At 63.2% G+C, this 107,095-nt stretch carries 83 protein-coding genes and 2 pseudogenes; 38 read left to right on the top strand and 47 right to left on the bottom strand.

The window, feature by feature from the left end; genetic code table 11:
• From BM321_RS20955 to BM321_RS20945, 3 genes are all read left to right on the top strand, one after another.
• The coding region (locus BM321_RS20955; RefSeq protein ID WP_139236210.1) for a transposase at positions 1–256 on the top strand (256 nt) is incomplete at its 5' end.
• A gap of 448 nt (positions 257–704) precedes the next feature.
• Positions 705–1,874, top strand: coding sequence for a substrate-binding domain-containing protein (locus BM321_RS20950; RefSeq protein ID WP_092198345.1), 1,170 nt, complete (start codon positions 705–707; stop codon positions 1,872–1,874).
• Positions 1,875–2,088: 214 nt separating this feature from the next.
• Positions 2,089–14,715, top strand: coding sequence for a filamentous hemagglutinin family protein (locus tag BM321_RS20945; protein ID WP_092444493.1), 12,627 nt, complete (start codon positions 2,089–2,091; stop codon positions 14,713–14,715).
• Positions 14,716–14,864: 149 nt separating this feature from the next.
• Here BM321_RS20945 and BM321_RS20940 read toward each other — a convergent pair whose 3' ends face one another.
• The 3 genes from BM321_RS20940 to BM321_RS20930 form a co-directional block, all read right to left on the bottom strand.
• Positions 14,865–17,438: a bifunctional diguanylate cyclase/phosphodiesterase gene (locus tag BM321_RS20940; RefSeq protein ID WP_092327830.1), complete on the bottom strand. Its 2,574-nt coding sequence runs from the start codon at positions 17,436–17,438 to the stop codon at positions 14,865–14,867.
• 113 nt (positions 17,439–17,551) lie between these two features.
• Complete coding sequence (locus BM321_RS20935) at positions 17,552–18,232, bottom strand: DUF2238 domain-containing protein (protein WP_092444491.1); 681 nt, start codon at positions 18,230–18,232, stop codon at positions 17,552–17,554.
• Positions 18,233–18,242: 10 nt separating this feature from the next.
• Positions 18,243–20,042, bottom strand: coding sequence for a thiamine pyrophosphate-requiring protein (locus tag BM321_RS20930; RefSeq protein WP_092444489.1), 1,800 nt, complete (start codon positions 20,040–20,042; stop codon positions 18,243–18,245).
• Between the two features lie 305 nt (positions 20,043–20,347).
• On the opposite strand from BM321_RS20930, the gene BM321_RS20925 reads away from it, so the two are divergent.
• The 3 genes from BM321_RS20925 (at position 20,348) to BM321_RS20915 (ending at position 22,452) form a co-directional block, all read left to right on the top strand.
• Positions 20,348–20,734 (top strand): EF-hand domain-containing protein, encoded by a 387-nt coding sequence (locus BM321_RS20925; protein ID WP_092444487.1) that lies wholly within the window; start codon positions 20,348–20,350, stop codon positions 20,732–20,734.
• A 118-nt stretch (positions 20,735–20,852) separates the two neighbouring features.
• Entirely contained in the window at positions 20,853–21,698 is an 846-nt protein-coding gene (locus BM321_RS20920) for an HvfB family MNIO-type RiPP peptide maturase (protein ID WP_092444485.1), read from the top strand.
• The gene (locus BM321_RS20915; RefSeq protein ID WP_092444483.1) at positions 21,691–22,452 is read left to right on the top strand and encodes an HvfC family RiPP maturation protein; all 762 of its coding nucleotides are present in this window, start codon (positions 21,691–21,693) and stop codon (positions 22,450–22,452) included. Before BM321_RS20920 ends, BM321_RS20915 begins: the two co-directional genes overlap by 8 nt.
• A gap of 109 nt (positions 22,453–22,561) precedes the next feature.
• Here the strand turns inward: BM321_RS20915 and BM321_RS20910 are convergent, their stop codons facing one another.
• The 4 genes from BM321_RS20910 to BM321_RS20895 form a co-directional block, all read right to left on the bottom strand.
• Positions 22,562–23,068 (bottom strand): HvfX family Cu-binding RiPP maturation protein, encoded by a 507-nt coding sequence (locus BM321_RS20910; RefSeq protein ID WP_092444481.1) that lies wholly within the window; start codon positions 23,066–23,068, stop codon positions 22,562–22,564.
• A 17-nt stretch (positions 23,069–23,085) separates the two neighbouring features.
• Positions 23,086–23,718, bottom strand: a complete 633-nt coding sequence (locus tag BM321_RS20905) for a ferric reductase-like transmembrane domain-containing protein (protein WP_092444479.1) — start codon at positions 23,716–23,718, stop codon at positions 23,086–23,088.
• A gap of 319 nt (positions 23,719–24,037) precedes the next feature.
• Entirely contained in the window at positions 24,038–25,348 is a 1,311-nt protein-coding gene (locus BM321_RS20900) for an ATP-binding protein (protein ID WP_092444476.1), read from the bottom strand.
• Positions 25,345–26,085, bottom strand: a complete 741-nt coding sequence (locus BM321_RS20895; RefSeq protein ID WP_003202589.1) for a response regulator — start codon at positions 26,083–26,085, stop codon at positions 25,345–25,347. The genes BM321_RS20900 and BM321_RS20895 overlap by 4 nt, the downstream gene beginning before the upstream one ends.
• 222 nt (positions 26,086–26,307) lie before the next feature.
• On the opposite strand from BM321_RS20895, the gene BM321_RS20890 reads away from it, so the two are divergent.
• The 3 genes from BM321_RS20890 to BM321_RS20880 all read left to right on the top strand — a co-directional run bounded on the left by BM321_RS20890 (position 26,308) and on the right by BM321_RS20880 (position 28,505).
• Positions 26,308–26,571, top strand: coding sequence for a DUF2790 domain-containing protein (locus BM321_RS20890; protein ID WP_092444473.1), 264 nt, complete (start codon positions 26,308–26,310; stop codon positions 26,569–26,571).
• A 199-nt stretch (positions 26,572–26,770) separates the two neighbouring features.
• Positions 26,771–27,991, top strand: coding sequence for a cytochrome c biogenesis protein DipZ (locus tag BM321_RS20885; protein ID WP_092444471.1), 1,221 nt, complete (start codon positions 26,771–26,773; stop codon positions 27,989–27,991).
• 184 nt (positions 27,992–28,175) lie between these two features.
• Positions 28,176–28,505 carry a hypothetical protein gene (locus BM321_RS20880; protein ID WP_060743197.1) on the top strand — a complete coding sequence of 110 codons (330 nt, stop codon included), beginning with the start codon at positions 28,176–28,178 and terminating at the stop codon, positions 28,503–28,505.
• Between the two features lie 3 nt (positions 28,506–28,508).
• Here BM321_RS20880 and BM321_RS20875 read toward each other — a convergent pair whose 3' ends face one another.
• Positions 28,509–30,374 (bottom strand): sigma-54-dependent Fis family transcriptional regulator, encoded by a 1,866-nt coding sequence (locus BM321_RS20875; RefSeq protein ID WP_092444468.1) that lies wholly within the window; start codon positions 30,372–30,374, stop codon positions 28,509–28,511.
• A 341-nt stretch (positions 30,375–30,715) separates the two neighbouring features.
• On the opposite strand from BM321_RS20875, the gene BM321_RS20870 reads away from it, so the two are divergent.
• The 5 genes from BM321_RS20870 to BM321_RS20850 all read left to right on the top strand — a co-directional run bounded on the left by BM321_RS20870 (position 30,716) and on the right by BM321_RS20850 (position 36,077).
• The gene (locus BM321_RS20870) at positions 30,716–31,786 is read left to right on the top strand and encodes an ATP-NAD kinase family protein (RefSeq protein ID WP_092327847.1); all 1,071 of its coding nucleotides are present in this window, start codon (positions 30,716–30,718) and stop codon (positions 31,784–31,786) included.
• Between the two features lie 2 nt (positions 31,787–31,788).
• On the top strand, positions 31,789–32,766 hold the full coding sequence (locus tag BM321_RS20865) for a thiamine pyrophosphate-dependent dehydrogenase E1 component subunit alpha (protein ID WP_092172937.1): 978 nt from the start codon (positions 31,789–31,791) through the stop codon (positions 32,764–32,766).
• A gap of 36 nt (positions 32,767–32,802) precedes the next feature.
• A complete protein-coding gene (locus tag BM321_RS20860; protein ID WP_060742039.1) occupies positions 32,803–33,819 on the top strand; it encodes an alpha-ketoacid dehydrogenase subunit beta in 1,017 nt (338 codons plus the stop codon).
• Entirely contained in the window at positions 33,819–34,931 is a 1,113-nt protein-coding gene (locus tag BM321_RS20855) for an acetoin dehydrogenase dihydrolipoyllysine-residue acetyltransferase subunit (RefSeq protein WP_092444466.1), read from the top strand. Before BM321_RS20860 ends, BM321_RS20855 begins: the two co-directional genes overlap by 1 nt.
• Before the next feature lie 81 nt (positions 34,932–35,012).
• Positions 35,013–36,077, top strand: a complete 1,065-nt coding sequence (locus BM321_RS20850) for a 2,3-butanediol dehydrogenase (RefSeq protein WP_256573465.1) — start codon at positions 35,013–35,015, stop codon at positions 36,075–36,077.
• A 65-nt stretch (positions 36,078–36,142) separates the two neighbouring features.
• On the opposite strand, the gene BM321_RS20845 is transcribed toward BM321_RS20850, so the two are convergent.
• From BM321_RS20845 to BM321_RS20775, 15 genes are all read right to left on the bottom strand, one after another.
• A complete protein-coding gene (locus BM321_RS20845) occupies positions 36,143–36,697 on the bottom strand; it encodes a DinB family protein (protein WP_092444462.1) in 555 nt (184 codons plus the stop codon).
• A 219-nt stretch (positions 36,698–36,916) separates the two neighbouring features.
• The gene (locus BM321_RS20840; RefSeq protein WP_092252247.1) at positions 36,917–37,834 is read right to left on the bottom strand and encodes a dihydrodipicolinate synthase family protein; all 918 of its coding nucleotides are present in this window, start codon (positions 37,832–37,834) and stop codon (positions 36,917–36,919) included.
• 213 nt (positions 37,835–38,047) lie between these two features.
• Positions 38,048–39,076 carry a trans-3-hydroxy-L-proline dehydratase gene (locus BM321_RS20835; RefSeq protein WP_063320806.1) on the bottom strand — a complete coding sequence of 343 codons (1,029 nt, stop codon included), beginning with the start codon at positions 39,074–39,076 and terminating at the stop codon, positions 38,048–38,050.
• 108 nt (positions 39,077–39,184) lie between these two features.
• A complete protein-coding gene (locus tag BM321_RS20830) occupies positions 39,185–39,907 on the bottom strand; it encodes an amino acid ABC transporter ATP-binding protein (protein WP_092327858.1) in 723 nt (240 codons plus the stop codon).
• Positions 39,900–40,550 (bottom strand): amino acid ABC transporter permease, encoded by a 651-nt coding sequence (locus tag BM321_RS20825; protein WP_092444460.1) that lies wholly within the window; start codon positions 40,548–40,550, stop codon positions 39,900–39,902. Before BM321_RS20825 ends, BM321_RS20830 begins: the two co-directional genes overlap by 8 nt.
• A 12-nt stretch (positions 40,551–40,562) precedes the next feature.
• Positions 40,563–41,228 (bottom strand): amino acid ABC transporter permease, encoded by a 666-nt coding sequence (locus BM321_RS20820; protein WP_092444458.1) that lies wholly within the window; start codon positions 41,226–41,228, stop codon positions 40,563–40,565.
• The gene (locus BM321_RS20815; protein ID WP_092444456.1) at positions 41,221–42,999 is read right to left on the bottom strand and encodes a cis-3-hydroxy-L-proline dehydratase; all 1,779 of its coding nucleotides are present in this window, start codon (positions 42,997–42,999) and stop codon (positions 41,221–41,223) included. Before BM321_RS20815 ends, BM321_RS20820 begins: the two co-directional genes overlap by 8 nt.
• Before the next feature lie 10 nt (positions 43,000–43,009).
• Entirely contained in the window at positions 43,010–43,828 is an 819-nt protein-coding gene (locus BM321_RS20810) for an ABC transporter substrate-binding protein (protein ID WP_072404405.1), read from the bottom strand.
• A 234-nt stretch (positions 43,829–44,062) separates the two neighbouring features.
• The gene (locus tag BM321_RS20805) at positions 44,063–44,812 is read right to left on the bottom strand and encodes an AraC family transcriptional regulator (RefSeq protein WP_092444454.1); all 750 of its coding nucleotides are present in this window, start codon (positions 44,810–44,812) and stop codon (positions 44,063–44,065) included.
• Positions 44,813–45,053: 241 nt separating this feature from the next.
• Positions 45,054–46,310 carry an NAD(P)/FAD-dependent oxidoreductase gene (locus BM321_RS20800; protein WP_092444452.1) on the bottom strand — a complete coding sequence of 419 codons (1,257 nt, stop codon included), beginning with the start codon at positions 46,308–46,310 and terminating at the stop codon, positions 45,054–45,056.
• Positions 46,307–46,543, bottom strand: a complete 237-nt coding sequence (locus BM321_RS20795; protein WP_092327867.1) for a 2Fe-2S iron-sulfur cluster-binding protein — start codon at positions 46,541–46,543, stop codon at positions 46,307–46,309. The genes BM321_RS20800 and BM321_RS20795 overlap by 4 nt, the downstream gene beginning before the upstream one ends.
• A 191-nt stretch (positions 46,544–46,734) precedes the next feature.
• The gene (locus BM321_RS20790) at positions 46,735–47,850 is read right to left on the bottom strand and encodes an NAD(P)/FAD-dependent oxidoreductase (protein WP_092444450.1); all 1,116 of its coding nucleotides are present in this window, start codon (positions 47,848–47,850) and stop codon (positions 46,735–46,737) included.
• Positions 47,847–48,779 (bottom strand): 4-hydroxyproline epimerase, encoded by a 933-nt coding sequence (locus tag BM321_RS20785; RefSeq protein ID WP_092444448.1) that lies wholly within the window; start codon positions 48,777–48,779, stop codon positions 47,847–47,849. The genes BM321_RS20790 and BM321_RS20785 overlap by 4 nt, the downstream gene beginning before the upstream one ends.
• A 112-nt stretch (positions 48,780–48,891) precedes the next feature.
• The gene (locus BM321_RS20780) at positions 48,892–49,563 is read right to left on the bottom strand and encodes a GntR family transcriptional regulator (RefSeq protein ID WP_092327870.1); all 672 of its coding nucleotides are present in this window, start codon (positions 49,561–49,563) and stop codon (positions 48,892–48,894) included.
• Positions 49,564–49,703: 140 nt separating this feature from the next.
• A complete protein-coding gene (locus BM321_RS20775) occupies positions 49,704–50,870 on the bottom strand; it encodes an MFS transporter (RefSeq protein ID WP_092444446.1) in 1,167 nt (388 codons plus the stop codon).
• 137 nt (positions 50,871–51,007) lie between these two features.
• Between BM321_RS20775 and BM321_RS20770 the strand changes: the two genes are divergently transcribed.
• Positions 51,008–52,399, top strand: a complete 1,392-nt coding sequence (locus tag BM321_RS20770; protein WP_092444444.1) for an aminotransferase-like domain-containing protein — start codon at positions 51,008–51,010, stop codon at positions 52,397–52,399.
• 52 nt (positions 52,400–52,451) lie between these two features.
• On the opposite strand, the gene BM321_RS20765 is transcribed toward BM321_RS20770, so the two are convergent.
• On the bottom strand, positions 52,452–53,186 hold the full coding sequence (locus tag BM321_RS20765) for an SDR family NAD(P)-dependent oxidoreductase (RefSeq protein WP_092327877.1): 735 nt from the start codon (positions 53,184–53,186) through the stop codon (positions 52,452–52,454).
• A gap of 296 nt (positions 53,187–53,482) precedes the next feature.
• Positions 53,483–53,689, bottom strand: coding sequence for a tautomerase family protein (locus tag BM321_RS20760; protein WP_092327878.1), 207 nt, complete (start codon positions 53,687–53,689; stop codon positions 53,483–53,485).
• A gap of 128 nt (positions 53,690–53,817) precedes the next feature.
• Between BM321_RS20760 and BM321_RS20755 the strand changes: the two genes are divergently transcribed.
• A complete protein-coding gene (locus tag BM321_RS20755; protein ID WP_092444442.1) occupies positions 53,818–54,741 on the top strand; it encodes a LysR family transcriptional regulator in 924 nt (307 codons plus the stop codon).
• Positions 54,742–54,791: 50 nt separating this feature from the next.
• On the opposite strand, the gene BM321_RS20750 is transcribed toward BM321_RS20755, so the two are convergent.
• Positions 54,792–55,688 (bottom strand): LysR family transcriptional regulator, encoded by an 897-nt coding sequence (locus BM321_RS20750; protein ID WP_060742062.1) that lies wholly within the window; start codon positions 55,686–55,688, stop codon positions 54,792–54,794.
• A gap of 108 nt (positions 55,689–55,796) precedes the next feature.
• Between BM321_RS20750 and BM321_RS20745 the strand changes: the two genes are divergently transcribed.
• The 3 genes from BM321_RS20745 (at position 55,797) to BM321_RS20735 (ending at position 60,040) form a co-directional block, all read left to right on the top strand.
• The gene (locus BM321_RS20745; protein WP_256573464.1) at positions 55,797–57,194 is read left to right on the top strand and encodes an MFS transporter; all 1,398 of its coding nucleotides are present in this window, start codon (positions 55,797–55,799) and stop codon (positions 57,192–57,194) included.
• Positions 57,191–58,465 carry a glucarate dehydratase family protein gene (locus BM321_RS20740; protein WP_092444438.1) on the top strand — a complete coding sequence of 425 codons (1,275 nt, stop codon included), beginning with the start codon at positions 57,191–57,193 and terminating at the stop codon, positions 58,463–58,465. The genes BM321_RS20745 and BM321_RS20740 overlap by 4 nt, the downstream gene beginning before the upstream one ends.
• A gap of 390 nt (positions 58,466–58,855) precedes the next feature.
• Positions 58,856–60,040 (top strand): porin, encoded by a 1,185-nt coding sequence (locus tag BM321_RS20735; RefSeq protein WP_060742065.1) that lies wholly within the window; start codon positions 58,856–58,858, stop codon positions 60,038–60,040.
• Between the two features lie 65 nt (positions 60,041–60,105).
• Here BM321_RS20735 and BM321_RS20730 read toward each other — a convergent pair whose 3' ends face one another.
• The 3 genes from BM321_RS20730 to BM321_RS20720 all read right to left on the bottom strand — a co-directional run bounded on the left by BM321_RS20730 (position 60,106) and on the right by BM321_RS20720 (position 65,893).
• Positions 60,106–61,845, bottom strand: coding sequence for a dipeptidase (locus BM321_RS20730; RefSeq protein WP_092444436.1), 1,740 nt, complete (start codon positions 61,843–61,845; stop codon positions 60,106–60,108).
• 360 nt (positions 61,846–62,205) lie between these two features.
• Positions 62,206–64,206 (bottom strand): peptidase U32 family protein, encoded by a 2,001-nt coding sequence (locus tag BM321_RS20725; protein WP_092444434.1) that lies wholly within the window; start codon positions 64,204–64,206, stop codon positions 62,206–62,208.
• Positions 64,207–64,324: 118 nt separating this feature from the next.
• Positions 64,325–65,893 carry a sensor domain-containing diguanylate cyclase gene (locus BM321_RS20720; RefSeq protein WP_092444432.1) on the bottom strand — a complete coding sequence of 523 codons (1,569 nt, stop codon included), beginning with the start codon at positions 65,891–65,893 and terminating at the stop codon, positions 64,325–64,327.
• A 126-nt stretch (positions 65,894–66,019) separates the two neighbouring features.
• On the opposite strand from BM321_RS20720, the gene BM321_RS20715 reads away from it, so the two are divergent.
• Complete coding sequence (locus BM321_RS20715; protein ID WP_092444431.1) at positions 66,020–66,478, top strand: metallophosphoesterase family protein; 459 nt, start codon at positions 66,020–66,022, stop codon at positions 66,476–66,478.
• Between the two features lie 6 nt (positions 66,479–66,484).
• Here the strand turns inward: BM321_RS20715 and BM321_RS20710 are convergent, their stop codons facing one another.
• The 3 genes from BM321_RS20710 to BM321_RS20700 form a co-directional block, all read right to left on the bottom strand.
• Positions 66,485–67,387 (bottom strand): sugar phosphate isomerase/epimerase family protein, encoded by a 903-nt coding sequence (locus BM321_RS20710; RefSeq protein ID WP_092444429.1) that lies wholly within the window; start codon positions 67,385–67,387, stop codon positions 66,485–66,487.
• A gap of 88 nt (positions 67,388–67,475) precedes the next feature.
• On the bottom strand, positions 67,476–68,645 hold the full coding sequence (locus BM321_RS20705; protein ID WP_092444428.1) for a Gfo/Idh/MocA family protein: 1,170 nt from the start codon (positions 68,643–68,645) through the stop codon (positions 67,476–67,478).
• A gap of 18 nt (positions 68,646–68,663) precedes the next feature.
• On the bottom strand, positions 68,664–69,587 hold the full coding sequence (locus BM321_RS20700; RefSeq protein WP_092444426.1) for a TIM barrel protein: 924 nt from the start codon (positions 69,585–69,587) through the stop codon (positions 68,664–68,666).
• Positions 69,588–69,714: 127 nt separating this feature from the next.
• On the opposite strand from BM321_RS20700, the gene BM321_RS20695 reads away from it, so the two are divergent.
• Entirely contained in the window at positions 69,715–70,770 is a 1,056-nt protein-coding gene (locus BM321_RS20695; protein WP_092327896.1) for a LacI family DNA-binding transcriptional regulator, read from the top strand.
• Between the two features lie 61 nt (positions 70,771–70,831).
• On the opposite strand, the gene BM321_RS20690 is transcribed toward BM321_RS20695, so the two are convergent.
• The gene (locus tag BM321_RS20690) at positions 70,832–71,926 is read right to left on the bottom strand and encodes an alkene reductase (RefSeq protein ID WP_092444425.1); all 1,095 of its coding nucleotides are present in this window, start codon (positions 71,924–71,926) and stop codon (positions 70,832–70,834) included.
• Positions 71,927–71,970: 44 nt separating this feature from the next.
• Entirely contained in the window at positions 71,971–72,810 is an 840-nt protein-coding gene (locus BM321_RS20685; RefSeq protein WP_092444423.1) for a pirin family protein, read from the bottom strand.
• Positions 72,811–72,933: 123 nt separating this feature from the next.
• On the opposite strand from BM321_RS20685, the gene BM321_RS20680 reads away from it, so the two are divergent.
• The 6 genes from BM321_RS20680 to BM321_RS20655 all read left to right on the top strand — a co-directional run bounded on the left by BM321_RS20680 (position 72,934) and on the right by BM321_RS20655 (position 78,901).
• Positions 72,934–73,848 carry a LysR family transcriptional regulator gene (locus tag BM321_RS20680; protein ID WP_092444421.1) on the top strand — a complete coding sequence of 305 codons (915 nt, stop codon included), beginning with the start codon at positions 72,934–72,936 and terminating at the stop codon, positions 73,846–73,848.
• 248 nt (positions 73,849–74,096) lie between these two features.
• Positions 74,097–75,422, top strand: a complete 1,326-nt coding sequence (locus BM321_RS20675) for a flavin-containing monooxygenase (RefSeq protein WP_092444419.1) — start codon at positions 74,097–74,099, stop codon at positions 75,420–75,422.
• Positions 75,422–75,832 carry a RidA family protein gene (locus BM321_RS20670; RefSeq protein ID WP_092444417.1) on the top strand — a complete coding sequence of 137 codons (411 nt, stop codon included), beginning with the start codon at positions 75,422–75,424 and terminating at the stop codon, positions 75,830–75,832. Before BM321_RS20675 ends, BM321_RS20670 begins: the two co-directional genes overlap by 1 nt.
• 10 nt (positions 75,833–75,842) lie before the next feature.
• Positions 75,843–76,517 carry a DUF1028 domain-containing protein gene (locus BM321_RS20665; RefSeq protein WP_092327906.1) on the top strand — a complete coding sequence of 225 codons (675 nt, stop codon included), beginning with the start codon at positions 75,843–75,845 and terminating at the stop codon, positions 76,515–76,517.
• Positions 76,510–77,679: an acetylornithine deacetylase gene (gene argE / locus BM321_RS20660; RefSeq protein ID WP_092444416.1), complete on the top strand. Its 1,170-nt coding sequence runs from the start codon at positions 76,510–76,512 to the stop codon at positions 77,677–77,679. The genes BM321_RS20665 and argE overlap by 8 nt, the downstream gene beginning before the upstream one ends.
• A gap of 181 nt (positions 77,680–77,860) precedes the next feature.
• On the top strand, positions 77,861–78,901 hold the full coding sequence (locus tag BM321_RS20655) for an ABC transporter substrate-binding protein (RefSeq protein ID WP_092444414.1): 1,041 nt from the start codon (positions 77,861–77,863) through the stop codon (positions 78,899–78,901).
• 69 nt (positions 78,902–78,970) lie between these two features.
• Here BM321_RS20655 and BM321_RS20650 read toward each other — a convergent pair whose 3' ends face one another.
• The 3 genes and pseudogenes from BM321_RS20650 to BM321_RS31370 all read right to left on the bottom strand — a co-directional run.
• The gene (locus tag BM321_RS20650) at positions 78,971–79,882 is read right to left on the bottom strand and encodes a LysR family transcriptional regulator (RefSeq protein WP_092327910.1); all 912 of its coding nucleotides are present in this window, start codon (positions 79,880–79,882) and stop codon (positions 78,971–78,973) included.
• A 262-nt stretch (positions 79,883–80,144) separates the two neighbouring features.
• A pseudogene (locus BM321_RS30085) lies at positions 80,145–80,306 on the bottom strand (NAD(P)/FAD-dependent oxidoreductase); the annotation flags it as partial.
• A 62-nt stretch (positions 80,307–80,368) separates the two neighbouring features.
• Positions 80,369–80,719, bottom strand: a pseudogene (locus BM321_RS31370) (DJ-1/PfpI family protein); the annotation flags it as partial.
• Between the two features lie 366 nt (positions 80,720–81,085).
• On the opposite strand from BM321_RS31370, the gene BM321_RS20635 reads away from it, so the two are divergent.
• The 5 genes from BM321_RS20635 (at position 81,086) to BM321_RS20615 (ending at position 86,943) form a co-directional block, all read left to right on the top strand.
• On the top strand, positions 81,086–82,093 hold the full coding sequence (locus tag BM321_RS20635) for an ABC transporter substrate-binding protein (protein ID WP_092444412.1): 1,008 nt from the start codon (positions 81,086–81,088) through the stop codon (positions 82,091–82,093).
• 111 nt (positions 82,094–82,204) lie between these two features.
• Positions 82,205–83,197, top strand: coding sequence for a helix-turn-helix domain-containing protein (locus BM321_RS20630; protein ID WP_092444409.1), 993 nt, complete (start codon positions 82,205–82,207; stop codon positions 83,195–83,197).
• Positions 83,198–83,266: 69 nt separating this feature from the next.
• The gene (locus BM321_RS20625) at positions 83,267–84,199 is read left to right on the top strand and encodes a SphA family protein (RefSeq protein ID WP_092444407.1); all 933 of its coding nucleotides are present in this window, start codon (positions 83,267–83,269) and stop codon (positions 84,197–84,199) included.
• 12 nt (positions 84,200–84,211) lie between these two features.
• Positions 84,212–85,468 carry an MFS transporter gene (locus BM321_RS20620; RefSeq protein ID WP_092444405.1) on the top strand — a complete coding sequence of 419 codons (1,257 nt, stop codon included), beginning with the start codon at positions 84,212–84,214 and terminating at the stop codon, positions 85,466–85,468.
• 17 nt (positions 85,469–85,485) lie between these two features.
• The gene (locus BM321_RS20615) at positions 85,486–86,943 is read left to right on the top strand and encodes an amidase (RefSeq protein ID WP_092444403.1); all 1,458 of its coding nucleotides are present in this window, start codon (positions 85,486–85,488) and stop codon (positions 86,941–86,943) included.
• 186 nt (positions 86,944–87,129) lie between these two features.
• Here BM321_RS20615 and BM321_RS20610 read toward each other — a convergent pair whose 3' ends face one another.
• The 6 genes from BM321_RS20610 to wecB form a co-directional block, all read right to left on the bottom strand.
• Complete coding sequence (locus tag BM321_RS20610) at positions 87,130–87,378, bottom strand: phage infection protein (protein WP_092444401.1); 249 nt, start codon at positions 87,376–87,378, stop codon at positions 87,130–87,132.
• Between the two features lie 200 nt (positions 87,379–87,578).
• The gene (locus BM321_RS20605; protein ID WP_092444497.1) at positions 87,579–88,361 is read right to left on the bottom strand and encodes an alpha-amylase family protein; all 783 of its coding nucleotides are present in this window, start codon (positions 88,359–88,361) and stop codon (positions 87,579–87,581) included.
• 177 nt (positions 88,362–88,538) lie between these two features.
• Positions 88,539–90,347 (bottom strand): bacteriophage N4 adsorption protein A, encoded by a 1,809-nt coding sequence (locus BM321_RS20600; RefSeq protein WP_092444399.1) that lies wholly within the window; start codon positions 90,345–90,347, stop codon positions 88,539–88,541.
• A complete protein-coding gene (locus BM321_RS20595) occupies positions 90,344–92,458 on the bottom strand; it encodes a glycosyl transferase family protein (protein WP_092333913.1) in 2,115 nt (704 codons plus the stop codon). Before BM321_RS20595 ends, BM321_RS20600 begins: the two co-directional genes overlap by 4 nt.
• A gap of 12 nt (positions 92,459–92,470) precedes the next feature.
• Positions 92,471–94,684, bottom strand: coding sequence for a hypothetical protein (locus BM321_RS20590; RefSeq protein ID WP_092444397.1), 2,214 nt, complete (start codon positions 94,682–94,684; stop codon positions 92,471–92,473).
• Positions 94,685–94,720: 36 nt separating this feature from the next.
• Positions 94,721–95,953 carry a non-hydrolyzing UDP-N-acetylglucosamine 2-epimerase gene (gene wecB, locus BM321_RS20585; RefSeq protein ID WP_092444495.1) on the bottom strand — a complete coding sequence of 411 codons (1,233 nt, stop codon included), beginning with the start codon at positions 95,951–95,953 and terminating at the stop codon, positions 94,721–94,723.
• 898 nt (positions 95,954–96,851) lie between these two features.
• Between wecB and BM321_RS20580 the strand changes: the two genes are divergently transcribed.
• The 3 genes from BM321_RS20580 to BM321_RS20570 are packed head-to-tail and all read left to right on the top strand — an operon-like array spanning position 96,852 to position 99,759.
• Positions 96,852–97,412: a TRAP transporter small permease gene (locus BM321_RS20580; protein ID WP_092444395.1), complete on the top strand. Its 561-nt coding sequence runs from the start codon at positions 96,852–96,854 to the stop codon at positions 97,410–97,412.
• Complete coding sequence (locus BM321_RS20575; protein WP_092444393.1) at positions 97,409–98,689, top strand: TRAP transporter large permease subunit; 1,281 nt, start codon at positions 97,409–97,411, stop codon at positions 98,687–98,689. Before BM321_RS20580 ends, BM321_RS20575 begins: the two co-directional genes overlap by 4 nt.
• A 50-nt stretch (positions 98,690–98,739) precedes the next feature.
• Positions 98,740–99,759, top strand: a complete 1,020-nt coding sequence (locus BM321_RS20570) for a TRAP transporter substrate-binding protein (protein ID WP_092333921.1) — start codon at positions 98,740–98,742, stop codon at positions 99,757–99,759.
• 192 nt (positions 99,760–99,951) lie between these two features.
• Here the strand turns inward: BM321_RS20570 and BM321_RS20565 are convergent, their stop codons facing one another.
• Together BM321_RS20565 and BM321_RS20560 are read right to left on the bottom strand one after the other, a co-directional pair.
• Positions 99,952–100,743 (bottom strand): transporter substrate-binding domain-containing protein, encoded by a 792-nt coding sequence (locus tag BM321_RS20565; RefSeq protein WP_092333923.1) that lies wholly within the window; start codon positions 100,741–100,743, stop codon positions 99,952–99,954.
• 92 nt (positions 100,744–100,835) lie between these two features.
• A complete protein-coding gene (locus tag BM321_RS20560; protein WP_092444391.1) occupies positions 100,836–101,489 on the bottom strand; it encodes a TetR/AcrR family transcriptional regulator in 654 nt (217 codons plus the stop codon).
• 140 nt (positions 101,490–101,629) lie between these two features.
• Between BM321_RS20560 and BM321_RS20555 the strand changes: the two genes are divergently transcribed.
• Together BM321_RS20555 and BM321_RS20550 are read left to right on the top strand one after the other, a co-directional pair.
• On the top strand, positions 101,630–102,859 hold the full coding sequence (locus BM321_RS20555) for an arabinose transporter (RefSeq protein WP_092444389.1): 1,230 nt from the start codon (positions 101,630–101,632) through the stop codon (positions 102,857–102,859).
• Positions 102,860–102,916: 57 nt separating this feature from the next.
• A complete protein-coding gene (locus BM321_RS20550; RefSeq protein ID WP_092444387.1) occupies positions 102,917–103,786 on the top strand; it encodes an SDR family oxidoreductase in 870 nt (289 codons plus the stop codon).
• Positions 103,787–103,821: 35 nt separating this feature from the next.
• Here the strand turns inward: BM321_RS20550 and BM321_RS20545 are convergent, their stop codons facing one another.
• Positions 103,822–104,454: a response regulator gene (locus BM321_RS20545; protein WP_024619432.1), complete on the bottom strand. Its 633-nt coding sequence runs from the start codon at positions 104,452–104,454 to the stop codon at positions 103,822–103,824.
• 31 nt (positions 104,455–104,485) lie between these two features.
• Positions 104,486–105,847 carry a cache domain-containing protein gene (locus BM321_RS20540; protein ID WP_092333931.1) on the bottom strand — a complete coding sequence of 454 codons (1,362 nt, stop codon included), beginning with the start codon at positions 105,845–105,847 and terminating at the stop codon, positions 104,486–104,488.
• A 301-nt stretch (positions 105,848–106,148) separates the two neighbouring features.
• On the opposite strand from BM321_RS20540, the gene BM321_RS20535 reads away from it, so the two are divergent.
• Positions 106,149–107,095, top strand: a 947-nt coding sequence (locus BM321_RS20535; RefSeq protein WP_305882071.1) for a carbon starvation CstA family protein, incomplete at its 3' end; no start/stop codon positions are given.

The raw sequence follows: 107,095 nt of genomic DNA, 5'->3' as shown, positions 1-107,095 counted from the left end.
CCCATTTTTTGTTTTCCCACCGGCCATTCGAAAAGTGATCTACACGACCAATGCAATCGAAAGCATCAACGCTCAACTGCGCAAGATCATTAAAACGAGAGGACACTTCCCAACCGATGACGCTGCAATCAAATTAATCTGGCTGGGCTTGCGCAATATCACGGCGAACTGGGGCAGTGCGGCCCACGACTGGAAAAGTGCCATGAATCAATTCGCGATCCTGTACGGGGACCGGTTCATCAGGCCGACGTGGTAAATGAAGGTCTGCCTAACGGCAGGCCGTTACCGGCCCGCACACAAAAAACCTGACACTCCCGGAGCAAGCGCCCTCGCCACAAAAGCACACCGGGCAAAATAAATGTTGACGCCGTCAACACCTCCCGAGCCAAACCCTCGCCAAACTCGGGTTCCTTGTTCTGTCATCTTCCGCCGCCCGGCAACCATCCGCCGCCATCGTCGCGACCAGCCCTTGCCGTCCCCCTGAAAAAACCGCCTGAACCCACGGCGCAGAGCCCTCGAACACCCGAGGAAAAAAGCCGAAAAACAGCCCTCAGCTCCCGAGGTTTTTTCCTTTATCTGTCACCGGAAACTGCGAATTTCTAACCCATGGCCTCACCCCATCGCCACCGGCACAGGACCGAGCGCCATGACGGCAAGCACGCGTCACCCAACCTACGTACGAACACGATGAAAGGAGATTCTTCATGTTTAAGCGCAACGTTCTCGCGGTATCCCTGACCCTCGCCGGCCTCTGCGCCGCTCAGGCCGCCATGGCTGATGTCAATGGCGGTGGTGCTACCTTGCCTCAGCCGCTGTACCAGACTTCCGGCGTCCTGACTGCCGGTTTTGCCCCTTACATCGGCGTGGGCAGTGGTGCCGGCAAGTCGGCTTTCCTGACCAACGACTACACCAAGTTCGTGCCAGGCGACACCAGCGGCAAGAAAGTGCACTGGGCCGGTAGCGACTCCAAGCTCAGCGCCACCGAACTGAGCACCTACGTCAGCGCCCACGGTGCCGCCTGGGGTCCATTGATCCAAGTGCCTTCGGTCGCCACTTCGGTTGCCATTCCGTTCAACAAGACCGGCACCGCCAACGTTGACCTGAGCGTCAACCAACTGTGCGGCGTGTTCTCCGGCCGTTTGACCGACTGGAGCCAGATCACCGGTTCGGGCCGTACCGGCGCGATCACCGTGGTTTACCGTGCCGAGAGCAGCGGCACCACCGAGCTGTTCACCCGCTTCCTGAACGCCAAGTGCGCTGAAACCGGCACCTTCGCCATCACCACGAACTTCGCTTCCAGCTACAGCGGCGGCCTGCCAGCCGGCGCCGTTTCCGCCACTGGCAGCCAGGCTGTGATGACTGCAGTGAATGCCGCCCAAGGCCGTATCACCTACATGAGCCCGGACTACGCCGCTACCACTCTGGCCGGCCTGGATGACGCCACCAAGGTCGCCCGCGTTGCCGGTGTTTCCCCAGCCCCAGCCAACGTTTCGACTGCCATCGCCGCGGTTGCGGTACCGGCAGTAGCCAACCGTTCCAACCCGAACGCCTGGGTACCGGTGTTCGCCGCTACCACCAACCCAAGCGACCCTAGCGTCGTAGCCTACCCATCCACCGGCTACCCGATCCTGGGCTTCACCAACGTGATCTTCAGCCAGTGCTACGCCGATGCGACCCAGACCACTCAGGTGCGCAACTTCTTCAGCCGCCACTACGGTTCGTTGACCAACAACGACTCGGCCATCACCGCCAACCGTTTCGTGCCGCTGCCTTCGGCTTGGAAAACCGCCATTCGTGACTCTTTCGTCACGGCTTCCAGCGGCCTGAGCATCGGCAACACCAGCGTCTGCAACGCCATCGGTCGTCCGTTGTAAGCCCAGGCTTGAACGACTCGCAACACCCGGTCAGCAACGGTGAAAGCCGTTGCTGACTTTTTGCGTCATAGCCGTACCACCACAGCCACATGAAATTTTCATGACATCCGTTCGGTCCCGAGCGGCTGTAACCGCCTATCCCCTATAACCAACGCTGGCAGCTTGAAGGCACTGCGTTGCGCCCCCTTAGAGCGAACCCGAAAGGATGAGTAGGATGCTGCGCTGCAAACCCCAGACGAACCTGAATGCTTCCCGTCGCGATGAGTTGTCGATGTTGCGGCTCAAGCCGCTGGCCCAGGCCATTGCCCTGCTGATGGTGGCCGGCAATGCCCACGCGGCGACGGCGTTCAGTTCGGCCTGGTTTGCCGCCAAGGGCGCGTCCCAGGCCGGTGGCGCGGGGCGGCCTACGACGGCGCAGCCGGGCATGCCGCCGCCCTTGGCGCAGCAGCAACGGGCCAATGCACAGTTGCAGCGTTCGCTGACCAACCTCAACAACACCGTGGCCGCCATCGCGGCCCAGCAGGCGGCCCAGGCCGCCGGGCGGCAAGCGGCGTTGGGGCAGGTGCAGGTCGTGCCCGATGGTTTGGGCGAGGGCGGGCTCAAGGTCGACAACAGCCTGACCCAGGGCTGGCTCAACGCCAAGGGACCGCAGCAGACCCAGGCCGGCGGCAAGACCACGGTGAAGATCGAGCAGACCGCCGACAAGGCGATTCTCAACTGGGAAACCTTCAACGTCGGGCGCAACACCACGGTGGATTTCCAACAGCAAGCGGACTGGGCCGTGCTCAACCGGGTCAACGACCCGCAGGCGCGACCGAGCCAGATCCAGGGCCAGATCAAGGGCAACGGCACGGTGATGCTGGTCAACCGCAACGGCATCATTTTCAGCGGCAGCAGCCAGGTCAACGTGCGTAACCTGGCGGCGGTGGCGGCCAACATCAGCGATGAGCAATTCAGCCAGCGCGGCTTGTATGTCGATGCCACCGGCAGCCAACCGACCTTCACCGACGCGGCGGGCAAGGTCGAAGTGCAGCAGGGCGCACTGATCGAAACCCATCGCGCCGCCACCTCCACGGCCGGTGGTGGTTATGCCTTGCTGCTGGGCTCTGAAGTGGAGAACGCCGGTTCCATCATCACCGCCAAGGGCCAGACCACCCTGGCGGCGGGCGACAGTTTCTACATCCGGCGCGGCCAGGGCACCAGCGGCAACCTGCGTTCCACCACCCGTGGCAACGAGGTCGCGACGTCCCTCAAGCCCGGCAGCAGTGCCGGCACGGTGATCAACAGCGGCCTGATCCAGGCCAGCACCGGCGACATCACCCTCACCGGGCACACTGTGCAGCAGAACGGCGTGGCGGTGGCGAGCAGTTCGGTGGACACTCGCGGCACCGTGCACCTGCTCAACGCCGCGAGCGACAGCAGCGGCAGCGTGACCCTGGGGCAGGGCAGCGCCACGGCGGTGTTGCTCGATGCTGCCGGCGGCAGCGCCCTGGACAGCCAGCGCAATGCCGGACCGGCCGGCCTGGATGGCACGCCGAACAACCTGATCACCGGCCCGTTCAACAACCTCAGCAGCGTCGTGGACCGCAGCGACCAGTCCCGGGTCGAGATCGTCAGCGGCGGCAGTGTCGACTTCCAGAACGGCTCCATCACCCTGGCCACCGGCGGCCAGGTCGCGGTCAGCGCTGCCGGGCGCAGCCTGGTGCGCGATGGCGCGGTGATCGATGTGTCCGGTGCCATCGGCGTCAAGGTGGCGATGGAGTCCAATTCCATCAAGGTCAACGTGCAGGGCAACGAACAGCGCGACGCCCCGGTCAACCGCGATGGCGGCAAGCTGACCAACAACGATGTGTGGGTGGACGTGCGTGACTTGATTTACGTGCCGGCGGGCACCAACGGCTACGCCACTGACCGTTGGTACACGGCGGGTGGATTGCTGGAGGTCGGCGGTTACCTGGGCACCCGCGGCCATAGTGTCGGCGAATGGGCTGCACAAGGCGGTAGCCTGACGTTCACCGGCAACGACGTGGTGACCCAGCAGGCGGCGCAACTGAACCTGTCTGGCGGCACCCTGGATGTGCAGAGCGGCTACCTGCGCCAGTCCTGGCTCAAGGGCCCCGATGGACGCTTGTACGAATTGTCCAAGGCGCCGGGGGACATCCTCTACACCGGTATCTACAAGGGCTACGAAGATCACAGCCAACGCTGGGGCCAGACCGATTACTACTACAACCCACTGATCGCCCCACGCGAACGCTTCGAAGCCGGCTACACCGTCGGCCGCGATGCCGGCAAGCTGGTGGTATCGACCCGCAACGCGGTGCTGGAAGGCCAGATCGTTGGCGAGGTCTACCAGGGTGAACGCCAGACCCAGGCGCCGAACCTCAACCTCGATGGTTACCAGCAATCGCAAAACGCCGTGGCCCGACGGGCTCAGTTGTGGGTAGGCAGCTACACGCCGATCTATGACAAGACCAGTGGCGTGATCAATAGCGGCCTGAACCCCACCTTCGATCAGGTCACCGTCGGCAAGGTGACCGACAAGATTGCCGCGGGCCTGGGCCTGACCTCGGCGGTCGGCAGCGACCGGCAAGGCAAGCTGGTGCTGGACAATGCGTTGCTCAATGACTTGCAGCTCGGCGCGGTCAAGGTGGCAGCGGCGCAAGGCATCAACGTCGATGGCATGCTCAAGGTGGCCGATGGCGGGGATATCACGCTTTATGCGCCGCAGGTGGAGGTGAACGCCGACCTGACCGCCCGTGGTGGGCGCATTGCCTTGGGTAACGTGCTTAAACAGGTCCGAACCGATAATTTCCAGATGGAAGACGTTGTGCTTTCGCCCGCCACCGGTCAGCGTGCCGCGGTCACGTTGGGCGAGGGCGTGACGTTGAACACCACTGGCCGGTGGAGCAACCTGCTACCCGACGGCAACGATCGCCAGGGCTTGCCGTTCCTCAATGGCGGCACTGTGTCTGTACGCAGCAGCGGCGACATCGATGTGCGCCAGGGCAGTCTGATCGACGTCAGTTCCGGTGCTGCGGTCATGGCCGATGGCAAGACCCGCGGCGGCAAGGGCGGTGATCTGATCCTGACCGCCAGTACCGGTACGTCGTCCAGTAACGGTGCCCTGAACCTGGGCGGCGAATTGCGCGGCACCGGCGTGAGTGGCGGCGGGACCTTGAAGCTGGCGGCCAACAAGGTGCTGATCGGCGACAGCGGTACACCCCTCGAACCCGGCACCCTGCGATTGAGCGGTGACTTCTTCGACAAAGGCTTCTCGGCCTATGACATCACCGGTAACCAAGGCCTGACCGTGGCCGACGGCACCCGGGTCGATGTGACGATGCCGGTGTACCGTTTCGGCGATCAGGCGTTGAGCACCGGCAGCGGCGCAGAACCGGCGGATGCGTTGCAGCGCTGGACGCCGCAGCTGTACCAGGAAGATGCGATCAAAGGCGTCCTGACCCAGCGTCGCGGCGCAAGCCTGAGCCTCACTGCCGGTACCGCGAACTCCAGCGCGGCCGACATGGCGAGCACGGTGTTGAACCTGGGCAAGGGCAGCGTGATCAGCGTCGATCCGGGGCAGGGCATCGATGTGCGCAGCATCGGCCAGTTGACTGCCAACGGTACCCTCAACGCCTGGGGCGGACGGGTCAGCCTCACCGGGTTGAGCGTCCTCGGTGCGCAGGGTGAAGCCGTCAACGCCCAGGGCCACGGTCGCTCCATCTGGCTGGGCGAACAAGCGCTGATCGACGTCTCCAGTCGGGCCGTGACCGCCCAGGATATGCGCGGTCAGACCTATGGCTTGGTCCGTGATGGCGGGCAAATTGTCATCGGCGGCCAGATCGATGCCACAAAGGGTTCGGCTTCCGCATCCGAACTGTTTGTCGTGGTGCGCGACGGCGCGCGTCTGCAAGCGGATGGCAGCCAGGCCGTGCTGGATATTTCTGGCCAGGGACGCACGTCGGTGGCGAGCGATGGCGGCAGTATTTCCCTGGCGTCGGCCAATGGTTTGTACCTGGACGGCGAGTTCAGCGCTCGTTCGGGGGGCACGGGGGCGGCAGGGGGCAGTTTGTCGGTGGCCCTGGAAACGCCGTATTACCGCAACGATGCGGTCAGTGACCGGGTCTTGCACGTGCGTGAGCTGGTGCTCGGGCAAAACGCCCAAGCGGCCCTGCCGGGCGACACGGCCGAAACCTCGGCGGATTCACTGGTCTACGGTCACGGCCGATTGGGTGTGGATCAGGTCCAGTCGGGTGGCTTCGACAGCCTGGCGCTGTTGAGCAACGGGCTGTTGAGCATCGATGGCGACGTGTCGCTGTCCCTTGACCAAAGCCTGAGCCTGTATGCCCGCAGTTTTGTAACCCGTGCAGCCGCGCCAGATACCCGGGCTCAACTCAATGCTTCCCATGTACTGCTGTCGGGCCCCGCGGCCAACCTTCCAAACAGGGATAACTACGTCCGCCCGGTGGTCGATGGCGGCGTATCGTTGCAGACGAACAAGGCCGTGTTTTCTGTCAACGCAGACCTGCTGGATGTGCAGGGTAACGTGACCTTCAGTAGCAAGGGTACCGTGCGACAGGCCGACGGCAGCACCGTCGAGTTGGAGCGCGCCGGTTTTGACCGGGTTCAGTTAAGCAGTCGGGGGGATGTGCGATTCCTGGCCGGGTTCTCGAACGATGGATTGCCTACAGGCTTTACCACCCAACTCCTGACGCCTTCGGACATGATGTTGCAAGCCGCTCAGCTGTATCCAGCGACGGGCGTTGGCGCCCGGGTTTTGGCGGGGTGGAGCATGACTGCGGAGGGAACGCCGCAATATGATCCTTTGCGCAGCCTGGTCATCGGGCGAACGACCCAAACCACGTCCCAGGTGCCTTACTCGGCATTCGGGCGCTTGCAATTGGGTAGCGCAAGCATTGAACAGGGCGGAGTGGTACGGGCACCGCTGGGTTTGATTGAAATCGGCACCAATGGTGGTCCCGGGGAAGCCATCACCGATCGGATCAACCTGTTGCCGGGCAGCTTGACCTCGGTCAGTGGCCTGGGTCTGGTCATGCCGTATGGCGGTACTGTCGATGGTCAGAGTTACCAGTACGCCGGCAAGAAGGTTGTGCTGCTGGGGCAAGGCGCGGTTCCTTCCGAAAACGGCGACATTAATATCGGCGTGATTCTGGGCGGCAAGTCGGTGGAGGGTCAGGAAGGCTCGGTACTCGACCTCTCGGGTGGCGGTGACTTGCTCGGTGCTGGTTTCATCTCCGGCCGTGGCGGTTCCACCGACGCACGCTTCAACCCGTTGGTACAAATTGGCACGAACGGCGGCTTCACCTTGCCGGGGCTATCCAGCAATCCGGTCTACGCTATCGTGCCGGGCAATCAGAGCCAGTATGCGCCGGTCGCCCCCGAAGGCGGCGCGGTGGATCCGCGAGTAGGCCAGCAAATTACCATTGGCGCTGGTGTGCCAGGGCTCGCCGCCGGTACCTATACCCTGATGCCGTCCACGTATGCGTTGATGCCAGGCGCGTTCCGAGTCGAGGTCAATGGCCTGGCGGGGCAAGGCCTCTCAACGGGGGCGCAACAGATGCGCAACGGCTCTTGGACCACCGCTGGCGTGCTCTCGGTTGCCAATACCGGGCAGCGCGACAGTTTGTCCAGCCAGGTCATCCTGACCTCGGGAGATGTGCTGCGTCGCTATTCGCAATATAACGAAACCAGCTACGCCCAGTTTGCCGTGGCCGATGCCGCTCGCCTGGGCGTGCCTCGGGCCGTCTTGCCGGTCGATGCCAAGACCTTGAAGTTGAGCCTGTCGCCTGGCGCGGGAGATCAGGCGTTTTCCTTCAAGGGCATCGGCAAGTTCGCGCCTCAAACGGGGGGGTATGGCGGTACTGTCGCTGTGACTGCTATCGCGAATAAGGCGTTGGAGGTGGTAGCCGACGGAAGTGGGGCGACGGCCGGCTTCGAAGGCGTGTCCCTCAATGCCGAGAGCCTGAATGCGTTGAATGCCTCGCGCCAAGTGATCGGTGGCCAGTTTTCAGTGATCTATGGACAAGGCGGCAATTACATCAGCCCGCAAAAGGTGTCGAGCAGCGTGATCTTGCGTGAAGGCGCGACCTTGGCAGCTCCCGAAGTATTCCTTCTGTCCAGTGGCGGGGAAGTGCTGGTGGAGCAAGGCGCCGCCATCAATACCATTGGCCGGGGCAAGGCCGCCTATGACGCCCGTGATGGTTTTATCTATAACCTGAGCGGGAAATCGCTCAACTACAGCATGCTGGCTGCCTCCAACGGTTTGCTCAATGTGCTTGCGCCCGAGTCGGGCTCCAACGGCGCCATCAACATCGGCGGTTGCAGCCTGATAGCGTGCAGTGGCGTCACACGGATTCATTCCGAGGGCAGTATCGTCGCTGCTTCGGGCGGCAGCGTGGCCCTGAGTGACCAAGTGCGCTACGGCACCCGTCACCTGACCCTGGCCTTGAGTAATATCAACGTCGGCACCGCCCAGGCACTCAGCGATGCGGCGATGCGCCAGGTCTTGCCAGCGGGTCTGACCCTGAGCCAGACCGTGCTTGATCGCCTGTTGCGTGGCGACACCGAATATGGCGCACCGGCCCTGGAAACCCTAGAGCTGTCGGCCCGCGAGGCGTTGAATTTCTACGCAACCGTCAGCCTCGACACGTATGACCCGGTCACCGGCAAATCGCGCCTGAGCAACCTGATGCTCAGCACCCCGGCCATCTATGGTGCCGGCAGCGCCAATGACGTGGCGACCATTCGCACCGCCAACCTGATCTGGAACGGCGCTGTTGGCGCGCCGGGTTCGGTGATTGCCGGTGGGGCGGGCACCGGTGCCGGTCGCCTGGACATCCAGGCCCAACGGATCGAGTTCGGTTACGGTGACTTCGCCCAGCCCAGCTCGGTCACTACCCTCGACCGTCTGGCGCTGGGCTTTGCCAACGTCAACCTCAGCGCCAGCGAGCGACTGACCGCCAACCACAAGGGCAGCCTGGCGGTGTATCAAAGCCAGGGCGCCTATGACGCGAAAACAGGCTACGCCTACAGCGGCGGCAATCTGAATATCCTTACCCCGTTGCTCACCGGTGAGGCCGGTTCGGTCAACCGCATTACTGCGGGCGGGGCGGTCAATGTAGCAGGCACGCCCGCTAAGCCGGGCGCTGTCTCCGGGCTTGGGGGCGAGTTATCCCTCAAGGGCCAGAGCCTCAACCTGGCCAGTGCCGTGGTGCTGCCCAGCGGCAAGCTGACCCTCAGCGCGACGGATGACCTGACTCTCGCCGATGGAGCGTTGATTGATGTAGCCGGTCGCGCGATCACCTTCAACGATGTCACGCGCTACAGCGCCGGTGGCGAGGTGATCCTGCAAAGCCGCAACGGCAACATCCGCCAGGCGGATGGTTCAAGCATCGACCTTTCGGCTCGCAATAATCAGGCTGGCCGGCTCAGTGCGGTGGCGTTGGACGAGGCGGCCGGGCTGGTCGACTTGCAAGGACGAATCCTCGGCAGCAGCAGTGGCGAATACGACGCTGGCGGCACCACCATGCCTTACTTGGCCGGCAGCGTGGAAATCCAGGCCCAGCGCCTGGGCGACAGCGGCAGCCTCAGCGAGCAGTTCGCGGCCCTGAACCAACGCTTGAGCGATGGGCAGGTCTACGGCTCCCGTGGCTTCCAGCTCAAGCAGGGCGACCTGGTGATCGGCAACGAACTCAAGGCCTCGACCATCAGTGTGTCGGTCGACAACGGAAACCTGTTGGTCAATGGCAAGGTAGACGCCAGCGGCGAACGGGTCGGCAGCATCCGGCTCGCCGCCGGGCGCTCTCTGACCCTGGGCAGCAACGCGGTGCTCGATGCCCACGGCAATCGCCTGCGGGTAGACAGCTACGGCAAGATCATCGACTCACCGAACCGCGCCGTGGTCGACCTGACCTCCCGGGGCGGCGTGCTGACATTGGCCGACGGCGCGCGCATCGATCTGCGCCATGGCACTGCGGCGCCTGCGGAACAGCAGGATGGTCGCGCTCGCGGCACCCTGGAACTCAATGCCCGGCGCGCCGGCCCGGATGCCACCCACGGTGACATTGCCATCGACGCCAGCGGCAACCTGGATATCCAGGGCGCGCGGTCCATCGCCGTCAATGGTATGTGGCAATACAACGACGCAGCTTTTGGCAGCGATCCGGCGGCCAGTGGCCGTCCGTATCAGGTCATCGATCAGGCCTACCTGGATGGCAAGCACCAGGACAGCCTCGCCTTCATCAACGCGGCGCTGGCCAACAGCGATTTGATGCAACGCAAACTCGCTGGTCTGAACAACGCCCGTTATGCCGATGCCTTCCACCTGCGGCCCGGCGTCGAGATCGTCAGTGCGACGGCCGACGGTGACCTGGTGGTGCAGGGCGACCTGGACCTGTCCGGTTATCGCTACGCCAGTGTCAATCCGCACACCCGGCAAACCGCCGTGTACGGCTCCGGTGAGGCCGGCGCGCTGACCCTGCGCGCCGGGGGCGACCTGAGCATTTACGGCAGCATCAACGACGGATTCGCTCCGCCGCCCGCCACTCAGGATGACAAAGGCTGGGTGTTGCTGCCCGGCATCGATTTCACCGGTGGCGACATCGTCGTCCCCGGTGCCGGCGTGACGCTGGCCGACGGTACGGCGTTCCCGGCGGGAACCACGCTCAACTACGACTTACCCATCAAAAACGTGACCCTGGCGGCCGGCACCCGGTTGCCAGTGGCGGCGATCCTGGAACAACCCTTGGAGCTGCCGGCCGGCACGGTATTGGCGGCTGCGGTGCACGACGCCTCCGGCAACCTGCTGTTTGCCGCCGGCACTTTGCTGAGCCGGGCCCAGACCCTCGAAGCCGGCTCGCAGTTGGGCGCTGGCAGCGTGTTGAGCGGCGCCACCGCTTTGCTCGGTTTCACCTGGCCCAAGGGTGTGGCGTTGCCCAACGTGGCCGACGCGGGCAATGTCCAGAGCAATATCCTCAAGCTGGACGGCAGCCTGGCGCTGAACCGTGGTTCGCTGATCCCCTCGGGCACCGATGTGAAGTTGCCGGATGGCGTCGAGTCGATCCAGCTACGTCCGGAAATCGCCGGCAGCGATGGCCGCATGTGGGCTATCGCCCCGATGCTCGCCGAGAGTTCGCAATCCTGGTCGCTGCGGTTGGTGGCCGGGGCCGATACGACGGCGGCGGACAGCCGGATCGTCCAGCCCGATCCGGTACAAGGCGACTTGCGCCTTGCCGATAGTCACTACGGCATGTTTGGCAAATCCGTGCCGGCCAAGGGCACCTATCGGTGGACTCAACAAGGGGTCGATGAGCTGGCGGGCGCGGGATTCACGGTAGAGCTTGGCCAAACCGTTGACCTGGACATCGTGAGCAATTTTGGCTACGACTCGGTTGACGCCTTCTGTGCGGATTTCGCCGGCATTTGCGCGCTTCAAGCTTCTTACAGATGGACCAAGGCCGCGGAGGAGGAATTGGCCGGTTCCGGCTTTGAGGTCAAGGCCGGCGAGCTGATCAGCCAGGCCGCTGCGCAGTTTTTCCAGTTTGATTCGGTTCAGTCACTCTGCGACGCGGCGCCGAGTGTCTGTGCTCCCGCAGACGTGGAGTATCAAGCGGTTGCCGGCAGTGTCCGTCCGAGCGTCATCCGCACCGGTACCGGGGACCTGGAACTGCTCAGCGGTGGCAACCTGCGCATGGATTCGTTGTTCGGCATCTACACCGCCGGCACCTCGTCAGCACCAACGTTCCCGGGCGATCCCTACAACCAGCCCAAGGCCCTGGGCGCCAACGGCAAGGTGCTCAACGACGAGGATGGCAGCAACGAAAAGCTGGTCGATGGCGGCGCTGAAAGTCTCTATCGCGCCTGGTATCCGGACGCGGGCGGCAATCTGTTGCTCAAGGTCGGCGGCGACCTCAGCGGTAACCTGACCGCGCCTGCAGCCACCCCGAACGGACGACCGAATCCCGCCGACATGGGCCAGGACTCGGCCAATGTGGGCAATTGGCTCTGGCGCCAGGGCAATGGTGATTCAGTGAGCAGCCAGCCGACCGCCTGGTGGATCAACTTCGGTAGTTATACCGCGTCGACGGTATCGGGTGGCGCTGATCAAATGGCCGCTTTCACCGGGTTCGGAACCTTGGGTGGCGGTGATCTGGATGTGCAGGTGAAGGGTGACGCGGGCGTGTTGAACCGACTCGCCGGTAGCGGCTTCAACTCAAACATCAACCCTCGTAGCCAGGGGCTGCTGTTGGCGGTGGGCAGCACCGGACGTGTAGGGGCTGATGGCAGCCTGCAATTGACCGGCGGTGGAGATCTCAATCTGCGTGTGGGTGGTGCTTTGAATCCCGAGAGCCTGTTCGTGGACGGGCATCTCAACGGCGCGGTCATCAACCTGCGGGGGCACGCGCAGATCGACAGCGGCGCCATCGGTCGAATCGACCTGCGCTATGGCAACGTTGCTTCGGCACAGTCTCCGGGGGAAACGCGTGCGTACGACTTCTTCAGAGCCACACGTGGCCTGCCAACAGGCGGGCTGACTTTGATGCCGGGCGATGCCACGTTCGATCTGACAACGTCAGGCGACCTGGTAGTGATGGACGTAGCGGACCCGGGTCGGGCGCCGATGATGAACGTATCGCCTTTCAAAGATGGCACAACTAACGGATCCGGCGTGAGCTGGTTTTCGTTATGGACGGCCAATACGGCGATTGATCTGTGGTCGTCGGGAGGCAACCTGACGCCTTTGACTAGTGCTACGGCAACGGATCTGGCCGTGGTCTACCCATCGATCCTGAGGGCTGTGGCGGCCAGCGGCAGTCTTTACTACGGCCAGTCCTCAATATGGGATGGAACCGGCTACAACGGTGACAACCGTCCAGCCCTGCTGCTTGCTCCCGGTATCAACAGTGAGCTGCAATTTATGGCCGGCGATTCCATCTACGGCGGCGATATGTCGGTCAGCCGTTCCGGTGCATCGTCTGCAGCCCTGGCCACGCCGTTCAGGCCGGCCTTTGTCGGTCTCGTCGAGACTGTCGATTTCGGTCCCGTCATCAAAGCCAGTAACCTCTCAGCCGATGGCAACCTCGCGCGTCCTAGTGCGAATATATTGCCGCTGTTTGCCTTCGACACCAGCAGCGCCTCCGGTGAATGGGCCCTCAATGCCGACCCTGCGCGTTTCTATGCGCTGGAAGGTGATTTGCTGGCAGTCACCACCGGACGGTCGATGACATCAGCCTCTACGGGCAGATGGCCTGGGCGAATCGCCTACGAAGGCGCCGGAGCTGTACGGATGATGGCTGGGCGAGACATTGTCAGCAGCGGCATACCGTTGGGTGGGTCTCTGAATGAGAATTCCGACGCGGGGAGTTACACCAGCACCGGCAACCTCTTCATCCACAACAACCCCACCGACATCTCCATCGTCTCCGCCGGCCGTGACATCCTCTACAGCAACTTCAACGTCGCCGGCCCCGGCCTGCTGGAGATCACCGCCGGGCGCAACATCCTGATGGACGACAAGGTCAGCATCACCAGCCTCGGTGCCGTGGTGCCGGGGGATTCGCGCCCTGGCGCGAGCCTGGTGCTGCAAGCCGGCGCGGGTCTCAACGGGGCGGATTACGAACGCTTCGTCAAGGCCTACCTGGACCCGGCGAACCAGGCCCTGGCCGGTGTGCCGCTGGCGAACCAGGACGGCAAGGTCGCCAAGACCTACGAGGCGGAGTTGGTGGATTGGCTCGAGGAACGCTTCGGCTTCAGCGGCGACAGCGAACAGGCTCGCAGCTATTTCGCGGCGTTGCCGGCCGAGCAGCAACGGGTGTTTGCCCGCGACGTGTACTTCGCCGAGCTCAAGGCCGGTGGCCGTGAGTACAACGAAGTGGGCGGCGTGCGCCAGGGCAGCTACCTGCGGGGCCGGGAGGCTATCGACTTGTTGTTCCCAAGCAAGGATGTGGCGGGCAATCCGATCACCTACAAGGGCGACATCACGATGTTCGGCGGGGCGGGGGTGCACACCGATTTCGGCGGCAGCATCCAGATGCTGACGCCGGGTGGCGGGCAGACCTTCGGCATCGAGGGTAACGCACCGCCTTCCACCGCCGGGGTCATTACCCAGGGCGAGGGCGATATCCAGTTGTATGCGCAGAACAGCATCCTGCTGGGGCAGAGCCGGATCATGACCACTTTCGGCGGCTCGATCCTCGGTTGGTCGGCCCAGGGCGATATCAACGCCGGTCGCGGTTCGAAGACCACCGTGGTCTACACGCCGCCCAAGCGCTTGTACGACACCTGGGGCAACGTGACGCTGTCGCCTTCGGTGCCGAGCACCGGGGCCGGTATCGCCACCCTCAACCCCATTGCCGAAGTGGCGCCGGGGGATATCGACCTGATCGCGCCGCTGGGCACCATCGATGCGGGCGAGGCGGGGATCCGGGTGTCGGGCAACGTCAACATCGCGGCGTTGACCGTGGTGAACGCCGCTAACATCCAGACCCAGGGCAAATCCACCGGTGTGCCGCTGGCAGCCTCGGTGAACACCGGGGCCATCACCTCGGCCAGTTCGGCGGCGTCTTCGGCGACGCAGGCGGCTGAAGACGTGGCCCGTCAGCAACAGAATGCGGCGCGGCAGAACCAGGCGTCGGTGTTCACGGTGCAGGTGGTGAGTTTTGGCTCCGAGCAACTGGCCCCGTCACGCGATGGCGCCAAACACGACGCGCCCCGGGCCTATGACCCGTCCAGCCCGGTGCAGGTATTGGGCGCGGGGCCTTTGGACGAGCAGAACCGCCAGCGGCTGACCGAGGAGGAGCGGGGGCGGTTGAGTTTGTAGGGGATTGAGCTTGCAGTGAGGTGGGCTGTGCTGGCCTCATCGCGAGCAAGCTCGCTCCCACAGGGAACTGGGGTGTTCATGAGTTTTTTGCATGCACCACAGCGCCCATTGTGGGAGCGAGCTTGCTCGCGATAGCGGTGGAAAGTGGATTACAACCACCGCGGCGTGGTGAAGAACGAGGCCATTTCCGAGCGGGCCAGTGCCGCGCCGAAGTACGGGCCTTGGACATGGTCGCAGGCCACGTTCCGCAGTTGACTGAATTGCAGGGCGTTTTCGATGCCTTCGGCGGTGACCATGAGCCCTACGCTGCGGCTCAACCGGATCATCGCCAGGACGCCTTCCTTGTCGTCCTCCAGGCCCAACTGCGAAAGGATGTTGCGATCGAAGCGGATGCCATCGAACGGCTGGTCCAGCACCTCGCGCAGGGAGGCGATGCTGGTGCCGAATTTGTCGATGTTGATCCGCACGCCGAGGTCCTTGAGCGCATGGAGGGTGCTGGCGACGGTCTTGTGGTCGGCCAGCAGGACCCCTTCGGCCACTTCCAGGGTCAGCCGGTGAGGCGCCAGGCCGCTCGCTTCGAGGGCCTCTTGCACCTGGTCGAGCAGGAAGTTGCTGTTGAACCACCGGGGTGAAACCGCGATGGAGACATTGACGGCGCTCGGCCAGGTCGCGGCCTCTTCGCAGACATTGATCAACATCCAGGTACCCAGCTCTTCCAGTTGGCCCGAGGTTTCGGCCACCGGTATGAAGTCGCCCCCAGCCAGCTCACCTTTCTCGGGATGGTGCCAAAAGGTCTGGGCTTCGAAACCGTGCAGCTGCTCGGCGCTCACATCGAAGCGAGGCAAGTAGCGCAGTTCCAGTTGGTCCCGCTGCATGGCGTCGCGCAGTTGCTGCTCGTATCGCCGCCGGTCGCGGGCCAGGTTGCCCATGGCTTCCACATACACGCGCCAGGTGTTGCGGCCTGCTGCCTTGGCCGCATACAAGGCGATATCGGCGTGGCGCAACAGTTCATCGGCGCGTTCGTCGCCGGGCTGCGCCCAGGCAACGCCGATGCTCACCCCCAGGTACAGCGTGTTGCCGTCCAGGTGCATGGGCCGTTGCATGCAATCGATCAGCCGTTCACACAGTTGATCGAGATCGTCGGCGTCGCCGGGGTCGGGCATGACAATGACAAATTCGTCACCGCCCAGGCGCGCCACCAGATCGGTGCCACGGACGTTTTGCTGGAGGATATGCGCCACTTCCCTGAGCACTTTATCGCCCACGGCATGGCCGAGGGAGTCGTTGACCGGCTTGAATCGGTCCATGTCCAGGTTCAGCAGCGCCAGAGGCGGGCGATCAGGTCGGCCCAGGTGTTCGCGCAGGCAATCGAACAAGCGGTTGCGGTTGGCCAGCCCAGTCAGCGGATCATGCAGGGAAAGGTGCTTGATCTGGGCCAGCGCCCGCAGCTCGTCGGTGATGTCGGTGGCGGTGCCGCGAAAACCCAGGGTGCCGGCCTCGATGGCCCGTACCGACAGTTTGCAGGTGCGGATGCGCTGGTTGCGCGCGGTGTACTCGCACAGCAGCGGTGCCGAAGAGAGGCTGTTGGCCCCGCCGAGCAGCCATTGAGCAATCGAGATCGAGCCGCCATGGGGGTGGAGCAGCCGTTGCAGAGGTTTGCCCAGCCATTCCGTGGGGCTGAACCCGGTCACTTGTTCGAAACGCTCCGACAGGTAGGTCAGCGTCCCGGTCGAATCGACCTCCCACAACCAGTCGGATGAGACTTCGGCAATGTCGCGGAAACGTTCTTCACTGCGTTCCAGCGCCTTGCGGTGGGCCAGCAGGCTGGCGTATTGGCTTTCCTGGGCGCGAAACATCACTAAGGCATGGCGCAGGACGGCCAGCGCCAGGATTCCCAGCACCAGTAACGCCAGGGCCAGCAACGGCAGCAGCACCTTGCGCAGATCCTGGCCCGGAGTTTGTGGTCGCCAGGCCAGGGCCTCCAGGGTCAGGTTGTCGAGCAGCAATTGGGCGGTATCGGCTGGGCCGGGTGTCCTGGCGATATGGGCATCGGGCAGGGCGAAGTCCCGCGCCAGGTTTTCCAGGGCGCCGGGGTCCAGGACCTTGACGAAGAGCATCAGGCTGGGCGGGCCGGGAATTTGCGCCACGCTGTTGTCCGTGCCGGTGGTGATGGCGGACACGGCGACGAACGCCGGGGCATCTTCGTGATGCAGCATCTCGACGACCACTTCGTCGTGTTTTTCCTCGGTGCTGGCTTTGTTCCACAGGGCGCGCAGGTCGCCGGTCAGCCAGGTGTCGGCATCGACGTCGCTCATTTGGCCATCGATCACCGAATAGACGGTCTTGCCGGTTGGGGAAATGACAAACACCGCCTGGTAACCGTAGAGCGAATACACGCTGCTGCCGACGTTTTCCTGGTCATAGGCCCATTCCTTGTCGACCTTGACGTGCAGGTGCCGGTAGGCGTCGCTCCATTTGGAATAGTCGCTCAGGTCCCGGCCGATGCCGGTGCGGATCCCCTCGATGGCCCGCTGGGCGAAAAACAGGCTCTGTTCACGGGAGCGTCGGTCCTGGGCGCCGGTGATGTTGAGCAACACGGCGATTGCCAGTGCGGACATGACAAACAGCAGGAGCATGATGGCCGGAAAAGTGCGACGGGTGAAGCTACGGGTTGGCGAGCCCGGGGAAAGGACAGTCGAGTCGTTGCCAGCATTTTCAATCATAAAGATAAGTCATCAGCCAAAAAGCGATTTCACCCGCACGTGTCTTATATCGGCGGGTGGGCTGATTTACTGAGTCGTGTTGACGAAGGGGCCGACAGGCTGCGTCGTATTCGTCAGGTGCGGGCCTTCAAGCGTGAGGCCCACTCGAGGGCGACATCCCGTTGGCGCAGGGAATTGACCCCGGCGGCGGCCAGTAGGGCAATGAATGCGGCCAGTGCGGCCAAGGCCATGTCCTTTTGCGAGTCCCACGGGTCTTGTTGGGCGCCGACAAAGGCCTTGGCGGTGTCGCCCCCGATATAGGCGCCGCCCAGCCATTCGATGATCTCGTAAATGGCCGACGACGCGAGGATCAGGCTCCAGGCCAGGAAATAGCCCCTGAACCCCGTCGCTGGCGCAACCCGCAGCAAAACCTCGCGCACCGGATACGCCAGCAGCAGGCCGTAGCTGAAGTGCACCAGCCGATCGAATTGGTTGCGTTCGAAGCCCATGAGCTGATCCAGCGACGGCCCCCCGGTCAGGGCCTGCCACCACGAGTTGTAAGGTACCTTGGCATAGGTGTAGTGGGCGCCGACTTCATGGATGCAGAGGAACACGAACAGCAGCGTGGCGGAAAGCCGGGAAAAGCTGAACCGTCGATGAACGGTCACCAGGACGACCAATAACGCAATGACCAGCAGGTTCTCCGCCAGCCAGTCGCTGCGTTTCAGCGGCGCGATGGCCAACCATCCCCACAGCACGCAGAACACCAGCAGCAGGGACCGTTCATAGCGACGATGCAGCTCAACGGTTGGCATCGCGTCAGCCTCACTCTTTATCCGTGCGATGGCCCGGCAGCAAGCTGCTCAGTACCTGCTTGGCGGTCTCGACCACGATGCCTCGCTCGTTCGGATCGCCCTGGAGCAGGGTCGAGGCAAATTTCTTCGCCTGTTCCAGCTTGATGTGCGGCGGCAGCGGTGGCACGTCGGGGTCGGTGCGAAACTCGATCAGCACCGGACGATCCGCCGCCAGCGCGGTTTCCCAGGCCGTGGCCACGTCGTCCTCATGCAGTACCAGGATGCCCTTCAGGCCAATGGATTCGGCGAACAGGTGGTAGGGCACGTCGGGGATGTCCTGGGAGGCGGCGAATTTCGGATCGCCCTCCATGACCCGCTGTTCCCAGGTCACCTGGTTCAAATCGCGATTGTTGAACACCGCACAGATCCAGGTGCCGTTGGCCCAGGTGCGCCAGTACTTGGCGACGGTGATCAGCTCGGCCATGTTGTTCATCTGCATGGCGCCATCGCCCACCAGGGCGACCACCGGCCGCTGCGGATGGCAGAACTTCGCCGCGATGGCATAGGGCACGGCCGCGCCCATCGACGCCAGGCCACCGGACAGCGAACACATCATACCGCGACGGATCTTGATGTCCCGGGCGAACCAGTTGGCACAGGAGCCGGAATCGCAGGTGATGATGGCGTGCTCCGGCAGCCGTGGCGACAGTTCGAAGGTGACCCGCTGCGGATTGATCGGCTTGGCCGATACCCGGGCGCGTTTTTCCAGGGTCCGGTCCCAGCGTTCCCGCCAATGCTCGATTTTCTTGCGCCAGGCTCGGTCGGTTTTTTCTTCGATCAGCGGCAGCAGGGCGCGCAAGGTGTCGACACTGTCGCCGTGCAGGCTGACTTCCATGGGGTAGCGCAGGCTGAGCATGTCTGCCTGAATGTCGATCTGCACGCCCCGGGCCTGGCCTTCAGGGGGCAGGAACTCGGCGTAGGGAAAGCCGGAGCCGATCATCAGCAACGTGTCGCAGCCGGCCATCAGGTTGTCGCTGGGTTCGGTGCCGAGCAGGCCGATGGTGCCGGTGACCCAGGGCAGGTCATCCGGCACGGCGGCCTTGCCCAGCAGCGCCTTGGCCACGCCGGCGCCGAGCCTCTCGGCGATGGCGATCACCTCGTCAGTGGCGTGCAGTGCGCCGGCGCCGACCAGGATGGCGACTTTCTTGCCGGCATTGAGGACTTCGGCGGCTTTGCGCAGGTCCTCTTCATAGGGGACGATGCTGGGCTTGCGGTAGCCGACGCCGGAGTGAACCGTACCGTGCTTGTGAGGTGGCGCGGTGTATTCCATCTCCTGGAGGTCGTTCGGCAGGATCAGCGCCGTGACCCGGCGCTCGCCTATCGCCGTGCGTACGGCGCGGTCCAGCAGGTGACGCACCTGGGCGGGCACGCTGGCTTGCTGCACGAACGCCCCGGCCACGTCCTTGAACAGACTGACCAGGTCCAGTTCCTGCTGGTAATGCCCGCCCAGTGCGGCGCGCGCCTGTTGGCCGCTGATGGCGAGCACTGGCATGTGGTCCATCCGGGCGTCGTAGAGGCCGGTCACCAAGTGGGATGCTCCGGGCCCGGAGGTGGCGATGCAGACCCCCAGCTCGCCGGTGAACTTGGCGTGGGCACAGGCCATGAACGCGGCCATTTCCTCGTGGCGGGCCTGGATGAAGCGGATTTTTCCCTGGGCGCGGTTCAAGGCGCCAAACACGCCGTTGATGCCATCGCCCGGATAGCCATAGATACGGCGAACCCCCCATTCATAAAGACGTTCCACCAGAAAATCACCGACGGTCATGCTCATGTCTGTCCCTCGTTTCAGGCTGCGGTCGCTCGGCGCGACGTGCAGCGGTTGACGTTCATACAAGACTTGACCGGCGCAGACCTTCCAAGGTTTCGATTTTTTCAACCCCAGGGGCCTGAGGCCGGGCGGGCGTGTATCGCAGTGTGTACCGCACAGGCCCGGATACACCTGCTTGACGAAGGCCCAGGCCGGCGACACAGGCCGGATACACACCGGCGATTAACTACGCCAGCCAGCCGACACCGAACCTCGGTGCGGATGACTGGCACCTTAATCGTCAATCGTCAATCGTCAGAGGAATACCCATGCTCAACTTCTCCCGTCATTCGTCCCTTGCACTTGGCCTGGCCCTGGTCGGCGGTCTGGGTCTCTCCACGGCGGCTTCGGCCTTGACCATGAACGACCTGGCCCAGGGCTACACCCTGGCGGCAGCCGATACCGTGAAAAAACCCGCCGAAGGCAAGTGCGGCGAAGACAAGTTCGCCAAGACCGATACCAACCACGATGGCCAGGTCTCGCGGGACGAGTTCATCGTCGCTGCACCGGAGCGCGCGGCGGAGTTCGACAAGATCGACGCCAACCACGACGGCGGCATCTCATTGCCGGAAGCCAAGCAATACCTGTCGGCCCAGGCGAAGACCGCCGAAGGCAAATGTGGCGAAGGCAAGTGCGGGGCGGCTATCGAGTCCTGATTCGCCCCGGGTGGTGAGCCTGATGAGTTGATGCCAGCCCACTGAGGTTCGATTTCCACCGTCGGGTGGCGTTCGCTCCATGAGGCTCTCCACATCTCGTTTCCTCAGGAGATGTGTCATGTTGAATTTACCTCAACCCTCGGCAGGCCTCGGCCTGCGCCGGGCCTTGCTCGATGAGCTGCGCCAGGCACCGGCCGGGGATTTCGATTTTCTCGAAGTTGCCCCGGAAAACTGGATCGGAATCGGCGGCCCCCATGGGGCCGCCTTGCATTCGCTGGCCGAACGTTATCCGTTGACGTGCCATGGCCTGTCGTTGTCCCTGGGTGGGCCGGCACCGCTGGACCTGGCGTTTCTCGGCCAGGTGCGCGGGTTTATCGAGCGTTTCAACGTGCCGCTCTACAGCGAGCACTTGAGCTACTGCGGCGATGACGGGCATCTGTATGACCTGTTGCCGCTGCCCTTTACCGAAGAAGCGGTGCACCACGTGGCGGCGCGGATCCGCCAGGCCCAGGATGTGCTGGGGCGCCGCCTGGCGGTGGAAAACGTCTCCTATTACGCCGCCCCCCAACAAGACATGAGCGAGCTGGAATTCACCCGGGCGGTGTTGCGCGAAGCCGATTGCGACCTGTTGCTGGACGTCAACAACGTCTACGTCAACTCGATCAATCACGGTTTCGATCCCCAGGCATTCCTGGCGGGCCTCGAGCCGGGGCGGGTGGTCGCGATGCATGTGGCCGGGCATTACGATGAGTCCGATACGCTTAAAATCGATAGCCATGGCGCACCGGTCAAACCGGCGGTCTGGGCGTTGCTGGCCCAGGCCTACGCGCGTTTCGGCGTGCAGCCGACCTTGCTCGAACGGGACTTCAATTTCCCGCCCTATGCCGCGCTGGTGGCCGAATTGCAGACGATTCGCCAGTTGCAACACCCCGCCGTCCCCCGGCAGGCGGTGAGCCATGGCTGAGGCCCGGCAGACGCTGCATCAGCAGCAACAGGCGCTGACCCGTTACCTGCGCGACCCGGAACACTGCCCGGTTCCGACCGGCATGGACGCGGCGCGGGCGCAGGTGTATCGCGACCTGATCTTCGAAAACATGCGTTCGCTGCTCAGCGGCACTTTTCCGGTGCTGGTGAGCGTGCTGGGGCAGGAGCAATGGCGTGCGTGTGTGCGCCGGTTCCTGCGCGAACACCGCTGCGTTACGCCCATGTTCGGTGAAATCGCCGAGGAATTTGTGACCTACCTCGGGGCCCACCTATCGCCGGACTGGCCGCCGTTCGTGGCGGAGTTGGCGCATTATGAGTGGGTCGAGATGGCGCTGCTGCAATCCGAGGCCGAGCCGTTGCTGATTCATGATGAGGCCGCCTTGCTCGATCTGCCGCTGCGTGTCTCGCCCCTGGCCTGGCCGCTGGCGTACCAGTGGCCGGTGCATCGCCTGGCCCCGAGCTACCAGCCCTCGACGCCACCGGCACAGCCGACGCTGTTGCTGGTGCGGCGCACGCCTGGGTTTGAGGTGCGCTTTGCCGAACTCAGCCCGTTGGCCTGGCGCCTTTTGCAGCGCATCGAGGAATATCCCGGGTTGGCGGGGCGAGGGCAGCTGCTGGCGTTGGCGCAGGAGGCGGGGGTGGCTTCGTTCGAGTTCATGGACAGCGCCGTGGCGCTGTTGCGGCGGATGCAGGAGCAAGGGGTTGTTGGCGTGCAGCCACACCCCGTCAATTAAACCCAACCCTGTGGGAGCGAGCTTGCTCGCGATGGCGGTATGTCAGTCACTGTGAGGTCGACTGACCCACTGCTATCGCGAGCAAGCTCGCTCTCACAAGGGATTTTTGTCAGGCCTTGCTTGGGTGAGGCAGGCCGCTGTTCAGCACGGCATCCACACTCAGCTTCCCAGCCCCTTGCAGCCCCAACGGCAGCAACGCCACCAGATAGATCGACGGCAGCTTGAAGTTGCCATGCCCCTTGTTGGTAATCGCATAACCCTGGGCCAGTTCGCTCAAGCTCGACCAGTCCGCCGGCCAGTGCACGGCAGCGGTCGCCACCACGGTGACGACGATCAGCACCAGCGCCGACAGGCGCGTGCCCAAGCCGATCAACAGGGCGATGGCACCGATCAGTTCGGCCCACATCGCCAGTTCCCAGTTCCACTGGGCCGGCACATGGTCGAAGGGGAACGGAAAGGCGGACTGGATCTCGGCGAACCAGTTCTCGCCATTCCATTTTTCCAGGCCGGATTCGAAAAACTCCCAGGCCAGGAACAGGCGCAGGCCCAGCGGCGCGAGCCAGGCGCCTGCCTGATCGAGATGCAGGTGCAGTGTTTTCAGCACGTTTGAATACATGATCGGCCTCCCTGGGCTCAAGCGTGTTGCGGCCGTTGGCGGCGCTGCGTGGCCTGGGCCAGCTTGCCCACCAGGCGGATGGCGGTGGCGGCGCAGATCAGGCCGAATGGCAGTACGTACCAGTCGCTCATGGGAATGCGCTTGAAATTGGAGTAGGCAAAGATCGCCGCCAGTACCCACATACCGGTGACATGCAGGCGCTTCCAGGCCTTGAAGCCGATCAGGCGCGTGGTGCTTTTGAACGAGGTCAGGGCCAGCAGCAGGATGAAGACGTAGCCCACGGTGCCGGGCACGTTGCCGAGGGTGGTGCGGCCGGGCCAGAACTCGGTGTTGAGCTGGCCGTAGCTGTAGATCAGCACCGCGTGGACCAGATGGGAGAAGGCAAACGCCAGCCCGATGAAACGCCGTTCGCGCACCAGCGAGCGGCTCAGGGGCGAGGGCACCAGCACCGCGAATGCCGAGGCGGTGAAGGCCAGCAAGAAGAGGAAGAAGGACGAACGAGCGGTGGCGCGAATGGCGCTGCGCACGCCTTCGGTGAGGTCAGGGTTGAGCACCAGGATCAACCCGGTCATCAACAGCACCAGGGCGGCGAGCAGGCTGAACAGCGACCAGCCCTGGAAACGTAGGGGAGATGCAGTTGCGCTAGGCATGTAAAGGCTCCTTGGATGTCGAGGCCCGGTCGTGATGGCCGCCGGGGTACGAGGAGTCTTTCAAACCGGTGTAAGCGGGGTGTGTCCGCAACGCAGTCTCGTGCAAGTTTGTGTATGCCCATCGTCCGCAGACACACTGACATACAAACCCGCCTCCAAATCCAATACTCCACAGGCGGATTGGTAAGACATCAATCTGTGTAGCGCCTCGGATCAGTGTGGGAGCGAGCTTGCTCGCGATGGCGTCAGGTCAGTTGAACGGATGCCGGCAGATACACCGCTATCGCGAGCAAGCTCGCTCCCACAGAGGTTGCTCGTGTCAGCTTGCGAATGCCAGGCGCAGCTCGGCGCATAGGCCGCCGCCGTCGCGGTTGCTCAGGGTCAGTGAGCCGCCCATGGCGATCGCCAGTTGCTGGGCGATGGCCAGGCCCAGGCCGGTGCCACCGGTTTCCCGGTTGCGCGAGCTTTCCACCCGGTAGAACGGTTTGAGCACCTCGGCCAGTTCCTGCTGGCTGATCCCGGGTCCACGGTCCAGCACCTGGATCGCCAGTTGCCCGTTGGCGGCCGGTTGCACTTGGATCTGCGCCGCGCCGCCGAATTTCAAGGCGTTGTCCACCAGATTGACCAGCACCCGCCGCAGGGCATGGGGGCGGGTGTCGATGACCGCGGCGTTTTTCCCGCACAGTTGCACGTCCTTGCCGGTGTCCTGGTAGTCGAACACCAGGCTGTCGAGAAACGCATCCAGGCTGATCCGGCAACTGGCCTCGGTGGCGCCATGGATGCTGCGGGCATAGGCCACGCCTTCACGCACCAAGTGTTCCATTTCGCTCAAGTCGCTCCACAGTTTGTCCCGCTCGATCCCTTCGTCCATGAACTCGGCGCGCAGCTTCATGCGCGTGATGGGCGTCTGCAAGTCATGGGAAATCGCCGCCAACAACTGCATGCGCTCCTTGAGGTAGGCGGCGATGCGGTCCTGCATGGCATTGAAGGCCTTGGCCGCATGCACCACTTCGGTCGGGCCCTTTTCGTCCAGGCGGACGCTGTGGGCATTCGGGTCGAGGGTTTCCACCGCTTGGGCCAGCCGGGTCAGGGGGCCGACGGCGATGCGCACGGCCAGCCAGGTGCAGCCGATCAACAGCGCCAACTGCCCCAGCAGCACCATCGGCAGCCAGGGGGAGAGGGGCGCCATCGCCGGACGTACGTCGATGGTCAGCGGGCTGCCGTCCCCCAGGCGCAAGAGCGCCTGATAGTGCATTTTCGGCCCGGGAATCTGCTTGAAGGTCAGGCCATAGGCCTGGCCGATGGCTTCCTGGATCGAACTGACCGAGATGGGTGCATCGGCAAGATCCATCGGTTGCCCGGGCTGGCCTTCGTCGAGCTGGTAGCCATAGTTGCGCCGGGCGAGTTTCGGCAGCCAGGCCGGGCGTTCGGCGGCAGGCAGGCGGTCGAGAATGGCGACGGAGGTCGAGACATCGGTTTCCAGGTTGCCGAGCATGGTCGACTTGGCACTCTGATAGCGCTCGTAGTATTGGACACCGAAGGACAGGCCCTGGGCCAGGATCAGGCCGATCAGGAAAATCAGCGACAACCTTGAGGCCAGGGTTCGTGGCCAGCGCAGCGACAGACTCATACCGAGGCCTCGAGGATCTCCACCGGCAGCGAGAACACGTAGCCTTCGCTGCGCACGGTCTTGATGTAGGCCGGTTCCCGGGCGTCGTCCAGCAGGCGTTGGCGCAGGCGACTGACCAGCAAATCGATGGAGCGATCGAACAGGTCGGCGTCCCGGCCCTGGGTGAGGTTAAGCAACTGGTCGCGGTTGAGCACCCGTTGCGGATGGTCGAGGAATACCCGCAACAAACGATATTCGGCACCGCTCAAGGCAACCATGGTGCCGTCGGTGTCCAGCAGGTGGCGGGCGGTGGTGTCCAGGCGCCAGCGCCCGAACGCCAGCAGGCGACCGCTTTCGGTGACCACCAGGTTGGGCGGCAACATGCGGGTGCGGCGCAGCACGGCGTTGATCCGCGCCAGCAGTTCACGGGCGGCGAACGGCTTGACCAGGTAATCATCGGCGCCCATCTCCAGGCCGATGATGCGGTCGGTTTCGTCGTTGCGCGCGGTGAGCATCAGCACCGGCGTGGCCTTGTGCTTGCCGGCACGCAGCTCCCGGCACAGCACCAGGCCGTCGTCGCCGGGCATCATGATGTCCAACACGATCAGGTCCACCGGGGTGGTTTCCAGGAAAGCGCGCATCTGCCGGCCATCGGCGACGACGGTGGTGCGCAGGCCATTCTTTTTCAGGTAGTTGCCAACCAGCTCTCTGATCTCGCGATCGTCATCCACTATCAACACGTGATCGACATGATCCATGGTGTCCAGCTCCTCGGCGTTTCGTTGTGAGCAGTCTACAGGCGCCGGCCGGCCCGGCTCGCGGCGGTTTGTATTGCAGTGTATCTGGCGCGCGACGGATACACAGCGATGCAAAAAGCCACGTGGCTCGATACAGACGCGATACCTGCGCGGCATTCAATGGCATCCATCGAGGCAACACAACGCAGCCTCGGCAGATAACCATTGAATCGAGGAATCGCCATGAACACCAAAGCCCTCTACGCCGCCTGCCTTTTCGCCGCGCTGAACATCTGCACCCTGTCGGCCCGGGCCGAAAGCAACGTGCAAACCCACAGCTACACCTACGGCACCCACCTGGACATCCAGAAGGTGCTTTCCCTGACCGAAGACGCCGAGCCGACCTGCGGTGTGGTCAAGGCCCATATGACCTACCTGGATTCGGCCGGCCACAAGCAAGCGCTGGACTATCGCAAGCTTTCCGATAACTGCAGCAACCAGAACTGAGATCAACACCCTGGTTATGGCTGCCAGGTCCCTGTGGCGAGGGGATTTATCCCCGCTGGGTCGCGAAGCGGCCCCCTTTATTTACCCGATGAGTCGAGTTGCCAGGATTTGGGCCGCTTCGCAGCCCAGCGGGGATAAATCCCCTCGCCACAAAGGTGCTGGCTCTTATTCATGTTTCAGCCCATTTTGAGGTGTTGCCATGCTTCTGATCGCTTTTCTCGGCGGGATCCTGACGATCCTCAGCCCTTGTATTCTTCCGGTGGTGCCGTTTCTGTTCGCCCGGGCCGATCGCTCCCGCGGCTCGGTGTTGTTGACCCTCGGTGGCATGGTGCTGACGTTCGCCCTGGTCTCCAGCCTGGCGGTGGTCAGTAGCGAGTGGGTGGTGCGCGCCAGCAATGTCGGCCGGCAAGTCGCCTTGGTGGTGATGGTGGTGTTCGCCTTGTCATTGATCTTCAGCCGGGTCGGCATCTGGCTGGCGCGGCCGCTGGTCAGCCTGGGCAATCGCCTGGACGCCGGGGCCGGGCGGATGGCCGGGCCGGTAGCCTCGGTGCTGATCGGGGTCGCCACCGGGCTGCTCTGGGCCCCGTGCGCCGGGCCGATACTCGGGGTGATCCTGACCGGCGCCATGCTGCAAGGCGCCAGCGCACAAACCAGCCTGCTGTTGCTCGCCTACGGCCTGGGCAGTGCCTTGTCCCTGGGCACATTGATCCTGGCCGGGCGTGGTCTGGTCGGGCGCCTGAAACTCTCGCTGCCGATCACCACCTGGTTGCGCCGGGGAACGGGGGCAGTAGTGTTGCTAGCGGCCGTGGCGATTGGCACCGGGGCGGATGATCGGTTGTTGGCGGCGACTTCCTCCCAACCCTCGGCCACCTTGGAACAAGGTTTGCTGAAGAACGTGCCCAAGGTTATCGATTATGTGGTGAGCAAGGCCGGCGCCAGTTCCATGCCGGCCCTCGAATCCCAGGGCGCCATGCCTGCGCTGGACGGCGCGGTGCAATGGCTGAACTCGCCGCCGCTGAGCAGCGAGTCACTGCGGGGCAAGGTGGTGCTGGTGGACTTCTGGACCTACGACTGCATCAACTGCCAGCACACGTTGCCCTATGTGAACGCTTGGGCGAAGAAGTATGAAAAGGACGGGCTGGTGGTGATCGGCGTCCACACCCCGGAATATGGCTACGAGAAGATCATCGACAACGTGCGCGAGCAGGTAGGCAAGCTGGATATCCATTATCCGGTGGCGATCGACAACCAGTATGCGATCTGGCGGGCCTTCAACAATCAGTACTGGCCGGCCCATTACTTCATCGATGCCAAGGGGCAGGTGCGCTACAGCCATTTTGGCGAAGGACGCTACGGCGAGCAGGAGCAGGTGATCCAGCAGTTGTTGCAGGAGGCGAAGATAAGCCAGTTATCTAATTAAAAATTGTTAAATATCAGTTGGTTGAAATTGTATTCTCTTCTTGTTTCTAGATTGTCGTGCCATTTGGGAACGGATGGCGCAGATAGTGAGGGCAAAGCCACAGGGGCCGCATGCAAATACTGGCCCCTTGCTCATTTGCATACGGTCAAACTTCTTTTCTTTCAGAAAGTTGGGCGACAAACCTATGCGTATTTCTATGTGGGTCGTAACGACGTTTCTCCTGGCCGCCGTCTCGCTTGGGGCCCAGGCCAAGGCGCTGACGCAGAACCAGCAGTCGGTGTGCCGCTGGGGTTCGGACATCGCGGCGGGCGCCCAGGCGTCGAAGCTTTCTGGCGTCAGCCTGTACGGCGCGCGCAAGAAGCTGCAAGTGCGCAAGTTTCCCCGGCCCTGGATGCGCATGACTGCCCTGGGCATTACCGAGCAGACTTACAACAGCGCTTCGCGTCTGAAGCCTGCCGCGGTCAAGCAGACCTATTACGAACAATGTGTCCGTCATGAGCTGGCACGCCGATAGGCGTCAGGCCGGGCTCCGGCCTGGCATCTCGATACCGTGCTGGTGCACCCGCCGATACAGGGTCGCCCGGGAAATGCCCAGGGCCCGGGCGGCGGCGGTGGGTTTCCAGCGGTGGCGCACCAGGGCATCGAGCAGCGCCTGGCGTTCCGGGCTGGCGCTTGGCTGCGGTCCATGATCGGCGGCGCCCGCGCGGTGCAATGACTCGGGCAGGTGGCTGAGTTGGACCACACTGGCTTCGCACACCGCGCAGGCATAGCGCAGCACATGGCGCAACTGGCGGACATTGCCTGGCCAGTGATAACCGAGCAGGCATTCCAGCGCCGCGCTGCTCAGTTGCACCGTCTCCCCACAGAGCGTCGACTCCTCGGCAAGCATTCGATTGATCAGCGCCAGCCGGTCGCTGCGTTCGCGCAATGGCGGTAGCTGGAAACGCGCGCCACCGAGGCGGAAATACAAATCCTCACGAAACTCGCCAGCGGCCACCAGGGTCTCCAGGTCGCGGTGGGTGGCGCAGATCACCTGGATGTCCACGGCCTTGCGGCGGGATGCCCCCAGCGGCGCCACTTCCCCCTCGGCCAGCACCCGCAGCAGGCGGGTCTGCAAGGCCAGCGGCATGTCACCGATCTCATCGAGGAACAAGGTGCCGCCATCGGCTTGTTGCAGCAGGCCTTGCATGCCTTTGGCCGAGGCTCCGGTGAAGGCGCCGGCGACGTAACCGAACAATTCGCTTTCGATCAGGCTTTCGGGAATGGCGGCGCAATTCAACGCCACGAAAGGGCGATCATGGCGCTGGCTGGCCTGGTGCAACTGCCGGGCGAACACTTCCTTGCCGGAACCGGTTTCGCCCTGGATCAGCACTGGCAGGTTGCGATCCTTGACCCGTACCGCCAGGCGCAGGCTGTCGGCCAGGCGCGGATCGATCTCGGCCGGCGTCATCGCCACCCGCGGACGCGGATTGGCCCGCTGGCGAGGCGCGCTCAAGCGGCCATGCAAAGCGTGATCGAGGAAGCAGAGGCCTTCGTCCCGGGCACGGTGCAGCCGCTGCTGGTCGAACACCTGGCCGATGTGTTGCGGCAACTGTCCGTAATGTTGCAGCAGGTATTGGCGGGCGGCCGGGTTCAAGGCTTGCAGGCAACCGTCGTCGTCCCAGGCGAACAGGAAGTCCGGCTGGCTGTCGACGTAGCCGGCGTTGCGATGGGCCCGCAGCACCCAGTAGCCCTGGGCACTGCTCAGGAAAAACGCCTGCTCGATCTCCCGGGCACTCTGCACCACCATTTGCCGGATCAGGTGCTGCGAGCGCCGATCATCCGGTGAGCGCACTGCCGACACGTCCAGCACCCCGAGCAATTCGCCCTGGGGGTCGAAGACCGGTGCGGCGGAGCAGGTCAGGCCAATGAACGCCGCGCGGAAATGGTCGCGCTTGTGCACCGTCACCGGGGCTTTGCCCGTGAGCACCGCCGCCACGCCACAGGTGCCTTCTTCACCCTCCGACCAACACGTGCCCAGGTACAGGCCGGCCTTGCGGCAGTCATTGCGGATCGTGGTTTCCACCCGATAGTCGATGGTCTGGCCCTGGGCATCGGTCAAGAGCACGCAGTAGTCGGCATCACGGACCCGGCCATGGAGACGGGCCACTTCTTCGCTGGCGATATTGAGGAACAGCTCGGAGCGCTCGCGGCATTGCTTGAGCACGTCCTGGGACAGGATGCGCGGGCCCTGCAGCGAACCGGGGTCCAGGTGATGTTGCTCCAGGGAGCGACGCCAGGAGTCGAGGATCAGGTCCGGGACCGGCAGTTGAGGCAATTGCGCCGCGTTTTTCACCACGCGGCTGACGCAATCCACGTGCGCCCGGGAGTGAGCGGAAAGCATAGGGCCTCCGATTCAGCTTCTTGTCGTTGTGCGCACATTAAGCGCCGTTCGCCGGATGCAGACAAGCACGACGGGTTGTTCGGCAGGTGTGAGACGCCACGTCTCAGCGTCTCGCCGCCACCTCGTGCAGGCTGACATGGAGCGTCTCAGCGGGGCTCGCCTGGCCTTATCGAACATCCCGCCTGGACCGCTCTGTTCCGGCTGTTTCCTGGGTTTTTCCGGTAACTGGCATCGCCCTTGCTCTACCCCAGGAGCCCGCCTGACGGGTCATCCAATAATAACAACGAGGTGCCTATGTTCTCCTGCCCGGGCCGTTCGCCTGTTCCTCCCGCGGTGGTGCCATGAGCCGCCGGCCACTGACCGTGGGCATCATCGCCAACCCCGCATCGGGCCGCGACGTGCGGCGCCTGACCGCCAATGCCGGGCTGTTTTCCAGCACCGACAAGGTCTCGGTGATCCAGCGCCTGTTGGCCGCTTTCGGTGCCACCGGCATCGAGCAGGTGTTGATGCCCACCGACATGATTGGCATGGCCGCCGCTGTGCTGAAGAACAGCCACAGCCGCCAGGCCCGCAGCAGTCACTGGCCGGCCCTGGAGTTCCTCGACCTGACCCTGCGCCAGACCGTCGAAGACACCCGCCGGGCCGCGCGCCTGATGGCCGAGCGCGAGGTGGCGCTGATCGCCGTGCTCGGTGGCGACGGCACCCACAAGGCGGTGGCCGCCGAAGTGGGGGACATCCCGTTGCTGACCCTGTCCACCGGCACCAACAACGCCTTTCCCGAACTGCGCGAAGCCACCAGTGCCGGGCTGGCCGGTGGGTTGTATGCCAGCGGCCGGGTCCCGGCGCAGATCGGTTTGCGCCGCAACAAGCGTTTACTGGTTTGCGACGCCGGACGTGGCCTGCGGGAAGTTGCCCTGGTGGATGTCGCCGTGTCGCCGCTGCGGTTTGTCGGCGCCCGGGCCATCAGTCGGGCACAGGACCTGGCCGAAGTGTTCGTGACCTTCGCCGAGCCGCAGTCCATCGGCCTGTCGGCGCTATGCGGCTTGTGGTTCCCGGTGTCACGTCAGGCACCGGGTGGTGCCTGGATGCGCCTGGACCCGCAATCTCCCGAAGCGCTGCTGGCGCCGCTCGCGCCGGGACTGTTGCAGGGCTGTGGCGTGCTCGCCGCCGGCCCCCTGGAACCCGGTGTCGCCCACGGCCTGTCGCTCTCCAGCGGCACCCTGGCCTTGGACGGCGAGCGGGAAATCGAATTCAACGTGCATGACCGGCCCACGGTCACCCTCGATGCCGGCGGTCCACTGAGCATCGACGTCAACGCGGTGCTGGCCTACGCCGCGCAACAGCGTTTGCTGGCCATCGGCCGCGAACACCCGCAACACCCTCTGAACCTTCAAGACACCCCTGGAGAATAAAAATGTCGACACCGCTCACCCACGATCAACTGCTGCACGCCTACCAGGTGATGCGCACCATCCGCGCTTTCGAAGAGCGCCTTCACGTGGAGTTCGCCACGGGTGAAATCCCCGGGTTCGTCCACCTGTATGCCGGCGAAGAAGCCTCGGCCGCAGGCGTCATGGCCCACCTGGGCGATGACGATTGCATTGCCTCCAACCACCGTGGCCATGGTCATTGCATCGCCAAGGGCGTGGACGTCTACGGGATGATGGCCGAGATCTACGGCAAGAAAACCGGCGTCTGCCAAGGCAAGGGCGGCTCGATGCACATCGCCGACTTCGAGAAAGGCATGCTCGGCGCCAATGGCATTGTTGGCGCCGGCGCGCCTCTGGTGGTCGGCGCGGCTTTGGCGGCCCGGCTCAAGGGCACCGACAGCGTCGCCGTGGTGTTTTTCGGCGATGGCGGCTCCAACGAGGGCGCGGTGTTCGAAGCCATGAACATGGCCTCGGTGTGGAACCTGCCGTGCCTGTTCGTCGCGGAAAACAACGGCTACGCCGAAGCCACCGCGTCCAATTGGTCGGTGGCCTGCGATCACATCGCCGACCGCGCGGCCGGTTTCGGCATGCCCGGCGTGACTGTCGACGGCTTCGACTTCTTTGCCGTGCATGAAGCCGCCGGGGCTGCCGTCGAACGCGCCCGTGCCGGGGAGGGGCCATCGCTGATCGAGGTCAAGCTGACCCGCTACTACGGCCACTTCGAGGGCGACGCCCAGACCTACCGGGCCCCCGACGAGGTCAAGCACTTCCGTGAAAACCAGGACTGCCTGATGCAGTTCCGCGAACGCACCACCCGGGCCGGCTTGCTCACCGTCGAGCAGTTGGACCAGATCGACAAGGAAGTGGACCTGCTGATCGAAAACGCCGTGTACAAGGCCAAGTCCGATCCCAAGCCCTCCGCGGCGGACCTGCTGACCGACGTCTACGTCAGTTATCCCTGAACGCCCTCCTGAACAACAAGAATAGAGAACTCCATCATGGCGAGAAAAATCAGCTATCAGCAGGCAATCAACGAAGCGCTGGCCCAGGAGATGCGCCGGGACTCAAGCGTCTTCATCATGGGTGAGGACGTGGCCGGTGGCGCTGGCGCCCCCGGTGAAAACGACGCCTGGGGCGGTGTACTTGGGGTGACCAAGGGTCTTTACGACCAGTTCCCCGGGCGCGTGCTGGACACGCCACTCTCGGAAATCGGTTACGTCGGTGCGGCGGTCGGGGCTGCCACCTGCGGCGTACGCCCGGTGTGCGAACTGATGTTCGTTGACTTTGCCGGGTGCTGCCTGGACCAGATCCTCAACCAGGCGGCGAAGTTTCGCTACATGTTCGGCGGCAAGGCTTCCACGCCCCTGGTGATCCGCACCATGGTCGGCGCCGGCCTGCGCGCCGCCGCCCAGCATTCGCAGATGCTCACGTCCTTGTGGACGCACATTCCGGGGCTGAAAGTGGTCTGCCCGTCATCGCCCTACGACGCCAAGGGCCTGCTGATCCAGGCGATCCGCGACAACGACCCAGTGATCTTCTGCGAGCACAAGTTGCTCTACAGCATGCAGGGCGAAGTGCCGGAAGAGCTCTACACCATCCCCTTTGGCGAGGCCAACTTCCTGCGCGACGGCAAGGACGTGACCCTGGTGTCCTACGGACGCATGGTCAACACCGCGATGGACGCCGCGCGCAGCTTGGCCGGGCGCGGTATCGACTGCGAAGTCATCGACCTGCGTACCACCAGCCCGATGGACGAGGACAGCATCCTCGAAAGCGTGGAGAAGACCGGGCGCCTGGTGGTGATCGACGAGGCCAACCCACGCTGTTCCATGGCCACCGATGTTTCCGCGCTGGTGGCGCAAAAGGCCTTCGGCGCGCTCAAGGCCCCGATCGAAATGGTCACCGCGCCGCACACGCCGGTGCCGTTCTCCGATGCCCTGGAAGACCTGTACATCCCTGACGCGGCGAAGATCGAGCAAGCCGTGCTCAACGTGATCGAGTGGAGCAAGCGCTGATGAGCCAGATTCATACCTTGACCATGCCCAAGTGGGGCCTGTCGATGACCGAGGGCCGGGTCGATGCCTGGCTCAAGGAGGAGGGCCAGGCCATCACCAAGGGCGAGGAAGTGATGGACGTCGAGACGGACAAGATATCCAGCAGCGTCGAGGCGCCGTTCTCCGGCATCCTGCGCCGGCAGGTTGCCCGCCAGGACGAAACCCTCGCGGTCGGCGCCTTGCTCGGCATCGTCGTCGACGGCGAGGCCAGCGACGCCGAGATCGACGCGGTCATCGAGCAGTTCCAGTCCAACTTCGTGCCCGGTGACGCGGCCGATGAAGACAGCGGCCCAACACCGCAGAAAGTCGAGTTGGACGGCCGGGTGATCCGCTATTTCGAGCGCGGCGAGGGCGGCGTGCCGTTGGTGCTGGTGCACGGTTTCGGCGGCGACCTGAACAATTGGCTGTTCAACCATGAAGCACTGGCCGCCGGGCGTCGGGTCATTGCCCTGGACCTGCCGGGCCATGGCGAATCGTCGAAAACCCTGCAACGCGGCGACCTGGACGAGCTGAGCGGCGTGGTGCTGGCCTTGCTCGATCACCTGGACATCAACGCGGTGCATCTGGTGGGGCATTCCATGGGGGGGGCGGTGTCGCTGAATGCCGCGCGTCTGATGCCCCAGCGGATACGGTCCCTGACTCTGATCGGCAGCGCCGGGCTGGGTGCGCAGATCAACGGCAGCTACCTGCAAGGTTTCGTCGAAGCGGCCAACCGCAACGCCCTCAAGCCGCCACTGGTGCAATTGTTCTCCAATGCCGAGCTGGTCACGCGGCAGATGCTCGACGACATGCTCAAGTACAAGCGCCTGGAAGGCGTGGACGCCGCCCTGCGACAACTGTCGGCGACGCTGTTCGCCGACGGCCGCCAGCAGGTGGACCTGCGCGAGGTGGTGCAGGCCGGCCACGTACCGACCCTGGTGATCTGGGGCCGCGACGACGCAATCATCCCGGCGGCCCACAGCGAGGGGCTGGATGCCCAGGTCGAAGTGCTCCCCGGCCAGGGCCACATGGTGCAGATGGAAGCGGCCGAGCAGGTCAATCGATCGATTATCGAGTTCATCGCACAGCACTGACCCAGCGGGCGGCGATGAATCGCCGCCCCATAAAATACTCTGGAGGCAACTATGAACGTTTCAATCAAGCCGACCCGCAGCATGCGCGCCGCCGTCTGGCATGGCCGCAACGACATTCGCGTCGAAGACGTGCCACTGCCGGTTTCGCCGCCCGCCGGTTGGGTGCAGATCCGCGTGCAATGGTGCGGCATCTGCGGCTCGGACCTGCATGAATACGTGGCCGGGCCGGTGTTCATCCCGGTGGACGCGCCGCACCCGCTGACCGGGATCAAGGGCCAATGCATCCTCGGCCATGAGTTCTGCGGCGAAATCGTCGAACTGGGCGCTGGCGTCGAGGGTTTCAGCGTCGGCGAACCGGTGGCGGCCGATGCTTGCCAGCACTGCGGCACTTGTTATTACTGTACCCACGGGCTCTACAACATCTGCGAGAACCTGGCCTTCACCGGGCTGATGAATAACGGTGCGTTCGCGGAGTTGGTCAACGTGCCGGCGAACCTGCTCTACAAACTGCCTGCCGACTTTCCGACCGAGGCCGGTGCGTTGATCGAGCCGCTGGCGGTGGGCATGCATGCGGTGAAAAAGGCCGGCAGCCTGTTGGGTCAGAACGTGGTGGTGGTCGGTGCCGGAACCATCGGCCTGTGCACGATCATGTGCGCCAAGGCGGCCGGTGCGGCCAAGGTCATCGCCTTGGAAATGTCCGGTGCCCGCAAGGCCAAGGCCCTGGAAGTCGGCGCCAGCCACGTGATCGATCCGAACGAGTGCGACGCCCTGGCCGAAGTTCGCCGCCTGACCGCTGGCCTGGGGGCCGATGTCAGTTTCGAATGCATTGGCAACAAGCACACCGCCAAGCTGGCCATCGACCTGATCCGCAAGGCCGGCAAATGCGTGTTGGTGGGCATTTTCGAGGAACCGAGCGAGTTCAACTTCTTTGACCTGGTCTCCACCGAGAAGCAAGTGCTCGGCGCGCTGGCTTACAACGGTGAGTTCGCCGATGTGATTGCCTTCATCGCCGACGGACGCCTGGACATCTCGCCGCTGGTGACCGGGCGCATTCAGTTGGAGGAGATCGTCGGGCAGGGCTTCGAGGAGCTGGTGAACAACAAGGAGCACAACGTGAAGATCATCGTGTCTCCCGCACGGATCTGAGCGCGCCCGGGTGGGCGATTTGGCGATGGCCGCAGCGGCCGTCGCCTTTTTTCCGGCGTAGCGCTTCAGTCGGGCCGATAGTCTCGCCAGACAGTTGCTTCGTTGAGTTGCAGTGTTTGTTCTTCTTGCTGCCGAAACCTACGGTCGCAGTCGAGGAAGAACTCATCGAGCTGCGGTGGCTTGACACCCGTGCCGCTGAGCATCGAATGCACCTGGCCGCGGTGATGGATCTGATGTTCGAACAGGTGCAGTAACAACCGATCGATTCGTTCGTGCACCACACCGTCGACCCGCACCAGCTCTACGCAGCGGGCAAGGTCTTTTTCCCGCAGTGATTCGCAGAAGGCCACCAGCCGCTGGTCGGTTTGAGCCTGGCTTTGCATGAGCTGGGCAAAGGGCAGGATCTCGGATAAATCCTTTATCTGGCCGTCCCGGTCGCCTTCCAGGGCGGTGAGGTAGTAACGGTCCACTTCCAGGATGTGGCAAAGCGTGGCTTGGATGGACGGGAAGAAACCCGTGCGCGGCGCGGCGTAGTCAGCCTCGCTCAACTGCGCGCAGGTGCCGAGCAGCCTGTGGTTGGCCCATCGGTTGTTCAGGGCCTGGGCCAGGAAATAATTCATGGGAAGCCTCGTCAAACTTTGTGGGAGCGAGCCTGCTCGCGATTTAGTCGGCACATCCAGCATAGTCGCTTCAGGCAGACCGCTATCGCGAGCAAGCTCGCTCCCACAGCTTGAATCCCATGGGCTCACTATCGCGTATTCACCATAAATCCCTGTGGGAGCGAGCTTGCTCGCGATGGCGGCGTCCCAGTCACCGCCAGTTGGCGCCATGCCCCCGGGTCAAAGCCCCACATCCGGCAACGCCGGCCGATTGGCCATGGCCTTGGCCATGATCTGCTCCACATACACCCGGTCCGCTTCCGGCAGGGCCAGGCGCGGTGGGCGGGTGAGGGCGCTGCCGCGGCCGGCGATGGCTTCGCACAGCTTGATGCATTGCACCAGATCGGCGCGGGCGTCCAGGTGCAGGATCGGCATCAACCATTCGTAGATCGGCATCGCTTCGGCAAAGCGTCCGGCGCGGGCCAGGCGGAAAATGGTTTCGCCTTCCTTCGGGAACACGTTGGACATGCCCGAGACCCAACCTTCGGCGCCCACGGCAAGGCTTTCCAGCACCACGTCATCGAGGCCTGCGAACAGCACAAAGCGATCGCCGACTTCATTGCGTACGTCGATGAAGCGCCGGGTGTCGCCGGAGGAATCCTTGAAGCACACCACGTTGTCGCAATCGGCCAGGGAAATCAGGATGTCCGGGGTCACGTCATTCTTGTAGATCGGCGGGTTGTTGTAGACCATCAGCGGCACATCGGCGTGACGGGCCACGTAGCGGAAATGCTCGGCGGTCTCGAAGGGTTTGGAGCCGTAGACCAGCGCCGGCATCAGCATCACCCCGTCGACGCCCACCTTGCGCACCGCGTTGGCGACCTTGGCGGCCTGCACGCTGGTGAACTCGGCCACGCCGCAAATCACTGGCACGCGGCCGCGGGAGGCGTCCACCGCCACTTCGGTCACGGCGATTTTTTCCTCGGCGCTCAGGGACGTGTTTTCCCCCACCGACCCACAGACCACCAGGCCGGAAACGCCGTCCCGAATGACGTTGGAAATCACTTGGTGGGTTTTTTCCAGGTTGATGGAAAAGTCATCGTTGAATTGCGTGGTGACGGCAGGGAACACGCCGCTCCAGTTGATGCGTTTGCTCATGGGTTGTCTCCGGTGGTTAATGGTATTTCGTATACGCAGATAAAGTTGAGTCGAATACAGAGCTCTTGTGGCGAGGGAGCTTGCTCCCGCTGGGCTGCGAAGCGGCCCCAATAACTATCTGGCAACTTGGTGTGTCAGGTAAATCCAGAGGGCCGCTTCGCGCCCCAGCGGGAGCAAGCTCCCTCGCCACAGGGGTGTGTGCAAGTTGAAAGATCATGCGCCAGGCCAGGTGTCGGAAAGCCGATAGCCCTGCGGCCACGGGTCGGCCGGGTCGAGCAACAGCTGATGGGTCCCGGTGATCCACGCCCGTCCGGCGATGCACGGGTAAATCGCCGGGCGTCCCGCCACGTCGGTCAGTGAGTCGATGCGGCAGTGGAATTCGGAGCCGATGATCGAGCGGCCGATAAACCGCTCGCCCACCTGCATCAAGCCCTTGGCGTGCAACACCGCCATGCGTGCCGAGCAGCCGGTGCCGGTGGGGGAGCGGTCGATCTTGCCGGGCTGGATCACCACGGCGTTGGCGCCAGTGGCGATGCCATTCTCCTGGACGATGGGCGCGGCGATCTGGCAGAACGAGATGTGCGACCAATCAGGATTCAACGGGTGCACGAAGCCCAGTTGTTCGTTGGCGGCGCGGGTGATCTTCAAGCCCACCGCCACCAGCTCGGCGGCCTCGTCGGGGCGAATGGCAAAGCCCAGGCGTTGGGCGTCGACGATGACAAAGCTGTCGCCGCCGTAGGCGGTGTCCACCTGCAGGGAGCCCAGGCCTTCGACTTCGATCCAGGCATCGAGGCGGTCGGCGAAGGAGGGCACGTTCTTGATCTCGACCCGTTGCACCTTGCCGTCGCGGCAGTCGGCCACCGCTTCGATCAGGCCGCCCGGCGCTTCCAGCACCAGGCGGGTCTGGGGTTCGGTCATCGGCAGGATGCCGCTGTCCAGCAACACGGTGGCCACGCACAGCGAGTTGGAGCCGGACATCGGCGGCGTGTCGGCTGGTTCCATGATGATCCAGGCCATCTGCGCCCGCGGGTCCTTGGCTGGCACCAGCAGGTTGACGTGACGGAACACACCGCCACGGGGTTCGTTGAGGACGAAGTTGCGCAGGGTCTGGTCCTGGGCGATCCAGCGTGACTGCTCCCACACCGTGGCACCGGGTGGTGGTGCGACGCCGCCGACGATCACATCGCCGACTTCGCCTTCGGCGTGGCAACTGACTACATGGATGATTTTTGATGAGCGCATGAGTCAAATCCTTGGGTTGTCTGGTCGGGCCTCATCGCGAGCAAGCTCGCTCCCACATTGAAATGCGTTCCCCTGTGGGAGCGAGCTTGCTCGCGATAGGGCCATCCGTTATTTCACCGACTTGAGAAACGCCGCCGTCTCGGGCTGCATCGGGTTGCCGATCACTTGGTCCGGCGGGCCGATTTCATGGACCCGCCCATTGCAGAAGAACGCCACGCGGTCGGACACGTCCCGGGCGAAGCGGATCTCGTGGGTCACCAGCACCATGGTCATGCCGTCTTCGGCGAGCATGCGCATGGTGTCCAGCACTTCGCCCACCAGTTGCGGGTCCAGGGCCGAGGTGGCTTCGTCGAAGAGCATGTAGTCCGGCGACATGGCCAGGGCCCGGGCGATGGCCATGCGTTGTTGCTGGCCGCCGGAAAGCTTGCCGGGGAAGGCCTTGAGCTTGTCCCCCAGGCCCACATGTTCAAGCTGCTTCACCGCCAGGGCCTCGGCGTCCTGCCGGCTCTTGCCCAGCACCTTGCGCGGCGCCAGCATGACGTTCTCCAACACGGTCAGGTGAGGGAAGGCGTTCCATTGCTGGAAGACGATGCCGATCTTCTGCCGCAGGCGATTGAGGTCAGTGGCCCGGTCGTGAACCTCGATGCCGTCCACGCGGATGCTGCCTTTCTGGATGGGCTCCAGGCCGTTGATGCACATCAGCAGGGTCGACTTGCCAGAGCCGGAACCGCCGATGATCGACACCACTTCGCCCTTGTCCACCGTCAGGCTCACACCCTTGACCACTTCCAGGGCGCCGAAGGCTTTATGCACGTTTTCGATCTCAATCATTTTCCTGCCACCTTCTTTCCAGGCGTGCGCCGAGGCGGGCGACCACCAGGCTCATGACGTAGTAAATGAGGCCCGCGATGCACAGCACCAGCAGGGGTTCCTGAATGCGCGTGACGATGGTTTGCGACGCCCGCAGCAATTCGACGATGCCGATCCACATCACCAGCGCGGAGTCCTTCATCACGCCCAGTACCAGGTTCAGCCAGCCGGGAAAGGCCACCCGCGTGGCAATCGGCAGGACGATGAAGCGCAGGTCCTGCACATAGCTCAGGCCCAGCGACCGACTGGCCCGGCGGGTGCTCAACGGCACCGCCAGCACGCCACCGCGGACGATCTCGGTGAAGTACGCCGCGGCGTAGACCCCGAGCACGATGCAGCCGACGGCGAAGGCGCTGAGGTTCAGGCCGGCGATGCTCTTGAGGGCGTTGAACAGCACGAACTGGATCAGCAGCGGCACACTGCGAAACACGTCCAGCAGCCAGGCCAGTGGCAGGCTGGCCCGCGGCAACAGCGCCCGCAACAGGCCGAACAGCAACCCGGCGAAAGTGCCCAGCAGGATCGACCACACGGTCAGTTGCAGCGTGACCCAGGCCCCCTCGAGCAAATACAGCAGGTCGTTGACGCTGAGGCTTGTAGAAAACATGACCCACCCTCCTCAGTAACGAAACAAGCGCCAGGACAATAGTCGGGCCAACCCTACGATCAGCTTGGCGATCAGGTAATACAGCACCGCCGCGAGGGCGAAGTATTCGAAGGTGCGGAAGGTCTTGACGTTGTATTCCTGGGTGACACCGGTGAGGTCGTTGTTCAGGCCGACCACCACCCCCAGGGACGTCATCAGCACCGCCCAGACCATCTGGTTGGTCAGCGGGTAGAAGACGATGCGCAACAGTTGCGGGACGATGATCATCCGATAGGCCTGGAAGGCACTCATCCCCAACGAACGGGCGGCGCGCATTTGCGTACCGGGCACGGCCTTGAGGCCGCCGCGAAAGTTTTCCGCCAGGTAGCCGGCGTTGTTGAAGGTGATCCCGGCCAGCAAGGCCAGCCAGGAACTGACGTGCAGCCCGAGGGAGCCGAGGCCGAAGTAGAGGATGTAGATCTGGAACAGCGAGGGCGTGTTGCGGGCGATGGACACCCAGCCATTGCCCACGCCCCGCAGCAAGCGATTCGGGGCCTGGCGCATCACCGTCAGCACCAGGGCGATCAGCACGCCGAAAATCATCGACAGCGCGGCGGTCTCGAAGGTCACCCAGGCTCCGGCGAGCATGTCGGGCAGGGCGCGCAAGGCCGGGCGCCATTGGAACGTGTAGTCAAACATCGCTGGAGTTCTCCGTGCGAAGGGTCGATTGCAGCCACACCGGTGGTTGGCCGCTGGCGGCGGCGGTGCACGCGGCCTCGACGCAATCGGCGAGGGCGGCAAAGTGCACCCCGCGACCGACCAGCCCGGGTGCGTAGTGGGCGTACTTACCGGAGTTGGTCATCAGGGTGGTGGCGTGGGGCGGAATCACCGGCTCACCCAACATGCACCAACAGGTGTCGGTCACCAGCACCGCGCCGAAGGCTTCGATAGCGATCAGATGCCCGGCTTTGCGGGCCTGCTCCAGCACCGCCCGGCCGCAGGTGATTGCCAGCACCACGTAGGGATGCTTGACCCGGCCCGCGCACAAGGTCGCGAGGGCGGCGAATTCGCTGAGGGAGAAATGCGGATTGCCCAGGGACACCACGTCCACCCAGTTATCCCGGGCACTGTTGAGTTCGCGCCAACTGGCAAGCAGGCCCGCGGCATCGACGCTTTCCTGTGGCAACGCGACGTCACGCTCCAGGACATCGGCCGGGTCGAGGGCTTCCGGTGTCACCCCGGCGATGTGGAACAGCGGCGCGGCGCTGGTGGTGGCGAACGCGGCGCCGAAGGCCTTGAGGTCGTCCAGGCTCGGTGCGGCGTGTTCCAGGCCGCGTACCAGCGGAATACGCCGGCCGGCCAGACTACCGATGTGGTAGCCCAGCAGCGGATAGAAACTGTCATCGACCTTGCCCAGCGCCGGCACGTCGACGATCAGCCGGGCCTTGCGCGGATCGTCGAGATGGCAGCCGGTCAACGGCGCCCGCCCGCACAGGGCGATGCAGATGTCGAGGAAGTCCGGGTACTTTTGTGTGCGCGCACCCAACACGCTGTTGGCATAGACCACCGCGTTGGATTCGGCCCAGACGATTTGCTCGCCAGCCTTTGGCGCGGTGTCCAGCAGATAGGGGGCGCAGGTGAAACTCAGCTGGGCGCCCATCGCCATGTAGGCGTCGCCCAGGGCACTGGCCGGCTCGCCCAGGGCCGGCTCGACGCCCAGCTCGCGCCAGCGACGCTGGTCCACGGAGATGGAGTTGAGGGTAGTGGGTACACGGACTTTCGCGCCCCACTGCACCAGTTGTTCGGCAAAGCGCAGGCTGGCGGGACCGGTGTAGATGCAGCCGTCGATGTGGGCCTGGGTCACGTCCAGCAGTTGCGTGGCGCCCTGGATCTCGGCCATGCGCAGCACGATGTGCATCGCCACTTGGGCGGCCTTGCCATGGCTGCCGTCGAGCAATGCCCGGTCTTGTTCGGTCAGCGCCAGGGTTGAGAAAGTGGGCGGCTGCGACGCCGCGTATGAACCTTGCCAGCCGTCGTCAAGGGGGCGGCCAGACAATGTCAGGAGATCGCCTTCCAGACGGACAAAACCCTGGCCGCGCAGACCATTGAAGGCCTCGTGCCCCACGCACAACACCGGCAGCGAACGCTGGAAAATCACCTGCGCCACCAGCACGCCCAGGGTCAGGATTTCATCGGCTTCGGCCAGCACCAGGGCTGCGGGGGCGTGGCCGTTGCTGATCAGCTCCATCAAGACGCTGCTGCCGGTGCAGGAGCCGCGTCCGCTGGGAATTGCCAATACGCGCCCGGCCAAGTGCTGGCCACTCAGGGGATGGTGCCGGTCGATGACCTCGCCACTGGCTGGATCGACTCCGCCCCAGAAACTCAGCCCCACCTCGGCGAACATCAGGGCGCCCTGGGCGGCACCCTCCACCAGGCTGCGGCCTTTCACACGGACAGGCGTGCTTGGCATGCGCCGATCCTCAGTAGTAGACCTGGGGAACGGTCAGGTTGGCCGGCGGAATGTCGGTGCCGACCCATTTGACGAACAGCTCCTTGTAGCGGCCCGTGCGCACCTGCTGGTTGACGAACAGGTTGAGGTAGTTGAGCAGGCCATACTCGCTGCGCTTGGCGCCGAGGGATACGTAGTCGATGACGTAGGGCGCGTCACCGGCGATCTTCAGGCCCTTGTACTTGCCCGACTTGATGGTCGCGGCGGCCACGGTGTTGGTCACCACGGTGGCATCGATGTGCCCCTGGGCGACGGCCAGCAGGGTGTCGTTCTGCGACTGATAGGCGCGGAAGCTGCCGCTGCCCCAGCTCTTCTGGTCCTTCTCCAGGGCGATGGCTTCGTAGGTGCTACTGGTGTTACCCAAGGCCTTGCCCTTGAGGTCGGCGTAGCTGTTGATGCCGGTGTTGTCGCGGGTCAGCACCACCATCTGGAAGGCGAAGTAGGGCACGGTCAGGCCGACGGTCTTGGCTCGCTCCAAGGTGTCGGAAGTGGAGGCGACGATGACGTCGGCGCGGCCCGACAGCAGCGCGGGGATTCGGTCGGAGAACGGCGTTTCCACCACTTCGGCGTCTACGCCGAGGACCTTCGCCAGGTCTTGGCAATAGTCCACGTCGAATCCCGCCGGTTTGTTGCTTTCGTCGCGAAAGCCCATGGGCGGGAAATCCAGGGTCACGGCGCAGCGCAATTTGCCGGAACCGATGATGTCGTCGAGTTTGTCGGCGTGGGCCGGGGCGATGAAAAGCGGGGTGAGGACAACGCTGAGGGCTACGGCCAATGCAGGGTTTTTCATAAATGCCTCGCTGTCGAATAAATGCGGTGAGATATCGTATTGAGGATTTCGTATACGATATTAGATAAGCAATCGGCATGCCTGTTTCGGGGTGAGCCGCAGTAATTGTGTTGAAGGACTGACCTAGAGGCTTTCCCGGCGGGCGGAGGCACATAGAGGCAGGGTGCTGCGTTGGCTCGTGGTGTTACAGATGGGAGCAACCACGGAACCCGACGCCCCATCAGGGAACAAGGATCAGTGCTGATTTTCGCGATACTGGCTGGGGGACAGGCTGGTCAGGGCGCGGAACTGGCGACTGAAGGCGCTGTGATCGGTGTAACCGCAGCGCAGGGCGATCTCGGTGATCGGCAGGTCCTGGTCGAGCAACAGCCGCGAGGCCTCCTCCAGCCTGGCCTTGTGAATCATCTGCCGCGGTGTGAGTTGGAAGATGCGCTTGCAGTGGCGCTCCAGTTGCGCCACCGACAATTCGGCGATGGCGGTCAGCTCGGCAAGGCTGATGGGGCGGGCGAAATGCTGCTTGATATGGGCGTCCACCGCCGCCAGTTTGTGAAACGCCGGATGGCTCGATTGCGGCAGTTGCAGGTCGCGGGAAATGCCGGCCAGGCCGACGATCCGGCCATCCGGGTCGTGCAGGGCGAGCTTGTGGGTCAGGCACCATACGGGCTGGTTGCCGTAATACAAATGCAGTTCGAGCTGGTCGGCCAACTCCCGCCCGCTGGCCAGCACCCGGCGATCCTGTTCGGTGTACAGCGGGCCGAATCGTTCAGGGAACACCTGGTCGGCGGTGAGGCCGAGCAGGTCGCCGCGGTGTTTGAAACCGCAGCGCCGGGCCAGGGTCTGGTTGACGAAGGCGTAGCGGGCCTGCGGGTCCTTGATGAAAAACACCACGTCCGTGAGGGTGTCCAGCAGTGGGGCGATGGGCTGCAGGCTGCGCAACAGGGTGTCGAGGTCGCAAGGGGCTAGGGAGGTGAGCGAGGGGTACATGGCCGGCGTCGTCTTTTTTTGTGGGGCGATGGCGCAGTGTCAGTCGAAAATGTGCTGCCTGTCACGCCGCCTTCGCGAGCAGGCTCACTCCCACATTGGGGGCCGCGGTATCTCCTGCAAACCTTCTGTGGGAGCGAGCTTGCTCGCGATTACGTCAGTGCATCCAACATCGATGCAAGCTGACCCACCGCTATCGCGAGCAAGCTCGCTCCCACAGGGGATTGGGGTGAGTGCAGATCAGTCAGGTGGGTGGGGTTTCTGTCAGGTTCAGCAAGGTCTCGATCCGCGCCGGGCTGAAGGGCGGGCGCGGGAGGGGTGAGGTCCAGCCGAACAGGTGTTCCAGGGCGGCGCCGCACACTCGGCCCTGGCAGGCGCCCATGCCGCAGCGGCTGGCCAGTTTCGCTTCGCGCCAGTTGCCATGGCCGGCCAGTTCGCCATACGGCACGTCCTCGCAGCGGCAGACCAGGGTGTCCGCCGTGGCCAGGGTCTTGAGGCGTGGATCGAGGGCAAAGGCCGTGTTCAAGGCCCGGGCGAAACCCTGCCAACGTGCGCGACGGGGCCACAGCTGTTGGGCGGCGCCGCTGTTGCCGACGGCGGCATGGCCGGCGATGGCGCCTTCCACCAGCGCCAGTTCGCTGCCGCCGAAACCGGTGCACTCACCAGCGGCGTAATGTTCGCGGCGAGAGGTCGCTTGCCACGCGTCCACCGCCAGCGCCTGGTCTTCGACCGCGCAGCCCAGGGCCTGGCCCAACTGGGTATTGGGAATGAGCCCGAAACCGCAGGCGAGCCGATCGCAGGCCAATTCAATCGTCTCGCCTTGCTGTTGCAGGCGCACGCCCTCCAGCCGGTCCCGGCCAAGCGCTTCCACCACATGGGTATCGGTGCGGTAGTGCCGGTCGAACAGGCTGAACGATTGGAAAAACTTCCCCGGCCAGCGTGGCAATTGCGCGGCGAAACCGGCGACGGCGCCGCGACGGGCCTGCTCGGCGATGCGTACCACCTGGGCGCCCTGATGCTTTGCCGTGGCGGCGCTGGCCAGTAGCAAGGGGCCGCTACCGGCGATGACCAGCCGTTCGCCGCGCACGGGCAAGCCGCCCTTGATCAACGCCTGCAACCCGCCGGCGCCGGTCACGCCGGGCAGTGTCCAGCCGGGAAACGGCAGCAGCAACTCACGGGCACCCGTGCAGAGGATCAAGCGCTCGTAGCTGATCTGCCAGCCGCGCTCGGCGTCTTCCACCAGCAAGGTTTTATCCGCCGCGCAGGCGATCACGCGAGTACCGGCATGGCAGCGTACGTTGGCGCAGGTGTGCAGTTGATCGCGCAGGCGTCGGGCGGCGGCGGGCAGGTTGGCCTGGGGGCCGTCGCGCCAGATCTGGCCGCCGGGCAGCGGGTTGTCGTCCAGCAGCACGATGCGTGCACCGCTGCTTGCCGCGGCGAGGGCAGCGGCCATGCCCGCGGGGCCGGCGCCGATGATCAGCAGGTCGGTGGTTTCGTTCATGGTCGGGTCTGCACATGCATGCCATCGAGGCACAAGGTCTGGCAGGCCAGGCGGCGACGGCCATCGATCAACACCCGGCACTCCTGGCAGATGCCCATGCCGCACAAGGGCGCCCGTCGCTGGCCGCTGACCGAGGTGCGGCTGCAACCGTCCGCGCCCAGCGCCAATGCCGCCGCGACGCTGGTGCCGTTGGCAACCGAGAACGGGCGGCCATCGAGGAATAGATCAGGCATAGGAACAATCCCCCAGGGATAAATGGATATCAGCGCCAAACGCCCATCCCGTGGCGAGGGAGCTTGCTCCCGCTGGGGCGCGTAACGGCCCCGATAACGATCTGACAACTCGGTGTGTCAGGACAATCCAGGGGACTGCTGCGCAGTCCAGCGGGAGCAAGCTCCCTCGCCACAAGGACTTGTGTCGGGCTTCAGGCATGGGCCGGCTCTCCCAGGAAACGCTGCGGCAGGTAAGGCTGCGCGGGCAGCGGCGAGGTTTCGTTGAACAGCTGCGCCACCAGCAAGTCGGCCGTCGCGGGCGCCGTGGTGACCCCCAGGCCTTCGTGACCGACCGCCAGCCACAGCCCCTTGCGTTGCGGATGTTGACCCACCAGCGGCAAGCCGTCGGGGCTCGCTGCGCGAAAACCGGTCCAGGCCCTGATGCCGTTCAGATGCGCCAACCCAGGCATGTATTCGACGGCGCGCTTGAGCATCTTCGCCAGCATCCAGCCTTCCACCTGCGGATCGACGGTGCCGAACTGCCGTGATGCGCCGATGAACAATTGTCCGGTCGGGCGTGGTTGGATATTGCACGCCACCGACGGCCCGCTGGCGTTATGGGCGCTGGTGACATAGCCCAGTTCCACCAGGGTGTGAGTGACGGTGGCGGGGTAGCGGTCGGTGATCAGCAGGTGGCCCTTCTTCGGCTCGATCGGCAGTTCCGGGCATAACTCGGTGGCCTGGATGCCATTAGCGAGGACCACCGCGTCGGCGCTCAGCCAGCGACCGTCGCCGAGGCGCACGCGGTGACCGTCGACTTCGCTGACCTGTGCCCGTTGCTGGCGAATGTCCGGCGCGTCCAGCATCCAGCGGGCGGCCGCCGGAGCGTAGAGGATGCCGTCGCCCTTGATCAGCAGCCCGCCTTCCAACCCTGGGCGTAGCTCGGGTTCACGCTGACGCAGAGCGGCTTGGCCGATCAATTCACAGGCTTCGCCATGGGCCAGCAGGTTCAGGTATTTGCTCTGGGCCACGGCCATTTCTTCGGCATTGGCCGCCAGCCACAAGGTGCCGTTGTTGCGCCAGGCACAACCCTCGGGCAGGGCCGGGGCCAGTTCGCGCCAGCGTTGCAGGGAGTATTGACTGAGGGCCAGTTCCGCCGGGTTGTCATCCAGCACCAGCAGATGCCCCATGCCGGCCGCCGTGGCACCGTGCCAACCAGCGTCCAGCACCAGCACGTTGACGTTGCGCCGGGCCAATGCCTGGGCACAGGCCGCGCCAATGATGCCCGCGCCGATGACGATCACGTCGGCGACATGGCCCTGGCTCAAGGACGAATGCCCCAAGCGAACGGGTCGTCCGCGTCGATGATCAGAGTGGTTTCGGCGCTGATGTAGGCGCGACCGCGAATGGTTGGCACGATGCGCTCGCCCGAGCGTTCGTAGGAACCTTCGAACTCGCTGCCAATGACACTGGCCTGGCGCCAGATCTGTCCAGGCTGCAATTTCCCATCGGCCGCCAGGCACGCCAGTTTGGCGCTGGTACCGGTGCCGCAAGGGGAGCGGTCATAGGCCTTACCCGGGCAGAGCACAAAGTTGCGGCTGTCGGCTTGCGGGTCATCGGCAAACAGTTCGATATGGTCGATCAGGCCGCCGTCCTCGCCGCGAAAACCCTGCTGCTCCAAGGCTTGCTGTACGGCGTAGGTGTAGGCGGTCAATGCGTCGAGGTTGTCGCCGGCCACGCGCTGGCCATGTTCGGCGATCAGGAAAAACCAGTTGCCGCCCCAGGTCACATCGCCCACCACTTGGCCGATGCCGGGCACTTCCAGGGCCAGTGCCTTGCGGTAACGATAGGCCGGCACGTTGCGCACGCTGACCGAGCGGTCTTCGTGCAAGGTTGCCTGTACCGTGCCCACCGGGGTTTCGATGCTGTGCACGCCGGGGCCGATCCTGCCCAGGTGGGCCAGTGACGCCACCAGGCCGATGGTGCCGTGGCCGCACATACCCAGGTAGCCGCTGTTGTTGAAAAAGATCACGCCGGCACAGGCGCTTGGGTCCACCGGTTCGCAGAGCAGCGCCCCCACCAGCACATCGCTGCCCCGGGGTTCCAGCACGCAGGCGGTGCGCCAGGCGTCATGCTCGGCGGCCAGGCGTTGCTTGCGCTCGGCCATGCTGCCCTGGCCGAGGTCAGGAAAACCGTCGGTGACCAGTCGGGTCGGTTCGCCGCCGGTATGGGAATCGATCACGGTGATGCGTTTCATGGGAGGGCCACGTCCGTTCAGATGAGTGACGGCAAGCGTGGCCCGCGCCCAGGGGCGACGGCTTGATGGTTTTATCTGTCGTCGATGACGAAATCGGCACAGCGTTGGCCCATCAATGGGTGGAAGGCAGGAACTTGAACAAGGTCTCGCAGACCCCGGCAATGTGTTCGTCCAGCAGCGCCACGGCCCGCTCGACATCACCGGCGCGACAGGCCTTGATGATTTCCCGGTGCTCGTGATCGGCTCGGTCCTTACCGGCCGAAAGGCTCATCTGCATGCGCAAGTAACGCTCCAGCTTGTCGTGGACCGAGCGAATCAGGCTCACCATGAACGGCCGTTGTGCCGGTTCGTAGAGACAGGCGTGCAGTTGCCAGTTCAGTTCGGCCCAACGCCCGACGTCGTCTTCACCGACGAACTCCCGGCAGATGCTTTCGGCGCGGGCGAAGGTGTCTTCGGTCATGTTGGGAATCGCCAGGCGCAGCACTTTGTCTTCCAGGAGCATGCGCACCTCGAACATCTGCGCCAGCTCCGCCTCGGAAATGCGCGTCACCATCGCCCCGCGATTGCGCTGGAACATCACCAGGCCTTCGGCCTCCAGACGCTTGAGGGCCTCGCGCACGGGGATCTTGCTGACGTTGAACTGGCGAGCGATGTCATCCTGGCGAATCGGCTCGTCCTCGGCAAAATGCCCAGCCACGATGGCGTCGCGCAGATGGCGGGTGATGATTTCCGAGGTGGAAGGGGTGTTGCCCAGGTCAGGCAGGTTGAACTTGGATAAAGTCACGGCGGCAGATCGTTCGGCTTAGGTGGGGATATGGTATACGACTTTGCCGAGCGCAGTGTCGAGCTGTCCAAGGCTTCCCCCAATCCTTCAGCCAGCACCTGTGGCGAGGGCGCTTGCTCCCTCGCCACAGGTGGGTGTGTTCAGCCGTGGGACAGGTGGCTCACATAAGCCTCGGTCCGGACGATGCGCCATCCGGTAACAGACACCCCAGCCAACAACGCCAGGCCGAACACGATCAACGCCACGTCCGCGCCGAAATGATCGGCCAGCAACCCGGTCACCACCACCGGGATGCTGAACCCGACATAGGCGAACAGGAAAAAACCGGCACTGACCCGAGCCTTTTCCGCGCCGGCCATGGCCGTGACGGCCGACAACCCACCCAGGTACAGGAAACCGTAGCAAGCGCTGCTGGCGCCCAGCGCTCCCAGCAACACGGCGAGCGGGGAGCCGGCGCTCGCGCCCCAGGCCAGCAACGCGTAGCTCAGCGGCAGGATCAACAACCCCAGGCCCGTGGCCCTGGCCGGCGACATGCGCCGCACCCAAGGCTGGAAGAGCAAGCCGCAACTGATGACCGTGAAGGTCGACAGGCCCGACCAACGCTGCAAATCGTGGGTTGCCAGCACCGACGGCAATATGGCGATGACCAGGCCCGAAGTCGCCCAGGCCAACAGCATGGAAAAGCTGTAGGGCAGGCTGCCGGCGGGAAACAAAGGCAGGCGCAGCAGCGGCGCGTCTGTGATTTTCAACGCCGGGTCCGGTAGCCGCCAGACCACGACAATCGCCAGGGCGGCCAACAGGAGTTGCAACCAGAAGCTGCCGGGCGTGGCGCTGGGATGAACGAACAGGAACAGACTGGTCAACGCCGCGCCCAGGCCAAAGCCCAGGGAGGTGCTGGCGGTGACCCGGTTGGCCGGCGAGCGGGTATCGCGGGTTGCCATGAGTTCTGTCATATAGGCGGTCGACGTGGCCGAGGCCAGCCCCGTGCCGACCCCCATCATCAAGCGCGCCACGCCCAGTGCCACCAGGTTTGGCCAGAGCAACGTCACCAGCGTCGCCAGCATCGACAACCCGAGCGCGACCAGGATCAACGGCTTGCGGCCCACCCGGTCGGCCAACCCACCGAACGCCAGCAGGACCGGCAACACCCCCAGCACATAACCGGAAAACGCTACCGCCGTGGCCCCGGCCCCGGAGCCGGACAACTGCGCATAAGTGGTGTACAGCGGCGCCTGCAGGTTGACCGCAAGGGTGATCAGGCAGAGGCCGAAAGCCAGCCCCCAGGCATGTTGATGCTGTGGGTTCAAGAGTGTTCCTTAAAGGGTACGCATGAAGTCCCGGGGACTATCACCGCCGGGCACAACGCAAACAAGGAACAGACGCCGGCCATTTGTGTTTAACTGTTTTCTCGAAAATCGAGAACACTTAGCCAAGAGTGCCCGCCGTGGACCTGAAGATTGATCGCTACACTGCCGAGCCCATGATCCGGCAGCTCGTCACGCACCTCACGGCCTGGATCAACGCCCATGGCATTCGCCCTGGCGCGCGAATGCCGTCCATTCGCCAACTGGCCCGGGAAAATGGCCTGAGCCTGTCGAGCGTGATCAAGGCCTATGACCAACTGGTTGCCAGTGGGGTGCTGGAGTCTCGGCATGGCGCGGGCTTTTTTGTCGCGCAGCAGTTGGTCCGGCCAGTGGAGCCGCTACCTGACACGGACAATCCGTCGTGGCGGTTGTTCGACAATGAATCGACGCAGCTCAAGCTCGGTTGCGGCTGGCTGCCCGACGCCTGGCGTGACGACACCGACCTGGGCCAGGCGATCCGCCAGGTGGTGCGCAGCGACAACCACGCATTGTTCAACTACAGCACCCCGTTGGGTTCGCCTCATCTGCGCCTGCAACTGCAAAAACGCCTGGGCCTGATCGACATTCACGTCGACCCGGCACAGATCATCACCACCCAAGGCGCCAGCCAGGGCCTCGACCTGTTGGTGCGAACCCTGCTCAAGCCCGGCGACCTGGTGCTGGTGGAAAGCCCCGGCTACTACAACCTGTTCAATCTGCTGAGGCTGCAGGGGGTCAAGACCGTGGCGGTGCCGAGAACCGCCCAAGGCCCGGACATCGCCCGCCTGGAACAGCTTCTCGTCGAGCACAAACCCTCGTATTTCTTCATCAACAGCATGTACCAGAACCCCACCGGCACCAGCCTGGCGCCGAGCGTGGCCTATCGTCTGCTGCAACTGGCGACGGCCCATGACTTTCGCCTCATCGAAGACGACATCTACGCCGATTTCCAGAATGGCCCGACGTCCCGCCTGGCCTCCCTGGATGCCCTGGACCGGGTGATCTACCTGGCGAGTTTTTCCAAGACCTTGTCCAGTTCGCTGCGCATCGGTTACGTGGTCGCCCAGCCCGACATCATCCGGCGCCTGGCCGAAGTCAAGATGATTACCGGCATCGGTTGTTCGCTGCTGGCGGAAAACGTGGTAGCGACGTTGCTGGCCAACGGTGCCTATCGCAAGCTGATCCAGCGCTTGCGCCAACGCCTGAACAAGCAGATGGCAAGTACGCTGCGCCAACTGGACCCGGCCCATTGGGAGGTGTTTGCCGAGCCGATGGGGGGGATGTTCGTCTGGGCCAGGCCTCGGTGCCTGGCGGCACAACGGGTGCAGCAGATCGCCCGGGAGTTGCAGATCCAACTGTCCCAGGGTTCGACGTTCCTGCCCCAAGGGGAGGCGTGCGATTGGTTGCGGTTGAACGTGGCCTATACCCAGGATCATCGTGCGCAGACGTTTTTCCAGCGGGTGGCGCAGGAATCGATTGTGTCGGGCCAGTAGGGCATGGGGAGATTGTTCTGGCGTCATCGCGAGCAAGCTCCCACAGTTTTTCCTACCACTTGCCGGTGCTCATCCCGCCGTCCACCGGCAGTATCGCGCCCGTCGTGAAATCAGCGCCCGCCAGGTACAACACGGCTTCGGCAATTTCCTCGATGGTGCCCACGCGACCGGCCGGGGCCAGGTTGTCGAGGAAGTCGCGGTGCGCCGGGTCGTGCATGGGCGTGTCGATGATGCCGGGGGCGACCGCGTTGACCTTGATGTTGTGGGGCGACAGTTCCAGGGCCAGGGCGCGGGTCATCTGGTTGACGCCGCCCTTGATCAACACGGGCAGCGCAGCCGGGACCTGGATGTTCGGCTGCAGGGCCACGGCGGCTGAAATGTTGATGATGAAGCCGCGCTGACGACCGATCATGTGCGCGGCAGCGGCCTGGCTGGCGTAGACGAGGCCCTTGAGATTGGTGTCCAGCAGCGCGTCCAGGTCCTGGGGGCTGTATTCGACGAAGGGTTTCGGCAGGAAGAAGCCAGCGTTGTTCACCAGCCCGTCAACGGCGCCAAATGCCTCGACAGCTTGGGCGATGAGGGCGGTTGAAGTGGCCGGGTCAGCGATGTCGCCGGCCACACCCATGAAACCGGCCGGGTGACCGAGCTGGGCGGCGGCAGCGTCCAGTCCGGACGGGGAGCGGGCATTGCCCACCACGTTATACCCCCGGGCCAGGAACGCCTTGACCAAACCCAGGCCGATCCCGCTGGAAGCGCCGGTGATGATGACGGTTTTGTTGAGACTCATGATTGACTCCTGATCACATTGAATGGAACCGATGCGCCTGTATGGCGGTGGTTGAGCTCAGGGTATTGATACCTCAGGGTTTGATAAATAAGACTTCTGGTACTTGAGTTGATACGTCATGTAATCAATGACAAGGGCCCCTGTGGGAGCGAGCTTGCTCGCGATGGCGTCAGGTCGGTCGGGAGTGATGTTGACTGACACGCCGCCATCGCGAGCAAGCTCGCTCCCACAGTGTTGTCGGGTTGGCAGGCAAAAAAAAGCCCGGTCAATCGGACCGGGCTCGCAAGGGTGGAGCGCTACTCCTTGGGAAGACTTCGATACGCCGTCGTCGTCATCCCCGCGTATCCCCAGTTATCGGTGTCGACTTCCTCGATCACGATATGGGTCAAGTGAGGGTCCTTGCCCAGCACGCGCTGGAGGGTTTCGGTGATTTCGGCAATCACCTGGGCTTTCTGTTCACGGGTGACGCCATCTCGGGTAATTCGTACGTTGACGAAAGGCATGTTGCACTCCAACTGATGGGAAATGAACGCAGGACAACGCCCGCATATTGCAAGGCCACTGTATTTATACGCCATGGGCTGATAAACAGGCCTTTGAAAACTTCAGTTGATACGCGGTGTAACGAATCATGAAGCGGCATTTCGAAGACCTGCAGTTGGGCAGCATAGAACTGTTCTGCCTCGCGGCGGAGGCGGGCAGTTTCACGGCCGCGGCGCAGTTGGCGGGGGTTACCCCGGCGGCGGTGAGCCGCTCGATCTTTCGCCTGGAAGAGCGCCTGGGCTCACGGCTTTTCGTACGCACCACCCGCAGCATCCGCCTGACCGAAGCCGGCAAGACCTATTTCGAACAATGCCGGCAGGCGCTGACGCAACTGGTCGAGGCGCAACAGGAAATGATGGGCGCCCAATCGGTGCCATCCGGGCAACTGCGCATCAGCCTGCCCACCACCTATGGGCATCATCGGATCCTGCCGTTGCTGCCGGCCTTTCGGGCGCTGTACCCGCGGGTCAGCGTGGACCTGCACCTGAGCAATCGAAACATCGATTTCGTTGCCGAAGGGTATGACCTCGCCATCCGGGTGCGGGCCCAGCCGGACTCGTCGATGATCGCCCGTCTGCTGGAAGACGCGAAACTGGTGGTGGTCGCGTCCCCGGATTACCTGCGCAAGGCCGGCACGCCGCAGGTCCTTGAAGACCTGGACGACCACGAGTGCATCCAGTTCGAATTGCCCAGCAGCGGGCGCCGGATTTCCTGGTTGTTCAATGTCGAGGGCAAGGAAAAGGAGGTGTTCGGCGAAGGAGGGTATTGCTGTTCGGACGACGTGCTCGGTGGTGTGACGCTGGCCAAACATGGCGCCGGCTTGTTCCAGACCTACAAATTCATCGTGGAGCAGGAGCTGGCCAATGGGCAATTGGTGGAGGTACTTGCGCCTTTTGCGGGGCGCTCGCGTCCGTTTACCTTGCTGTATCCCCATGGCCGATATGTGCCGCAACGGGTGCGTGCCTTCGTGGACTTCCTGTTGGAGTACCGGCAGCACTGGTCCGGAGCCTGACGCAATAACCTGTGGCGAGGGGATGACCCCTCTTAGCCGTGGTGGCGCATTCACAACCCCTCGCGAACCGCTCCCCGGATCCCCTCCAGCAACATGGTAAACGCCGGGTTGTCGTTGTCCTCGCGCCACACCAGGTGCAACTCGCTCTGCACCCCTTCGCCCAGGTCGATCTCACGGAACACCACCTGCTTGAACACCACGCTGGTGGCGCAACGCGGGACCAGGGCCAGGCCCATGCCGGCGTTGACCAGGGCCAGGATCGTCAGCGATGACCCCAGCCATTGCACGAATTGCGGCGCGACCCGGGCCGAGCGGAGCATGCCGGTGAGCAGTTCGTTGAAGGGCGGGTAGGCGGAGTGCGAGTACATGAGGAACGGCTGGGCGTCCAGGTCCTGGACGCTCACCGTGTCGGCAGTCGCCAGGGGATGCCCGGCCGGGACCGCCAGCACGAAGGGTTCGCGCACCAGGCATTCAGTGGCATAGCCGGTTTCCAGCAGTGGCGAGCGGACGATGCCCAGGTCGATGCGCCGTGCCCGCAAGGCTTCGTGCTGCTGGTAGGTGTTCATCTCCGCGAGGACGATCTTGACCTGCGGCTGCTTCAACCGCGCTTCGGCAATCACCTTGGGCAAGAACTCGTACACCGCGCTGCCGACGAAGCTGATGGTCACCGAACCAATGTCGCCCTGGGCGAAGCGCCGGGCCGCCACGGCGGCTTGTTGCGCCTGCTCCAACAGGTTCTGCGCTTCGATGAAAAACGCCCGGCCGGCGGCGGTGAGTGCCACGCTGCGGGTGCTGCGGGTGAACAGTTCAACGCCCAGGTGATGTTCCAGCAATTGGATCTGCCGGCTCAGCGGTGGCTGGGTCATGTTCAGGCGTTCGGCGGCGCGACGGAAGTTGAGTTCGGTCGCCACGGTGGTGAAGCAGCGCAACTGGGCCAGTTCAAACATTGATTCAATCCAGGTATCAATCAAGTGCCAAGTTAGATTAGACGGGAACAATCCACCGTGTCCATCATCGTCCCGTTCCCCACAAAAACAATGATCGGGAGGCACCCCTTGAATAACGTAACGGACTCCACCCATGACAGCACCCTGGCGCTCGCGGCGGCCAAGGTCAAACGTCATGTACTGCCGTTGGTGGTGGTGATGTTCATCGTCAACTACATCGACCGGGTCAACATCGGCTTCGTGCGCAGCCATATGGAAACCGACCTGGGCATCGGCGCTGCCGCCTATGGGCTGGGCGCCGGGTTGTTCTTCGTCGGCTACGCGCTGTTCGAAGTCCCGTCCAACATGCTGCTGCAACGCTACGGCGCGCGGGCCTGGCTGACACGCATCATGTTCACCTGGGGCGCGGCGGCGATGGCCATGGCCTTTGTGCAAGGTGAAACCAGCTTCTATGTGCTGCGCTTCATTCTTGGCGCGGCGGAGGCGGGCTTCTTTCCCGGCATCATCTACTACTTCACCCAATGGCTGCCCGCCAACGAGCGCGGCAAGGCGATGGCGATCTTCCTCAGCGGTTCGGCCATCGCCTCGGTGATTTCCGGCCCGGTGTCTGGCGCCTTGCTGCACATCAGCGGGATGGGTCTGCATGGCTGGCAGTGGATGTTCCTGATCGAAGGTTTCGCCTCCATCGTGCTGTGCGGGTTCGTCTGGTTCTGGCTGCAATCGCACCCGAGCCAGGCCAAATGGCTGACGGCTGAAGAGAAAGCCGTATTGATCGCCGCCATCGCCGAAGAGCAGCGGGCCCGGGAAGCGGCGCAAGTGATCAAGCCGTCGATGTTCAAGTTGCTGGCCGACCGACAGATCGCGCTGTTCTGTTTCATCTACTTTTCCATCGCCCTGACCATCTACGGCGCCACGTTCTGGCTACCGAACATGATCAAGAAAATGGGCAACCTGGGTGACTTCCAGGTCGGCTTGCTCAACTCCATTCCATGGATCATTTCCATCGTCGCGATGTACGGCTTCGCGGCCCTGGCCGGCAAATGGAAATTCCAGCAGGCGTGGGTCGCGGTGACGCTGGTGGTCGCCGCGTTCGGCATGTTCATGTCCACCACCGGCGGGCCGATCTTCGCCTTCGTGGCGATCTGTTTCGCGGCGATTGGTTTCAAGGCGGCGTCGGCGTTGTTCTGGCCGATCCCCCAGGGTTACCTGGATGCGCGCATCGCGGCGGCGGTGATCGCCCTGATCAACTCCATCGGCAACCTCGGCGGCTTCGTCGCGCCCACGGCTTTCGGTTTCCTGGAGCAGACCACCGGCTCCATCGAGGGTGGCCTGTATGGGCTGGCCGCCACCTCGCTCGTAGCCGCCGTGGTGATCTTTTTCGCCCGCACCACGCCGAAGCGCGATACCCCGAGCTCACTGTCCGGCCGGCCCGAAACCGTTGCCGAAGCCAATCAGCCGGAAAAAAACCAAGCCTTGAACCCTGGCCCATCGGGAGCCGCTGTATGAAGATCAAACGCGTCACCGTGACCCCCATCGCTTTTCGCGATCCACCCTTGCTCAACGCCAGCGGTATCCATGAGCCGTTCGCGCTGCGCTCGATCATCGAGATCGAGAGCGACAACGGTTACATCGGCCTGGGGGAGAGCTACGGCGATGCCCCGGCCCTGGCGATCCAGCAGCAGTTGCAGAGCCAGTTGATCGGCCTGGACCCGTTCAACCTCAATCAGTTGCGGGCCATCGTCCAGGCGACCGTCGCCGCGCATAAACCGGCCAGCGTTGCCGGCGCCGAACTGGCACCGGGCTCCCATGCGAGCAAGGCGGTGAGCAATGCCTACTCGGCGTTCGAAGTGGCCTGTCTGGATTTGCAGGCCCACTCCCTGAACGTGCCGCTGGTGGACCTGCTGGGCGGCGCGATTCGCGACGAGATCCCGTTCAGTGCCTACCTGTTTTTCAAATACGCCGAGCACATCGATTCGCCGTACCCGCCCGACAGTTGGGGCGAGGCGCTCAACGAACGGCAGATCGTCGCCCAGGCCCGGCGGATGATCCAGGATTATGGCTTCAAGAGCATCAAGCTCAAGGCCGGCGCCCTCGATCCGGAACATGAAGTCGCTTGCATCAAGGCGCTGAAACAGGCCTTTCCCGGCTACCCGTTGCGCATTGACCCCAACGGTAACTGGTCCCTGGAAACCTCGATTCGCATGGCCGAGCTGCTGGGGGATGACCTGCAGTATTACGAAGACCCGACGCCAGGGCTCGAAGGCATGGCCGAACTGCACAAACGCACGGGGCTGCCGCTGGCGACCAATATGGTGGTCACCGATTTCGATGAGTTCCGCCGCAGCGTGGCCCTGGACAGCGTGCAGATCGTCTTGGCCGACCACCATTACTGGGGTGGTCTGCGGGACACCCAGGCCCTGGCGAAAATGTGCAGCACCTTCGGCCTGGGCGTATCGATGCATTCGAACTCGCACCTGGGCATCAGCCTCATGGCCATGGCCCACGTGGCGGCCGCGGTGCCGAACCTGGACTACGCCTGCGACACCCATTACCCGTGGCAGGAGCCGGATGAAGAAGTGATCAAGGGCGGCAAACTGCCGATTGTCGACGGCTGCGTGAAGATCACCCGGGCGCCGGGCCTTGGCTTGGAATTGGACCGGGATCAATTGGGCAAGCTGCATGACCAGTTCCTCAGTTGCGGCATCCGCCAGCGCGACGATGTGCGGCAGATGCAGCGCTACCGGCCGGAGTGGAAGACCGTCAAGCCGAGGTTCTGAGCTGATAGCGAGGGGGCCTGCTGCGCCGGCCAGCGGGAGCAAGCTCCCTCGCCACAACAGCAACACGGTGCAAACCTGTGGGAGCGAGCTTGCTCGCGATAGCGCTGTGTCAGCCAACCGTATTGTTGAATGACCTGCCGCCATCGCGAGCAAGCTCGCTCCCACAATAAGCAGGACAACCGGCCCACACCCAAAGTACCACGCCCGTCGGCAACGCAGTCTTACACCCAAGCTGTCGCGCCCCTCGTCCTCGCCGTCTTACACCCAAACTGCCGCGCCGGGCCGGCGCTGCCAAAGCATTCGCCAATTGCCTCCAAGGCAGCGTATGACGCGCCCTGGCACCTTTCGATAATCGCCTCCGACATCCCGTCCCCTGTTGCGGAGCGCGCCATGCACAACAATAAGAATACCTGCCTGCGTTTTTTGCCTGCGGTCATCGCCGGTCTTTCCAGCCTGGGCCTGACGTCTTGGGCCAACGCTGAAATCATGCTGTACGACAAGGACCAGACCACCTTTTCCACCGACGGCTACATCAACGCCTTCTACGTCAACAGCGACGTGGACCGCGCGGGTGAGCAGTACGACCGTCGGCAGGCGCGGGTCAAGATGGGTTTTTTGCCCAACTACCTGGGCTTCAACATGGGCAAGCAGGTCGATGACCTCAAGCTCGGCGCCCGGGCTTCGTTCTGGGTGACCATCAACGACAGTGAAACCAATGGCACCGACACCGCCATCGACGTACGGCAGTTCTACGGCACCGTGGCCAATCCGGAGTGGGGCGAAGTGCTGATCGGCAAGGACTTCGGCCTGTTTGCCCGCTCCAACATCCTGCTGGACGAACTGCTGGCCGGTTATGGTCAGGTCAGCGACACCCTGGGACTGGTGGACGGCGGTGGGGTGTCGTTTGGCAACATCGGCAGCGGTTATCCGTACCCGTTCCCGACCTCGCAGATCACCTACCGCACGCCGGTGATGGACGGGCTAAGGGTGGCGGTCGGGATCATGGACCCGGTGGACACCAACGACAACAGCGCTACCGGCAAGGCCTATCAGGAAAACCCGCGCACCGAGAGCGAGATCACCTACCAGTTCGACCTGGGCGGGGCGAAGATCTATAGCTGGCTCAACGGCAGCTACCAGACCTCGGACAACACCGATTCCACCGTCGAATCGGTGACTTCCAAAGGCCTGGGGTATGGTGTGCAGGCCAAGATGGGTGGGTTGTCGCTCACCGGTTCGGGGTTCCAGGCCAAGGGCATCAACCCGTTCTTCACCAACAACGCCGGTGAAGCCACCCTGCGCAATGTCGACAGCAAGGGTTACCTGTTGCAGGGCTCGTACAAGCTGGGCAAGAACCGCCTGGCGCTGTCCTACGGCAAGACCGATGACGACGGCAACGGCGTGGTAGGCAGTGGCGCCGATTACGAAACCCGGGGCATCGCGCTGTTCCACGACATCAACGACAACCTCAAGCTCGTGGCCGAGTACAACCAGTTCGAAATCAACGGCCACGACACCAGCGCCCAGAACGAAGACACCGACACCTTTGCGGTGGGCGCGGTGCTCACCTGGTAAGGGATACCTCCTGGCTGCGCACATAACCCTGTGGGAGCGAGCAAGCTCGCTCCCACAGGGGTGTTTTACAACTTCGGCAGTTGCCCGATCCGCCCCATCATCTCGGTCACGATCTGCAAGTCCAGCAGAAACTGCTCCACCGTCTTGAATTCGTTGTCGTTGTGGCCGGTGTACTTGACGTCGGGCATCGCCAGGCCGAATTGCACGCCGTTGGGCAGGTCATGGACCGAGGTGGCGCCGGCGGAGGTGCCGTATTTGTGTTCCATGCCCAGGTTCTCACTGGCCACGGCCAACAGAGCCTTGACCCATTCACCCTCGGGGTTGCGGTACATCGGCTCGTCGATGGAGTAGTCGAAGGCCACCGCGACCTGGGATTTCTTGCTCCAGGCGGCCAGCTTGTCGGCAATGTCAGTCTTGAGGGCTTCTGTGGTCTTGCCGACCGGTACCCGTAGGTTGACCGCCAGTTTGAAGGTCTTCTCATCCATCCCGACGAACGTCAGGGACGCGGTCAGCGGGCCCATGAAGGCATCGGAAAAGCCAATCCCCAGTTTGCTGCCCAGATAGTCCAGGCCCCAGTTGTCGGCGGCGTAGCGGGCGGCGTCGGTGATGTGGTTGTGTTTGAGCGCGACCTTGCCGTCCAGGCCATTGATGAAGTCCAGCATCCGCGCGACCGGGTTGACGCCTGACTCGGGCTCGGAGGAGTGGGCGGATACGCCGGTGAAGGTCAGTTGCACGTCCTTGCCGACGACCTGCGTGCCCACTTCGAAATTGCCGCCGTTGCGCTTGGCATAGTCGGTCGCGGCCTTGAGCAGCTCGGCGGCCAGTTCGGCAGGTTTGTCACTGGCAAAGGTGGCCACGGAGGTCGACGGAATCTGATTGGTCGCCAGGCCGCCGGTCAATGCGGTGATTTGCGCGCCCTTGCCCTGTGCCGTACGCCGGGCGAAGTTCGCCATGACGGTGCCGTAGCCTTTCTCGGCAATCACCACCGGGTAGCCGCCATCCAGCGCCAGGTTGTAGTTGGGCGTCGGGTTGCGTTCGAAATAGTAAGGAATGGCGTCGCCGGTGGTTTCCTCGGTGGTGTCGACCAGCAGCTTGAAGTTGCGCGCCAGTGGCAGTTTTTCTTCCTTGATGATCTTCATGGCGTAGAGCGCCACGACGATGCCGTTCTTGTCGTCCTCGGTGCCCCGGCCATACATGCGGTCGCCCACCAGGGTGACCTTGAACGGATCGAGGCGGGTGCCGTCTTTCAACACCCAGTTTTGCGGCGTGACCGGCACCACGTCGGCATGGGCATGGATACCGACGACTTCGTCACTGCTGCCTTCGAGGGAAATCTCATAGACGCGGTTGTCGATGTTGCGGAAGTTCAGCTTGAACGCCTCGGCCAGGCTTTTGATCTTGTCGGCGATCTTGAGGAATTCCGGATTCTCGTGCTGGGCTACACCGTCCTTGCGAAAGGTCGGGATGGCGACCAGTTCCTTCAGCGTCTCGGTGGCGGCTTTGCCATATTTCACCCGGGCGTAGAGGCCCAGCAGGCGATGGATTTCGTTCTGTTGTTCAGCCGACAGGGTTTTGTTGGCCTGGAAGGCGCTGATGGCCGGGCCGAGGTTCGCGGTTTTGGCGAGGTCGCTTTTGGCGACTTCTGCGAGGAACTGTCGGAAATCGGTGATGGAAGTGTCGGAGAAGGTTTTGACGATGGTCGCGCTTTGTTGTGCGGTGATATTGGCGTTGGCCGACATTGCGAATGACGACAGGCTGGACAGTACGAGGGTGGCAACGGCAAGACGCTTGAACGGGAAGTTCATGGTGGCAGGCATTCCTTTGCAGGGAAGAAGTGTCGGTTGATGAAACAATCACTTACAACCTAACACCCCGAACGCGCGGCGGGGGAGCCCTTGAACAGCATTTGTCGCCCGGAAAAGCGAAAACGGCGCAGAAATGAAAAATCCATTCCAGCCGACACTCAGTGTGGGAGCGGGGCACACGCTTTGTGAACACCCGCGACCCAATGTGGGAGCGAGCTTGCTCGCGATAGCGGTGGCTCAGCTTGCATCTATGCTGATCCTGTTGACGCCATCGCGAGCAAGCTCGCTCCCACGGGGGTATCTGTGCTGGACACACATGTTGGGAACACCCGCTCCCCAGGGGAAGCGGGTGGGTATTGTTTAATGCGGCGCGCGTGGAATGGTCTTGAGCAGGTCTTCAGGGCTGATATGGCCCACCACGGGCTGGGCCGTGCTGCCGGGCAATGGCAGGTCAAGGATGTGCCCCTTGATCTTGCCGACCACATGCATCTCGCAGGGTTTACAGTCGAACTTCAGCGTCAGCACTTCATCGCCGTGTATCAGTTGCATCGGCGCGACCTTGGTGCGCACGCCGGTGACACCCTTGGCCTGCTTGGGGCAGAGGTTGAACGAGAAGCGCAGGCAGTGCTTGGTGATCATCACCGGCACTTCACCGGTTTCCTCGTGGGCCTCGAACGCCGCATCGATCAGCTTGACCCCGTGGCGATGATAGAAGTCCCGGGCCTTCTGGTTGTAGACGTTGGCCAGGAACGACAGGTGCGACTCCGGGTACACCGGCGGCGGGCTGGTCTCGGCCTTGCGGCCACCGCGTGGGTGGGCTTCGATGCGGGCGGCGGTCAGGGCTTCGATGGCTTCGCGGCGCAACGCCTTGAGCTGCGAGTTGGGGATGAAGAACGCCTGGGGCGCATCCAGCTCGATGGCGGTGGCGTGGTATTCGGTGGTGCCCAGTTGGCCGAGCAGGTCGTGCAGTTGCTCCAAGGCCTGTTCCGGCTTGTTGGCCAGGCCGAACGGCCCGTCCAGGGAGACCTTGACGCTGATGCCTTCCTCACTGGTGGCGGTCAGTTCCAGGCGCTCTTCCCGCAGGCGCGCGACCCAGGCCAGGCCGACCCGGCGCTCGGAGGAAGTCTTGAGCAACGCTTGCTGCCAGTTGTGATCCAGGTTGCGGCTCAACGGGTGGTTGGGACGCAGCTGGTACATGCCGGCCGGCATTTCGTTGGGTTCGACGCGGTAGCGGTAGCGCTTCTGGCCATCCTCTTCGAATTCACCCTTGGGTTCGGCGATGTTGGCGCGGAAACCGACGACTTCGCGCTTGACCAGCACGTTGAGACCGTCGCCGTTGGACAGCGGATCGAAGGTCACCACTTGCAGGTCGCGCTTGCCGACTTTTTCCACCACGCCCACCGGCACACCGGTAAAGGTTGGCGAATCAAAGGCACCGATGTCGATCTTGCGCTCGCTGACGAAATAGTCGGTGCTGCCACGGTGGAAGGTCTTGTCCGGGTCGGGGACGAAGAAGTGCGCGGTGCGCCCGCTGGACGCGCGCGCCAGGTCCGGGCGGTCTTCGAGGACATCGTCCAGGCGCTGGCGGTAATAGGCGGTGATGTTCTTCACATAGCCCATGTCCTTGTAGCGGCCTTCGATCTTGAACGAACGCACGCCGGCTTCGACCAGGGCACGGATGTTGGCGCTCTGGTTGTTGTCTTTCATCGACAGCAGGTGTTTTTCATAGGCGACCACCCGACCCTGGTCATCCTTGAGGGTGTAGGGCAGGCGACAGGCCTGGGAGCAGTCGCCACGGTTGGCGCTGCGGCCGTTCTGGGCGTGGGAGATGTTGCACTGGCCGGAAAAGGCCACGCACAGCGCACCGTGGATGAAGAACTCGATGGCCGCATCGGTCTCGTCGGCGATGGCGCGGATTTCCTGCAGGTTCAGCTCACGGGCCAGGACCAGTTGCGAGAAACCGGCCTGGTCGAGAAACTTTGCCCGGGCCAGGGTGCGGATGTCGGTCTGGGTGCTGGCGTGCAGCTCGATGGGCGGGATATCCAGCTCCATCACCCCCAGGTCCTGGACGATCAACGCGTCGACGCCGGCATCGTACAACTGGTGGATCAGCTGGCGGGCCGGCTCCAGTTCATTGTCGTGCAGGATGGTGTTGATGGTCGTGAACACACGGGCGTGGTAGCGATGGGCGAATTCCACCAGCCGGGCAATATCGCCCACCTCGTTGCAGGCGTTGTGACGCGCGCCGAAACTCGGGCCACCGATGTACACGGCGTCGGCGCCATGCAGGATGGCCTCGCGGGCGATGGTCACGTCGCGGGCGGGGCTGAGCAATTCCAGATGATGTTTGGGCAAGGACATTTGTTTTTAGTCAGGCTGGTCACGGTCGAAGCGCGCATTGTAGCCGCCAGGCGCCTCGCCGGCACCTGTGGACTTGGTTTTGCACGATCCTGACCGATGCGCGGCGCTCCCGCAGGGTTCACCCCGGCGTCGAGTCGGCGCTGCACCAGCGGTTTCGCCCGGTGTTCTTGGCCAGGTACAAGAAGGCATCGGCGGCCCTGATCAGCATGGCCGGGGTGACGTCCTCGCCGCTCGGCTGGCAGGTGGTGACGCCCGCGCTGATGGTCACGATGCCCAAGGGATGGTCGCCATGTTCAATGTTCAAGGCCCTGACCGCTTCGAGGATTTGCTGCACGACCTGGGTGGCGCCAGCGCTGTCGGTGTTTGGCAGCAGCACGGTGAACTCTTCACCGCCGTAGCGGACCGCCAGGTCCCCCGGCCGTTTGATGGTCTGCCTGAGCGCGGCTGCAATCGCCCGCAGGCAATCGTCCCCGGCGGCATGGCCGTATCTGTCGTTGAAACGCTTGAAGTAATCGACATCGAGCATGATCAGGGCCAGGGACGAAGCCTGGCGCCTGGCCAGGCGGATCTCATCGGCCAGGGCAATGTCCAGCCGCCTGCGGTTGCCCAGCCCGGTCAGGCTGTCGGTCAGCGCCATGTCGCGCATGGCCTGGTGGGCGCTGCGAATCTGCTTCTCCATGGCCATGCGGTAGCGCAGCTGGCTCAATACGATGAGCCCGAAGCCCACCAGAATCGTGATCAGGAAAATCAGCACCAGACCGGTCTTGAACAGGTCGCGGCGCCAGGGCGCGATGATCGATTCGCGGGACAAGCCGGCTTCCACCACCAGCGGGTAAGTGGTCAGGGCCCGGTAGCCGTACAGGCGCTCGGTGTCGTCGACGACGGCCTTGGCTTCGGCAACCCCTTGGTTGGAGGTGGGTAAATGTTCCCTGAAAATCACGCTGTTGACGAGGCTCTTGCCAATCACCGAAGCGACGAAGGGACGTCGGACCAGGATCGTTCCGCTGCGCTTGGCCAGGACCAGCGCGCCTTTGCCATCGATTTTGAAGTCGCCGTAGTAGTCGACGAAATAGCTGACCTTCACGGTCCCCAGCAATACGCCGGCGAACGAGCCATCGGGGTTGTTCAGGCGACGGGAAATGGGAATGATCAGGTCGTTGGTGGAACGGCTCTTGACGACGTCACCGATGCGCACGCCTCGATCCTCGTGGGTGCGGTGGTATTGGAAGTAGTCGCGGTCGGCGTTGTTCGCCATTTCCGGGATCGTCTCCTTGTCCGTCACCAGCCATTGGCCGTCCGGGCCGTAGATAAACAATCCGTGCAGTTGCGGCATGATGGCGGCCTGCTGCACCAATAGCTTATGGATGCGCGGGATGTCCATGTTCTGCAGGCCATCGCCCTCCACCCGTTCGGCGAGGGCGGCGGTGACCACATCCACTTGTCGAATGGTATCTTCAGCGTGTTGGGCCGTCGCCCGCGCCAGATTCGTCACCGAATCCCGGGCAGACGCAAAGGCGGCGCGGTAGTCGCGCCAGGCCCGCCAGCCTTCGACGGCCAGGAAGGCGATGACGACCACGAGCATGAAGCTCACGGTCAGCCGGAATGCCGCTCCTGCCCGCACAGCTTGCGGGGAGAAGGCCTCATCGGGGCTTTCGATCTTGGGCTCTGGCTGTTTGCGTCCGAGCATTGACGTATCCTTTCCATGACGGGTCTGCACTGTTCACGGGCAGCCTATCCTATTCGAATTCAGCATGTTAGCTGACTGCGACGAGGCAGGTACACGCGGCGACACACGATCGGGGAGAAAGGTTTCATGAAAGTCGGTGTCATTTCCGATACCCACGGCCTGCTTCGCCCCGAAGCGCTTGCCGCGCTGCAAGGCTGTGAGCGGATCATTCATGCCGGTGATATCGGCAGCCCGGAAATCCTCGACGTCCTGGCATCCATCGGCGAACTGCACGTGGTGCGCGGAAACAACGATCTGCAGGCCGAGTGGGCGGGGCACCTTGCCGATTGCCTGCAATTCGACTTGGGGGGATGGCCGGTGCTGCTGGTCCATGACATCGCGGATGTGCCGGCGCCACTCGACCCGGGCGTGAGGCTGGTGATCACCGGCCATTCCCATAAACCGCTGATCGAGTGGCGTGGCGAGCGGCTCTACCTCAACCCCGGCAGCGCCGGCCGGCGACGGTTCAAGTTGCCGGTGACGCTGGCGCTGCTTGAGGTGAGTGAACAGGCGATCGAGCCGCGGCTGGTCCGGTTGTTGGAATGAGCCCGTTTACCTGAAGTGCTTGTCGACGTAGGCCTGGATTTCCTTGCGCATGAAACGCCCGGATTCATCGGCCCGTTCCTCCCAGCCGAATACGCACGCGGTGACGATGCCGTCGAAGCCGGTCTTGGCCAGTTCACTGAAGAACAGGTCCCAGTCGATCTCGCCCTGGTGCATGTCCATGTGCTGGTGGACGGTGACCTTGGCGCCGGGTGGGTTGATGATGTAGCGCAGGCCGGACGAGGCCTTGTGGTTGTAGGTGGCGGCGATGTGGACATGGGCGATCATCGACCCGGCCTCGGCAATCATGGCTTTCATGTCGTCGCCGAAATAGAAGGTGTGGGGCGTGCAGTACAGGAACTTGACGTTGTCCGAGCCGAGGGTCTTGAGCATATCGAGGGCCGGTTGCAGGGCTTCGCACCAGTCCTCCGGGTGAGGCTCGACGTTCAGCGTGACGCCCTCGCTTTCCAGGACAGGCACCAGTTCCTCCATCGAGCGCCACCAGGCCGCTTCGCTCGATTCGTGGCTGTGCACACCACCGCAGCAACTGACTTTATGCCCGCGATCAGGCGACGGCCCGCGGCCAAACTCCGAGTTCATCGTGGTGCAACCCATCTCCACGGCGACCTGGATCGCCTCCTTCCAGTAGTTCACCGCTGCCCGGCGTTCGTCTTCATGAGGGCTGGCCCAACGGTACATCGGCAGCAGCGAGGCCAGTTGCAGATGGTTGTCGCGCAGGGCTTTCTTGAACTCGGCGATCCGCTCCTTGTGGGCGCGAGGGCGTACCCACCAGGGCAGGAAGTCTTCCCGTGGCGACAGTTCCAGGTACTCGAAGCCGAGCTCGGCGGTCTTGCGGCACAGGTCCGGCAGGCTCAGGTGGCGGTGCATGTAGGGGTCGAGGGCGATTTTCATTGTTGTTCTCCGTCAAGTAACGCTCGTGACCGTGGCGAGGGGCTTGCTCCCTCGCCACACGTGTTTTTCCTGGCTGGCGGGCATTGGATCAATAGGCGACCCAGGTTGAATCCAGGTTGGCTGATTCCACGCAGCGTTCGACCCAGCGCACGCCATCCACGCCGGCATCGATGTCGGGGTAGCGCAGGGCGGCCAGCGCCTCGGCATTGCCGCGGTTGGCCGCATCCATGGCCAGGGCGAAGCGGCTATAAAGGTTGGACCAGGCTTCGAACAGCCCTTCGGGATGGCCGCCGCCGATGCGGTCGTCCCGCAGCGCGGCGGGGTGCAGGTAGCCCATGCCGCGCTCCAGGATCTGCGCCGGTTGGCCCTGGACCTCGAAGCTCAGTTGGTTGGGCCGCTCGTCCCACCATTGGAGGCTGGCACGGGAGCCGATCACGCGGATTTTCTGCCCGTGCATGGAACCGGCGTTCACGGCGCTGGACCAGACCATGCCCATGGCGCCGCCTTCGTATTCCATCAAGGTGTAGGCGTTGTCCTCCAGCGGGGCGCGGCTGGCAACGAAGCTTTGCCGGCTGCACATCAAGCGTTTGATCTTGAGGTCGGGCAGCATCACCTTGGACAAATACAACGGGTGCGTGCCGACATCCCCCAGTACATAGCTGGGCCCGGCCTGGCGCGGGTCGACGCGCCACTGGGTCGCCTGGTTCTGTGCCTCTACCGGCGCGCTGTGAAAACCATGGGCGAACTGCATGTGCACCATGCGGATCTCGCCCAATTCCTGGGCCGCGATCATCGCCCGGGCCTGTTCGATCAACTGGTGCCCGGCGTAGCCGTAGGTCAGACCCACGATGCGTCCCTTGGCGTGCGCCAGGGTGCGCAGCGCCTCGGCCTGTTCGAGGGTAAAACACAGCGGCTTTTCGCAGATCACATGCAGCCCAGCTTCCAGGGCGGCGCGGGTGATGGCGTAATGGGTGCCGTTGGGCGTGGCGATCGACACCGCCTCAATCCCATCAGGGCGTTGCGCCTCCAGCTCGAACAGACTCAGGTAATCCGCATAGCAGCGCGCGGGGTCGATACCCAATTGCTCGCCGAAGGCCCGGCCACGGACGGGGTCGATATCCAGCGCCGCGGCGACCAGTTCGAAGTTCCGGTCGCGCAGAGCCGCCGAGCGGTGGATGTAGCCGATCTGGCTGTGCTCGCCGCCGCCCACCATGGCCCAGCGGATGGGCCGTGTGATTGTTTTGCTGCCGTTGATCATGACGTTGTCCTTGTGTGATCAGAAACCGATGCGGGCCAGGTAGGCGCGGCTGGCGGCCACGTCGTCGAGGCTGCCCTGCGCATGGCGTGGGTCACGCTCCTGTTCGACGGTAATGCAGCCCACGTAACCCAGTTCATGCACGAGGCTGTACAGCGCCGGGTAGTCGATGACGCCACGCCCGATGGGGCACATCACGCCCCGGGCGCAAGCGTCGAAGAAGCGGATGCGTTCGTTCAGCACCTGGTCGAACACCGCCGGGTCGATGTCCTTGAAGTGCAAGTAGTCCAGGCGATGGGCATAGGTGCGCAGCGACGCGACCGGGTCCATGCCGGCGTAGTAAAGATGGCCGGTGTCCAGGCACAACCCGGCGACTTCATCGGGAATGTCGTCCACCAGGCGCGCCAACTCGTCGGCGAACTCGACGTGACCACCGGCGTGGGGATGGATGACCGCGCGGATGCCGTACTGATGCCAGGCGATGTCGGCGATGGCGCGGATGTGCGTCATCATCGTGTGCCAGCGTGCATCGTCCAGGCGGGGCGCGCGGTCCGAGTGACCGGCTGCGTAGTCGCGCGCCTCGTGGCCCCAGTCGATGATCACCAGGTAGGGCCCGGCATGGCGCTGGCCGGTTTGCTTTTTCAGGGCGGGCAATTGCTTGAGCAACGCACAGATATTGTGGGTCTGACGCAGCAGTTCGGGCAGGTTGGCGGGGTTGACGAGGTCGTCGAAGATCGTCCCGGCGACCACCTGCAGGCCCTTTTCGGACAAGGCTGGACTGACGGTTTCGGCGTCCAATGGCAGGTAACCGTATGGCCCCAGCTCGATGCCGCGATAGCCGGCCTCGGCCGCTTCGTCGAGCACCTGGCGCCACGGTGGCAGGAAAGGATTCTTGACGTCGTCGACGCCCCAGCAGCAAGGCGCGGTGCAGATGTGGATCGTCATGAAGCACTCCGGCGGTGTTTGTTTTTATGTGCTTGGCCTGATGCTATTGCGCTGCCGGGGAGAGGGCCATGGGGTGATGGCTTAATCTGTCAAAACCCCTCATGATGCCCAGTAGAGGTGTCAAAACATGTCAGAAAAACCACGCCGATTACTTCGCCCCACCATGGCCGATGTCGCTCGGGAAGCCGGGGTCAGCCTGTCCACCGTCGACCGGGTGCTGAACCTGCGTGCCGATGTGCGTGCCGACACGGCCCAACGCATCGCTGCAGCCGCCGCGCGGTTGGGGTTCCATGCCAAGGGCGTTATCGAACAACGGGTACTCAACGACCGTCCGACCTTGCGGCTTGGCTTCCTGCTGCAGAAAAGCGGCGTGCCTTTTTACCAAGGGCTCGCCCACGCCTTGTCAAACGCTGCCGCGACCTGCAGGCGAGCACGGATTCGCGTGGTGATGGGTTATTTGGATGACCTCGACCCGGTGATCGTGGCGCAACGCATCCTGGCCCTGCGCGATCAAGTGGACGGCCTGGGCGTGGTGGCGGTGGACCATCCCCGGGTCCGGGAGGCGGTTGCGCAATTGCGCGAGACAGGTGTCTCGGTGGTGGCGCTGCTGTCGGAGCTGTCCAGCGTCAGCGGCACGGGGTATGTCGGGTTGGACAATCGCCTCACGGGCCGTACGGCAGGTTGGTTCATCAGCCGCCTGGCGAGTCGACCCGGAGCGGCGGCCGTCATGCTCAGCAGCCAGCGTTTCCAGTGCCAGGAGTTGTGCGAGCTGAGCTTTCGCAGTTATCTGGCCGAGCACTCCAGCGAATGGGAGCTGCTCGCGTCGCGCCTGACGTTGGAGGACGATGAGTTCGCGTATGGCAATACGCTGGACTTGCTCACGGCCGAGCCCGAGCTGGCGGGGCTGTATGTGGCCGGCGGCGGCATCGCCGGCGTGTTGCGTGCCTTGCGCAGCTTCCATGAACAGCAGCTTCGCCTGCCCGTGGTGGTGTGCCACGACCTGACGCCGCTGACACGCGAGGCGTTGAAGACGGGGCTGGTCCAGGCGGTGCTGTCCCATCCCGTCGTGACCATGGCCGAACAGGCGGTCGAAGCACTGGTCGAGGCCGCGACAACCACACCGCCAGGACCGGTGCCGAGGCGGGTGGTGCCGCTTCAGATCGATGTGCCGGAAAGCACCTGAATGTTTGATGCATTCTCAGCCACCGCTATCGCGAGCAGGTTCGCTCCTCAGCTCTTGGGTATTAAGTCTCTTGGCCTGCTTGAGCCTCTGTCAGGGTCGGATAGTCCGTATAGCCCCGCTCGTCGCCTTGGTAGAACGTCGACGGGTCAGGGGCGTTCAGCGCCTGGCCCCGTTTGAAACGCTCCACCAGGTCCGGGTTTGCCAGAAAGGGCGTGCCGAACGCCACCAGGTCCGCTTCACCATTGCTGATGGCGGTGGCGGCGCGTTCGGCGCTGTAGCCGCCATTGGCGATGTACGGCCCGCCAAAGCGGCGTTTGAGTGCCTGGAAGTCGAACGGGCCTTCACCCAGTTCCACGATGTGCAGGTAAGCCAGACCATAGCGGCTGAGCATCCTGGCCGTGTAGTCGAAGGTCGCCTGCGGGTTGCTGTCGCTCATCGAGAAGTAACTGAAGATCGGCGACAGGCGCACGCCGACCCGGCTGGCCCCGAAGACTTCGATCACCGACTCGACCACCTCCTTGAGGAAACGGGCACGATTCTCGACCGAGCCGCCGTAGGCATCGGTGCGTTGGTTGGTGCCGTCACGCAGGAACTGGTCGATCAGGTAGCCATTGGCGCCATGGATCTCTACGCCGTCGAAGCCGGCCAGCTTCGCGTTGACAGCGGCCTGGCGGAAATCAGCCACCACGCCGGGGATTTCATCGAGCTCCAGCGCCCGCGGCAGTTCATAAGGCTTGAGGCCTTCGGGGGTGTAGATCTCGCCATCGGCCTTGATCGCCGAGGGCGCTACCGGTTGGGCACCGTTGACTTGCACCAAAGGATGGGACAGACGGCCCACGTGCCACAGCTGCAGGAACATCTGTCCGCCTTCGGCGTGAACCGCGTCGGTCACGTGTTTCCAGCCGGCGATTTGTTCGGGGGTAAAAATCCCCGGCGTTCTCAGGTAACCCTTGCCCTGGGCCGACACTTGGGAGCCTTCGCTGACGATCAGGCCGGCGCTGGCGCGTTGGCTGTAGTACTCGGCCATGAGGGGCGTGGCGGCGTCACCGGCACCTGCGCGGCTGCGGGTCATGGGGGCCATGATCATGCGGTTTTTCAGGGACAGCTTGCCGACCTGGGCGCGGGACAGCAGAAGATCGAGACCGACGTTGCTCATGATTCACCTCAAAAGAGAACAGATAGAATTGAGTCGAGGGGCGGCTAGGCCAGCCGACCCTCTTGTTGCAAAACGGTGCCGATGCGCTGGATTTCCTTTTCACCTTTTTCCAGGGCTGCCTCGCTGGTGTGCACGGAGTAATAACCCATCACCAGGTCGTGGGGATGCTTGACCGCCGAGCCGAGTACGAAGGAGGTCGCGCCACGGGCAACGATGTCGATGGCTGCGCCGGATTCTTCGAACACCACCATTTCCCCGGCATTGACATTGCCGCCAGCCTCGAGGCTGCCGCTGTTGACCGCCAGCCAAGCGACGGTGTGCCCAGCCGGTGGCGTATAGCGCCAGCGTTCCTGGTCTTTCAATTGCACGGCCAAGTAGTTCATGCCCGCCGGGGCTGCAACGCTGCTGCGAGCCGCGCCATGTTGGCCGAGCAACACCCGCGCCGGACCTTCCCGGGGGATATCGGCGGGTGCCAGGTAGACGCTGTGGGCTGGAGCGTTTTCTTCAGCGGCCGGCAGCGCGACCCAAAGCTGGAAGCCATGGATCGACGAGCTGCCGACCGGCCGGGCGTCGTGCCATACGCCGTTACCGGCTTGCATCCACTCCATGCCACCGCTGGGCAGTACACCCGATTGCCCGGTGGTGTCTTCGTAGGCCACCTGACCTTCGATCATGTAGGTCAGCGTCGCGATCCCGGAATGCGGGTGCATGCCGAAACCTCTGTGCATGGCGTCGGCCTGGAAGGCGAAGAGGTCGAGAAACACAAAGGGCTTGCAGAGCTGGCCCAGGTCGCCCGGACTCATGAGGCGGGTGATCGGCCCGTGGCGGTTGCCCCGGGTGCGGTGGACGATGGTGCGCGGTGGTGCTGCGACGATGCTGTTCATGGTTGACCTCGGATGCTTGAGCGTTGGTGGTCTCGATGGGAGAAGGATAAGTGCCTGGCAATAGATTGATTAGTCGATACAATCGGATTGAACTCATCCAAAAAATGAAGGAATAGCGCCCCGATGCTCGATCTGAATGATGTCGCCCTGTTTGTCCAGGTGGTGCGCAGCGGCAGCTTTGCCGAAGCGGCGAGGCGCTTGGGCATGCCGTCCAATACCGTGAGCCGGCGCGTCCAGCAATTGGAGGCGCAATTGGGGACGCGACTGCTGCAACGCTCCACCCGCAAGCTCACGCTGACTCAGGTGGGGCAGGGGTTCTATGAGCGCTGCGTCGGCGCCGTGGACGGGCTGACCGAGGCGGGGCAGGAACTGATGAAGGGCAGCGATGAACCCAGTGGCCTGGTACGTATCGCGGCGATGGCGGATTTCTTCGATTTTTTCCCGATGCAATGGGTGGCGGACTTTCTCGCCGCGCACCCCCGGGTGCAGCTTGATTTCGTACTCAGCGATGCCCGTGTCGATCTGATTGCCGACCGCATCGACGTGGCCTTTCGCGGCGGCCCGCTACAGGACTCCGGCTATGTCGGGCGCCAACTCATCAAGAACGACGGTGACGGCATGGTTGCCAGTCCCGCTTACATTGCCAAGCGCGGTGCGCCGACTTCGCTGCAGGACCTGGCTCACCACGACAGCGTGAGCTTCGCCCATCCCAGCGGCTTGAGTCACTGGCGGCTCATTGGCCCGGACGGCGCCGAGCAGGAGGTGCAGGTTCCCAGCCGCTTCAACGCCAACACCGCTCAGGCGCAGCGCAAGGCTGCCGTGGCGGGCCTGGGCATCGCCGTGCTGCCCTCGGCGCTGAGCCGCGTGGACCTGGAAGCCGGAAGGCTGGTACGGGTGCTGCCGCAGTACCAGCGCATCGGCTTTGGTTTGAATGTGCTTTATCCGAGCCGGCGCCAATTGCCGTTGGCGGTTTCGGCGTTCATTGAGCTGGTGATGGAAAAGCTGGAGCTCAAGGCGTTTCCGGCGCGGTTGGAGTAGGCCGGTCAGTAACATCCATTCCCTTCAGATCTTGACCCCTCTTGAAACGCCTGATCCCTCGTCGGGCGTTCATCCAGTTTTTTCCTTCCCTGCAACGATAAAAACCCTCGTTTCGCAAATTCCCGCCTGCCAACACAATCGCCTCGACACCTCATCTCGATAACCGCAACCGCGGAACAACAAGAACACCGAACCCGAGGCGGCGCCATGCCGGCCTGAATCGAACCTATTGTCGGAAGTGCACAGACATGCCTGTTGAAACTCTACACATCGATACGCTCGTCATCGGCGCCGGCCAGGCCGGCGTGGCCATGAGTGAGCACCTGAGCCGGCAAGGCGTGCCTCACCTGGTGGTCGAGCGCGATCGGATTGCCGAGGCCTGGCGCACGGCGCGTTGGGATTCGCTGGTGGCCAATGGGCCGGCCTGGCACGACCGCTTTCCGGGGTTGGAATTCGAAGGGCTCGACCCGGATGCCTTCGCGACGAAGGACCAGGTAGCCGATTACTTCGAAGCCTATGCCCGCCAATTCAACGCACCGATCCGTACGGGCATGGAGGTCCGGGGCGTCGAGCGCAATATCGGCCGTCCGGGCTTCACCGTTGAAACCTCCGAAGGCCTGATCGAAGCGATCCACGTGGTCGTCGCCACCGGGCCCTTCCAGCGGCCGGTGATTCCACCGATTGCGCCGGACATGGCGACGGTCACCCAGCTTCACTCGGCTCAGTATCGCAACCCCGGGCAATTGCCCGAGGGGGCGGTGTTGGTGGTGGGTGCCGGGTCGTCAGGGGTGCAGATCGCCGATGAACTGCAGCGCGCCGGCAAGCAGGTCTATCTCTCGGTAGGGGCTCATGATCGTCCGCCCCGGGCTTATCGCAACCGCGATTTCTGTTGGTGGCTGGGCGTGCTCGGCGAATGGGATGCGGAGGCCGTCAAGCCTGGCAAGGAGCACGTCACCATCGCGGTAAGCGGTGCCCGTGGGGGGCATACCGTGGATTTCCGTCGGCTGGCCCACGAAGGCATCACCTTGGTGGGCCTGACGAAAGCGTTCAAGGGCAGCGTGGTGACCTTCGAAGACAACCTGGCCGAGAACATCGCCCGCGGCGACGAAAACTACCTGGCGCTGCTGGATGCCGCCGACGCCTACATCGCCCGCAACGGCCTAGACCTGCCCCTCGAACCTGAAGCTCGTCACCGGCTGCCTGATCCGCAATGCCTGACCCAGCCGATCCTGGAACTGGACCTGGTTGCCGCCGGCGTGACCAGTGTCATCTGGGCCACCGGCTACTCGGTGGATTACAGCTGGCTGAAGGTCGACGCCCTCGGCGCCAATGGCAAGCCTCGGCATCAGCGTGGCGTTTCCACTGAACCGGGCCTGTATTTCGTCGGCTTGCCCTGGCTGTCGCGACGGGGCTCGGCGTTCATCTGGGGCGTCTGGCATGACGCCCGGCATATTGCCGACCACATCGTGAAGCAACGCATTTATCTCGCCTATCAAGATGCTGCCCAGCGCCAGACCCAGGTCCTCGACAGCGATTCACACCGTTCGAAAACCAGTCTCACGGGAGTTCGTTGATGCCTACTCACACGCGTATTCGCATGTTCAATACCAAGGACACCTACCCGAACCAGACGCTGGACAACGACCTGTGCCAGGCCGTGCGCGCCGGCAACACCGTCTATGTGCGCGGCCAGGTCGGCACCGATTTCGACGGCCATCTGGTGGGGCTGGGCGATCCTCGTGCCCAGGCCGAGCAGGCCATGCGCAACGTCAAGCAATTGCTGGAAGAGGCCGGCAGTGACCTGAGCCACATCGTCAAGACCACGACATACCTGATCGACCCGCGCTATCGCGAGCCGGTGTACCAGGAGGTCGGCAAGTGGCTCAAAGGCGTGTTTCCGATTTCCACCGGCCTGGTGGTCAGTGCCCTGGGCCAGCCGCAGTGGCTGATGGAAATCGACGTGATCGCGGTGATCCCTGAGTAAGGAACGGAACATGACCTTTTCCATCGTTGGACGCTGTGTCGAAACCGGCCAGTTGGGCATCGCCATCAGTTCCTCGAGCATTGCCGTCGGTGCCCGTTGCCCCTGGTTGCGCGCGGGCGTCGGCGCGGTGTCGAGCCAGAACATTACTCTGCCGGCCTTGGGCCCGCAGGTTCTCGATGAACTGGCGGGCGGCCTGGCGGCGCAAGCGGCGCTGGAGCGGACCCTGGCGCGCAACGGCTACAGCCAATACCGGCAAGTGGCGGTGATCGATGCCGAGGGCCGCACGGCGATTTTCAGCGGCGAGCATACCCTGGGCACCCACAACGCCGTGACCGGTGAGCAATGCGTGGCGGCCGGCAATCTGTTGGCCAACGCTGGGGTGATCGAGGCCATGGTCACGGCCTTCGAGCAGGGCGGTGGTTGTCTTGCCTCACGCTTGATGAGCGCGCTGCAGGCTGGGCAGGCGGCGGGCGGGGAGGCCGGGGCGGTGCATTCGGCGGCGCTGTCGGTGGTCGATGACCTGACCTGGCCCATCGTCGATCTGCGGGTGGATTGGGCCGAGGAAAATCCCATCGGCGAGCTGGAAAAACTCTGGCTCGCCTATCAACCGCAATTGCAGGATTACCTGACCCGTGCGCTCAACCCGACCCTGGCGCCGAGTTATGGAGTGCCGGGCGATGAGTGAGCCGCGCAGTCGCGCGCTGCTTGCCGAGCTGGTGAGCTTTGCCACGGTCAGCCGCGATTCGAACCTGGCCTTGATCGAGTTCGTGCGCGACTACTTGCAAGGGCTGGGCGTGGACAGCGAGCTGATCTACAACGCCGAGCGAACCAAGGCCAACCTGCTGGCGAGCATCGGCCCGGCGGTGCCCGGTGGCGTGGTGTTGTCCGGGCACACCGACGTGGTGCCGGTGGACGGGCAGGCCTGGACGGTCGATCCGTTCTGCCTGACCGAGATGGACGGCAAATGGTTCGGGCGCGGCACGGCGGACATGAAGGGTTATCTGGCCTCGGTGCTCGCGGCAGTGCCGGTGTTCTTGTCCAGCCCCCTTCGGCGACCGGTGCACCTGGCGTTTTCCTATGACGAAGAGGTGGGTTGCCTGGGTGTTCACAGCTTGCTGGAGGTGCTGGTCCGGCGGATTGCGCAACCGGCCCTGTGCCTGATTGGCGAACCCACCCAACTCCGACCGGTGCTGGGGCATAAAGGCAAGCTGGCGATGCGTTGTCATGTCCGAGGGGCGGCTTGTCATTCGGCCTATGCCCCTTACGGAGTCAACGCCATCGAACAGGCGGCGCGCCTGATCGGACGGTTGGGCGAGATCGGCGCGCAACTGGCCGAACCCTCGCGGCACGACCCGCGCTTCGACCCGGCGTTTTCCACAGTGCAGGTCGGGGTGGTCCACGGCGGCACGGCGCTGAACATCGTTCCGGCGGACTGTCGTTTCGATTTCGAGGTGCGCGCCTTGCCGGATTTCGATCCCCTCGTGGTGGCCGAGCAATTGCAAGGTTATGCCGAGCAGACTCTGCTGCCGGCCATGCAGGCGGTGGCGGGGGATACGGCGATCCGCTTCGAACCGTTGTCGGCCTACCCGGGCCTGGCCACTTCGCCTGACAGCGCGGCCGCCCGACTGGTTGCGCAACTGTGCGGCAGCGACGCGTTCGGCACCGTCGCCTTTGGCACCGAAGGCGGCCTGTTCCATCAGGCCGGGGTGCCGACGGTGGTCTGTGGCCCCGGCAGCATGGACCAGGGGCACAAGCCCGACGAATACGTGAGCGTTGAACAAATGGCCGCCTGCGACCGCTTGATGGATCGGCTGGCGAGCTATCTCTGTGAACCCAATGATTGCTGACCGCAAGGTGCCTGAGGAGGACGATTTCAATGGAAGGAGATTCCTCGCGGTCAGCCAGGCGACACCCATGAACAGGCCGACAAGAGCCTTTGCTGTAGACCTTGCCGCCCGTATTTACGGTCACTTTTGAGTCCCGTCACCGGCTCGTGCGGGCGAGCCGGTATTTTCGAGGAACCGCTTCATGTCCAGATCCTTGCGTTGCAATATTGCGTGTGCCCTGGCGTTGCTGAGTACCAGTGTCCTGGCCGCGCCACAGAGCCTGACCGTGATTTCCTTCGGCGGCGCCACCAAGCAGGCCCAGGACAAGGCCTACTTCCAACCTTTCAACGCCAGCGGCGCGGGAAACATCGTGGCTGGCGAATACAACGGTGAATTGTCGAAGATCAAGGCCATGGTCGCCGCCGGCCACACCAGCTGGGACGTGGTCGAAGTGGAGAGCCCCGAGCTGTTGCGTGGTTGTGAGGAGGGGCTGTTCGAGAAACTCGACCTGGCAGGCCTTGGCGACCCGGCGAACTATGTGCCGGGAGCGCTCAATGAATGTGGGGTCGCCACCTACGTCTGGTCGATGGTCCTGGCCTATGACCAGAGCAAGCTCGCCAAGGCGCCCAAGTCCTGGGCGGATTTCTGGAACGTTGCCGAGTACCCGGGCAAACGCGGCCTGCGCAAGGGCGCCAAGTACACCTTGGAAATCGCCTTGCTGGCCGACGGGGTCAAGGCGCAGGACTTGTACAAGGTGCTGAACACCCCGGAAGGCGTGTCCCGGGCATTCGCCAAGCTCGACCAGATCAAGCCGAACATCCAATGGTGGGAAGCCGGCGCGCAACCGGCGCAGTGGTTGGTGGCGGGGGACGTGGCGATGAGTGCGGCCTACAACGGACGTATCGCGTCGGCGCAGAAAGAAGGCATGAAGCTGAGCATCGTCTGGCCGCAGAGCCTCTACGACCCGGAGTACTGGGCCGTGGTCAAGGGCACGCCGAACAAGGCCCTGGCCGAGCAGTTCATTGCCTTTGCCAGCCAGCCGCAGACCCAGAAGGTGTTTTCGGAAAACATCCCTTATGGGCCGGTGCACCGCAAGGCACTGGCGCTGTTGCCGACGGCGGTACAGGAACAGTTGCCCACCGCCGAGGCCAACCTGGCTGAAGCCCAAGCCGTGGACGCGGAGTTCTGGGTCGACCATGGCGAGGAACTGGAACAACGCTTCAACGCCTGGGCGGCTCGCTAGACATAGCACCTGTGGCGAGGGGATAAATCCCCTCGCCACAAAAGCAGGGTTGCGTTCATATCCCTTGGCTCAAGGCAGCCATTGCCTGAACTGTTCCTTGCAGTAGTCCACAAACAACTGGGCCGGTTTGGTGAGGTGCGCGCGCTTGAGCCAGCCTGCCACCAATGCCGAACCGGTCACGTCCTCGGCGATGTCGACGCACACCAGGTGTTGCCCATCGTAGGTGCAGGCGGACTGCGGCCGGGTCACCAGTACGGCAAAACCAAAGGACTGGCCGACCATGCCCCGCACCATCTCGATGGAGGGCGAGCTGAAGACAATGTTGGGCGTCAAGCCCAACTCCTCGAAGATGCTCACGAAATAGGTGCGACTGGGCTGCACATCCAGCAGGATCATCGGTTCGAGGGCCAGGTCGCGCAGCGATACCTGGGCCTGGTCGGCGAAGCGATGCCCCACCGGCAACAACGCGTAGGGGCGTTGCGGCGCCGTCAGTGCTTCGGTCTCGATGGTACTGTCGAGGTCGTGTTCATAGAAAATCGCCAGGTCGAAACGCCCCCCCGTGAGGCCTTGCACCAGCTCCTGTTGCTCGCCATCCTGCACGCGGATTTCCACCCCCGGGAAGCGCTGGCGAAAACCCGCGATCAGCCGTGGCAGGTAGAGCGGGGCGACGGTTTCGAAGCAGCCGATGTCGATCTGCCCGCTGACCACATCGTTATCGGCCAGCGCGTTCTGCTCGAACTCCCGGGCCATGCGCAACAGCTCTTGGGCCTTGCGATAGAAGCGCGCGCCGCCGGGCGTCAGCGATACGCCCTGGGCGTGATGACGAATGAGCAATTGCACACCGAAACTGTCTTCCAGGCCCTTGATGGCGGAGGCGATCGACGGCTGGGCGATGTACAGCTTGCGAGAGGCTTCGGCGACGCTGCCACATTCGACGGTGGTGACGAAGTACTTCAGCTGACGCAAGGAATAGGACGCCACGGCACACCTCGATCCGGATGATTTCTGCCTACCTTACCTTGTGCACCGAGGGCGGTGGGCGGGCATTGATACGGATTTTGCTGGGCAGTGACGATATTCAGGCTGGCTTGGGGACGAGCGCCGGAAAAAACGCCTGCCCAAGGATCGTTGGCAGGCGTCTGGGAAAGGCCGGTGAAAAAGGAGGGATTGGTGGGGGCGGAAACGGGTTTCAGGCTACCGGGATCAACGGGTCGGCGGCGGCCAGGGCGGTTGCGCGATCAGCCACCACGGTGTTGCGGGCCGGGCTGTCCGGCAGATTTTTCAGCGACTTGATATGGGCTTCGAGACGGGTGGCCTGTTCGATTTCATCAACGTCGAAGGCATGCTCGATCATGCCTACCAGGTCGGGGCGAACCTACTGGCTGCCCGTCGCGAGCACCAGTCGGCTTCGACCAATGCCAGGGCCATGTCGATGCCGGCACTGACACCGGCCGAGGTCCACACGTTGCCCTGCTGGATGAAGATTGCATCGAGGTCCACTTCAACCGACGGGAAACCGCTCTTGAGCATCTCGCACATGGCCCAATGGGTGGCGGCCCGGCGTCCGTCCAGCAAACCGGCCTGTGCCATGAGGAAGGTGCCGCTGCACACCGATGCGGTGCGCCTGGCCTGGACCGAGGCCTTGCGCAGCCAGTGCACCAGGTCGACACAGTCGATCATTGCCTGCCGAATGTCCGGTGCGCCGGGGACGATCAGCGTGTCGATGAGCGTTCCGTCGAGCTCATGCAGGGCACGGGTATCCACGACCAGGCCCTCGGCGCTTTGCATCAACCCGCCAGCCAGGCTCGCGGTGTGCATGGCGTAGCCGGGCAGGCCGCGCTCGGTCATGGCTTTGGTGGCGGCCCAGAACACGGTCTGGGCCCCGGTCAGGTCCAGCAAACCCATCTGCGGGTAGGCCAGGAATACCAGGGTGCGCGGCTGGGAAACGGACTCGGCGGCGATGCCGATAGCCAGGGTCATCTCGTTCATGTTCGCTTTGCGCTGGCGTTCGTCAGGGAGGCCTGCAAGGTTATCAAGGGAACGTGCTCGTGAGGGCGATTTCATGGACTCGGATGCCGAACATTTAGGTGCTATTGATATGCCATTAAGGTATTTAAAATAATATTCTTATAGCTTTAAAGTCGTGCCCTTCAGTCTTCCACCTACTGTGAGGTTTATCAGACCATGGCTTTCAAGCGTCCTGCGCTCACCTTGTTGGTTTCCCTGGCGGCCACTGCGCTGCTCAATCCCTTGGCCCACGCCGAGGGCAAGATCAGCATCGCCCAGCAATTCGGTATCGGCTACCTGATCCTGGATGTGGTGCGTGACCAGCAGCTCATCGAGAAGCATGGCAAGGCCCAGGGCCTGGATATCAAAGTGGACTGGAACAGCATTTCCGGCGCGACGGCGATGAATGAGGCCTTGCTGACCGGCGCTCTGGATGTGGTGTCGGCAGGTGTTCCACCGATGCTGACGATCTGGGATCGGACCCGCGGCAAGCAGAACGTCAAGGCCATCGCCTCGCTGGGGTCGATGCCCAACTACCTGCTGACCAACAACCCGAACGTGAAGAGCCTGAAGGACTTCACCGACAAGGACCGGATCGCTGTCCCGGCCGCAGGGGTCGGATTCCAGTCGCGCACGTTGCAGATCGAAACCGCCAAGGTGTTCGGCAACGATCACTTCAAGAAATTCGACGACATCTCGGTCAGCCTTCCGCACCCGGATGCGACGGCGGCGCTGATCGCCGGCCAGTCGGAGATCAATTCGCACTTCTCCAGCCCTCCGTTCCAGTACCAGGCACTGCAAAGCCCCAATGTGCACAAGGTGCTCAGTTCCTATGATGTGCTGGGCGGGCCGGCGACGTTCAACGTGCTCTACACCACGGAAAAATTCCACGACGAAAACCCCAAGACCTACAAGGCGTTCTACGATGCCCTGGTGGAGGCGCAAGGCATCATCAAGGCCGACAAGCCGGCCGCTGCCCAGACTTACATCCGCGTTGAACAGTCCAAGTTGCCGCTGGCACTGGTGGAAAAAATCGTCACCGACCCCGAAATCGACTTCACCGTCGTTCCGCAACGCACCTACATCTATGCCGAAAAACTGCATGAACTGGGCGTGTTGAACAACAAGGCCGACAGCTGGAAGGACTATTTCTTCGAAGAAGCCCATGCCGACGCCGGCAGCTGAATCCGGGCCGGTTATCCGTTTTCGGCACAATCGCACGACCGGTCCACGGGGCGGAATGGAACTTGCCTGAGCTTTGACCCATAAGCCCTGGAATCATCAAAGGTCGGGTCAATGAACAATGACAACATGGCGCAGCCAGCGGTCTCGCCGGATGGGTTGCCGATGCTGCCGATCAATCGCTTCCGTACCACGGACATCGACGAGCACGCCCGCAACATGGAGGGCTGGCAGGTCTGCTATGACCAGTTGACTCCCGGTCGTTTCGACGGCGAGTTGATCGAGTTCCGCTCGGATTGGATGCAGTTGGTGCGCGACCGCTCTAACCAGGCCCTGACCAAGCGGGGCATGGCCTGGGAGGGCGCCATCACCTTCAGCGTGCCGCTGAGTGCGGATGGGCCGGTCTTTTGCTCCGGGCACCCGATTGTCGAACCCAGCCTATTGGTCGCCCATGGGCATAACCTGCCTGAGTTGCGCACGCCCCAGCATCTGGATCTGCTCGGTGTTGCCATCGACGAGCAGGCGTTGGAGCATGTGCTGGAGCGACAAGGCAGCCGCTTTCGAATTACCGATCTTCCCAAGTGTTACCGTCTTGGCAACTCGACGCTGCCCGCCGAGCTTGCGGCGTTGTTCGATGAGCTTGAAGGGGGCGAGCAGGGGCGTGATTCGTTGCTGGGGTACGAGTCGATTCGCCGGGGCCTGCGTGACACGGTGATGTTGCACATACTGGAACTGGTGGCGCCGGACGAAGCGCCGCCGCTCAGTCCCACGGCGCGCAAACGCATGGTCGACCGCGCCCGGGAGTACGCCCTGGCCCATGTCGATGAGCCGCTGTCGATCCTCGACCTGTGCAATCACATCGGTGCCAGCCGACGCAAACTGCAGTATTGCTTCCAAGAGACCCTGGGCATCAATCCGGTGGCTTACCTGCGGGCGTTGCGCCTCAATGCGGTGCGCCGTGAGCTGCGCAATGGCGATCAGGTGCTGGGTGTGCAGGAGGTGGCGGCACGCTGGGGGTTCTGGCATTTGAGCCGGTTTTCCAGTGATTACCGGACCCTGTTCGGCGAAACCCCATCACACACCTTGCGTCGCACGCATCTGTGCTGAAAACGGATAACGGCTGACCGGCCGGCTCCCTAGGATGACCCCGACACCACATGGTCGGAGGGGCATTCGATGTACCAAAACAAAAAAACAAACGTCTGGCACTGTACGTGGTTGACCCTGGGGCTGATCGGCGCCTGCACCGCTGCCTATGGCACCGAAAACGGCGCGCCGACCACGGCGATCGGGGTCTATGATTTCGGCGCTGGCATGATGCCGCCGGCCACGCCCTTTGGCACCGTCGGCCTGCGCACCGCGTTCTATTCGGCCAACGCGCAGAAAGATCGCCACGGCAAATCCGTAGACAACAACTTCTCCCTGGATGTCTTGTCCATCGGCGTCGCCTACATGCGCATGACCGATTACACCGTGTTGGGCGCCAAGTATGGCTTCGGCACCGTCGTGCCGTTTTTCCAGATGGACGCTTCGCTACAGGTGCAGACCCCTGTCGGCCCACTGGACCTGAAAGCCGATCCGTTTCGCATGGCCGACATGCAGGTGTTGCCGGTGATCCTGCAGTGGACCCTTTCGCCGAACCTGTTCGTCAATGCCCAGTTCCAGATCCAGGCCCCCACCGGCGACTACGACAAGGATCGCTTGATCTCGCCGGGTCTCAACCACTGGACTTTCTCGCCGATCCTCAACGCCACGTACATCTCCGACAGCGGCTTCGAGGTGTCTTCGAGCTTCGAAGCCGACATCAACACCCGCAACCACGCCACCGACTACAAGAACGGCGTCGAGTACCGTCACGAATTTGCCGTGGGCCAGCACGTCGGGCCATGGACCTTGGGCGTGGGCGGGTACTACTACCGTCAGTTCACCGATGACGACGCCCCGGGGCTGGAAGCCGGCAATCGCGCCCGGGTGTTGGCCGTCGGGCCGGCGCTGAGCTACTTCAAGCCCGGCATTCCACCCGTGTGGCTGCATGTCTACAAGGAGCTCGATGCGCGCAACCGCGCCGAGGGCTATACCGCGGCGCTGCGTATTTCCCACAGTTTCTAGAAGGGGCTCGTCATGAACCAATCAAGTTCCGTTTCAACGGCGGCCACCCCGTCGCGCCAGGCCAGTTGGCGTGAAGGCGGGGTGCTGATGCTGGGCAGCAGCCTGACGATCATGGGCGCTGTGATGGTCACGCCGATCCTGCCCCGGTTGGGGGCCGAATTCGCTCCCCTGGAACCGCGCGCCGATCTGCTGGTGCCGTTGGCGATCACCGGTCCGGCCCTGGCGATTGCCGTGTGCGCGCCGTTGGCTGGCTGGTTGGCCGACCGGGTTGGACGCAAGGCTTTGCTGGTGATCGCCACGGTGCTCTACGCCTTGCTCGGCGCCTTGCCGGCCCTGCTCGATAGCCTGCCTGCGATTGTCGGTGTGCGGCTGTTGTTCGGGTGCACGGAGGCGGCGGTGATGACCTGCTGCGCGACGCTGATCGCCGACTATTGGCAGGGCGAGGAGCGACTGCGCTACGTCAACCGGCAGGTGGTGACTATCGGCCTGGTGGGGGCGCTGTTTTTCGTGGTGGGCGGTGTGCTCGGGGAGCACTCGTGGCGTGCGCCATTCCTGTTGTATCTGCTGCCACTGCTGCTGGTGCCGGCCATGATGAAAGTGCTTTGGGAACCGCCAGTGACGAAGCGGCAGAGGGTCGAGCCGCGCGTCGATGAGTCGGTTCCGGCCAAGGTCGCCGTGCTGCCACTGCTGGTCGGCTACCTGATGATCCTGGGCGGCATGGTCCTGACGTTCATCATGCCGATCCAGGCGCCGACGCTGTTGGTCAGCTTGGGCATCACCTCCAGCACGCTGATCGGCCTGGCGGCGGGACTGAGCCTGTTGGCGACCTTGGGCGGTTCGCTGATGTGGCCGTTGCTGCGCAGTCGCTTCGGCATCGCCGGTTGCAACGCATTGTTGCTCGGCCTGATGGGCCTGGGGCTGTGGTTGCTGATGCGCGGGCAAAGCTACAACGCTGTGCTGGTGGCGGTGTTCATCCAGGGCCTGGGGGCCGGGTTGCTGGTGCCCAACGTGATGGCGCCGGTGATGAATGCCTTGACCGCCAGCACCCGCGGCCGGGGCTTGGGCGGGTTTACCTCGTGCCTGTACATCGGCCAATTCGTCAGTCCGCTGGTGGTGGCGTGGGTGGTTGTCTTCGCCGGTGACCTGCGTCACGCCATCCAGTGGCTGGCCCTGGCCAGTTTTGCCTTGGCACTGCTCTGGGTCATTGCCGGCCTGCGCGCACGGGGCCAGGGGCAGGCGAGCACCGTCGGATCACATCAATCGTCGTGACATAAGGAACCTGAAACATGGGTATGCAAGACATTCACCATCTGATGGACAGTGAAGACGCCACGGCGCTGGCCGAGTGGGTCAGGCGTGGCGAAGTCCAGCCCGGCGAGCTGCTGGAAACCGCCATCGAGCGGCTGGAGCGGGTCGAGCCGCAACTCAATGCGGTGGCCGAGCGCTTGTACGATTCGGCCCGGCAAGCAGCGCGCACGCCACAGGCTGGCCAAGGCCTGCTGGCCGGTGTGCCGACCTTGATCAAAGACCTGTTTTCGCCGGTCCACGGCGCGGCGATGACCAACGGCTCTCGTGCACTGGGCGACTTGCGGGCGGATTTCGAATCGGAAATCGTGACGCGCCTGCGCCGTGCCGGATGCCAAGTGATGGGCACCAGCACTTCGCCGGAGTTCGGCACGTCGTACTCCACCGAGTCCGCGCGCTTCGGTGCCACCCGCAACCCTTGGAGCAGCGAGCACAGCGCCGGTGGCTCCAGCGGCGGCGCGGCGGCGTTGGTGGCGGCCCGCGTGGTGCCGTTCGCCCATGGCAACGACGGCGGCGGCTCATTGCGGGTGCCGGCGTCTTGCTGTGGTGTGTTCGGGTTCAAGCCCAGCCGTGGCCTGATGCCGTCGGGGCCGATAGTGGGCGAGGGCTGGGCGGGGATGGGCACGCCCCATGCGATTACCTTGTCGGTGCGCGACAGTGCGGCGCTGCTGGACGCCACCGCCGGGATGGACCTGGGGGCGCCCTATGCCGCGCCGGTCCAGGCGTTGCCGTATGTGATGGCGGTGCAGGCGGATCCCAAGCCGTTGCGCATTGCCCTGGTCGAACAGCTCGGCCCTTGGCCTACCGCGCCGCAAAGTCTCCAGGCCGTGGGCGAGGCGGCCCGGTTGTGCGAGGCCCTGGGGCATCGCGTCGAACCGGTGAGCCTGCCGGTGGGGTTGCTGGCGTTTCTCGACCACGTGTTCACCATCATTGGCGCCAGCTCTCGTCACTATGTCGACCTGCTGGGGCAGATGCGTGGGTTTGCCGTGCAGGCCGAAGAACTGGAGGTGCGCACCCGTATCATCTTGCGGGACAAGGGCAACGTCAGCGGCGCCCAATATGCCGCGGCGGTGGAATGGATTCATGCCCTCGGCCGGCAGTTGGCGGTGTTCATGCAGGATTACGACGTGATCCTGACCCCGGTCCTGACTCGCGAGCCGGTTCTGATTGGCGAGCTGGACCTGCAGGATGTGTGCATGAGCCTGGATCAACTGATCGAGCGCTACCACAGCTATTCGCCGTTCACCGCGCTGTTCAATGCCAGCGGCCAGCCGGCGATGTCAGTGCCGTTGTCCTGGAGCGCCAATGGGTTGCCGATGGGCGCGCATTTTGCCGGGCGCTTTGGCGAGGAAAACACCTTGCTGGCCCTGGCCGCCCAGCTGGAACGCGCCCAACCCTGGCGCGGCCGAGTCCCAGCGGTCAACGCCTGCCGGCGGTGAAACTGTGATTGTGGCGAGGGAGCCTGCTCCCGCGGGTGGACACCCGTAGGAGCTGTCGAGCGAAGCGAGGCTGCGATCTTTGCGCTGCCAATTGAGTCGGCAGTGAACGATTCAAGATCAGAAGATCGCAGGCTTCGCCAGCTCCTACAGCGTCCAGCGGAAGCAATCTCTGGCCACAAAATCGCTTCACACCGCGCTGCGTTCACGCAGCTCCTGCAACCGATCAGCCCCGCCTTCAGCCACGCGATTGTCGATCAAGCGATCAGAGCCGCCCTCGGCCACGCGATTCTGGATCAAACGATCGGACCCGCCTTCAGCCAGTTGATGCGCAGCCTGGGCCGGGGCGTTCTTTGCCGAGGCAGCGTTCGACAGGCCGACGCCGCCAACCAGTGTCAGGGCGATTGCCATGGACGAAAGTTTCGAGAAGTTGAACATGGTGATTCTCCTTGCGCTTGATTGAGTGGGCCGGTGGCAACGAAGGTGTTGCTGTCCGGTGATCACAGTTAAACGCGCGGATGTATCGACGATGTGTACCAGAAGGGGCGAAATCCATCATTTCGTATCAGCCCGCATTGGATATACAAACCGATACAAACTCGGTAAGCGAGGGCGAGCGGATAGGTTCAAATGCCTGATCAGGGCTGGGCCAAGGCTTGCTTCAGCCGATCCACCAATGCCGGGGTCATGTAGTGCGGGCCATCGAACAGGTAGAGCGGGTAGCCTGAATAGGCCGCCAGTTGTGGCTTGAGCTCGGCGACGGTGGCGGCGCGGAAACCGCCGCCGTATTGGGGGCGGAAGGCTTCGACGATGATCCGCACGCGGTCCTTGCCAAGCCGATCACGCAGGGCATCGGCGTAGTTCCGGGCCACCGGGGCGGTGCGGGCGTAGACGCCGACGCCGTCCTGGAAAAACACGCCGATATCGTTCGGCAGCCATTGCTTGAGCCAGTCTGCGGTGGCGGTGGGGCCGATGTTGGCACCATCGTAGACACTGATCCACAGCGGTCGCGGCAGCTTGGCGAGCAGGGCCGGCAACTCCGTGGCGCCTGACCAGCTGGGGTCGACTTCAGCCGGAAAATACCAACCGGTGATATGCAATGGCGTGGGTAACCCGGCGATGCGCTCCGACAGCGCCGCCAGTTGCTCGATTTCGTCCCGAGAGCGGTTCTCGCTGAAATAGCCGGCCAGCCCGAGGATGACATCCTGGGCCCAGGGCGCCTTGGCGATGCGCGCCCAATCCGGCAGTACCGGCACGCTGGTCAGGCCGGTGCCGGGCACGAAGGCCTGGTCGTCCACCACCGTCCATTGCACCAGCAGTTCGTGCACGCCCAGTTTTTCCCAATTGCCACTGATGTTGACGGTCTGGTTGTCAGGCTGCCAGACAATGCCGACGATGTTCGGTGCCGCGCGGGTGGTCATGTAGTACGTCCCTGTACCTGCGGCGAGGAGCGCGGCCAGTAACAGCGCCGCGACAGTCTTGCGATGGATGAACGTTGCGAAGCTTTTCAAACAAGTTCCTTCTGGATGCAGTGTAGTCGCGACTCGGCAAGACGAGCCGCTTTTCGTAGCGATGGACCGACTGGCACATCCAGCGGATCAATAGGAGTAGGTCAAGCGCGCGAACACCCCTTTGGCACGATCCTCGCCGAACACCCTGGCTCGGTATTGCAGGGAAAAATCCACATAGGAACGTGGCGCGTTGTAGGCGTCTTCCCGGAACCAGTAGCGTACGTTGTTTCCTATCCCGATCCCCCCGGCGTCGCCGGAAGAAAAGCCGCCACCGGCTTCGCTCTTCATCTTCGAATCGTAGTCGATCGCCGCCACGACATGGGGGAAGGTCACCCAGCGCGAACCGGTCCCTCCGATGGCGTAGCTGCGGCCCACTTGCCATTCGCTGTTGAAGTAATTGCGCGAGTCATTGATGTAATGGCCGACCTCGGCATACAACTGCGAGGTCCACCAGTTCGGCACATCGACCCGCAGGTCGGTACCGATGCTCGAACCGTAGCCCAGGCGCACCAGCCAGTCGCCGTCGACATTGGACGATCCAAGGGGGAAGGTGCGTTCAAGGGCGGCCATGATGTTGACGGAACTGAAGGGTTTGACCCGCACGCCAACAGCGCCTTGCAGGGCATCGGCGCCGGTGTCCGAATCGCTGTTCTTGCTCCACAGGGTATCGGTGATACGCCCGTAGAGTTCGACAAAGCGAGCGTTGCGATAACCCAACGGGCGCCAGGACAGCTCGGTGCTGTTTTGCAGCAAATCATTGCTTTGGCTGCCGCTGCCCCCGGTGCTCGGCGCGGCGCTCAGGCCACTGGAGCTGTTGCCGCGATAGCTGGTGGTGCTGGTCAGGCCCATCCTGCGCGAAACGTCGCCCACGGCGCGACGGGTATCGAACAGTTGTTGCGCGGACATGGGTGTTTCTGCAGTTTTTTGCCCGTCGATCACGCGTTTGAAGTACGCGACGGCTTCGTCGTCTTCATTGACACGCATCGCGTTGTAGGCCGCGTCCTGGGCTGCCGCCGGCTTCAGTGGATCAGTGGCGTCGGCCTTGCGGAACGCGGCGTGGGCCGCCTCGTCATCGCCGCTGCGGACCGAATCATAAGCAAGCTGCAAATCGCTCACCGGTGCCCGCTCATAGGTGTTGACCGGCCGGGTGGCGCACGTCAGGCCGAAGGCGCTTTCCTGACACTCCAGGACCGGTGCGTCGGAATCATTGGCATCGAGTAACGCACTGTCGAGCAGTTGCTGGTTGGCGGCGATTTCCGGAGCCCAGGCCACGGCTTTGCGGGCCTTTTCCACAGCCAGGGCTCGGTTGCCTTGCTGCAGGGCGCGGTAGCCCTGGACCGCCAGCGGTGCTGCCAGTTGGCGGCGAATTTCTTTGCGTCGCATCAGCAATGTAGTGTCATGGGTGAAGACCCCTAGCGCATCGGTAACAGCTTGGTCGGCTTCTTCCAGATGTTGCTGGCGCTGCAGGGCGTCGACCAGTAGCAACCGGTATTCCCGGCGTCGGGGTGCCTGGGTGATGGCCTTGCGGGCCGATTGCGCGGCCAGGCCGAATTGTTCGCGATCATAGGCTTTGAAGCCCTGGGACGCGGCGGCGAAGCCCGGTGCTGGCGGCGCGGTGCGGGATGACCTGGCGGTTTGCGGCTGGTCGCGTAGTTTCTTGTCCCGCTCGGCCAACTCGATCAGTGTGTTCAGGCGCGTCACGTCGGCGCGCAGGCGCAGGGCTTCGCGCGCCTTGGCGATGGCCAGGTCGTAGTCCTTGCGCTCGTAGGCGCTGTAGGCCTCGTTGGCGGTGGTGTAGGCCGGCCCCGTCAACGGCAGCGGCAGTGTTTCGGCGGACGCGAGCACGGGAATCAGGCTCAGCCCCGCGGCCAAGAGGGTCAAAAGGGGGCGGTTCATGCCGGAAGCTCCATTGGGTAGAGGCTGTGCTGGCGTGCCACCACCTGTTCGATCGTCGCCCGGGGCAATACGCCGCTGTCGACCAGGTAGTCGCCGATCCGGCCGTGATGCTGCGGACGATACTGCAGCATGGCGCGACTGAACTGATCGCGATCGAGCAGGCCCATTTCGATCAGCAGATCGCCCAGCAGCGGCGCGCTGGCATTCGGTACGGCATGACCGTTGTTCGCCGGCAATTGGCGCAACAACGCGAGAATTTCACTCTCCCGGGCGATCAGTTGCACCGGTTCGCTGCCCAGTTCGGCGCTGACCTGTTGCAGACCTTCATCGGAAAGCGGGTTGGCGACGGCGATCTGTTCACATCCTTCGCCATTGCGCCCCAGGGGAATGACGCGCCAGCGCAAGGCAAACTCGCTGGCCAGCGACGAGGTTGAGGCTGCGGCTTTTTCGGCCACGTCGAAGACCCGCGGCAAGTCATTCTGGAACGCGATGGCTTCGGCCAGGGTTTCGTCGTCCAGCCAGCCGTTATTGAGCAGAATTCGCCCCAACGGCACATGACGCGACTGCTGTTCGTCGAGGGCGCTTTGCAGGTGGGTGTCAGTAATGGCTTGCCAGGACAGCAATACACTGCCCAGGCGACGCGGTGCGATGGCGACCAGGTCCGTGGATGGAAAGTCATGCATGGTCTTGTCCCAGACCAGCTTGCGGTTCATCACCTTGCCCACCAGGAACATGCGCCAGGCGCGAGAGGCGGCCATGAAGTTGACGAAGTTGCCCACCAGCATGCGCGGGATCGACAGCAGGCCGTGCTGCCAGCCATACAGCACCGTGGTGAAGTAGTAGCGGTGCACGATCCGCCAAGCCAAGGCAACGCCGTTGGCCAGCAACAGGTATTTGATCACGCCATTGGTTTCAAAGGGCGTAGGGAAACTGACGTCCCACAAGCCGCTGTTGCGCAGAATGATCAGGCCCAGCAGTTGCACCAGGATCACATAGGCAATGATGCTGATGAACGCTGTCACCACACCTTTGCGGTCGCGAAACAGCAGGTATCGGTTGGCCAGCGAGCCATTCCAACCCATCTGTTCCCAGCCTTGCAGGCCGATGCCGAGGGTCCAGCGAGCCTTTTGCCGAAAGGCGGTGCGGAAGGTATCGGGGAAAAACTCACGCACGCACAGCGGCATCGTCAGGGTCGATTCATAGGGCTTGCGGAACCAGGACTTGCGCAGCACCCGGAACTGCACCGGGAAGCGCACGAAAATCGCGTTCATGCCGACCTTGGCCAACCGCGCGCCGACGTCATAGTCTTCAGTGAGGCTGTCGGTGTTGAACGGTTGGTTTTCGGTTTCGCCGGCCAGTACCCGCAGGGCGCGATGGGAAAAACAGGTGCCGACGCCGGCCGAGGGCACGGTGTCGGTCATGCTTTCACGCACCACCAGGTCCTTGCCGTGCCATTCGGCGAACTCGTCCATGTAGACGCCCGCCACCCATTCGTACCAGTTGCGTTCCAGCGAGACTACCGGCAACTGGATCATGTCCTTGCGCGGCAACAGGTAGTTGAACAGGCGCAATTCCAGCGGATGCAGCACGTCCTCGCTGTCGTGCAGCACGACGCCGGCGAAGGTCATGCCATGGGTTTTCTCGTGCAGGAAAATCGCCTGGATCACCCAGTTCAAACAGTCAGCCTTGCAGGTCGGCCCGGCATGGGGCACTTCCACGCGGTGCAGCTGCTTGTAACGCCGGCGCATCCGCTCGACTTCGTCGATGGTGCGCTGGTCGTTGATATAGGTGCCGACGAAGACGACGTAGTTCTGGTAGTCGAGCGTCGACACCATGTTTTCGATCATCGGCGCGATGACGTCGTATTCCAGCCAGGCCGGGACCATGATCGCCAACGGCTGTTCGTCCCGGGCCAACAGCTGCTCGGCGGTCAGCGGCCGGTATTTGCGATCCACGGTGAACTTGCGGTACAGGCGGCGAGACCAGTACCACACGTCAATGATCAGATCGTCCAGGCTGGAGATCAGGATCAGTACCGCGACCACAATGGTCGCGGCTTCCAGGTAGTTATAGTAGTGGGCCAGCCAATAGGGCCAATAAAGCGACGTCATCAAAGGTTACCGTTACTGGCGATTGCGACGGGCGCTACGGCCAGCCAGCAACAAGATAAGGAACAAGGCAATGCCACCGGGGATCAGCCAAAGCAGTGAAGGTTTGCGCCAGGCATCCAGCCCCTTGGGTTCTTCTTCGCCGATCAACTGGCTGCCGTTGGGATCCTGGGTATCGAAGATCGCCACGGCACCGTTGTCGCCCAGAATCGCCACATCGCCACGGGTCAGTACGACCGGTTTGGCCAGGCTCGGGGGCTGGTCACCCAGGGCCCGATAGACCAGGCCGTGCTGGCCCGAGGTCTGCACCACTTGCAGCGACGCCAACTGGTTGAGGCGCTGCACATCCAGCATCACCTGGTCCTTATGGTTGATCCGCAGGTGACCCTGCTCGTCGACCTGGACCGACTCCTTGCTGTCCTTGAGCGGCAGTTCGAACGCCAGGAAGGCTTTGTCCGGGCTGACGACGGCTTTCGGATCGGTGCTGACTTTCAACTGTGCGCGCAGCGGCGAGACACCCGAGGCGTCGGCCACCGGGATCACCTGGGCCAGGCTGCTGGCCGGATGGTCAAGGTAGGCCTGGGGAACGAGCACTTGGGTGTCTACGGCAAAGCGTGCGGCGATGCCGGCGAAATCGTCACCCAATGAGGTTTTGTCCAGCACGATATGGCTGGTAGGCAGTACGGACACCGGGAACGCCTGAGGCGTTTCGAGGCAACGGTCGCTGACCGGTTGGCGCTGGAACGAGACGCGCAGTACGTTTTTCGAACCCAGGGCGTAGCGTGGGATGTGAGCCTTGATGCGTTGGGGTTCGCCATCGGTGGTCAGTTGCTGGGCACCGATCAGGAAGTCATTGAAAAACAGCGAGGCCACGGGTGCGGTGTCCGAAGCGCCGGGGGCGGCGGAAACGTCGACCACCGCGGTGACAGGCAGGCGACCGTCATACGCCACGTTGCCCAGGGGGAACGACGTGCTCCAGTCGAATCGCGAGGCCACGTCGAAGTTACCGGGAGCGCCGCCCAGTCGCGACAGGGCCACGCGGCCATCATCGCTCAACGGGGTTTGCGCTTCGTTCACGGTCAGTTGGCGGCTGCGCGCCAGCTTATTCCATGCAGAGCCGAACAAGGACAAGGCTTTGCCGGTCGCATCCGGGGCGATCGTCAGCACCGGGCGAGTGCCCAGCAGCGCCAGACGCACGTTGTCAGTGCCGGTGCCCACCATGGCGGCGTTGACGTGGGCATCGCGCCATTGGGTCAAGGCCGCTGCCGCCGTGGTGTCGACGCCTTGTACCTGGCTCTGCAAGGCATCCAGGGACTGGTTGATGGCCTGGAGCAGTTGCGGGTCGCTGATGGCCAGGTCGGCCTCTAGGTTCGGCACTTGCCCAAGCATCAGCAGCGCACCGATTTCGGCTGGGTTGGCCAAGGTATGCTGGCCCTTGGTGTTGAGGCTGGCGAAGGCGGGAATGTTCAACAGTTCGGCCGGGACGCGCAGGTTGCTCAGGTCGACGCTGTCCTGCAGGGCAGGGAAGGGCAGGATACGGGCATGCTTGCCGATCCGCTCCAGGGCCACGCCCAATCGCCAGGCGGCATCATAGCTGCCGGCCGACAACGAGCCCGGTGCGACCAGGATGCCGGGGTTGGCAGGCAATGTCGTCCAGGCGGCGCCGACATCCTTCAGTTGGCTGGCATCGTAGCTGTAGTTCAGGCGGGTATCAGGCTGAATGCGCAGCACGTTGCCGATGACCCGGTCGTCTTCGCACAGCGGCCGGGAGACCACCGACGACCAGGCAATGCCCAGGCGTACCAGGCCGTTGTCCCGTGGGGCCTGGTCTACGCCCAGTTTAACGCTGGCATCGCCCTGCGCCTCGCTGAGGCCTTCGGCGCGCACCGGGTAGCCATCGAGCGACAACAGCATGGTATTGCGGCCGCCTTCGCCATTGAGATAGCTGGCGTCCAGTTGCAGTGTCGCATCGCTCAAGGTCACGTCAGCGGGGACTGGTAAATACAGTTCGCGTCGAGCGTCGCTGGCACCCAGCAGGATTGGCGCGGTGATGCCCAGGTCGCTCAAGCGGATCTCACGCTCCTGGTGGGTATCGGCGTTGAGTCGATGGATTGCCTGGGTAAGCGGGCTATCCGCAGCCAGGGCAAAGTTTGGCATGAGCGCGAGCAGGCTCAGGCCACAGGCAAGGGCGCTGAGCGCGCCCGTAGAAATGGCAACGGAAGGCTTCATTCAGGCAAATCTCGATCTGATAAGGGTGGGTAGCGGTTATGAGGTGAAATCGGCGAGCAACTCGCGTGGCTCGGACAGCGGCGTGTGTAACGGCTCGTGCGCCGGTTGCACCTGACCCGCGACAAAATCGTCGACCGCACGCCCCATCAGGGTGTCGACGATGCGCTGGCTGGCCTTGCCATCGCCGTAGGGGTTGACCGCCTGAGAGGTACGACGCCACAAGGCCACGTCGTCGAACAGCGCGTTCACGCCGGCAATGATCGAGGCCGGGGAGGTGCCCACCAGGCGCACGGTGCCAGCGGCCACGGCTTCGGGGCGTTCGGTGACGTCGCGCATCACCAGGACAGGTTTGCCCAGGGACGGCGCCTCCTCCTGCACACCGCCGGAGTCCGTGAGGATGACGTGGGCATGTTGCATCAGGCGCACGAACGCCAGGTAATCCAGGGGCTTGATCAAGTGCACATTGAGCAGGTCACCCAGTTGTTCGGTCACTGGCCCCAGTACATTGGGATTGAGATGCACCGGGTAGACGATCTGGATATCAGTGCGCTGGGCCAGCTCGCGCAAGGCCTTGCAGATGTCCAGGAAACCCTCGCCGAAGTTTTCCCGACGATGACCGGTCACCAGCAGTAGCTTGCGTCCGGTTTGCAGGAACGGAAACTGTTGGTCCAGATCACCGCGCAGTTGGGCATCGTCATTGATGCGCTGGGCAGTCAGTTGCAGTGCATCGATCACCGTGTTGCCCGTCACCAGGCAGCGGCCCTGCAGGCGTTCGCCCAACAGGTTGTCGCGGGATTGGCCGGTAGGGGCAAACAGCAGGTCGGCACTGAGGTCGATGCAGCGACGGTTCATTTCTTCCGGCCATGGGCTGTAGATATCGCCGGTGCGCAGCCCGGCTTCGACATGGCCTACGGGGATGCGCCGGTGGAAGGCGGCCATCGAGGCCACCATGGCCGACGTGGTGTCGCCATGGACCAGCACCCGATCCGGCCGGGTCTGTTCCAGGACCGGGTCGATGGCGCTGTACAGCGCGGCAGTCAGGGAGTTGAGTGTCTGGTGTGGGGTCATCACGTCCAGGGTGAAATCAGCCTTGAGGTCGAACAGATCCAACACCTGCTTGAGCATGCTTTGATGCTGGCCGGTGACGCAGATCAGCGATTCAATGCCGGGTTCGGCGGCGAGGGCCTTGACCAGAGGAGCCATCTTGATAGCTTCGGGACGGGTGCCGAAAATCGACAGGATCTTGATTCGTGGGACTTGAGTAGCGATGACGCCCTTCCTCGCGCAGTTTGCTGCGCCGCACAACAGTTCGCCCAAGTGCGGGTACGCACTTGAGTAAGTGATTTAATTTAAGTGGTTCCAATAATCCGAAAGGGGTTTTTGCGCGTAAAAGAAAGTTACGTGGTGGCACCTTGGTTTTTGGCTCGGAGATTAATAGCATCAAAGTGCGTGGTCGCAAAGTTTTTTATAGGAAGTTTTATTAATATTTTTTAATAGGTCTCATTGAGGGCGGGAAAATAGCTGTTAATTTGCCGGATTAATATTATTTGTTGTTGATTTTAAAGGGTTTTATTTTTGTTTTTTGTTGTGGTGGTGAAAGGTGTGTCGTTATTAATTATTGGCGCCTGAAGAAACAAGATGGAACTTTTGCATGTCGTTAGACTGGCGCCGGAATGTTGTCATGGGTCGTAATTAGTGGGCTTAAGTTTAATTTGCGCAAGGCGCCCTGATTGAGTTTTGTTCATTTTATTTTTATTAATTATGACGAATGGTTAATAAATAACTTTTAATCGGGCGTGCTGCTGTTCTTCAACCAAGGAAAGTCTGTGCCTGGTTTCGCCGGTATGGGGATGGGTAGACCTGTAAATGCGTAGCCGATAATCGCCCGTTTTGTCATGGGTTCGTGCCTGGGATATTGACCGTACTAACCGGTTGGTACATTTTAGGCGCCACATACGTCTTGCGACGCATTGCCAAGACCATAATAAAAAAATAGAGGAACACCTCATGCGAACCTGTCTGCAAACGCCCGACACCTTTCTCTCGATCCGGCGCTTCTGGCCTGAAGCCCCTCGGAACACCTCCACTTGGATTCGATAGCGGACACCGCTGCCGTTCTATCGCGCCGGTTGGAACCCGGCACTCGACAATCCGAGAGGTCTTCAAGATGGCAAAAGTCGTCGACTTGTATTTCAAGCTGCTGAAGCTGCTGATCGTGCTATGTATGCTCGCAATGATCGTGCTGGTGTTCGGCAACGTGGTGCTGCGCTATGCCTTCAACTCGGGCATCAGTGTGTCGGAGGAATTGTCGCGCTGGTTCTTCGTCTGGATGATTTTTCTGGGTGCCCTAGTGGCGCTCAAGGACCGTGCCCACCTGGGCATGGACAGCCTGGTCAAGCGCTTGCCGTCGGCAGGCAAGCGGATCTGCCTGGTCATCGGGCATCTGCTGATGTTGTACATCTGCTGGCTGATCTTCAGTGGCAGTTGGCAACAGGCGGCGATCAACCTGAACGTAGTCGCCCCGGCGTCGGGATTGTCCATGGCGCTGTTCTATGGCGCCGGCCTGGTGTTCGGCGCCAGTGCCGCACCGATCCTGCTCTACGAGCTCTACCTGGCGCTTTTCGGCAAGCTCGAGGATGACGAGCGGGTGATGGTCAAGGACAACGACGCCGAGGCGATGCCTCATAACCCCAGCACCCCTGACTCCATCAAGAGTACCCGCCCATGACGCTGGTTATTTTCCTCGGGTCCTTGATCGGCAGCATGGCACTGGGCATGCCCATCGCGTTTGCCTTGCTGGTGGTCAGCGTGGCGTTGATGGTTTACCTGGATCTGTTCGATGCGCAAATCATCGCCCAGAACCTGCTCAATGGCGCGGACAGTTTTCCGCTGATGGCCGTGCCGTTCTTCATGTTGGCCGGCGAAATCATGAACGTCGGTGGCCTGTCCAAACGCATCGTCAATATCGCCATGGCGCTGGTGGGGCATAAGCGTGGTGGTCTTGGTTACGTGGCGATCATCGCTTCCTGCCTGCTGGCGTCGCTGTCCGGTTCGGCCGTGGCCGACGCGGCGGCACTGGCCGCGTTGCTGGTGCCGATGATGGTGTTGGCCGGGCATCACCGGGGACGCTCCGCCGGGCTGATCGCCGCCGGCAGCATCATCGCGCCGGTCATTCCGCCGAGCATTGGCTTCATTGTGTTTGGCGTGGCCTCCGGGGTGTCGATTTCCAAGCTGTTCCTGGCCGGTATCGTGCCGGGGTTGATGCTGGGGGCTGCGCTGGCCGTTGCCTGGTGGTACATCTCCCGCAGCGAGAACGTCGAGACACCGCCCAAGCGTTCCCGTGCCGAAGTGCTGCGCACGTTGCTCGATGGCAGTTGGGCGATGGGCCTGCCCTTGATCATCATCCTGGGCCTCAAATTCGGCATCTTCACGCCCACGGAAGCGGCGGTGGTCGCGGCGGTCTATTCGCTGTTCGTGTCCCTGGTGATCTACCGGGAAATGAAGGTCAGCCAGTTGTACGAAGTGATCCTGTCCTCGGCCAAGACCACCTCGGTGGTGATGCTGCTGGTGGCGGCGGCCATGGTTTCATCGTGGCTGGTGACCATCGCCGACCTGCCGGGCCAACTGGCGGAGCTGCTGGCGCCGTTCATGGACAACCAGACCCTTCTGTTGCTGGTGATGATGGTGCTGATCATCCTGGTAGGGACGGTGATGGACATGACCCCGACCATCCTCATTCTCACCCCCGTGCTGATGCCGGCCGTCATCCAGGCGGGGATCGACCCGGTGTACTTCGGCGTGCTGTTCCTGATCAACACGGCCATCGGCCTGATCACGCCGCCCGTGGGCACGGTGCTCAATGTGGTTTGCGGAGTGGCCAAGCTGGACTTCGAGGAAATCGTGCGCGGGGTGTGGCCGTTCATGTTTGCGCAGTTTGTGGTGCTGTTCCTGTTGGTCCTGTTCCCGCAACTGGTCCTGGGGCCGTTGAAATTCTTCACCGGATAACCCCGGTGCTGTTAGCTCGACCTTAAAAACAATAACGATCGGAGAGTGACATGGGAAAACTGATGAAAACCCTACTGGCCGGGGCGTGCGCGACGGGCTTGCTGTTGACCGGCGTGGCCAGCCACGCGGACGAAATCCGCGAACGGACCTTGCGATTCGCCTTCCAGAACGTCAAGGAACACCCCCAGGGCCAGGGTGCGCAGAAGTTCGCCGACCTGCTCGGCGAGAAGAGCGGCGGCAAGATCAAGGTCCGCCTGTTCCCCGGCGGTACGTTGGGCGGTGATGTGCAAACGGTGTCGGCGTTGCAGGGCGGCACACTGGACATCACGGTGCTCAACTCCGGCATCCTGGCCGCCCAGGCACCGGATTACGCCATGCTCGATTTCCCGTTCCTGTTCAACAATGTCGAGGAAGCCCACGCGGTCATCGATGGGCCGGTCGGGCAGAAACTGGCGGCGCAACTGGACAGCAAAGGGCTGGTAGGGCTGGGTTATTGGGACCTGGGGTTTCGCAACCTGACCAACAGCAAGCATCCGGTGACCAGGCTTGAAGACATGCAGGGCCTGAAGATTCGCGTGATCCAGTCGCCGATCTACCTGGAGACCTTCGCCGCCCTGGGCGCCAACCCCGTGCCGATGGCGTTCCCCGAGGTCTACACCGGCCTTGAGCAGCACACCATCGACGGCCAGGAGAACCCTTTCACGGTGATTGAGGGCAACAAGTTCTACGAGGTGCAGAAGTACCTTTCCGTCACGGGGCACATCTTCAATCCGCAATCGTTGATCATCAGCCAGAAAACCTGGAACCGTCTCAACGACGATGAAAAAGCGATGATTCGCGCGGCCGCGGCCGAGGCGCAAACATTCCAGCGTGAAGTCACGGCGGCGAGCATGGACAAGGCCAAGGCCACGTTGGCCGCTGCGATGACCGTCAATGAAATCACCCCGGCCGAGAAAGATCGCTTGCGTGAGCGGGTGAAACCGGTGGTCGACAAGTTCGCCAAATCCCTGGATGGCGACCTGGTGAAGACGATGTACGAGGAAATCGCCAAGGTGCGCGCGGCGCAGTGAGGTGAATGGGCCTGCCCGCAACAGACCCCATCACAGGTCCCCTGCGGGGCGGCCCCAGGATTCACATCGCCACAGATTCCCTGTGGGAGCGAGCTTGCTCGCGATTGCAGTGTGTCAGTCAATCTCAATGCGGCTGACCTGACGCCATCGCGAGCAAGCTCGCTCCCACAGGGATTTAGTTTCGGCCAATGGTTATTCGGCGGCTGGAACGGCCAGCCACTGGCCAATCACCTTCTGGTAGCTGCCATTGGCCTTGCTCAGGTGCAGCCACTGATCCACGTACATCTTCCAGGTGTTGTCATCCCGTGGCAGCAGGTAGGCCTTCTCGCCATATTGCAGGTAGCGGGTCGGGTTGACGGCGCACAGGCCGGGCTTGAGTTTCTGTTGGTAGAGCGCTTCCGAGGCGTCGGTAATCATCACGTCGGCTTTCTTGTCCAGCAGCTGCTGGAAGATGGTCACGTTGTCATGGAAGCTGAGCTGACCGTTGGGCAGGAACGCCCGGACGAAGGCTTCGTTGGTGCCGCCGGCCGGCTCGACAAGGCGCACCGAAGGCTGGTTCATCTGCTCGAGGGTCTGGTAACGCTCCTTGTCTTCGCAGCGCACCAGCGGGATCTTGCCGTCCACGTCCAGGGTGGTGCTGAAATAGGCTTTCTTCTGACGCTCCAGCGTCACCGAAATCCCACCCATGCCGATGTCGCATTGGCCTGCAACCATATCCGGCATCAGGGTTTTCCAAGTGGTCTGCACCCATTGCACCTTGACGCCGAGGCTGGCGGCCAGGGAACGCGCCATGTCGATGTCGATGCCTTCGTATTCGCCTGCTTCGGTTTTAAAGGTATAGGGCTTGTAGTCGCCGGTGGTGCATACCTTCAGTTCGCCGCGTTGCAGGACCTGGTCCAGCAGCGAAGGTGCCGGTTCGGCCAAGGCGCCGCAAGAGAGCGCCAACAGGCCACAGAACGTCATCGAGCTTGTTATGGTTTTCATCGTGAGGGGACGTCTCGTAGCGGAGGGAAACAAGGTCAGGGAGTGTAGTAAAAGTGTTGGCAGGCTGTCACTGGAGCATGGCTGACGGCCTGTCAGCAGACAGCGGTCTCAAAGGGGCGTCGCTGCAAGCTTTCCAGGTAGGCGCAGAACATATCGGCCATGGCGTCGCTGTAGATGGCAACGTCCGCGGGCGAGCGGGGCGCCGATGAAAAGCGCTTACCCACGGCACTGAGCGTGCTGATGACCAGGTCACCTGCCAGGGTGCGGGTTTGTACCGGGGCGTCTGGCAATGCCTGCAGCATGAAAGCGTCCACTGATTGTTGCACCGACATCCGCGCCGCCTGGTGCTCGGGGGCGTCGCGGTAGAGCGGGGCGGCATCGTTGAGGGCGACGCGAATCTGGGCCTCGTTGCATTCGGACTGGATGAACGCCTGCACCAGGGTACGCAGGCGCTCGAAGGGCGGCTTGAGATTGTCTTCAAGAATCTCGCGCAGCATGTCGCTGGTTTGCCGCCATTCGTCACTTTGCAGGCGGAACAGGATTGCCGCTTTGTTCGGGAAGTATTGATACACCGAGCCGACGCTGACGCCCGCCCGCTCGGCAACACGGGCCACCGTGAAACGTGCCGCGCCCTGGATCGCCAAAACCTGAACAGCCGCTTCCAGAACCGCGGCGACGAGCTCGGTGGAACGTGCCTGTTTCGGCTGTTTGCGCGAGGAAATCTGCGGGCTTGAGCGTTCGGACATGGGGCAGGAACCTCGGCAGGGAATGCGAATAGGAAACGCAGCGGATTGTTCGTATTTTGAATGCGACGAATTGATCGCATTCTAGTCGGCTCCACAGGCAGCGTTCAACGTCACATCGCATCCTTTCCGTGGGTAGGGTTATGACACAAGACAATGTTCATCTCGGCGCTTCTTCGACGCCTCAGGCCGCCGTCGAGGCCAATCCGGCGCTCAAGCTGTTGCCGCTCACACTGACTGTATTCATCGGTTTCCTCACGATCGGCATGCAACTGCCTGTCTTGCCCCTCCATCTGCATGACACGCTGGGCATGGGCACGTTGGTCATCGGCCTGGTGGTCGGCGCGCAGTTCGCCGCGGCGCTGTTGTCACGGGCCTGGGCCGGCAATTTTGCCGACATGCGCGGTGGTAAACGCGCGGTCGTGACCGGGCTGGTGACAGCCGCGGTTTCAGGGCTGGTCTATCTGCTTTCCCTGGCGTTCGTTGCCACGCCGGTCACGTCGGTCTGGCTCTTGTCGGGCGGTCGAGTGCTGCTGGCAATTGGCGAAAGCCTCATCGTCACCGGTGCGCTGGGGTGGGGCATCGGCCTGGTGGGGGCGCAGCACGCCGGCAAGGTCATGGCCTGGAATGGCATCGCCATGTACGGCGCCTATGCCCTGGGCGCTCCGCTTGGCGTGGCGTTGAATGGCGGCTGGGGATTCACGGGCATTGCCACGGCCTCGATGTTCATTCCGCTGCTGGCCTTGGCGATTGTCGCGGGCGTGCGGGCTGTCGCCCCTACGGCGACCCGGCGTACACCGTTCTACACGATGCTCGGTGCTGTGTGGGTTCCCGGCATGGGATTGGCGTTTTGCAGCGTCGGCTTTGGTGTCCTCACGGCGTTCATTGCCCTGTTGTTCGCGGCCAGGGATTGGGGCAACGCTTCCTTGGCGTTCACGGCGTTCGGTGTGGCTTTCATCGCTGCGCGCCTGCTTTTCGGGCACCTTCCGGACAAGATCGGCGGCCCCCGCGTCGCGCTGGTCTGTGTATTGATCGAAGCCGTTGGGTTGCTGCTGATCTGGAGCGCCGACACCGCGACCATGGCTTATTGGGGCGCGGCTTTCACCGGTTTCGGTTATTCCCTGGCGTTTCCCGGCTTCGGCGTGGAAGCGGTACGGCGCGCGCCACCGCAGGCACGCGGTCTAGCCATGGGGGCCTATGTCGCGTTTCTTGATATTTCCCTGGGCATCACCAGTCCGCTGGCCGGTTTGTTGGCGAGTGGCTGGGGCATCGGTGCGGTTTACCTGGCCGGCGCCATTGCCGTTGGGCTGTCCTTCGGGGTGGCCTTGATGTTGCTCAGAGGACGGGAAGCACAAGTTCAATACAAATCCTGAGCCTTCGATGGGTTATAAGATTTTCGGTCTCGTTTTTTTAGAACAGGAGCGTTGCATATGCACGTATTCGTTACCGGTGCTACGGGCTGGGTTGGGGCCTCCGTGGTACAGGATCTGATCGCCGCCGGGCATCGGGTCACCGGCCTGGCCCGATGCGAAGAAAAAGGCGCCGCACTGGCTGCGACAGGCGCGAAGGTGATTCCAGGCACTTTGGATGATCTCGAGGTCTTGCACAACGCAGCCTCGGCGGCGGACGCGGTGATCCACACGGCGTTCAATCATGACTTTTCCCGATTTACCGAAAATGCCCAGCAGGACCGCCGCGCCATCGAAACGTTGGGCGATGCCTTGCGAGGCTCCGACCGGCCATTGCTGGTGACGTCGGGCCTGTTTGGATTGACGCGGGGCGCGAGCGAACTGGAAGTGGTGAGCCCGGCCTCGCCCCGCAAGTCCGAAGCCGCCGCCCGGGACTTGGCCGAGCGTGGGGTGCGTGTGGCGACGGTGCGGCTGGCGCCCTCGGTCCATGGCCTCGGCGACCATGGGTTCGTGCCGATCCTGATTCGCCTTGCCCGGGAAAATGGCGTATCGGCTTACCCCGGTGATGGCAGTCATTGCTGGTCGGGTGTGCATCGACAGGATGCCGCACGGGTCTATCGGCTTGCGCTGGAGCAGGGCGTGACACAGTCGGTCTACCATGCGGTCGCCGACGAGGCCGTGCCGTTCAAGGACATTGCCCAGGCGATCGGTCGTGGCCTGGGATTGCCGGTCGAATCCCGGGAGCGCGAGCATTTCGGCTGGTTCGCCCACATGGCGGGGGCGAACATGGCGGTGTCCAGCGAATACACCCGTGCCTTGCTGGGCTGGACGCCAAGCGGTCCGGGGTTGTTGGATGATCTTGCGTTGCCGGGCTATTACCACGCCGATTGAAATGAATAACCTGTGGCGAGGGAGCGGTGTGGGGCCTAGCGGGAAATGATCCCGTGGTCGATCGCGTATTTCACCAGGGCCGCGGGCTTGTCGATGTTCAGCTTGCGGCGGATGCTCAGGCGATGGGTTTCGACGGTGCGTACGCTGATGTCCAGTTCACGGGCCATTTCCTTGTTGTTCAGGCCCTGGACCATTTTGTACAGTACCTGGCTTTCCCGTGGCGTCAGCTCGTTGTCGGTGTGCGGGTCGGTGGCGAGCCGCTGGGCGATCTCGGCACTGTAGAAGGTGCCGCCGCTGATGATGGCTTCGATGGCCGCGATGATCTCCCGCGACGGTGCGTTCTTGAGCACGTAGCCGCTGGCGCCGGAACGCACGGACTCGCTCACGTACTCATAATTGTCGTACATGCTGAGGATCAGGATCTTGAGGCTGGGGTATTGCTTGCCCAGCAGTCGGGTCAGCTCGAGCCCGTTCTTATCCTTGAGGCCGATGTCCATCAGCAGCAGGTCCGGTTGGCAGCGACCGACCATTTCGATCGCTTGCGCGCCGTTCTCGGCTTCGCCCACCACATCCAGTTGCGGCATCACCGACAGCAGGGCCCTGATGCCGTCGCGGACCAGGGAATGGTCATCGACCAGTGCGACGCGAATCACGGGCGGCAGGTTCATCGACGAGTGCTCCTGTTGGCGTGGGCGGGCATCAGCTTTGCGTGACCGAGAGGTTCATGGGCAGCAGGATGTCCAGTTCGCTGCGGCCCGGCACGGACGTCACTTCCAGGCGTCCGCCGAAATGCTCGACCCGCTCGCGGATATTACGCAGGCCGATGCCGGCATGGCCGCGTTCCACTTGCGGGACGTTGAACCCCATCCCGTCGTCGACCACCGTCAGTCGCAAGGACTGGCTGGAGCCGAACAGGGTAATGCCGACGCTTTTCGCCCCGGCATGGCGCTCGATATTGGTCAGGGCTTCCTGGGCGATGCGAAAAAGCGAGACAGGGGCGCCGTTTTCGAGGCGGCAATCGAATTCGTTGCTTCGATAGGACACTTCCAGACCGCTGCGCTGCTGGAATTCGGTGGCGAGCTGGCCGATGGCGGCGGGCAGGCCCAAGGTGTCGAGCAGAGACGAGCGCAAGTCGTGGGAGATACTGCGGATCTCGCCGATGGCTTCGCCGAGCCGGTCGGTGGCGTTCTTCAGGATGCCCAGGCCATTTTCCTGGCCGTTCTCCAACACGTGGCTGGCCAGTTCGAACTGGAATTTTATCGACACCAGCAGTTGGCTGATGCCGTCATGCAGCTCGCGCGAAACCCGCGAGCGTTCTTCTTCTTGCAAGCTGACGATGCGCTGGTTCAAGCGCTGCAGTTTTTTGTCGGCCAGGCGATGTTCGCTGACATTGAGGGTCATGCCACCGGCGAACACCAGCAGGACCGCCACCAACGCGATCGCGGCGATGGCTTGCATGGTGGTGTGGATGCCGTGGGCGACTTCGTCACGGGCTTGCTGGGTGGCGCGCTCTACATCTTCTAGGTAAATCCCGGTGCCGAGCATCCAACCCCATTTGTCCAGCATCACGACATAGGCCAACTTGTCGGTCACCTGACCGGAGGAGGGCTTGTTCCAGGCATAGCGCTGGAACCCTTCGCCTGACTCGGCGCTTTTGATCAGCGCCTGGATGACCGGCAGGCCGTGGGGGTCCTTCATATCCCAGAGGTATTGCCCCACCAACTCCGACTGGCGGGCATGCATGAGGCTGCGGCCCTGGCGGTCATACACGAAGAAGTAACCGTTGATGCCGAAGCTGAGCTTGCGCAGTTCTTCCAGGACCTGCTGTTGCGCCCGCGCGTCGCCCTGGCCGTCGTTGTACAGCGGTGCGATCAGGCTCTGCGCCATCTCGACATAGTTCTTCAGCTCGGCGCGCTTGCTCGCCAGGATGCTGTCTTCGATCAGTTGCGCCTGTTGATCGCCCAACTGGCGGTTGAGCGAGATCACCAGGGCGCAGATGACCGCGATGGCCAGGACCAGCGGCAAAATCCCGAGGGCGACGATTTTGTGTTTGAGCAGCATCTGTACTCCTGTCCGGGCTCGGCGGGGAGGCGAATGGCGGCATCATATGCCAAACCCATGGGTGAGGCATAAGACCTGTGGGAGCGAGCTTGCTCGCGATGACGTCGGATCAGCCAGCCTGGATGTCGCCTGACACAATGCCATCGCGAGCAAGCTCGCTCCCACAAGGGAATCGGGTTCTACGTAGTACTACGGATTTATTTATTGACGGCTTGCAGGGATATTGGGCCGGCTCCGAATAGCCGGGGCACACTATAAAAACAATCGCCGCAATCCACCGGATATCGGCAGGAGACATGCAATGACAACCCGTCTGGTTAAACACCTCGCCTGGTTTGCCGTGGCTGTTCTGGGAGCTTGTGCGTTGAGTGTCGTGGCCTTGCGCCGCGGCGAACCCATCAACGCCCTCTGGATCGTCGTCGCCGCCGTGGCCATTTACCTGGTCGCTTACCGTTACTACAGCCTCTTCATCGCCAACAACGTGATGCAACTCGACGCGCGCCGGGCCACCCCCGCTGTGCTCAACAACGATGGCCTGGACTACGTCCCGACCAACAAGCACATCCTCTTCGGCCACCACTTCGCGGCCATTGCCGGCGCGGGGCCGCTGGTCGGGCCGGTGCTGGCGGCGCAGATGGGCTACCTGCCCGGCACGCTCTGGCTGATCGCCGGCGTGGTGCTGGCCGGTGCCGTGCAGGACTTCATGGTCCTGTTCCTGTCCACCCGCCGCAACGGTCGCTCCCTGGGCGACATGGTGCGCGAGGAAATGGGCCGCATCCCCGGCACCATCGCGCTGTTCGGCTGCTTCCTGATCATGATCATCATCCTCGCGGTGCTGGCGCTGATCGTGGTCAAGGCCCTGGCCGAGAGCCCGTGGGGCATCTTCACGGTGATGGCGACCATCCCGATCGCGATGTTCATGGGCCTCTACATGCGCTACATCCGCCCGGGCCGCATCGGTGAGATCTCGCTCATCGGCGTGCTGTTGCTGCTGGGTTCGATCTGGCTGGGCGGGCAAATCGCCGCCGATCCGGTCTGGGCCAAGGCCTTCACCTTCACCGGGATCCAGATCACCTGGATGCTGATCGGCTACGGTTTCGTCGCGGCGGTGCTGCCGGTGTGGCTGATCCTGGCGCCGCGGGACTACCTGTCGACCTTCCTCAAGATCGGCACCATCGTCGCCCTGGCCATCGGCATCCTGGTCACCATGCCCGAGCTGAAAATGCCGGCGCTGACCCAGTTCACCGA

The organism is Pseudomonas sp. NFIX10 (assembly GCF_900111955.1).
Taxonomy (GTDB): Bacteria; Pseudomonadota; Gammaproteobacteria; order Pseudomonadales; family Pseudomonadaceae; genus Aquipseudomonas; species Aquipseudomonas fluorescens_AA.
This window is presented reverse-complemented; position numbering and strand designations above follow the sequence as displayed.

Excerpts from the sequence above, each read along its gene's own strand:
- BM321_RS20905 (WP_092444479.1), bottom strand. The coding sequence starts at position 23,718 with ATGCCTAGCGCAACTGCATCTCCCCTACGTTTCCAGGGCTGGTCGCTG.
- BM321_RS20625 (WP_092444407.1), top strand. The coding sequence starts at position 83,267 with ATGTACCAAAACAAAAAAACAAACGTCTGGCACTGTACGTGGTTGACC.
- BM321_RS20850 (WP_256573465.1), top strand. The coding sequence starts at position 35,013 with ATGCGCGCCGCCGTCTGGCATGGCCGCAACGACATTCGCGTCGAAGAC.
- BM321_RS20675 (WP_092444419.1), top strand. The coding sequence starts at position 74,097 with ATGCCTGTTGAAACTCTACACATCGATACGCTCGTCATCGGCGCCGGC.
- BM321_RS20840 (WP_092252247.1), bottom strand. The coding sequence starts at position 37,834 with ATGAGCAAACGCATCAACTGGAGCGGCGTGTTCCCTGCCGTCACCACG.
- BM321_RS20550 (WP_092444387.1), top strand. The coding sequence starts at position 102,917 with ATGCACGTATTCGTTACCGGTGCTACGGGCTGGGTTGGGGCCTCCGTG.
- BM321_RS20915 (WP_092444483.1), top strand. The coding sequence starts at position 21,691 with ATGGCTGAGGCCCGGCAGACGCTGCATCAGCAGCAACAGGCGCTGACC.
- BM321_RS20710 (WP_092444429.1), bottom strand. The coding sequence starts at position 67,387 with ATGAAAATCGCCCTCGACCCCTACATGCACCGCCACCTGAGCCTGCCG.
- BM321_RS20945 (WP_092444493.1), top strand. The coding sequence starts at position 2,089 with ATGCTGCGCTGCAAACCCCAGACGAACCTGAATGCTTCCCGTCGCGAT.
- BM321_RS20700 (WP_092444426.1), bottom strand. The coding sequence starts at position 69,587 with ATGACGATCCACATCTGCACCGCGCCTTGCTGCTGGGGCGTCGACGAC.
- BM321_RS20560 (WP_092444391.1), bottom strand. The coding sequence starts at position 101,489 with ATGTCCGAACGCTCAAGCCCGCAGATTTCCTCGCGCAAACAGCCGAAA.
- BM321_RS20735 (WP_060742065.1), top strand. The coding sequence starts at position 58,856 with ATGCACAACAATAAGAATACCTGCCTGCGTTTTTTGCCTGCGGTCATC.
- BM321_RS20555 (WP_092444389.1), top strand. The coding sequence starts at position 101,630 with ATGACACAAGACAATGTTCATCTCGGCGCTTCTTCGACGCCTCAGGCC.
- BM321_RS20680 (WP_092444421.1), top strand. The coding sequence starts at position 72,934 with ATGCTCGATCTGAATGATGTCGCCCTGTTTGTCCAGGTGGTGCGCAGC.
- BM321_RS20605 (WP_092444497.1), bottom strand. The coding sequence starts at position 88,361 with ATGACCACCCGCGCGGCACCGAACATCGTCGGCATTGTCTGGCAGCCT.
- BM321_RS20740 (WP_092444438.1), top strand. The coding sequence starts at position 57,191 with ATGAAGATCAAACGCGTCACCGTGACCCCCATCGCTTTTCGCGATCCA.
- BM321_RS20565 (WP_092333923.1), bottom strand. The coding sequence starts at position 100,743 with ATGAAAACCATAACAAGCTCGATGACGTTCTGTGGCCTGTTGGCGCTC.
- BM321_RS20895 (WP_003202589.1), bottom strand. The coding sequence starts at position 26,085 with ATGGATCATGTCGATCACGTGTTGATAGTGGATGACGATCGCGAGATC.
- BM321_RS20845 (WP_092444462.1), bottom strand. The coding sequence starts at position 36,697 with ATGAATTATTTCCTGGCCCAGGCCCTGAACAACCGATGGGCCAACCAC.
- BM321_RS20545 (WP_024619432.1), bottom strand. The coding sequence starts at position 104,454 with ATGAACCTGCCGCCCGTGATTCGCGTCGCACTGGTCGATGACCATTCC.
- BM321_RS20950 (WP_092198345.1), top strand. The coding sequence starts at position 705 with ATGTTTAAGCGCAACGTTCTCGCGGTATCCCTGACCCTCGCCGGCCTC.
- BM321_RS20685 (WP_092444423.1), bottom strand. The coding sequence starts at position 72,810 with ATGAACAGCATCGTCGCAGCACCACCGCGCACCATCGTCCACCGCACC.
- BM321_RS20695 (WP_092327896.1), top strand. The coding sequence starts at position 69,715 with ATGTCAGAAAAACCACGCCGATTACTTCGCCCCACCATGGCCGATGTC.
- BM321_RS20785 (WP_092444448.1), bottom strand. The coding sequence starts at position 48,779 with ATGAAACGCATCACCGTGATCGATTCCCATACCGGCGGCGAACCGACC.
- BM321_RS20935 (WP_092444491.1), bottom strand. The coding sequence starts at position 18,232 with ATGCCAACCGTTGAGCTGCATCGTCGCTATGAACGGTCCCTGCTGCTG.
- BM321_RS20610 (WP_092444401.1), bottom strand. The coding sequence starts at position 87,378 with ATGTTCAACTTCTCGAAACTTTCGTCCATGGCAATCGCCCTGACACTG.
- BM321_RS20930 (WP_092444489.1), bottom strand. The coding sequence starts at position 20,042 with ATGAGCATGACCGTCGGTGATTTTCTGGTGGAACGTCTTTATGAATGG.
- BM321_RS20600 (WP_092444399.1), bottom strand. The coding sequence starts at position 90,347 with ATGAACCGCCCCCTTTTGACCCTCTTGGCCGCGGGGCTGAGCCTGATT.
- BM321_RS20810 (WP_072404405.1), bottom strand. The coding sequence starts at position 43,828 with ATGAAAAACCCTGCATTGGCCGTAGCCCTCAGCGTTGTCCTCACCCCG.
- BM321_RS20715 (WP_092444431.1), top strand. The coding sequence starts at position 66,020 with ATGAAAGTCGGTGTCATTTCCGATACCCACGGCCTGCTTCGCCCCGAA.
- BM321_RS20635 (WP_092444412.1), top strand. The coding sequence starts at position 81,086 with ATGGCTTTCAAGCGTCCTGCGCTCACCTTGTTGGTTTCCCTGGCGGCC.
- BM321_RS20725 (WP_092444434.1), bottom strand. The coding sequence starts at position 64,206 with ATGTCCTTGCCCAAACATCATCTGGAATTGCTCAGCCCCGCCCGCGAC.
- BM321_RS20670 (WP_092444417.1), top strand. The coding sequence starts at position 75,422 with ATGCCTACTCACACGCGTATTCGCATGTTCAATACCAAGGACACCTAC.
- BM321_RS20865 (WP_092172937.1), top strand. The coding sequence starts at position 31,789 with ATGTCGACACCGCTCACCCACGATCAACTGCTGCACGCCTACCAGGTG.
- BM321_RS20755 (WP_092444442.1), top strand. The coding sequence starts at position 53,818 with ATGAAGCGGCATTTCGAAGACCTGCAGTTGGGCAGCATAGAACTGTTC.
- BM321_RS20885 (WP_092444471.1), top strand. The coding sequence starts at position 26,771 with ATGCTTCTGATCGCTTTTCTCGGCGGGATCCTGACGATCCTCAGCCCT.
- BM321_RS20580 (WP_092444395.1), top strand. The coding sequence starts at position 96,852 with ATGGCAAAAGTCGTCGACTTGTATTTCAAGCTGCTGAAGCTGCTGATC.
- BM321_RS20590 (WP_092444397.1), bottom strand. The coding sequence starts at position 94,684 with ATGAAGCCTTCCGTTGCCATTTCTACGGGCGCGCTCAGCGCCCTTGCC.
- BM321_RS20835 (WP_063320806.1), bottom strand. The coding sequence starts at position 39,076 with ATGCGCTCATCAAAAATCATCCATGTAGTCAGTTGCCACGCCGAAGGC.
- BM321_RS20760 (WP_092327878.1), bottom strand. The coding sequence starts at position 53,689 with ATGCCTTTCGTCAACGTACGAATTACCCGAGATGGCGTCACCCGTGAA.
- BM321_RS20690 (WP_092444425.1), bottom strand. The coding sequence starts at position 71,926 with ATGAGCAACGTCGGTCTCGATCTTCTGCTGTCCCGCGCCCAGGTCGGC.
- BM321_RS20595 (WP_092333913.1), bottom strand. The coding sequence starts at position 92,458 with ATGACGTCGCTTTATTGGCCCTATTGGCTGGCCCACTACTATAACTAC.
- BM321_RS20750 (WP_060742062.1), bottom strand. The coding sequence starts at position 55,688 with ATGTTTGAACTGGCCCAGTTGCGCTGCTTCACCACCGTGGCGACCGAA.
- BM321_RS20570 (WP_092333921.1), top strand. The coding sequence starts at position 98,740 with ATGGGAAAACTGATGAAAACCCTACTGGCCGGGGCGTGCGCGACGGGC.
- BM321_RS20705 (WP_092444428.1), bottom strand. The coding sequence starts at position 68,645 with ATGATCAACGGCAGCAAAACAATCACACGGCCCATCCGCTGGGCCATG.
- BM321_RS20910 (WP_092444481.1), bottom strand. The coding sequence starts at position 23,068 with ATGTATTCAAACGTGCTGAAAACACTGCACCTGCATCTCGATCAGGCA.
- BM321_RS20815 (WP_092444456.1), bottom strand. The coding sequence starts at position 42,999 with ATGCCAAGCACGCCTGTCCGTGTGAAAGGCCGCAGCCTGGTGGAGGGT.
- BM321_RS20805 (WP_092444454.1), bottom strand. The coding sequence starts at position 44,812 with ATGTACCCCTCGCTCACCTCCCTAGCCCCTTGCGACCTCGACACCCTG.
- argE (WP_092444416.1), top strand. The coding sequence starts at position 76,510 with ATGAGTGAGCCGCGCAGTCGCGCGCTGCTTGCCGAGCTGGTGAGCTTT.
- BM321_RS20880 (WP_060743197.1), top strand. The coding sequence starts at position 28,176 with ATGCGTATTTCTATGTGGGTCGTAACGACGTTTCTCCTGGCCGCCGTC.
- BM321_RS20575 (WP_092444393.1), top strand. The coding sequence starts at position 97,409 with ATGACGCTGGTTATTTTCCTCGGGTCCTTGATCGGCAGCATGGCACTG.
- BM321_RS20630 (WP_092444409.1), top strand. The coding sequence starts at position 82,205 with ATGAACAATGACAACATGGCGCAGCCAGCGGTCTCGCCGGATGGGTTG.
- BM321_RS20615 (WP_092444403.1), top strand. The coding sequence starts at position 85,486 with ATGGGTATGCAAGACATTCACCATCTGATGGACAGTGAAGACGCCACG.
- BM321_RS20900 (WP_092444476.1), bottom strand. The coding sequence starts at position 25,348 with ATGAGTCTGTCGCTGCGCTGGCCACGAACCCTGGCCTCAAGGTTGTCG.
- BM321_RS20920 (WP_092444485.1), top strand. The coding sequence starts at position 20,853 with ATGTTGAATTTACCTCAACCCTCGGCAGGCCTCGGCCTGCGCCGGGCC.
- BM321_RS20855 (WP_092444466.1), top strand. The coding sequence starts at position 33,819 with ATGAGCCAGATTCATACCTTGACCATGCCCAAGTGGGGCCTGTCGATG.
- BM321_RS20795 (WP_092327867.1), bottom strand. The coding sequence starts at position 46,543 with ATGCCTGATCTATTCCTCGATGGCCGCCCGTTCTCGGTTGCCAACGGC.
- BM321_RS20825 (WP_092444460.1), bottom strand. The coding sequence starts at position 40,550 with ATGTTTTCTACAAGCCTCAGCGTCAACGACCTGCTGTATTTGCTCGAG.
- BM321_RS20890 (WP_092444473.1), top strand. The coding sequence starts at position 26,308 with ATGAACACCAAAGCCCTCTACGCCGCCTGCCTTTTCGCCGCGCTGAAC.
- BM321_RS20870 (WP_092327847.1), top strand. The coding sequence starts at position 30,716 with ATGAGCCGCCGGCCACTGACCGTGGGCATCATCGCCAACCCCGCATCG.
- BM321_RS20860 (WP_060742039.1), top strand. The coding sequence starts at position 32,803 with ATGGCGAGAAAAATCAGCTATCAGCAGGCAATCAACGAAGCGCTGGCC.
- BM321_RS20800 (WP_092444452.1), bottom strand. The coding sequence starts at position 46,310 with ATGAACGAAACCACCGACCTGCTGATCATCGGCGCCGGCCCCGCGGGC.
- BM321_RS20655 (WP_092444414.1), top strand. The coding sequence starts at position 77,861 with ATGTCCAGATCCTTGCGTTGCAATATTGCGTGTGCCCTGGCGTTGCTG.
- BM321_RS20830 (WP_092327858.1), bottom strand. The coding sequence starts at position 39,907 with ATGATTGAGATCGAAAACGTGCATAAAGCCTTCGGCGCCCTGGAAGTG.
- BM321_RS20720 (WP_092444432.1), bottom strand. The coding sequence starts at position 65,893 with ATGCTCGGACGCAAACAGCCAGAGCCCAAGATCGAAAGCCCCGATGAG.
- BM321_RS20540 (WP_092333931.1), bottom strand. The coding sequence starts at position 105,847 with ATGCTGCTCAAACACAAAATCGTCGCCCTCGGGATTTTGCCGCTGGTC.
- BM321_RS20940 (WP_092327830.1), bottom strand. The coding sequence starts at position 17,438 with ATGATTGAAAATGCTGGCAACGACTCGACTGTCCTTTCCCCGGGCTCG.
- BM321_RS20620 (WP_092444405.1), top strand. The coding sequence starts at position 84,212 with ATGAACCAATCAAGTTCCGTTTCAACGGCGGCCACCCCGTCGCGCCAG.
- BM321_RS20730 (WP_092444436.1), bottom strand. The coding sequence starts at position 61,845 with ATGAACTTCCCGTTCAAGCGTCTTGCCGTTGCCACCCTCGTACTGTCC.
- BM321_RS20820 (WP_092444458.1), bottom strand. The coding sequence starts at position 41,228 with ATGTTTGACTACACGTTCCAATGGCGCCCGGCCTTGCGCGCCCTGCCC.
- BM321_RS20765 (WP_092327877.1), bottom strand. The coding sequence starts at position 53,186 with ATGAGTCTCAACAAAACCGTCATCATCACCGGCGCTTCCAGCGGGATC.
- BM321_RS20665 (WP_092327906.1), top strand. The coding sequence starts at position 75,843 with ATGACCTTTTCCATCGTTGGACGCTGTGTCGAAACCGGCCAGTTGGGC.
- BM321_RS20925 (WP_092444487.1), top strand. The coding sequence starts at position 20,348 with ATGCTCAACTTCTCCCGTCATTCGTCCCTTGCACTTGGCCTGGCCCTG.
- BM321_RS20875 (WP_092444468.1), bottom strand. The coding sequence starts at position 30,374 with ATGCTTTCCGCTCACTCCCGGGCGCACGTGGATTGCGTCAGCCGCGTG.